The sequence below is a fragment of the Clostridium intestinale genome (assembly GCF_035905475.1).
Classification (GTDB): domain Bacteria; phylum Bacillota; class Clostridia; order Clostridiales; family Clostridiaceae; genus Clostridium_T; species Clostridium_T intestinale.
Map to the genome: position 1 here is coordinate 3,262,844 of NZ_CP121166.1, position 115,343 is coordinate 3,378,186.

The following is a 115,343-nucleotide window of genomic DNA, read 5'->3' on the forward strand; positions in this document are numbered from 1 at the left end:
TATTCCCTTATCTCTTAAAGCATTTATAGCACCCATAGCTACTTCATCTGAACCACATATTATTCCATCTATAGATTCACCAGAAGAAACTATAGCCTCTACGCCTTCACTACCAGTTTTAACTTTTAATGGACCAAAGAATGTTCTCTTAGGATCTATTTCAAATCCTGATTCTTTCATAGCTTTTTCATAACCATTAAATCTCTCTGCCCAAGCATTTAATTCTTCTTTTTCTATTCCTATATAAGCTATCTTTTTTAACCCTTTATCTAATAGATATCTAGTCGCTTCATAAGTTGCCTTTTCGTTATCTATAGTAACACTTGGTAACTTACTTTCCTTATCTTTAGTTTCAATTAACACTGTTTTTACGTCTAATTCATTTATTAATCCTAAAATTTCATCTTGTAGAGAAGAGCTCATGTATAAAACTCCATCTACCATTTTTTCTTTTAGAACTCTTAAATATTCTTTTTCTTTTTCTACATCAAAGTCAGAATTACATAACATAACATTATAATCATAAATATTAGCTACATCTTCTGCTCCTCTAACCACTTCAGGATAGAACTGATTAGATATATCTGGTATAAGTATACCTATTGTCTTTGTTCTTTGAGTTTTTAAACTTCTTGCAACTATATTAGGTCTATAGCCTAATTTCTTAATCGCATCTACAACTTTCTTTTTTGTTTCCTCATTTACAACATCGATGTCATTCAAAACTCTTGAAACTGTTGCTATTGAAACTCCCGCTTCTCTTGCAACGTCTTTAATAGAAGTCGCCATAACTAAATCACTCCCGCTTATCACAATATTTTTTATATTTATTTCCACTTGGTACTTTACTAAGTTCAGCTCTTATTATATTTTAAACACTTTTATTAAATTAATCCGTACTAAACGTTTTCCTCCCTTAATTATACGAAAGTTTAATAAAGTTTTCAATTATTTTCATAAGCTAATTACCATTTTATCAATTATAAAATTAAAATCAACCCTAAATGACAAATTTAGGGCTGATTTCTACTATTTTTTATATAATTTAACAAATTAATTAAATACACCTATACTATTTAAGAAAATAACTGTAATTAATATAGGAATTATATATCTTAAACATACTCTAAGGTATGGTAGATACTTAACATTTTTATTTAGCTGTCCGTAATTTGTAAGTTCTTGTTTAAAGCTGTCTTTTTTAATAAAGTATCCTATAAATATCGCTGTTAATAATGCAGCAAACGGCATCATAACATTATCTGTTAGGAAACCAAATAAATCAAAGAAATTTTTGTTTCCAATAAGTACAGCTCCAAATATACTCTTAGGATGTACTGTAATAGCACCTATTATAAATATTATTGTTGAAGTTATTCCTACAGATTTAATTCTGCTCATATTAAATTCTTCCATGAACATTCTTACAGGTGCTTCTACTAGAGAAATCATAGCTGTAGTTGCTGCTATAGCTGTCAATAAGAAGAAAATAGCCAAGAGTCCATTCCCAAAAGGTAATTGTGCAAATGCTAGTGGTATACTTTTAAATAATAAACTTGGACCTGAACTTGGACTTATCCCAAATTCAAAAACTACTGGAAATATAGCTACTCCTGCCATTAATGATATTACCGTATCAGATATTGCTACTTTAACTGAGTTACCCATTAAGTTTGTATCTTTTTTATAATAGTTTGAGTAAACAATTAATATTCCCATAGCTAAAGCTAGCTTAAAAAATGCTAACCCTAAAGCTGTAAGTAACGTTCCAGCTGTTACTTTAGAAAAGTCTGGAGTAAACAGAAAACTTAATCCTTCTCCAGCTTTAGATAAAGTTAATGATCTTATATCACAAAGAAGTATAAGAAGTAGAAATAATGGCATTAATACTTTTGTGACCTTCTCTATTCCATTTTTAACTCCCGCTACTAATACTATAGATACGACAACTAAAACAACTAATTGCCATATCATAGGAGTATATGTACCATTAACACTATTGTTAAATGTGTCTGAAGTAAACCTTACAGCTTCTTCTCCCGTAAGATTTTTAAGTGGTGAGAAGTCACCCTTTATTGCCTTAAATAAATATTCATAAACCCATCCAGCAACTGCTGAATAATAAAACATTATAAATGCTGCTGTTGTAACTCCCAGCCATCCTATAAGTTTAAAGATTCCACTTTTTCTTATCTTATTTAGAAAGTTAAACTTAAAATTATGATAATTACTTTCTTCTATGGCCCCAATTGATCCAAAAGGATTTCTTTTAGTACTTCTTCCAATATAAAACTCACTTAACATCAAAGGAATTCCTAATAATAATACAAATATAAAATATATAAGTATAAATGCCGCTCCCCCATTAGCCCCAGTTACATAAGGAAACTTCCATATATTCCCCAATCCAATAGCCCCACTTAGTGTAGCAAAGAAAACTCCTAAAGACGAGGAGAATCCTTCCTTTTTACCTTTGTTTTCCATAATTTCACCTCAGCGCAAAATATTATATACATTCAATAAGCAATATACCCTTAAGGCATATTGCTTATTTATATTTAACTTAATTTTTCTACTAACATACTAAGCTTTTCACCATTGATATTAGCTTCTACATAGTTTTTATCTTCGTTATAGAAAATATTATCAGTCAAAGTATCTGTCTTAATATTTGCTTGGAATTTATTAACTACTTTTTCTAATAACTCATTTCCAGAAACATATAAGTTTATTCTATCTGCAACCTCAAAACCACTTTCTTTTCTCATGTTTTGGATCTTAGATATTATTTCTCTTAAATGTCCTTCTTCTTTTAGTTCTTCAGTTATTGTAGTATCTAAAACTACTCCTATAGAACCTTCTCCAGAGAAAGCATAACCTTCTAATCCTTGCATAGTTACTAATAGGCTTTCCTTATTTAATTCTATCTCAGTTCCATTTACATTAATAACTTCTACTTCTCCGTTTTGTATCTTTTGAGCTAAATCCATTTGATTTCTAGCAGCGATTTCTTTCCTTATGCCAGGAATCATCTTTCCATAAGCCTTACCTAAAACAGGAAGGTTAGGTTTTATTTCAAAATTAACATACTTTGAAAGGTCAGCTCCAAATTCAACAACTTTAATATTAAGCTCATCTTTTATGATGTCTCCATAATAATCTGGAAGAGAATCTGTTGATACTAACATTTCTGAAAGCGGCTGTCTGTTCTTGATGTTAGCTGTATTTCTAGCACTTCTTCCCATTTTAACTATAGAATAAGCTAAATCCATTTCTTTTTCTAAATCTTCATTAACAGCTGAAGCATCATATTCTGGCCACATAGTTAAATGTACACTTTCAGGTGCATTTTTATCTAAAGAAACAACTAAACTTTGGTATATAGCTTCTGTCATAAATGGTACAAATGGTGCACCTATCTTTGATAAAGTAACTAAAACTTTATATAAAGTTGTATATGCTCCTATCTTATCTTCACTCAATTCTGTAGTCCAGTATCTAGCTCTATTTCTTCTTACATACCAGTTAGATAATTCATCTACAAATTCTTCAATAGATAATGCAGCTTGAGTTATCTTGTAACCTTCTAAATTGTCTTCAACCACTTTTATAAGTGTGTTTAACTTAGATAATATCCATTTATCCATTACATTAGATGATTTAAAATCTGAGTATTTAGTTGCATCAAATTTATCTAAATCAGCATATAGAACGTAGAATGAGTATACATTCCATAAAGTGCTTAGGAACTTTCTTTGAGTGTCTGCAACATCATCTTTTGAGAATCTTGTAGGTAACCATGGTGCACTTGCAGTATAGAAATGCCATCTAGTAGCATCTGCTCCTACTGTGTCTAAAACATCATTAGGTGCAACAACGTTACCCTTAGATTTAGACATCTTTAAACCCTTTTTATCTAATACGTGACCTAAAACTATACAATTTTCAAAAGAATTTGTATCAAATATAGCTGTAGATATCGCTAGTAGAGTATAGAACCATCCTCTAGTTTGGTCTACTGCTTCTGATATAAATTGTGCTGGGAAGTTAGCTTCAAAAGCTTCCTTATTTTCAAATGGATAATGTAATTGTGCAAATGGCATAGATCCTGAATCAAACCAGCAGTCTATAACTTCTGAATATCTCTTCATTTTCTTTCCACACTTTTCACAATTTAAGTGAACATTATCTATATAAGGTTTGTGTAATTCTATATCTTCTGGAACGTTAATTCCTTTTTGTTTTAATTCTTCAATACTTCCTATACATTCTTGGTGTCCACATTCACATTCCCAAACAGGAAGTGGAGTACCCCAGTATCTATTTCTTGATATTCCCCAGTCTATAACATTTTCTAAGAACTTACCAAATCTTCCTGTTCTAATGTTATCTGGATACCAATTTATTTTATTGTTATTTTCAAGAAGTTTATCTCTTAAAGATGTAGTCTTTACAAACCAGCTATCTGTTGGATAATATAATAATGGAGTATCACATCTCCAGCAGTGAGGATATGAATGAAGATGCTTTTCTGCCCTTAGAAGCTTGTTATGCTCATCTAAATACTTAACTATATCATCATCACATTTCTTAACAAACTTTCCAGCCCAAGGAGTAACTTCTGGCTCAAATTCTCCTTTTCCATTAACTAAATTAACAAAAGGAAGGTTATACTTTCTTCCTATTAAACTATCATCTTCACCATAAGCAGGTGCTATATGAACTATACCAGTACCATCTGATAAAGTAACATAGTCTCCATGAACTATATAGAAACCTTTACCTTCAACTTTAGCGAAAGGTAATAATTGTTCATATTCTAAGCCTAATAACTCTTCACCTTTAAACTCTTTTATGATTTCAACTTCTTCTCCTAATACTTTGCCAACTAAATCTTTAGCAAGTATATATACTTCTTCCTCTTTTTTAACCTCAACATAGGTATAAGCTTTATTTATACATAAAGCAACATTTGAAGGTAATGTCCAAGGAGTTGTTGTCCATGCTAATATATATTTATTTTCTTCTCCTCTAACCTTAAACTTAGCTATAGCAGTTAAGTCTTTAACATCTTTATATCCTTGAGAAACTTCATGAGAAGATAAGGCAGTTCCGCATCTTGGGCAATATGGCATTATTTTATGACCTTTATATAAAAGATCCTTATTCCACATTTGTTTTAAAGCCCACCATACTGACTCTATATAAGTGTTGTGATAAGTTACATATGGGTTCTCCATATCTACCCAGTAACCTATTTTATTAGTCATTTCTTCCCACATACTAACGTAAGTAAATACGCTTTCTTTACAATCTTGAACAAATTTTTCAACGCCGTACTCTTCTATTTGTTCTTTTCCTGATATACCTAGCTTCTTTTCTATTTCAAGCTCTACTGGAAGTCCGTGAGTATCCCACCCAGCTTTTCTAACTACCTTAAAACCTTTCATTACCTTGAATCTAGGGATTATATCTTTCATAACCCTTGTTAAAACGTGACCTACGTGAGGTTTTCCATTTGCAGTTGGAGGACCATCATAGAAGGTAAAAAACTCTCCATCTTCGTTCATATTGAAATTTTTCTTAATTACATCTTTATCTTTCCAAAAACTTGCTATTTGTTTCTCCATATCCAAAAAGCCATTAGATGTGTCTATCTTTTTATACATTTGTATTCTCCTTTCTTTAATAAAAAGCAATAAAAAAAACCTCATCCTAACGGACGAAGTTATATTCGCAATCCCACCTTTAGGTTCGAACTACTTCTAAATTTCAACGACTTTATGCGAAGTAGTATTAAATCAAGTACTAACATACTTTATCCTTTAACGCAAGAACACGGGAAAAGCTTACTATATTATTAATTTCAGCCTCCAACTCCCAGGTGATTTTCCTTAATTCTTGTTGTAACTTTCCACCAACCAGTTACTCTCTAAAAACAAAGAAAACTAAGTACTTGCCCTGTTCATAGTCTTTAAATGAATTATATAATAGTGATTTTAAAAAGTCAATGTGATACTTTATCATAAAGTAAAACTTTTCATGTGAAGGTTTAAACTTAACTTTAATTTATTTAACGAATAATTTCTATTAATTAGTATTGACTTTTATATAGCAATATGTTTTAATATAGGTACAAGGAAATAACCACTTTCCAAATACCTATTTATCCCCTTAACCAATAATGATTGGAGGTTATAGTCTTATGGACAACAACTTAAATCAGGAGATACTTGATAAACTGACTAAGGTTTGTTTATGTAAGGCTATTCCTAGATCAAAAATTAAATATGCTATAAAAAACGGTGCACACACCGTTCAGGAAGTACAAAAAGCAACAGGCGCTGGTTCCGGTGGTTGTTGTGGAAGAAGATGTACTCCTAAGATTCAAGAGTTAATTAATAGCCAGTTATCTCTTGAATAGTATTCCCCTTATTCGTATTAGTAAACATTTTATATCTCCCTATTATGATACCCCTGTGAAATCACAGGGGTATCTGTTTTATCTTATGTTTTAGTATACTTTAACAGCATCTCTAAAACTCCAAGCTAAAGGATGTTTAGGATATCCTTTTACACTAAGATCTCCTATTGTATATATATTTTTTTCTTCATTAGACTCTATTAAACAGTCTCTTAATATCTTCAATACCTTTTCTATTCTTTCATTATAAAGACTTTCTATTCCCTTTATAGGTTCACCCCATGCTAATATAATTTCGCTTGATTCTTCTATTGCCTGTTTTATTACTTCATCATTTTTTATACGCTTCCCATCTATTTCAAAGTTGTCTTCATTTCCACATATAAAATTTCTATAGCCTTTATTGTATTGAACTTCTTCGAAATCATAAACCACAAAAAGGTTAACCATCTCTACAGTACTTATATAATTACCATACTCTTCTTTGGCTCTCAAAAATTTTACTATTCTTTTAGTTACATTATTACAACTATCATCCTCTAGCCTTTTGGGATTTCTCCCTATAATTAGAACCTTATTTTTTTTAACTCTTGATAAGCTAATACTTAATTTAAAACATCTATCGCCTTTAATATCAAATAAACTTCTAGATAAGTCTCTTTGAGTATATTTAGGGTATCTTATAACTCCCATTATTAGTCTCCCTTTTCACTATATTCAGTGTTCATATAAAATTAATATTGAGAAGAACTTTTTTATATTCCAATTTTTTATTTTACAAACAAGTTCTTCTGCTAATATTTTATTTAATATTACTTTTTTTGTGCTTTTAAAAACAAAAAAAGATGTTGCTAATTAAATTTATAGCAACATCTTTTTTATTATAATTTTCCTAAAAGTTCCTTTATTATCTCAACTTGATTAGTAGTTAGACCCATTTCTTCTCCTAACGATCTAGAATCATATCCTTGATGAATATAATCTTTAAAAGTTTGCAATTTTTCTGGGTCGGTTATATACTCTTCAATTTTGCTTGAGTCCACACTAGGAATATTTTTCACCTCATCCTTTAGTTTATCAAACAAGTTCATTTCTCTTATTTTATCCCAAGACATAAAAACACTCCTCCTTTCTTACTATAATAGTATTAGAAATGAAGAGCATTTTTATTATGCAAACTATTGGGTTTTTATTTTATCTAATAGGCTTTTTGCAATAGCCACTACTATAATCATTTTAACTATGTACGATACAATTATGGATGCACTAGGTTGAAACATTATTCCTGTAATTGAAGATATGGCATTAATTACAACATACAAATAAATAGAACCACTATACCACCTAAATACTCCAACAATAGCTATTAAAGTTATTAATGAAACTATCGTATTTATTACAACTTCCGTACTTGACAATACCTGATATGTATCTGCAAGCAGCGAATTAGACTTTGCCATATTATAAGCCCATTTATTAGTATAATAAACAAACATTCCATAAAAGGCACCAATTCCTTGAAGCACTAAAAATATAGTTATAAGTATACCTCTTTTTCTTTCTTTCATATAATTACCCTCCAGTTTATCTGAATCAAGATTTACTTCACATTATAATAGTAATAACTTATCAGATATTTTTCAATAGAAATAATGCCCTCTAGTAAATCAAATCTTTTATGCTATAATTTATATTAGTTTAAGGCATCTGAAAATAAATACCAAGTCAAAGATGCGAAGTATATTTTGAGTTATACAAGGAAACAGATTCCGAAGATAGTAGTGCTATCTAAGGATTCTGTTGACGCAGTAGAACACAAAATAGGCGAGCATACTGACTTATTTATTTTTTGAAGATGCCTAATTTAAGGAGTGAAATTATGGATTGTAAATTCTATTTACATAAAGGTTTAACCAAAAAGTTTCTACACGGACGTCCTTGGATATATATCAATGAAATAAATGAATACGATGGAGACTATGTTAATGGTGACATAGTTGAAGTTTATGACTTTAAGGGTATATTTTTAGGCAAGGGTTATGTTAATGATAAATCAAAGATTACTATAAGAATAATGACTAAAAACATTGAGGAAGAAATAGACGAAGATTTCTTTAAAGAAAGATTTTCTATGGCTTGGCAGTATAGAGAAAAAATAATAGATACTTCTTCTTGTAGATTTATTTTTGGAGAAGCGGATTTTCTTCCTGGTCTTACTGTAGATAAGTTTGAAGATTATTATGTAATTCAAATATCTACTTTAGGTATGGATAAATACAGAGATACTGTTGTTAAAATTTTAAAAGAAGATTTTAATGCAAAAGGAATCTACGAAAGAAGTGATATTTCAACTAGAGAAATTGAAGGACTAGAACAAAAGAAAGGATTCTTAACAGAACCTTTTGATACCATGGTTCAAATAGTTGAAAATGGAGTTAAGTATTATGTAGATATTGAAAATGGTCAAAAGACAGGCTTCTTTTTAGATCAAAAAGAAAATAGAAAAGCTATCCACAGAATATGTAAGGATGCAGATGTATTAGACTGCTTTACTCACACTGGATCTTTTGCTTTAAACGCTGGAATAGCTGGTGCTAAATCTGTATTAGGAATAGATATATCTCAACATGCTGTTGATTTTGCAACTAGAAATGCAACGCTTAATAATTTATCTGATACAGTTAAGTTTGAATGTCATAATGCTTTTGATGTTTTAGCTGACTGGTCTAAAGAAGGTAAACAATATGATGTTGTTATTTTAGATCCTCCAGCCTTTACAAAAAGCAGAGATACTATAAAAGGTGCTAAAAGAGGTTACAAGGAAATAAACCTTAGAGGCCTTAAGATGGTTAAAAAAGGCGGTTATTTAATTACTTGTTCTTGTTCTCATTATATGAGTGAGGAGCTGCTTTCTGAGACAATTATGGATGCTGCAAAAGATGCTAAAAGACAACTTCGTCAAGTGGAATTTAGAACTCAATCTTCAGACCATCCTATACTTTGGGGATCAGATGAATCATATTATTTAAAATTCTACATATTCCAAGTTATTTAATTCTAAAAAGAGAGCTCCTTACCCACAGGAACTCTCTTTTCTACATATACCAATTCTCTTTTATATCATAAATTATATTATTAAGGGTTATCCCTTTCATAATACCTTTCATTGCTATATCTTTGCTTTTATCATAATGATTAAATATCCTAGTAGCTTTTTCTTTATCACCATACACCTTCCAATATCCACACATTAAGCAATTTTCTCTAGTACACTCCATAAATGCTTTTACATCTTCAAGTGGAATACCTAAAAATATACCTAATTCGTGAGGACAATGAACCTCTTTATATCTAGATATCAAGCCACTTAATAAATTATCTATATCATCCTCTCTACAATACCCTATGTCTTCAAGAAAAGTTAAATTACATTCTTGAGACAATGTATCTTCTAGAGCATTTTCATTATAAACAAGAGCAACTAATGACTTGTCATCCTCTCTTAAATTTATAGACTTTAATCCTATTTCATCTAAAAAATTTTTACCCATGGACTGCCATAGATTGTATAAACCTTTTGCTCCTCTTGTTAACGTAATAGTAGAAGATGGTTTAATACCAGCTATGACTGGAGATAACAGATAAGTAAAAAAGTTTTTTAGATACTCTTCTTCACCCATTTTACTAAGTATTTCAAAAAAAAGTTTATTCTCTTTTTCCATTCTTCTACCTCTCTCTAAAAAATACTTTATGATTATTATTTCACTATTTTCTTTCCATATTCAACGCATTTATCAGCTTCTTCCCCTTGTGGGAATTCATTTACTATTAATCCTTCTTCTATAACATTTGCACCATAATCATTCATTCTAGCAACCCAGCTAACCATCCAATCTCCTGAACCCCAGCCGTATGATCCAAATAAACCTACAGGTTTTCCTGTTATAACACCACTTATAGATTCAACAAATGGTTCCATTTCGCCTTCTTCAATTACTTCATCCCCCATAGCTGGTGAACCTAAAGCAACTACATCAGCATCTTTAACATCTTCAAGTGTTGCATCTGAAACTAAAAGAACTTTAACTTCTGCACCTTCTTCTGTAGCTCCTTTTGCTATTAAATTAGCCATTTCTTCAGTATTACCTGAACCACTCCAATAAATTACTGCTACCTTTTTCATAATTCCCTCCTGATGATAATGATTTTCATTAATATTTATGTTTTTATTTTAACAACTTTTTCTTGGTTAATCAATAGCAATATTGTTTTATTTTTCCTCATTAACCATTAAGAATATATGAAATATATCATTAATCTTGCAAATACTAATAAAGCTAATATATTTCAAGAAAGGATTGTGATTATATGACTAAGAAAAATATTAATGAAAAAGAAAAGGATATGTCTTTACCTATAGAAAAGCATGAAACTGCCGCTTGGGCAAACATAGAAGATTTAAAACCTGTATCAAAGGTATCTATACCTAATGTGTCTGAAGTACGTAATGCAAAGGATTGGGTAGATGCTAACGAGAAGTAAAAAAAGAGGCGTCTCAAAAAGTGAGATGCCTCTTTTTATGCTACTAATAATCTATTGGTGTATAAATAATTAGATAATTAGGTAATTAAGTAATCAGGTAATTAGATAATCAGATACTTAAATAATTAGATACTTAGATAATTAAGTATGCAATTACGTATCTAATTATTTACTTAGATACATATCTACTTAGCTAAAACTATTCACTAAAATTCATTTCTGATAATCTCTTGTAGTTTCCATATCTCTCTTTTGCATCTTTTTCAGCTGCGTCAAACATCTTATCTGCAATTTCTGGGAATACAGTCATTAGTGATGAGAAACGAATTTCTCCATTTAAGAAGTCCTTATAACTTTCCTTAGGCTCTTTTGAGTCAAGCATAAATGGATTCTTTCCTTCATCCTTAAGTTGTGGATTGTATCTATATAGATGCCAGTATCCTGAGTCTACTGCTTTCTTTTCTTCTTTTATGCTACTTCCCATACCGATCTTGATACCATGACTTATACAAGGAGCATAAGCTATAATTATTGATGGTCCTTTATAGCTTTCAGCTTCTTTTATAGCTTTTATTGTTTGATTCATGTTAGCACCCATAGCAATCTGTGCAACATACACATAGCCATAACTCATAGCCATCATTCCAAGGTCTTTCTTTCTTACTTTTTTACCACTCGCTGCAAATTTAGCTATAGCAGCTATTTGAGTTGATTTAGAAGATTGACCACCAGTGTTGGAATATATTTCTGTATCCATTACGAATATATTTACATCTTCCCCTGAAGCTAATACATGGTCTAAGCCCCCAAATCCAATATCGTAAGCCCAACCATCTCCTCCAATTATCCATTGAGATTGTTTTACTAAATAGTCTTTTCTCTTTAAGATTTCTTGAAGCTTTTCATCACTAGAATATTTTCCATCTTTTAATAAGCTAAGAATCTTTTTGCTTGCAAGCTTTGATTCTTCTCCACTATCCATTCCTGTTAACCATGAGTTAAAGGCTTCTTTTAATTCTTCATCAATATCAGAGTTAGCAGCTTCTTCTATAAGACTTGCTAATTTAGCTCTTATTTGCTTTGTTCCTAAATACATACCATATCCAAACTCTGCATTATCCTCAAATAGAGAATTTGCCCAAGCTGGACCTTTTCCTTCTGCATTAGTTGTATAAGCAATTGATGGAGCACTAGCTCCCCAAATAGAAGAACATCCAGTTGCATTTGCAATCATCATTCTTTCACCAAATAATTGAGTTAATAGTCTTATGTATGGAGTTTCTCCACATCCAGGACATGCTCCATTAAATTCTAATAACGGTCTTATTAATTGACTTCCTTTTAATGTATTTCTATCCATTAAATCTTCTTTAGGTTTAAGGGTCATAACAAATTCCCAGTGATCTTTGTGAAGTTCTATTTGTTCTTCTGCTGATTTCATAATTAAGGCTTTTCCTGGAGCTGGACATACATCTGCACAGTTACCACAACCAGTACAGTCTAATGGACTTATTGCAATACGATATTGATACTTCTCTAACCCTTTTCCTGTTGCTTGTTTTGTTACTAGAGTTTCAGGTTTATTATTAGCCTCTTCTTCATCTAATAAAAATTGCCTAATAGTTGCATGAGGACACACATACGCACATTGACCACATTGAATACACTTTTCCATCTGCCACTCTGGAACCATTACAGCTATTCCTCTCTTCTCATATGCAGTGGTTCCAAGTGGATATGTTCCATCCTCAAATCCCACAAATGCGCTAACAGGTAGATCATCGCCTTCATTTTTAGCCATTACTCTTTGAATTTTCTTTACAAATTCAGGTTCATCTTTTTCTTTTACAGCTTCATCTTTTGCATTTTTCCAAGTTTCAGGTATATTAACTTTTATTAAGGCTTCTGTTCCTTGGTCTATAGCTGCTTTGTTCATATCAACTATTTTTTGACCCTTTTTGCCATAAGTTTTTTCTACTGAGGTTTTAAGATAATTAACGGCATCTTCTACTGGGATAACTTTTGCAAGCTTAAAGAAGGCACTTTGCATTATCATATTGATTCTACCGCCAAGTCCTATATTTCTAGCTATTCCTACTGCATCTATTGTATAAAAATTAATATTATTTTCTGCTATGTATCTACGAAGTGATGCTGGCAGTTTTTCATCTAATTCAGCTTCACTCCAAGGACAATTAAGTACAAATGTACCGTTTTTCTTTAATCCCTTTATTACATCAAAGTTATACACATAAGACCTATTATGACAAGCTATATAATCTGCTTCATAAACTAGATAAGGGGATCTTATTCTTTCCTTTCCAAATCTTAAATGAGATATGGTACTTCCTCCAGATTTTTTACTGTCATAAGCAAAATAAGCTTGTGCATATAGTTCTGTATTATCTCCAATTATTTTAACTGCTGATTTGTTTGCTCCAACAGTTCCATCTGAACCTAAGCCCCAGAACTTGCAACTTATAGTTCCTTCTGCTGTGGTTTCTACACTTGGTCCTTCTTTTAACGAAGTATTAGTAACATCATCTATTATACCTATAGTAAAGTTATCTTTAGGATTTTGTTGTTTTAAATTATCAAACACAGCTAAAATCTGTGATGGCCTTGTGTCTTTAGACGCTAAACCATATCTTCCTCCAATAATTACTGGTTTTTCACTTTCATTATAAAAAAGTTTAGTTACGTCTAGATAAAGTGGTTCTCCTATTGACCCTGGTTCTTTAGTTCTATCTAAAACGGCTATTTTCTTAACTGTTTTAGGTAACACATCAAAGAAGTATTTAGTTGAAAATGGTCTATATAAATGAACTTTAATTACTCCGACTTTTTCTCCTTTTCCTCTTAAATAATCTATAGATTCCTCTATGGTATCACATACAGAACCCATAGCTACTATTATGTTCTCAGCATTTGGATCTCCATAATAATCAAAAGGATGATATCTTCTTCCTGTTATATTTTCTATCTTTACCATGTATTCTTCTACGATATCAGGTATTGCATTATAGAATGGATTTGAAACTTCTCTACCTTGAAAATATACATCTGGATTTTGAGCTGTACCTCTAGCTACTGGATGTTCTGGACTTAACGCTCTATCTCTAAATGCTTGAATGGCATCATGATCCACTATTTTATATAAATCTTCATAGTCAATAACCTCAATCTTTTGGTATTCATGAGAGGTTCTAAATCCATCAAAGAAATGTGCAAAAGGAACTCTTCCTTTTATTGCTGAAAGATGTGCTACACATCCAAGATCCATTGCTTCTTGAACATTTGAGGACGCTAATAAAGCAAAACCTGTTTGTCTGCATGCCATAACATCTTGATGGTCTCCAAATATAGAGAGAGCATGAGTTGCAATAGCACGAGCACTTACATGAAACACTGCTGGCAATAACTCTCCAGCCATTTTATACATATTAGGAATCATTAATAATAATCCTTGAGATGCTGTGTAAGTAGTTGTTAATGCTCCTGCTTGAAGTGATCCATGTACTGAACCTGCTGCACCTGCTTCTGACTGCATCTCAGCAACCTTTACGGTTTGACCAAACATATTCTTTTTACCATGAGCCGCCCATTCATCTACCCCCTCAGCCATAGGTGTTGATGGAGTTATAGGATATATTGCTGCTACATCTGTAAATGCATAGGATGCATAAGCTGCTGCTTCATTCCCATCCATAGTTTTCATTATTTTTTTCATTAGGTTTAACCCTCCTCTAAAAAACTTTTGCTAAACTATTTTTTTACTAATCTTAAAATATTATTCCAATTGCCTACTGTTCCCATACACAAAACTTTAGTAAATAAAAAAAACAGGGTTGATAAAAATATCTACTCTGTTTTTCCTTCTAACTATTTTTTAAATTTCCCTTGATAATAATCATTATCTTCCATTGTTTTATCTATTTCATTTAATATTTCCCACTTTTTTAAGCTCCACATTGGTCCTATTAATAGCTCTCTTGGAGAATCTCCTGTTAGCCTATGTACAACTACATTTTGTGGTAACATGCAAATTGATTGACATATTAAATCTATATAATCTTCCTTAGATAGAAACTCTATCATTCCTTTTTCATATAGTTTTACCATTGGTGTATCTTTCATCAAATGAAGAAGATGAAATTTTATTCCCTGAATATCTTTATCAGCTAAATATCTTATGGTATTAAGCATATCTTCTTTATTTTCCTTAGGCAATCCAAATATAGTATGTACAACAACATCTATATTTCTTTTTCTTAAATCCTCTAAAGCTTTTTCAAAAACATCTAATGTGTAACCTCTATTGATAAGTCTCGCTGTTTCATCACTTACCGTTTGAAAACCTAGCTCTATCCAAACATATACCTTTTTATTTATCTCTTCTAATAAGTCTAAAACCTCTTCTGATAAACAATCTGGTCTTGTTGCTATAGCTAAGCCTACAACATCCTTTTGTTTAAGAGCCTCATCATATTTTTCCTTTAAGATATCTATTGGTGCATATGTATTAGTATACGCTTGAAAATAAGCTATATATTTTCCATTTTTCCATTTGTTAGCCATCATATTTTTTATATCAACAAACTGATTTTCTATTGAAAAATTCCTATCTCCAGCAAAATCACCTGAACCTCTTTCACTGCAAAATAAACATCCGCCTTTACTTATCTTTCCGTCTCTATTGGGGCAAGAAAATCCAGCATCTAAGGATATCTTAAATATCTTTTCTCCAAACTTCTCTCTTAAAAAATAATTTAAGCTTAGATATCTTTTATTCCCCCAAAGTTTATTATCCATGTTCTCACCTTTTTCTATAATATTATCTTATATAAGTATTATATTATAGTTTGGTTATATTTAAATCCCTTAAATTTATGGAATATTCCCCTATGACATCTTCTCTTATTCCTTTTACTCCTTCTAATGGAGTTATTTTTACGTATAAATCTTTTTCATTTAATTTATTTATCAAAACATTATATTTTTCTCTAGGGAACATGTCATCAAGCCTTACATCTTGAAGCTCACCACTATTTGATTTATATATATTTATACCCTTTCCCTTATTAGCCTCAGAATACTGAACTACTAGTGAATCTTCATCTTTAGAAAAGATAAGCTGTTCTACATTTTTATCATATATTAAATCCAAAGGTATTATCTTTTTACCTATAGGTCTTTCCAAAAGTTCTAATTGCTCTGTCATCTCTGAATTTCCTGTATCAGCTGTTGATTTCTTTTTTTCTTCTGAATCTATTTCAACTATCCCTATAAAGGTCTTAGTTTTATCTTTTGATGTTATAGCTATCTTTTTGCCTTCATAAGCAAGATTTATACTCCCAAATTCTTCTGTTGGTATTGTTTCTTTATATATAGGAGCTTTATTTATCTTAGGGTAAGTTTCTTTTGGTAAATTATTTATTCTTAAGAGCAAGTAATTTCTAACCTCATCTTTATATTTTACACGTAGAGATGAAGCTGTTGAAAATACTTCTATTTCTGTTGAAGCTGTTACATCTGATACTAGATAGCCATTTTCACTTCTCTCAACTTGGATGATTATATCATCTAAATCAGTTCTTGGAGATCCTTCTTTGCATCTATTAACTCTATATCTGTAGTACATACTCTTTCCTGTTTCTTTAGTATCCATCTTTTTATAAGATATAATTTTTTCGCCTTTTTCTGTTATTAACTTATTACTATTGCTTAGGTCTGGCGTACTTAAATCTTCTAACAATTGAAACTGTCCTTTAGCTAGATTTTCTATGTATTGATCAGCTATCTTTTGTCCCTTTTCGTAATCAAAAGCATCTTGTATAGTTTCTTCAGTATCTTTCTCCTTTTGTGAGCATCCCCCAAAAAATGTACTCATTATAACTATTATAAAAAAAGCCAGAAATCTCTTCACCTTTATCCCTCCAAATTTTAATTTATATTATTAGCTTTTCCAAAATAATTTAAAGTATTTATTCTGCTAATACTGGAATAAACGGTTAAGTAAATATATATATTTATCATAGGTGAGTTAACATATTTAGACCAAGGAGGGATATATTTGAGTAAAGAAATCCAAAAAATCTTTCAAGTCGCTGCCGTATTTATAGGAACCATAGTAGGTGCTGGCTTAGCTTCTGGTAAAGAGATAACACAATTTTTTACTTCTTACGGTATTAAAAGTTTTATTGGAATAATTATATGTGGAATATTTTATATAATTATGGGCTCTATAATATCTAAAATTAGTGTAGATTATAATTTAAATTCTTATTCTCATGTTATAAATAAAGTAAGTCCTAATATTTTAGGCAAAATATTAGGTTCAATTACAACTTTATATATAATATCAAGTGCCTCAATAATCTTAGCTGGTTCTGGTGCTTTACTTAATCAATTTTTTGGAATTCCAAAATTAGTAGGAACCTTAATTATGGCAGTATTCGCAATATTAACATTACTCAGAGGAACTAAAGGACTTATTGAAATAAATTCTTTTATAGTCCCATCATTAATAACGGTCATAGTTACTATTATGCTTCTTTACGTATTTTTTTATAGAGATGCAATAAATATAAAGACATTAGTCTCATTCCCAGTTCAGAAAAGCAATTGGATTTTATCTACTATTTTATACTCAGGTTATAATATCCTTTGCTGTAGTGGTGTACTAGCTCCTCTTAGCAAAGAAATTAAAAAGAAAAGCACCTTAATCTGGGGAATTACATTAGGTGCTATAGGATTAACTGTTATATGTATATTAATTAATATTATGCTAATGCTTAATCAGCCTTATATATACAGATATGAGATTCCATTATTATATATAGCTAATCGTTTTGGTAAAGTTATTCAAGTTATGCTTCTTATAATAATATTATTAGAAATGTTCTCTACAGAGGTATCAGATGTATATTCGATAAGTAAGAGCTTAGAGGAGAGTTTTAATATTTCTTTTAAGAAAGGAATATTTATAGTTATTTTATTTGCTTTACCTATTTCTCAAATAGGTTTCACTAATTTAATTTCTGTATTGTATCCTGTATTTGGTGTACTTAGTCTACTATTTATTTTCCAATGTGTATTTTTCTACGTAAAGCAGTATTGGTTAAAATCCCATTAGGATGTATAATCTTTCTGAGGTGTTATTATGAACTATATGAATGAATTAGATAGTTGTATATTATGTTTCAGAAAGTGTAGAGTTAACAGAACAAAAGGAATGTTAGGATACTGTAAAGCAGGAGTAGATTTAAAGGTAGCAAGAGCTGAACTTCATTTCTGGGAAGAGCCTTGTATCTCTGGTGAAAATGGTTCTGGAACAGTATTCTTTTCTCACTGTAATCTTTCTTGTGTGTTTTGTCAAAATCATGAAATAAGTCAAGATTATAACGGTAAGATAGTTTCTATAGATAGACTTAGTAAAATATTTTTAGAACTTCAAGCAAAAAAAGCTAATAATATAAATCTAGTTACACCAACTCACTATGTTCCTCAAATAATTGAAGCTATAAAGATAGCTAAAAATAATGGTTTATCTATCCCTATAGTATATAATTCTAATGGGTATGATTCTATAGAAACCATTAAGCTTTTAGAAGGTTATATTGATGTTTATCTTCCTGATTTTAAATATTTTAATGATAAATATGCACTTAAATATTCCGACTCTAATAATTATCATGATAATGTTATTTCTATTTTGAAAGAAATGTTTAAACAGGTTGGAGCAGTTGAGTTTGATGGTAATGGAATTGTAAAAAAAGGGTTAATAATAAGGCATTTAATGCTTCCTGGTCTTTTATTTGATTCTAAGAAAGTATTAGATGAGATATATTCATTATTTAGTGATTCTGTTTATATAAGCTTAATGAATCAATATACTCCTCTTAACAAGGCCTTTAAGTTCCCTGAAATAAATAAATCACTAAACCCTAAACATTATGATTCTTTAATTGATTATGCAGTTTCTATAGGTATAACTAAAGGTTTTATCCAAGAGAGCGGCACAGATTCTAATACCTTTGTTCCTAAATTTAATAATGAAGGTGTTTAAAAGCAAAAGAACTAGGATACCCTAGCTCTTTTACTTTTACATATTTATAATAAATCATCTGAATATACAAATGAAGGTGTTACTGGATTATAAAAATCCGTAATTCCTTTAGGTGGTACAAATATTCTATTCCTATCATCATCAGTGCCTCTTAATTCTGCTATCTTAGTAACTCCTACGTAAATATTAGACAACTGATACCATGTAGCATAATCTACATTCCCTGTTTGTGGAAGAGAGAATATACTTTGAAATACTCTTACTGATTCAGCAGTTTTAGCTCCATACTGTCCGTCAACACTTACCTTAGGTATAAGTGGGTAATTCTGAGATATTCTATTTAAATATCCTTGAATTGTTCTTACAGGAGTACCAGATGAACCAATTGTCAAAGTATATCCTGGATATGATTTAGGAATTCCTTGTACTTGCTCAGCTGTAGTAAGCTCAACATCACTTCCATAAAAGTTAGTTATTATTTGATAAGGAGTTCTTCCTTGATCGCCTAAATATTTGCTTCCCCATTGAGTTAGCCATCCTGGACATTGAACCTTAACTCCGTCACAGTATTGAGCTAAAAGAGGTTGTCTAGCCCCTTGTCTCTTTATATAAGTTGAAAAAATTTCATCTACAATTACACTTATGTTCTCATATACATTTCTTCCATAATTAAATGCATGATCAAAAGCTGTTGAGTTTGTTATATCAAATGGCTTTCCTTTTCCTCTATACCATTCAGTATAGATTCTATTTAATGTAAAAGATATTATGCAAAATATATTCGCTCTTATAGTTGTTTCAGGCCATGTTGAATAAATCTCACATGATGCTACGTTTTTTATATAGTCGTTATACCTTACTGTATAGTCTGTACCTGCAGAATTTGGTCCTCCTTGATGAACTATTATAAATTCTGGTACTACTGGCTGAGATAATACTACTCCGCTAGATGGTGGTGGAAGTGGTTTAACTGGATCCTCAGGTATCTTAGGAGGAAAGTTTCCAAAAAGAGTATTAGCCTCTATATTTATTATCTCTGCCCTTTCAGCTCTTTGCATATTTTCATCTAGATTAACTTCCTGAATAGCTGTATTCTCAGGGAATATTTGACATCCCCTTATAAAAACAGGATTAAATCCAATTCTTTCTACTGCGATATCACATAAACTATATGGCATTAATTCCATAGGTTGTTGAGAATATTCTAAAGGAGGTGCTGTGATATCTATCTCTGGAGTCAATCCAGAGCTATCAGTTGAAAGTGTATAGGTTTGTGCCTCACCATTTTGAGGCGTAATTGTTATCTTACAATTATCAACAGGTATATATCTTCCTTTTAAAAGACATTGCATTTTTAATCTACCAATTGCCAAAACATAAAACTCCTTTATCATAATTACTATTATCCATTATATGGTTTTAAATTTCATATTGTGCTAAAAGATGTTCAATTATAACGATGACCACCCCTCAAACACTATATATAACATTTTATGTTTTTGGAAATAAATATATAATAAAAAAGATAAGAAGTCAGGAAATTTCTCCATAACTTCTTATCTTTTTATAACTTAATTTCTAATAAATCTAATTTAGCTAAAAGCTTAATTTCTTTACTATTAACTGTCTCAGTACTTATAGATCCCTTATTACTTATTAATAGAATTTTATTTCCATCTAATTTCTTTATTTGTCTTATCACTCTACTATTTTGGTGTTCAATTAAGTATATACCATTAGATTCAATTTCTTTTACAGAATGTACTAAGGCTATATCACCTTTTACTATTCTAAAGCCCATCATATCATTTTCTTCAATTGATATATAAAAAACTTTATCTACTGAATATCCATTTATTTTGTTTGAATGAATAGGCAGTTCCCTGTAACCATACTCTTTATCAAAATTATAGTTGTAAATAGGTACTTTTTTTAATACAGAACTAAATGCACTGCTCCAATCTTCATTTACTTCTGATAAATTCATCTTAGGCGTTGAAACAGAAGAATTTTTTTTCTTTGGAGCTTCAATATGTTGTTCCTTTTTCAGATCTTCATCTGTAACAACCATGCTGATATCATTTAAATCTGTGTTTAGAACTTTCCCTATTTTAGCTATTAAAGCTTCGCTTATAACTTTTCTACCTAGCTCAACTTCATTAACATACTTCTCTGCTAATCCAAGTTTTTTAGCTAATGCTTTTTGTGATAATCCACTACTTTCTCTAGCTATCTTTATCCTATCTCCGACTCTACTCAACTAAGCTCTTCCTTTCTGCTGACTTCTGTACCACTCTCTTTCTTCCATCAAATGCTCAACTAAATATGCAAATGTCCAATCTATTGATGTTGGCGTAACTACTGCAAGTATACAGCCTGGTGCTACAGCTCTAATTAGTTTTATCATTCCTTGAAGTTCTTCATCAGTGAAGTTGTTAAATATAACTACTTTTTCTTCTGGAAGTTCCTTATCATTGCTCTCAAACTTATAACCATCTATAATCTCTTTAAGTTTCATATTAGCCATTTCTTTTGAGATAACAATAGTACTATAATTAGGCGCTATCAATGCCTGCTGTCCCTCTTTATCAAGACCATAAATTAATATAGATTTATGATTGTTTAACATACTATTTTCTCCTTGATTTATAGAGTTTGTGGTTCGTCGTATTTTTCTTCAAAAATATCTACTTTAACTTCTTTCATAACTTGATCTTCATATGGTTTATCACTGAAATCAGTTTTTGCGCTTACTATTTCATCAACCACATCTAATCCTTCTATAACTTTTCCAAATCCAGCATATTGTCCATCTAAATGTGGAGAGTTTGCTACCATAATAAAAAATTGGCTTCCTGCTGAATCTGGGTGCATAGCTCTAGCCATTGAAAGAACTCCCTTAGTATGCTTTAAATCATTTTTAAAGCCATTAGCTGAAAACTCACCTTTAATTGAATATCCAGGTCCACCAGTTCCAACGCCTTCTGGGCATCCTCCTTGTATCATAAATCCTGGTATAACTCTGTGAAATACCAATCCATTGTAAAATCCTTTATTAATTAAGCTTATAAAATTCTTTACTGTATTTGGAGCTATCTCTGGATATAGCTCTGCTTTTATTTCTTTTCCATTTGCCATAGTTATTGTTACTAAAGGTTTAGTCATTTTTAATCTCCTTCCAAATATAAAAAATTAATAAATTACTTAGGTTTATTTAGTTTCATAATATATTATTATATTTTTCTCACCAAATAATTCCTGTCATTTATTAATGATTATATACTATTTTATAAAAATATAAAAGCTATCCAAATGGATAGCTTCATATGGGCAAATTCTATTAATTAAATGTTGTTCCTTTTACTACTCTTGAATAGTCAGCATAATTTGATAAGTTTTTCACATTAATGTGGTTAATAATGAAGTCTCTTCCTTGGGCATATATCAAGTCATTGAACAAGCAGCATAGGAATGTAGAAGGAATTCTATCAACTCCATCAAAGTCTAGAACTATATCACTTCCAATATTGTCTGATATAACGCTTCTTAGTAATATTGCGTCCTCTATTGCAAAGTTTTCTCCTAAATAATCCATTACTCTTATTTCCATAACAACGCACCCCTTAATATTTTTAATATATTTTAATCTTAATTCATTGCTTTTTTTAAATTTTCTGAATATTTACTTTATATTATTATAATATCAGCTTGCTAGTTTTTTGTCAATATTTTAACAAAGTTTTTTATAAAAAAATTTAAGGATTTTAGAATTCCTTAAATTTTTAAAACTTTATTTTACATTTATTAATGAAAACGATAAATCTATTTTGTCTTTTCCCAAAGTATTAAAAATTTCAATATTCCCTCTGCTTTTTCTATCACTTACTAATTTCATCTCCATTAATTGTCTTTTTAATTCTCTAGAAGTACCCTTACTACCATCAACAATAGCTACTTCATCTCCTACTATATTAGAGATTGCTTTTTTAATGAATGGATAATGGGTGCAGCCTAATACAATTGATCCTATTTTACTGCCAATATGTTCCTTTAATAAATTCCTTAAAAAATCATCAATTTCTGTACCTTCTAAAATGCCGTTTTCTATATATTCCACTAATCCAGGACATGGGAGAGGTACTATTACATTATCCTGTGCATATTTTCCCATTAATTTCTCAAATTTCTTTTCCTTTAATGTAGCATTGGTGGCCATTATAATTATTTTTCCATCTCTCTTTAATTCTACAGCTGGCTTTAAGGCAGGTTCTATTCCTATTACAGGAATGTCCTTGTACTTCATTCTTAAATCTTCTATAGCAACAGATGTAGCAGTATTGCAAGCTACTACTATCCCCTTTACTCCTTTATCTATAAGAAACTCTATACCATTTAGAGTTAACCTTTTTATCTCTATATTTTCTTTAATTCCATATGGAGCATTTATAGAATCTCCTAAATATATAAATTCTTCTTCTGGCATATCTTCTATTGCTTTCTTCATAACACTTAAGCCACCTAATCCAGAATCAAAAAAACCTATAGGCCTATCTTTCATATTTTCGCTCATATCATATCACTCCATCAACTTATGTTCTTCTACCAATTATTTTATACCTTTATATACTATAAATAAATACATTTTTCATTATGATTATTTTACATCATTATGTCTTAATTTTTTCATGTCTAATTATAACTAATTACCTTTCAAATTATGGCTTATTACGATAATTTATAGTATAATTATACATATTCTTAACTTATGAGGTGTTAAAATGAGGCTTATCCCTATTGAATGTGTAAAAGAAGGGTGTTATCTAGCTAAAACTATTTTTGATGAAAACGGTAGAATACTACTGAGAGAAGGGGTTAGATTAACTGATAACCTTGTAAAAAGAATAAGAAGCATAAATATATTTTCTTTATATATAACAGATGAATACAGTAATGGAGAAATTGAAGATATAATTCAGCCAGAACTAAGACAAAAATCTATTAGAGTTGTTCGTGAGACTTTTTCAAGTGTAGAAAGAATATTAACCTCGTTGGACACACAAAATTTATCTTCTAGAAATAAAAACCTTTTAATAAAACAGAGAGAAGAATATTTTGATGACATATTAAATGTTGCAACTGAGTTAATAGAAAATATTTTATCTAATAAACAAATGTTAGTAAATTTAGTAGATATAAAAAGTATGGATGCCTATACCTACCAACATTGTGTTAACGTAGCTGTACTTTCCTTAGTTATGGGAATGTCCTTAAATTTATCTAAAAATGATCTTAAAGATCTCTGTGTAGGTGCTCTTATTCATGATATCGGAAAAGTATTTGTTCCTAAAGAAATTATTATTAAAAACTCATCCTTAACTAACGAGGAGTTTGCTTTAATGAAAACCCATCCATCAAAAGGATATGAGTATCTATCAAATGCTATTAATCTTACTTCTAATTCAAAACTCGTTATACTTCAACATCATGAAAAAGAAGATGGCTCTGGTTACCCAATGTCTTTAAAAGGTGATCAGATAAGTTTACTTGCAAAAATAGTGGCCATTACAGATGTATACGATGCTTTGACTTCAGACAGACCATATCGTAAGGCACTTTCGCCATGTGAAGCTTTAGAATTCATAATGGCTGGCTCAGGGACTCACTTTGACCCAGATTTGGTTGAGGCCTTCACTAAAGTCATAGTTCCTTTTCCTACTGGAACTATTGTTAAACTTAGCAATGGTGAAATAGCTATGGTTGAAGAAACTCCACCTAACTATCCACTTAGGCCAACAATTAAAATACTTAAAAGTTCTATAGATAATGATAGAGTTGGTATTAACATAAATCTATTAACTGAGCTTTCTTTAGTAATTTCTTCAATACAATATGAAATATAATGAGTATCGCAAAACTACCTCGTACGTAGTTAGCGGTACTCTTTTGTGTTTAAATACTATTAATTTTAATTATATAAGTTTATATAATTTTTACTTAAAATCTCATAAGAATAAAAACTAGCAATTTTAAAAGGATTATTGTTTATTATCTCTTCAGCTTCTCTTAAATCCTCAACTTGGAATATCATAGTTCCTCCATCTTTATTATACTTTCCACCGCATAACAAATACTTACTGAAGGCATTAGATTTACTATTAGATCTGTTATCTTTTATATACCTCTTATTTTCCTTATCTAATTTGTAATTAATTTTAACAAATACCCCACTAGTTTTTTTCATTGTGATTTCCCCCTTATATAATCTCAATCTATTTACATAATAAATCATATGCTTAAACTTTATATATATTCCTAAAAATTTTCTCGAACGTATATTCGATATTTATATTTTAGCGAACACACGTTTTGTTGTCAACAAAAAAATCGAGAGTTCTGCATTTTTTTACAAAACTCTCGATGATAATTAATGTGCTATATCAAATACCTCTAAATCTCTATCACATACTTTTTTTCTTTTTATATCTACTAATGCGCTGAAAGTATCTAAAGCTGTTATTACGCCTATATTTCTTTCTACAGCTGCTCTTCTAAGGATAAATCCATCTCTCTTAGAATCATTTCCTTTAGTAGGAGTATTAATAACTAAATCCACTTCTTTATTCCTTATAACATCCATTATATTAGGTTCTTCTTCATTTAATTTTCTAACCACTTCTGCATCTATTCCAATAGTTCTTAAAATACTTGCAGTTCCTTTTGTAGCTATAAATTTATACCCTAATTTGTCTAGTTGTTTAGCAATTTCTAAGAACTCCTTTTTATCATGTTCTTTAATAGTTGCTAAAATCTTACCAGTATTCTTTTTAGCATACATTCCTGCAGCTACCATACCTTTATAAAGTGCCTCTTCTAAATTTCTACCTATACCTAATACTTCCCCTGTAGATTTCATTTCAGGTCCTAAAGATACTTCAACATTTGGTAACTTTTGAGTTGAGAATACAGGAACCTTAACTGAAACTAATTCTGGTTCTTTATATACATCTACTCCATAACCTAAATCTTTAAGCTTTTCTCCAAGCATTATTCTAGTTGCTATATCAACTATTGGAACTCCACTAACCTTTGATATATATGGAACCGTTCTTGAAGCTCTAGGGTTAACCTCAATTACATATAAAGCACCCTCAAACTCTATAAACTGTATATTTATCATTCCTTTTATACCAATTTCTTTAGCTATCTTTTTAGTATAGTTTAGAACCTCATCTTTTATATAGCTGCTTAGATTTTGACTTGGATACATTGTTATAGAATCTCCTGAATGCACTCCAGCTCTCTCTAAGTGTTCCATTATTCCTGGTATAAGTATGTCATCTCCATCTGAAATAGCGTCTACCTCTATCTCCCTTCCCATTAGATACTTATCTATAAGGATTGGATTTTTTTTATCTTTTTCAAAGGCATTTTTTAAATAGTATTTTAATTCCTCTTCATCATGAGTAATTTCCATACCCTGACCACCTAAAACATATGATGGTCTAACTAAAACTGGGTATCCAAGTTTCGAAGCTTCAGAAATACCTTCTTCAACACCCCAAACACCTTTTCCTTTAGGTCTTACTATTCCTAATTTCTCTAACATCTCATCAAACTTTTCTCTATCTTCTGCCATATCTATTTGATCTGCTGTAGTTCCTAATGTCTTTATATTTTTCTCTTTTAGAAAATTCGCTAGCTTTATAGCTGTTTGACCACCAAATTGAAGTATAACTCCATCTGGATTTTCTTTTTCTATTATATTTAATACATCTTCCTCAGTTAATGGTTCAAAATACAGCTTATCTGACATGTTGAAATCTGTACTTACTGTTTCTGGGTTATTATTTACTATTATAGTCTCTATGCCTAATTTTCTAAGAGCAATTACACAATGAACTGATGCATAATCAAATTCAATTCCTTGCCCAATTCTTATAGGTCCAGATCCAATAACCATCACTTTCTTCTTATCTGATACTTCAACTTCATCGTATTGTTCATAAGTTGAATAATAATATGGAGATAACGCTTCAAACTCTCCTCCACAAGTATCTACCATCTTGTAGCTCGGTTTTATATTCCAGATACTTCTTAATTTATTTATTTCTTCTGGAACTACAGATAACATATCAGCTATACCTTTATCTGAAAATCCCCTTTTCTTTAAATTATGAAGCCATTCTTTGTCTAAATCTTCTAGAGTGCTTGCTCTTAATTTCTCTTCTTCCTGTACAATCCACTTTAATTTATCAATGAAGAAAGGATCTATGCCTGTTATTCTAGCAACATGTTCCCCTCTGTAATCTCTTCTTAACATTTCTGCAAGTGCAAATATCCTCTCATCATCTGGAGCCATAACCCATGCTCTTAATTCTTCCATACTTGAATTCACAAATTTCTTATGAAACATAGAATATTTACCTATTTCTAAGCTCCTTATTCCTTTTAAAAATGCAGCCTCGAAATTAGCTCCTATTGCCATAATTTCACCTGTTGCCATCATCTTAGTTCCTAATGTTCTATTAGCTGCAAAGAACTTATCAAAAGGCCATTTAGGTATTTTTACAACCACATAATCTAATGTTGGTTCAAAACAAGCATAAGTTTTTTTAGTAACGGCATTTTCTATTTCATCTAGTCCATAACCTAAAGCTATTTTAGCTGCCATTTTTGCTATAGGATACCCGGTAGCTTTTGAAGCTAATGCAGATGAACGAGACACTCTAGGATTTATTTCTATTACTGCATATTCAAAAGAGTTAGGATTTAATGCAAACTGTACATTACATCCACCTTCTATTCCTACAGCATTTATTATATCTATAGATGCTGTTCTAAGCATTTGATATTCTTTATCTGATAAAGTTTGTGATGGTGCTACAACTATTGAATCTCCTGTGTGTATTCCAACTGGATCTATATTTTCCATGTTACACACTGTTATGCAGTTTCCATAAGAATCTCTCATAACTTCGTATTCAACCTCTTTCCATCCTTTTACACTTTTCTCTACTAAACATTGATGGATGGAACTTAATTGCAGTCCTGATTCTAGAGTTTCGTTAAGTTCTTCTTCATTATTTACTATTCCTCCACCAGTTCCACCAAGAGTATATGCTGGTCTTACAACAACAGGATAACCTATTTCTCTAGCAACTTTTCTTCCTTCTTCAAGAGTAGTTACTATTTCACTCTGAATTACAGGTTCATTTATTCTTTGCATCATAGATCTGAATAATTCCCTGTCTTCACCCTCTTTTATAGATTCTACTGATGTTCCTATAACCTTGACATTATACTTTTCTAATACTCCTTGATCATATAACTCAACAGCTAAGTTTAAACCTGTTTGTCCTCCCATTCCTGCTAAAAGGGAATCTGGTCTCTCTTTTGCTATTACTTTCTCTACAAATTTAACCGTTAATGGTTCAATATATACCTTATCCGCTATCTCTTTATCTGTCATAATAGTTGCTGGATTAGAGTTAACTAAAACAACTTCTATACCTTCTTCTTTTAAAGCCTGACAAGCTTGAGTTCCTGAATAGTCAAACTCTGCCGCTTGCCCTATTATAATAGGACCTGACCCTATAACTAGTACTTTTTTTATATCATTTTTTAATGGCATTTTGCTACCCCCTACTATAGTGCATATTTCATGAATTTATCAAATATATATTCAGAATCTTTAGGCCCTGGACACGCTTCTGGATGGAATTGTACTGAATATATAGGCAATGTTTTATGCTTCATTCCTTCTATTGTTCCATCATTTAAATTCACATGTGTAACCTCAAATTCTTCTGGAAGTTGTTCAACTACATACCCATGATTTTGTGAAGTTATATGCACTCTATTTTCTTCTAAATCTTTAACCGGATGATTACTTCCTCTATGACCAAATTTTAGCTTACTAGTTTTTCCACCTAAGCTTAAAGCTAGAAGTTGGTGGCCTAAGCAAATTCCTACTATTGGTTTCATACCTATCAAACTCTTAATGTTTTCTATTGACTCTGGTAAATCCTCTGGATTTCCTGGACCATTTGATAAAAATATTAAGTCAGGATTTACAGCTAACACTTCATCTGAAGATGCGTCATAAGGAAACACACTAACTTTACAGCCTCTTTTTACGAAATTTCTTACTATATTTTGTTTTATTCCAAAATCTAATATAGCTACATGTTTGCCAGCACCCTCTACTTGTTTTACCGCACCTGTTGACACTGACTTTACAGCATATTCATTAGAGAAGCTTTGAAGTTTTTCCTTAACATCTTCTAAGCCTAACTCTTCTAAGGTTATTATTCCTTTCATTGTTCCATTATTTCTTAACATCTTAGTTAAAGCTCTTGTGTCAATTCCCTCTAACCCTATTATTTTATTTTGCTTTAGGTAATCTTCTAATTGAAACTCACATCTAAAATTACTAGGTGATGAGCATTTTTCTCTAACTATAAAGCCTTTAACTTTAATTGATTTTGATTCTGTATCTTCTATATTTATCCCATAATTACCTATGAGAGGATAAGTCATAGTAACTATCTGTCCATAGTAAGATGGGTCTGTTAAAACCTCTTGATATCCTGTCATTCCAGTATTGAAAACTACCTCTCCAACACTTTCTTCTAGATAACCAAAAGCTGTACCTTCAAATATTGTTCCGTTTTCTAATATTAGCTTTGCTTTCATAATAGCCCTCCTAAATAAACTATTAAAGCCAAAAATACACCTTATATTTTATAAAGTCTTTTGTTTTTGCGAAAAGAAAAGGATAATAAAGAGATTAATTAAGTTATAATCTCTCTACTATCCTCCATATATCTAACCACAAAAATGGGTATAAAGACAAAGCTGTTAAGTTATTAATTTTTAATGATACCATAACAACATACTCCTTTCTGGCCTCACAGGACCAATTTAAAGTGTATTCAAACTTTATTTTTAAACCTATTGTATTTGATATGACATACTTTGTCAAGAAGCCAATCAAAACCAAACTATTGGTACAATACCCATTCCTAAACTTAGAGGATACCTTAAGACTTAATAAAATATACATCTTTTATACATAAATGTAGTATTAAGATGTATAGCCCCAATTATGTTTTATAGCTATATTATATATTTTCCTCTTCATTTATTCAAGCTTTTAATTATATTTATGCTATTATTATGCATAAATATTCTATTTTATAATTTTATTATTATATCTAAAACAATACTATTTTTCATAAAATGTTTTCCCATGAATCATTGATACTTAGATTTTTAAATTAATAATTAAATTTCAATAAAAAAATGGTTACTTCCTTGTTTATAGAAGTAACCATTTTTTGCCTTTAGTCTTAATAAAGGTCTTGTCTTAATTTAAAGCCATCTTTATTATTATCTATTCCACCAATTATGTCAAATAAATTTTAACTATATCACCATATCAACTTTTTCATTTCCTCTTTTTGTAACATATTAAGGTATATAACATATATTGTTTATGAGATTAATTCATAAGGAAGCATTTATGTACATTTCAAAAGACAATTGTAATTTTGATTCTGCAAGTGTAAGATATTTCTCTTTAGACGAGGAAGTTGATGAAGTAGGCGAATTTGAAATGGATGTTAATTATGTAATTCCAGCACTTTTTAGCATTGTTGATTCTGAAGAAGAATTTGGCGGAGATTTTAGAGAACAACAAGCTCCTCCTCCTTTTCTAGGGAATCCTATTTCTCAAGCTCCTTTTGACGCTCAAAATCCTCAAGGTGTTCAAGGTCCGATGAGTAAACCACCTAATTTTATTCCATCCAAAAATGATAAAAAAGCCGTTAGTTTAACAAGTTCTGCTCAAACTAAAGCCGTAGATCCAGGGTCTATGAAACCTTGTATACGAAAATTTGTTTATATTTGGCAAAAAAACGACTACTCCTATTGGTCTTACTTAACTTATGTAGGACCTAAATCTATTGCTGGGTGGAGATGGGCTGGCTGGAGATGGGTCTATTTCGGTTTAGATTTAAATAGGATAGATAGTTTTATCTGCTATTAGACATGTACATTAATAGATTTAGATGATTAACATTTCTATAACTTAAAATGTTAATCATCTTTTTCTATTTACCTAATATCTACTTTTTGGATACATAAATATTGTTTTTCACATAAAATCTCCATGGAAAGTCAACAGCCTCTTCTGCATAGTCAATTCCAATCCTAGTTGTTTCAACTATATCAGATGAATTAATTATATCTCCATCCTCTATATACAGTTCTTTGGATATTACTAAATCCATAAAATTATGCGCCTTCTTATTTATATCAAGAGCTATACACAATTTAGAGGGTCCATTTGTAAGATTTTTCATTTCTTTAGCAGTAAGAGTATCATAGGATTTACGAAATCTATTTTGAGCTATTTTCTCAAGTCCATCTATGGGTTCAACTGCCCTTATAAGTATCCCTTCTGGAGATCCTTTTTCTTTTGAAATGACATTAAAGCATTCATACATTCCATATATTGAAAAAACATAGCTGATCCCAGGCTCTCCATATAAGGGCTCCACCCTAGGAGTCTTTTTACCTCCATAGGCATGAGAAGCTTTATCTATAGATCCTATATATCCTTCTGTTTCTACTATTTTCCCAGATAATCTTACACCATCTATTTCTCTAACTATAACTTTTCCTAATAACTCTTTTGCAACAATCAAAGTATCTCTTGCAAAAAAATCTCTTTCTAGTCTCATAATTGCTCCTTAACTTTAGATTAAGATCTAAAAACAACCTCTTCCTTTGAAAACATATATTTGGCAAACAATACTGCTGCTATTATATATATAACATGCCACACCAAGACTAATCCTATGTGCATAGGATCAAATATTCCTGCCATAGCTTCTTTCATAACAACCACAGAATTAACTATAGGTATATTGAAAAACATAAAACCTATACTTTTTGCATCCATCATAAATGGAATATAAGTTAAAATCATTACTGGTAATAATAGACCACCTAGATAAGTATTGGCCTCTTTCATAGAACGAGCAAATATACTTATGGCTATTTCTAAGGAACTCAAAGCTATTAAAACAAATATAGCTACTATTCCTATAACACCAAATGCACCTATTGGAATGGTCATCTTACCACCACTTGAGAACATATATATAGTGGTTCCAATCATAGTTGCTAAGCTAGTTATCAATGTTATTAATGCTATGGAGGCTATAGCTATAAGCTTACCCCAAAATATAGAGGTTCTTCCCACAGAAGTAGATAATAAAGGTTCAAAAGTTCCTCTTTCTTTTTCTCCAGCAACTAAATCAGCAGCTATTCCTACAGTAGGGCTTATCATAAGTATGATTATTAAAGTTGGAAGCATACTCAAAATAGCATATGCCATGGCATTTTGTTCTTGCTTGCTTAAAGTTTCTTCTTTTATTTCAAACGGAGTCAAGATTTCGCTGTCTATACCCTTTTGTTGTAACCTTGTATTTACTATATTTTTACTGTACTCATTAAATACTTCTCTTATCATTGATGAAGCTATTTTAGACTTATTTGAATCATCATCATAAATTATTTTAACATCACTCTTTTTCTCATTTACGACTTGGTTATCAAAATCCTTTGGAACATCTATTATAAGAGATATGTCTCCTTTTTTTAATTTATCTTCTTCATTTCCACTTTCATCTATAGTTATGTTATCCATACTGTCAATAATCTTGTATAGCGAAGACTCTTTGTCTCCTTTATAGGCTAATGTAACATTTTTTTCTACAGAACTAACTGTATCCTTCATTGTTACATCTAATATTTTAAACATTGCTGGATATATTATTACTGGAAGTAATATAGTGAATATCAAAGTTTTCCTATCTCTGAATATGTCTTTTAATTCTTTCTTTAAAATAACCCAAAAATTATTCATTATTTTTACCTCCTATCAGCCCTACAAACACTTCTTCTAAGTCTTCATTTTTATATCTTGCTTTTAACTCATTTACAGTTCCTTGTTCTACAAGTTTTCCTTTATTAATTATTACTACTCTATCACAAAGTTTTTCAACTTCCCTCATAGAATGAGATGATAAGAGAATTGTTTTATTTTCTCCCTTACACTTAATTATAAAGTCATGTATAACTCTAGCAGCGGAAACATCTAAGCCTGTACTAGGTTCATCAAACAACATTACCTTTGGTGAATGTACTATTGTTCTTGCTATTGAAACCTTTTGTTTCATACCTCTAGAAAACTTACCAGCTCTCCTATCTATATATTCTTTCATATCTAAATCTTTAGATAGCTCCTCTATTCTTCTATTTATTTCATCATCAGCCATTCCATATAATCTGCCAAAATACTGAATATTCTCTTTAGCAGTTAATCTATCATATATACCTACATCTCCTCCAAATAAGATTCCTATTTCATTCCTAACCTTATCTGACTGTTTTATAACATCATATCCATTAACCACCACACTACCTTCTGTTGGTTTTAGCATAGTAGATATCATTCTTAAAGTTGTAGTTTTACCTGCACCATTTTCACCAAGCAGTCCTACTATTTCTCCTTCATTGACTGTAAACGAAAGTTTATCTACTACATTTACACTCTTAAATCTTTTACTTAATTCCTTTATTTCTAACATTATTTCACCTCTTATCAATTATTTATTAAGTTTAGTCTATCAATATTTACCATTTATATCAATGACCAAAAGATTTTTCTCTTATTTATATATTTAATTTTTTATTTAACACAGCCATTATTATACATATTATATGGTATATCATGGATATACTAATAGTGTTATATATTTTTAATAATAAAAGGGTGATATTATGGGTAAGTTGAAATTAATTTTAGGTGATATAACTAAAGAAAACTATACAGCCATCATAAATAACGCAAACTCTTCTTTATTAGGGGGAGGTGGGATAGACGGAGTAATTCATAGAACCTGTGGTGATAGCTTATTGAAAGAGTGTAAATCTCTTGAGGGATGTAAATCTGGATATGCTAAGATAACTAAATCCTATAATTTAGCTGATAATGGTATCTACTGGATTATTCATATGGTCAATCCTATTTGGCAGGGAGGTACACATAATGAACATACCATTTTAAGAAATGCTTATAAAAATGCTTTAGGTTTATGTATTGATTACAAAGATATATATCTAAAACAAACACTAGAGGCAATTGAAAGACAACAAAGAAGGTTACACGAAAATAGATTTTCTCATTTAGTAAAGGACTTAACTCTTTCGACTCAAGATTATATTGATAAACATCCAATAAAAAATATAGCTATTCCTTTTATGAATAGTGGAGTATACTGCTTTCCTGTGGAGGAAATGGCCTTCATAGCTTTAGAGGACGTTAAGATTTTTTTAGATTCTCATATAGGAATTGAAGAAATTGCAATCGTTTGTCCTGATCAAAAGAATTTTTCTATTTTACAAGATATATCAAAAGAAATCTTCCAATCAGTAAAAATATAACTTTATGTTTATGACGTTAAGAACTATATAGTATCTTAACGTCATATTATTATGATTTGATAACAACACTTAAAAGTTAACCTTTATTTACTTTTTTTATAATTTTTCTAGTAACCCATCTAGGCATAAATCTCACTGCTTGAACTAACAATTTATTTTTAAAACCAGGTACTAATAAAACACTTTTTTTATAAGTAAATTCTTCATAAGCTTTCTTTACTACATAAGCAGCATCCATTAGATTATTTTTCGAAACATCCGACTTTTCTACTTTAGCTATTTCCTGAAACTCTGTCTTTACTGCCCCTGGACATAAAGCCATAATTTTTACATTATAACCTAAACACTCTTCATATAACGCTTCTGTTAAGGATAAAACATATGCCTTAGTTGCATAATAAACACTCATATTAACTCCTGGTGCAAAAGCTGCTGTAGAAGCTACATTAAGAATCCCGCCTTTATTTTTTTCAATCATACTCGGAAGGAATTTTTTTATTAATTTAGTTAATGCATAAATATTCACATCGATCATCTCTAAATCTTTTGCTTCTTCAACTTTATAAAATGCTCCATAAGATCCAAAACCAGCATTATTTATTAAATTATCCACAAAGATATTTTTTTTATTCACAAAATCATATATGTAATCCACAGATTCCTTTTTAGATAAATCTACAGAAATAATTTCTATCTTTATGTTGTTTAGATTTTCTAACTCTTTTTTTATCTCTTGAAGCTTTTCCAATCTTCTTCCTATAAGTATAAGATTATTTCCGTTTTGAGCAAAAATTTTTGAAAATTCATAGCCTAAACCTGAAGTAGCACCTGTAATTAAAGTATAATCTTTCATAATTTCGTTTCCCTTCAATATGTATACAAAATATTCTATCACAATATTACGGGTAAAATAACTGATAAATGAAAACAATATTTTATGTAAGTGTTAGAAAGGAGTGATTCTGATTGGTTAGAAAAGGAATGCATGAAAAACAAATGGAACAAGCAAGAGATATGCTTGAAAAAAACATAGGTTTAGCTCAAATAGTTGAAGAAACTGGATTAAGTGAATCCGATGTTCTTAAAAAGCAGGAAAAGATAAGAAAAAAAATTAATGACTAACTGCTTTGGGTTTAGTCTATTGACTAAACCTTCTTGTTATATTTAAAGTAAAATTATATATATTGACATTTTAAATTATATATGATAACTTTATAAGGTAATTAAAACTTGATTAAAAGGGAGTAGTTCCAAACACACCATCAACAGTACGACTATTTTTAGTCTGGTGTTGTGTACCTAATAATTTAGGTTACGAGACTTTTAATATAATTCTTTGTAAATTAGGAATTATATTAAAGGTCTTTTTTATTACAAAAAAGGGGGATTCAATATGAAAAATCATTTCAACAAGACCAGCAATGAATTATTTAACGAATTTAATACGTCTAATGACGGACTTGATTCAAGCTCTTTGGACTCATTAAGAAATAAACATGGTTTTAACGAACTTATTGAAAGCGAAAGAAAAAGTCTAATAGTAATTTTCCTAGAACAATTTAAGGATTTTATAGTTGGGGTATTACTAGCTGCTTCAATAGTATCTTTTGCTGTAGGAAACAAAGAAAGTACCATAGTAATTCTAATAGTACTTATTGTTAATGCCTTACTTGGTACAATCCAGCATGTAAAAGCGGAAGCCTCACTAAAAAGTTTAAAAGCTCTCTCGGCTCCTAATTCTAAAGTAATCAGAAATGGAGTAAAAATAGAAATACCATCTAGAGAGGTTTTACCTGGAGATATTGTTCTTCTAGAATCTGGAGATTTTATAGCTGCTGATGGTAGAGTTATAGAAAACTTTTCACTACAAGTTAATGAAAGTTCACTAACTGGTGAATCTTTAAACATTGATAAACATTCTGAAATAATAACCGATGAAAACATACCTTTAGCTGATAGAAAAAACATGGTTTTCTCAGGATCTCTTGTAACTTATGGAAGAGCAACTGTATTAATAACTGGAACTGGTATGGATACAGAAATAGGTAAAATAGCTCAATTACTTAAAAATACTCAAGAAAAGAAAACACCTTTACAAATAAGCTTAGATGATTTTGGTAAAAAACTTACAATCGGTATACTTGCAATCTGTTTGGTTATTTTCTTAGTAGATATTTATAGAGGCTTACCAATAATAGACTCATTAATGTTCTCTGTTGCTCTTGCTGTTGCTGCTGTTCCAGAGGCATTAAGTTCTATAGTAACTATTGTTTTAGCTTTAGGAACTCAAAAAATGGCTCACGAAGGTGCTATTGTTAAAAAGCTGAAATCTGTTGAAAGTTTAGGTTCTGTTTCAATAATCTGTTCTGATAAAACCGGAACATTAACTCAAAACAAGATGAAAGTTAAAGAGTTGTATATAGATAATTCTACTTTAAAAAGCAATGAATTAAATTTATCAAATGACTTACATAGCTTTTTCCTTAATTCTTTAACACTTTGTAATGATTCTTCTATAAAGTCTGGTAATGAAATAGGTGACCCTACAGAGATTGCTCTTGTAAAACTTGCTTCTGAATATTCAAAGACTGAAGAAGAAATTAGAGATTCTTATAAGAGATTAAGTGAAATACCATTTGATTCTGACAGAAAACTTATGAGTACAACCCATAAATTTAATTCTTCTTATAGATTAATAACTAAGGGCGCAGTAGATATACTACTTAATAGAATAAATCACATAGAAACATCTGAAGGTATAAGGGATTTAACTCCTGAAGATAGAACTATAATCGAAACTGCTAATGAGAACTTCTCAAAAAGAGGTCTAAGAGTTTTAGCATTAGTTTATAAAAATCTTCCTGCTGAAACAGACATATCTTTAGAAGATGAATTTGACTATACTTTTGTAGGATTAGTGGCTATGATAGATCCTCCTAGAGAAGAATCATCAAAAGCAGTTGCAGACTGTAAATCAGCTGGAATTAAACCTGTTATGATTACTGGTGACCATAAGATTACAGCCTCTGCTATAGCTAAAGAGATAGGAATTCTTCAAAATGATTCTGAAGCCATAGAAGGAATAGAAATAGACAAAATATCTGATGAACAACTTAAAGAGTTAGTTCCTAAGATTTCTGTTTATGCAAGAGTTACTCCTGAACATAAAATAAGAATAGTTCGTGCATGGCAAGATTTAGGAATGATAGTAGCTATGACTGGAGATGGTGTTAATGATGCTCCTGCTCTTAAGCAAGCAGATATAGGTATTGCTATGGGTATAACAGGAACTGAGGTATCTAAAGATGCATCTTCTATGATATTAACAGATGATAACTTCGCGACTATAGTAAAGGCTATTGCTAATGGAAGAAATATATATGCTAACATCAAGAACGCAATAAAGTTCTTGTTATCTGGAAATACTGCTGGTATTTTATCAGTATTATATTCTTCAGTTATGGGTTTACCACTTCCTTTTGAACCAGTTCACTTACTATTTATAAACCTGGTAACTGATAGTTTACCAGCTATAGCTATAGGTGTAGATAAACCAAAAGGTGATTTATTAAAAGAAAAGCCAAGAAAAGCCAATGCTTCTATATTAACTAAAGATTTTATGAAAAGCATCTTAAGTGAAGGTGTGTTAATAACAATATCTACAATGATTGCTTACTATATAGGATTAAATACAGGGGATAGACACTTAGCAAGCACTCTTGCATTCTCAACTTTATGCTTAGCTAGATTATTCCACAGCTTTAACTGCAGAGGAAAAGAATCTATACTTAAGACAGGGTTATTTACTAACCAATATATTTGGTATGCTATACTTACAGGTTTAGCTCTATTATTAGCTATATTGTTTATAACTCCACTTAGTTCTTTATTCTTAGTTTCTACTATAACATTAACTAACTTAGCACAAATATTTGGACTTGCACTAGCTCCAACTATATTAATTCAATGCTATAGAATTATAAAAAACTAATTTAATTCAAAAGAACTGTTGCACTAAATAATCAGTGCAACAGTTCTTTTTTATAGATTTATTTATTTTTTTAAATTTAATATTACATTTTCCCTTTTAGCTTTTTAACTTCTTAATAAGCATAATTAATTTAATTAAATCAAAATGACTTTAATGAGGCTTGAGAAGAAGCCTCTACATTAATAAGGTTTATCTAATCTGGCCTTCGCCGTAGATTATATATTTAATAGTTGTTAATTCTTTTAATCCCATAGGTCCTCTTGCATGAAGTTTTTGAGTACTTATTCCTATCTCAGCTCCAAATCCGAACTCAAAACCATCTGTGAATCTTGTTGATGCATTAACATATACAGCTGCTGCATCAATTTCTTTTAAGAATTTTTGAGAATTAAAATAATTGTTAGTTACAATAGCCTCTGAATGTTTTGTTCCATGAGTATTAATGTGTTCTATAGCTTTCTCTAAAGAATCTATAACGTTCACCGCAAGTATATAATCATGGAATTCTGTATCCCAATCTTCTTCCGTTGCTTTTACTACATCAGGTAATATCTTTAGAGTTCTTTCGCATCCTCTAACTTCAACATCGTATTCCTTTAAGTCTTCATAAACTAATGGTAAAAATTCTTCGGCTAAGTTTTCATGTACTAGTAAAGTTTCACAGGCATTACATACTGATGGTCTACTACATTTTGCATTTATAAGTATTTTTTTAGCCATATCTAAGTCTGCATCCCCATCAACATACACATGACAATTACCTATTCCTGTTTCTATTACTGGAACTGTTGCATTTTCAACCACTGTTTTTATTAATCCTGCTCCACCTCTTGGTATTAATACGTCTATATACTTATTTAATTTCATCATTTCTTTAGCTACTTCTCTGCTAGTATCTCCAACTAACTGAACTGAGTTTCTTGGGAAACCAGCTTCTTCTAAGGCATCGCCTATAACCTTAACTATTGCCTTATTAGAGTTAATAGCTTCACTTCCACCTCTTAATATAGTAGCATTACCAGTCTTTAAGCAAAGTACTGCTGCATCCAATGTAACATTAGGTCTAGCTTCATATATTATTCCTATAACTCCTAGAGGAACTCTCTGCTGACCTATTTGTAAGTTCGCATGATTTTTCCACATACTCACTACTTCTCCTATTGGATCTGGTAGTGAAACCACTTGACCTACTCCTACTGCCATTTCTTCTACTCTAGCTTCTGTTAGCCTTAATCTATCAAGCATAGCTTTTGATGTTCCTTTTGCTTCTGCAACTTCTAAATCTTTTTCATTTTCAGCTATTATTTCATGTTTTCTTAAAAGAATGAACTCTTCAATCTTTTTTAACGCCTTATTTTTCTCTTCTGTAGATGAATTCCCCAAAAATCTTGAAGCTTTTTTAGCTTCTTTTCCCATTTCAATTAAATTACTCATTAATTAGCCCCCTTTTATTTATAAATAGCGTACCTACGTCTTGCCCTTCAAGAATATCAAACAATATCTCTGGATCTTTACCATTTGTTAATATCATATTAACTCCTGCTCCTAAAGCTACTTTAGCCGCAGCAAGTTTTGTTTTCATTCCACCAGTTCCTTGAGACGATCCTGCACCACCTGCAAATTCTTCTAGTTCTTTGTTTACCTCATATATTTCTTTAATCATTTTTGAATCTTCGTTATGTCTAGGATCAGAATCATAAAACCCATCTATATCAGATAATATAATAAGTAAGTCTGCTTTAATAAGTTTTGCTACAATTGCAGATAGATTATCATTGTCCCCAAAATTACATATGTTTTCTATCTCATCTATAGCCACCGTATCATTTTCATTAACTATAGGAATTACTCCTTTTTCTAATAGTGTTTCAAAGGTATTAATAACATTGTTTCTTATATGGTCATCTTCAACTACATCTCTTGTTAAAAGAACTTGTCCAACCAAGTTTCCATATTCACCAAAAAACTTACTATAGATATGCATAAGTTCACACTGTCCAACAGCTGCTACTGCCTGTTTTTCTCTAATAGTACTAGGTCTTTCTTCTAGATTAAGTTTACTACACCCAACCCCAATTGATCCAGAAGATACTAATACCACTTCTTTCCCTTGATTTCTTAAATCTGCTAACACCATAGCCAGCTTATCAATTCTCTTTAAATTTATTTTACCATTATCATAAGTTAAGGTAGATGTTCCTACCTTAACTACTATTCTTTTACTTTCTTTTACTATATTTCTTCCCCAATTCAATTTAAAGCCCCCTTGCTTTTCCTAAACAAAATATTTTATATATTATAACATATAACCATTAAATAAATATATAATTATTCTGCTTTATGACATCACCATATCTCCACCATTAACATGTATAGTAGTTCCTGTTATAAAGGATGCTTCTTGAGATGCTAGAAACACATAAGCACCTGCCAATTCCACAGGTTGAGCAGCCCTTCCCTGCTTATTATCTGTTCCAAAATTCCCAACCTTTTTTTCATCAAATGAGGCGGGAATAAGTGGAGTCCAAACTGGTCCTGGTGATACCGCATTAACTCTAATTCCTTTAGATACAAGGTTCATTGCTAATGATCTAGTAAAACTAGTTAACGCACCTTTTGTTGAAGAATAATCAATTAAAGTTTCATGCCCTCTATATGCTGTAATTGATGTGGTATTTATTATAGAATCTCCTTTTTGAAGATGAGCTATAGTTGCTTGAGTCATAAAAAAGGTTCCAAAAATATTAATTTCAAAAGTCTTTTTTAGTTGTTCCTCTGTTATATCTTCTATATTTTGTTGTTCATATTGAACAGCTGCATTATTTATTAGTATATTTATCTTTCCTAAAGAACTTATTACTTTCTCGATAGCTTTATTGCAGAAATCTTTAATTTTGATATCTCCAGCTATTAAAATACATTTACGTCCTATTTTTTCGATTTCTTTTTTAGTTTCTTCTGCATCTTCATTTTCATTATTATATATTATAGCTATATCTGCTCCTTCATTGGCTAAAGCTATAGCTGCAGCTTTTCCTATTCCGCTATCTCCACCTGTAATTACTGCAACCTTATCTTTTAATTTTCGATTTATAATTCCATAACCCTCTGATTTAAAAATTGGTGTAGGGTTCATTTCCTTTTCTATTCCTGGCTGTATATTTTGATGTTGCTCTGGAAACTTTTTTGGAAAGTTCGCTGTAAAATCCATACTATTTTCCTCCTTAGTACTCTAATCATAAGTGTAGTATTTTCATAAGCATCTATTTTTAATCACCAATTATTCCAAGGTATACGTCCAAGCTTTTTATCTAAAAATATATAAGAAAGGTTGGTGATTGTTTTGGAGAGAAGAATTATTAATCCTGGAGATTTGAAAGCTAGAATAGAAAACACTTTTAAAGATTTTTACTGGGTAAATAAATATGAGATCAATGCAAAAAATGATCCATTTTGGGCTAAGGTATTTATTAGTCCTGATTTAATTCCTTTCTATGAGATAGAAGGTTTTTTAAACTTTTTAGATGACAACGTAGATAAGGCTACTTGTACTATTGTTTCAAGTAATAAAGTAGCTCCTATTGGAGATGGATATGGTTCAGGTGAAGAGTTTATTTATTTTTTAGGAACAGATGAAATTAAAGCATTACTTACTAAGTCCTATGACCTATCTTTCTCAAAATATATAGATGCTATAACTAAAGTTAATGAAGATATCCACATAATAATTAAAGAAAAGCAGCCTTTAAAAGTATAAATATAAGCCTAGGATTTTATCCTAGGCTTATATTTAAAATTATTATATACATTAATGTAGTTTTACGATTTAATATATATAGTATAGACTTTAAATACCTATAAGCAGGAGTGTGGATTTTAGATCTTCGTAAGCAGAAGAGTAGATTTTAAATCTTCATATGCAGAGGTGCATATCTTTTTATCCTTAACCATTTCACCTATTATATCTAGAGCCTTACTTTTTTCCATTCCTTTTCTATATGGCCTGTCTTCTGTAAGGGCTTGATATATATCACAAACTGCTAATAGTCTTTGTTCTTCTCCTAATTGCTCTGCTAAAAGTTTTCTTGAATAACCACTTCCATCAAGTTTTTCATGGTGACTTATTGCCCATTCTATTACTTCGCTAATGCTTGTCAATGGTTTAAGAACACTATAAGTATAATCAACATGACTTTTAACTATGGTAAATTCATCTTCAGTAAGTTTCCCATTTTTATTTATAAACTCTTTAGGAACTGCTAGTTTTCCTATATCGTGTAATAAACCAGCTATTTTAAGTTTTATACATTTAGTTTCATCGTATCCTTTGTATCGACCTATACGATAAGCCATTTCAGCTATACCTCTAGAATGTCTTGCAGTAAAAGAACTTCTAGAGTCTATTATTTCAGCATACACTTCAGCTACTTCTTGAAATTCATCATCATTCAAGACATCATTAATTAAGGGCTTATTTTGTTCTAGCCATAAATCTCTAGCATTTTCATTATTTAATACATTCCAAAATTCTTCATCTGAGGTAATACTATTCACTGCTTTTATGACTTCATCAGAAATAAAATTCTCTAAGTTACTTGCTAGCAATTTAAATAACTCTTTATGTTCTCTTTTATCAATCAAATGATTGTGAGTTTCTATTAAATCACTTGCTCTAATTATTTGACTAATTAAGGGGATATCTTTACCTACTTTTCCAAAAGGGCCTGTTCCATCAACATTTTCATGATGAAATTTTATATACTCTTCTAAATGTTTTATGTGAGGAATTCCTCCAATTAATTTCGAACCGTCCTCGCAATGATTCATTAAGATTTTTTCTTCGTTAGCTTCTCTAAATGCAACTTTAGCTAATCCTAAATCATGGAGATATGAAGATATATATGCATCCTTCTTCAAACTTAATTGTAAATTCATTTCGTTTGAAATTTTTAATGCTATGAAAGCCGTTCCCTTAGCATGACTTATATAATCGCCTTTAACCCTATCTGTTTTTACTCCATTTATGTATTCTCTAATTGTAGTGTTTGTAGCTATCTCGCTTAAGCTTACAGTTATAACTAATGATTCCATTATTTCTTCTAGTTTTACTCGCATTTATTTCATCCCCTAATTCTACACAGTCACACTATCATATATTATATTTTAAAGTAATTCTTTAATTATTCAATAAATATCTGCTAAAAACTTTAATTTTTTGTAAACTGTAACTTTTTGTTTTCGCCTATCTATATTTAAGCTTTATTGAAATCATGATTTTACTATGTTAAAATCTATCTTAAACAATATAATCTTAGGAGGAGTTAGAATGAAAAAAGAAATTATATCTACTTCCAAAGCTCCTGGAGCTATAGGCCCTTACTCTCAAGGAGTAAAGATAGGAAACTTAGTATACACATCTGGACAGATTCCTTTAAATCCTATAGATGGATCAATGCCTTCATCTATAGAAGATCAAACTAAACAATCTTTAGAAAACTGTAAAGCAATATTAGAAGAAGCTGGTACAAGCTTAGATAATGTTATTAAAACAACTGTATTTTTAGCGGATATGAATGATTTCGTTAAAATGAATGAAGTTTATTCAACATACTTCTCAGCAAATCCACCTGCTAGAAGTGCAGTACAAGTAGCCAAGCTTCCAAAAGACGCACAAATTGAAATAGAAATGATAGCAACTATATAATAAATTCGGAGGAATAACAAATGAAATATACAACTTCAGGTGTATGCGCAAGGGAAATATCTTTTGATGTTGAGGATAATAAACTAAAAAATGTTTCTTACGTTGCTGGCTGTAATGGAAATTTACAAGCTTTAAGTGCTTTAGTAGAAGGTCTCGACATTGATACAGTTATATCTAAACTTCAAGGAATTGATTGTAAGCAAAAAGGAACATCCTGTGCTGATCAATTAGCAAAAGCATTAATAGAATATAAAGTGAAACTTGATTCAGATGCTGTTTAATCTGAATCTTAGTTGAACTTATCTAGGGTCGTGCCACTGTTATCGCCCATATTAATAATGTATGGGCGTGTTATAGTGGCTAGACATCAGATAAAACTTCAACTGTAAATTAACATATTAAAACAGATGATTCTAGGAAAGAATCATCTGTTTTTCTATTCTAACAACATACTTTTAAGTTTTATTTTCTTTTCCTTAGTAAGACCAAATTCAGTTTCTAGATACTCGTCTATACTTTCATACCGTTCTTTTATTGCTGATAAAAAGCCCTCAATATACTCTCTCCTTACCCCCATAAGATCATCTAAGAGATATTCTACCTCTGGATACTTTTCTATATCCCTTATACTTTTTTTATAAGCTTCATTTGACTCATAGAAATATTCTTGAGACAAAAGATAATCTTCAATTATAGTTTCTTCTGGTACATCTATTGCAAGCAATAACAAAGCTGCTCCTATACCTGTTCTATCTTTACCAGCGGCACAATGTTGAAGTATGGGATATTTATCCTCATCTAAAGCATAATTTATTAGCTTCTTATAGGCTTCATTTCCGAAGGCCATTTGTATATATCTTTTGCCAAGTATATCTAATGGATTTTTTATAGCTCTTATTTGTTCTAGGTTTTTAGCTAGATCCTTCATATCTAGATTAACTTCATTGCCATCTTCTAAAGTCATGGCAGATATATTTACATATTCTGTTCCATCAAGGATAGGATCTGGCTTCTTATCCACCTCATCTTTAGTTCTATAATCAAATATGCTCTTAATTCCTAGGTTAAGAAAGGATACCTTATCCTCTTCAGTTAGTGAATTTAAACCATCAGACCTGTATAATCTGCCCCATTTTACAGTTTTTCCGTCCTTTGTTTTGTATCCACCTAAATCTCTAAAGTTAACTAATCCGCTAAATTTAAGTCTTCTCTCATTACTCAAAGGCTTCCCTCCTTCTAAAATAATTTTTCTTTTAGTATTTTATCCTCTTATTTCTTTAAAGATACCAGTATACTAAAACCTATAATTTAATTTTATAATAAAATCCTTTACTTTTATATAATTAATATTAATAAAATTTGGTTAGACTATATATTGAGGTGATTAATATGTACAGTAGTTTTGGTGTTAACTTAGATAAACAATACTCTTCTTTATCTAGAAGAACAAAAATTCCTAAAATAAGATATAGAGAATGCGAAGATGATTGCGAATGCCATATGAGTGAAAAATATTTTAAAGAAATGAATGGTGCTGTAGATTATCTTAAAGATAAGTTAAAAGATTTCAAAAATTCTGTTTCTATGGAAATGGGAATGGATGAAGATAATATTAACATATCTTGTTGCTCCCATGATTATTGCATTAGCAAAAAACATTTGGCTTTAATAGGAGTAGGTACTCTCGCTTTTGTTTTAGGTGTTAAAGCCATGAAAAATCATAGATAAACTAAAACTGCTCAATATTTCTATTGGGCAGTTTTTTATTTTCTATTTAATTAGGTTTTCTAAATGATTAAATGTACTTTCTGTAGATCTTATTTGAGATTCATTGCCCACCACAACTATACAATTATCTTTTAAACTTTCTTCTATAAGATTGCCATAAGCTTTAATGTCTTCTAATGTAGTATTTATCACTTCTTCTCGTTCTCTTATTAAATCTTCTTCTGTGTATCCTGCATAATATTCCACTACAGCTTTATCTGCTTTACTATCTGGATTAGAAGGAACATCTAATTTACTTACAGTTCCTATGATATATTTCACCATTTCTTCTTTAGTAGCATTAAAGTTCTTTAAATACTCTACAGTGCCTTTATATGCATCAAATGTTTTTATAATATTAGGATCTCTATATGAGCTAAAATACAAGAATCCGTCTTTACTTAAATTGACCCTTACCCCATAAGCTCCACCTTCAACTCTTACTTTACTCCATAGATAATCAAAATTAAGTATTGTATTTAATACTCTCATATTTCCTGAATACTTAAATCCTTTATCTAAATAACATCCGCCTAAAGTAACATAGTTTATGTTTGCTTGAGTTAAGAATCCTTCATTCATTTTTGCAAGTTTATAATTAAAATCTTGATTTTTAACTTGTTTATCAATCAGACCTTTCTTTAATATCTGTACATTATCTTCTATTAAAGAAATATTTTCATCTTCTTCAGTAAAGGATATAGTTAAATTATTAATATTGAAAACTGTATCTGCTATTTCTCTTAACTTATTAGTAACGCTCTCTGGATCACTCTCTAGTATCTTTTCTATATTACATATAAATTTATATAATCCTATACCTCCAATAGAGTCTTCAAAATATCCTCTAGGTGACATATAACTTAACACTCTTAAACTACCAAGAACATTTCCTGAAGCCACCATAGCACCTTCATATCTAGACTTTATCTCTCTTACTATTTGAAGTATTCTTGTATTGTCTTCGAATGAAGTTTCAGTTACTACTTCGGTCATAAGTTCAAGTAAGCTAGAAACCTTAGAGCTTAACGCCTTACCATTTACTACAAATGCTGGTACGAAGTCTTGTTTATTATCTTTTTTATAAAAACTTCTTGCGGAATAACTTATTCCTCCTGTACTCATATTTATAGCATTTGTAAGCTCTTCATAGCTTCTATTTTGAGTATTTATTCTTCCTAATAAAAATGAAAGTAAAGCTAGATATTGACCTTCTTCTTTATTTATTACTCTTCCATCAAAGATTAACTTTATATATGAAATCTTATTTGTAAACATAGGAGTAAATAAAGTTTTAATTCCTTCAATATTCTTTTCAACTAAAGTTATCTTCTCTACATCCTTAGATATATCCTCTAAAGTAAGCTTAGGCAATGTATCTAACTGTTCTTTAGTATCTGGGGTCATTTGTCTTTTTCTTAATTTCTCTTCATCTCTTTTAATATTTTCTATATAATCCTCTGTAAAAGTAGCCTTTATATCCTTAAGCTTCTCTTTGAGTTCTATTTCAGTTTTTTCAGTTAATCCCTTTTCTGGAGTCATGCTTATTATGGTTTTGTGATTATTACTTAAAATGTATTTATTAATTAATCCTTCAAAGTATCCTTTTGATGATTTATCTCTTATAGATTTGATTATGTCTGTATATTCTAAGTTTAAAAAAGGTTCTCCTCCATAAAGCATGCTTTCTAGAACTGTAATTCCATATATAAGACCTTTTGGATATCCTCCAAAGTTAGCTTCTCTTAATTCAAATTCTTTTCTATTCACAGCTCCAGTTATAAAATCCTCTGGAATTCCATTTTTACTTATATCAGTTAAAATTTCATCTATTTTATTTATTATACTTGCTTTATTTTCTTCATCTGTATTTTTAATAGTTATATTAAGATATGGTTGTTTTATTCCACCTTCAAACCTTCCTGTAACTACCTTAACTATACCACTATTTATTAATTTATTTTTTAGGAGCGCATTATTAGCAGTAAGTAATATATATTCTAAAATTTCAAAGGATAAAACTAATTCTCTATCTAATGCTCTGCCTATTGAATAGTTAAGAGAAAGATAGGATTTATTATTAACTTCATCATCGTTTGAAATTCCATATGACATTTTTATTTCCTTAGGTTTTTCAAAAGCTTCTTGAACACCTAAGTTAGGTGGGATATTTTGATAAGAATATTCATTTAGATAATTATCATTTATAAATGCTAATTCTTCATCAGTGTCGCCGTCTCCATATAAAAATATAATGCTATTAGATGGATGATAATATCTTTTATGAAAGTTAACAAAATAATCATAAGTTAAATTTGGGATAACTGCTGGGCTACCACCTGAATCATTACCATAAGTAGTATCTGGATAAAGTGACCTTGAACTCGCTCTGGAAATAATGGAATCTGGGGATGAATATACTCCCTTCATTTCATTATAAACTACTCCATTTATATGAAGTTCATCAGTTTCTTTATCTATCTCATAATGCCAACCTTCTTGCATGAATATTTCTTTTTCTTTGTATATATTAGGATTTAATACTGCATCTAAATATACATCCATTAAATTAAAGAAGTCCTTTTTATTTTTACTAGCAATTGGATACATTGTTTTGTCAGCAAAGGTCATGGCATTTAAAAATGTATTTAAAGAACTTTTTAATAATTCTACAAATGGCTCTTTACTTGGAAATTTTTTAGATCCACATAAAACTGAATGTTCTAATATATGAGCAACTCCTGTACTATCTTCTGGTGGTGTCTTAAAAGTAATAGCAAATACTTTATTATCTTCATCATTACTTATTTTTATTAATTTAGCTCCTGTTTTTTCATGTGTAAACACTAACCCTTTGGAGTTTATCTCATTTAAATCTTTAATGTTTTCTAATTTAAATCCACTATATATAGTTCCTTCTTTATAATTCATCTCACTCATCCTTTCTTACTTTTAAATTCTCCATAGTTCTCATAATTTATGTTATTAAGATTATTCTAATTTTTCTTTTGCTATATGTCTATAATATGATGAAAAAAAAGAGGGTATTCACTGAATAACCTCTTATCAAATCCTTGCGACCAATGGATTTTATTTTTTCGAATTAGCGATTTCAATATTTACTTTTCTTCCTCTAACTCTCTTACCTATACAATTTTTCATTATGTCTCTTGCTACTTCTTCAGTTGCATCGATAAATGAGTATTTATCAAATATATCTATATCGCCTATATCTTCTTTCTTTAATCTTAAGCCTTCACCTAAAAATGCTATAAAGCTCTTAGGATTCATTCCATCTTTTCTACCTAAGTTAACAAATAATCTTTCATATCTTCCTTTAGAAGTAGTAGATCCTATATTATTTTCAGAATAATCGTAAGAAACTTCTTTATTGTAGATTATGTGCATAAGTGAAGCTGCAACCTGTACTAAATTGAATTCTTCATCTATTTGTTCTGCTAAAGGTATAAATTTACTATAGTCTTCACCTTCAATAGTTTCTTTGATTCTTGAGTATATGTTATTGTATTTAGCTTCAAATATATCATCTATTGTTGGTATATTTTTTCTCTTTATCTTACTATTTGTAATTCTTTCTATTTGCTTTAACGCTCTATACTCTCTTGGAGTAACTAAAGTGTATGCAACACCTTCTCTATTAGCTCTACCAGTTCTTCCTATTCTATGTACGTAGGATTCTGTATCTTGTGGTAAATCATAGTTAATTACATGAGTTACATTTTCAACGTCTATTCCTCTAGCTGCAACATCTGTAGCTACTAAGAATTCTAAGTTTCCTTCTTTAAATTTCTTTAAAGTATTCATTCTGTAGTTTTGGCTTAAATCACCGTGCATACCTTCAACACTATATCCTCTTGCTTGCATAGATGCTACTAATTCATCAACACCTTTTTTAGTCTTACAGAAAATTATTGCTGCTGTAGGTGCATCCACGTCTAGGATTCTACATAAAGATTCAACTCTATCACTATGTTTTACTTCATAATAGTATTGGCTTACAGTAGATACTGTCATAGCATTTTTTATGATAGATATATGTTGAGCGTCATCTTTCATATAGTTCTTAGCTAATTTCTTTATTTCTTGAGGCATAGTAGCTGAGAATAATAAAGTTTGTCTTTCGTCGTTAGTATTCTTTATTATTTCTTCTATATCTTCAACAAATCCCATATTAAGCATTTCATCTGCTTCATCTAAAACTAGGAACTCTATGTTTCTTAGATCAACTACTCTTCTTCTCATAAGATCTAAAACTCTTCCTGGTGTTCCAACTATGATGTCTATACCTCTTGATAATGCCTTAATTTGTCTATCTATAGGTTGACCGCCATATACAGGTAATATTCTAGTCCTTGTATGTTTAGCTATTCTAACTAATTCTTCATTTACTTGTATTGCAAGTTCTCTAGTTGGTGCTAAAACTAAACACTTAACTTTATTTCCTGCTGAAGTAATATTATTAAGTACTGGTGCCCCAAATGCCAAAGTCTTTCCAGTTCCTGTTTGTGCTTGCCCTATAACGTCAAATCCATCTAATAATACAGGTATTACCTGTGCTTGTATTTTAGAAGGTTCTTCAAATCCCATATCATCTATGGCTTTTAAAACATCCTCTTTTAATCCTAATTCTCTAAAATTTATTTCGCTCATTCAGTTTCCTTCCTTCTCGTTTATATTTCAATTTTTTTCTTTATATAAACAGTTTTTGTTTTTTATTTAATAAATATTCTCTTTTGCAGATTGCCAACAAAAAACCCCATAAGAAATACTTCTTATAGGGCTATAACTTACTATCTTCTGAAGTTTCTGTTATTATTGCTTTGAGCTTTTCTTGCTTTTCTACAGTCTGCACATCTTACTGGATCATTTTCAAATCCTTTTTCTTTGTAGAATTCTTGTTCACCTTCAGTGAATACGAAATCTTTTCCACAGTCTTTACATACTAAAGTTCTATCAGCCATTCTTACATTCCTCCTTTTAATCTCAAGATCTTAAACACACACAACTTGTTCTTAAAAGAAGAAATGTTGTTAATAGTATTTAAATCTTTAATTTACCTTGGCTATTGTAGTATATCATAAACCACTAAAAATTGCAACTACATCCCATTGCGCCTCCTTAGTAAAGCCCTGATTACACACTATTTCTATTATATACAACTAATGTAATATTTATACTAAAACAATAAATTTTATGTTAACAATTTCTATTTTATCATTATAAAAATTGACAAGCCTCCTTTTTATAGTTATTATTTCTATATAGTTTAGCTTAAAGGGGGAGATTTTCATTAGCGCGAATTTGAAAAAACTAATGAATTTTAGTAACAAAAAGCCTGTAGCTATAATAATATCTGCAATACTAATCATAGCTTTAATCGTAGTAATTAAAATGAAGCAAAAAAACATAACAATAGTTATAGGAGATGATACTCAGACTATAACTACTTACGGGAAAACAGTTGAAAAGGTTTTAAGTTCCAATAATATTACTCTTGGAGAAAAAGATAAAATTGAACCAGCCTTGGATTCTCTACTTAATAAAAATGACACTATAACAATTAAAAGAGCAAAAAACATTACTGTTTATTTAGATGGTAAAAATCTAACCCTCCTATCTGCTGAAGATAATATCGCTTCAATGATACAAGCAGAAGGTATTTCAATCCAACCAGAGGATAAGGTTGAACCTATCAGAGAATCTACTCTTACAGAAGACATGCACATCAATATAGTCAGAGTTGAAACTAAAGAAATAACTGAAAACATAGCTCTTGATTATTCTACTGAAATTCAAAGTGACAATAATATATTAGATATATTTAAGAAAACTGTACAATATGGCGAAAAAGGAAGCAAAGATATAACATATAGAGTTGTATATGAAGACGGAAAAGAAGTTTCTAGAAGTGTTGTTAAAGAAAACATAACTAAACAACCTGTTAACGAAATAGTGGTTAAAGGAACTCAAAGTGCTGTTGCTCTTAGTAGAGGTGGAGACCCTATGTCTTATTCTAGAAAAGTCAGCGTAAAGTCTACAGCTTATTGGGCAGTAAATGGAGTAGGTAGTACCTATACTTCAAGTGGAAAATTAGCTCAAAGAAATAGTGAAGGTTATAGCACAATAGCAGTTGATACTTCTGTATTTCCTTATGGAACTAAGATGTATATCCCTGGTTATGGCTTTGCTATAGCTGCTGATACGGGTTCCAGTATACTAGGCAACAAAATAGACGTGTATTTTAACACAAAACAAGAAGCTCTTAACTGGGCAGTAAAAAATGTAACTGTTTATGTTTTAGAATAAAATAGTATAAAAAAGCGGCTCAAATGTTTGAGTCGCTTTTTTGCTACAATATGAATTTTGTTATAGCTAAAGTCAAAGCATAACTTATAACTCTAGCTCCATTAATTATTATAAAATTTTTAACTGAAAGTATAAAAGTCTTGCTCTTAACATGCTCTTTTTCAAATACTTTTATATTCCTGTTAACAATAATAAATGTAGCTAGTGACAATATAGATAATAATGGTTCAATGCCTAATATGATTAATATAAATAAGTCTATATATGCAATGTAGTATGTCCACTTAAATACTTTTAAAGCATTATCATTTCCTACATATACTGGCATAGTATATCTTTTATTTTCTATATCATCTTCTCTATCACATATGTTATTAGCTAACATTATATTAGCTATTCCTGCTATAGCTGGTATCGCCAAAAGGAATATATATAGTACTTCTTTTATGTTTAAGTTCAGGGATAATGTCGCCTCATTTAAACTCACACCTATAATTCCACTACTAGAAATATGTATGTATATTGATAAGAATAGTATTATTCCTCCCATAAAAAAACCTGAAAGTATCTCTCCAAACGGAGTCCTAGATATAGGAATAGGCCCAAAAGAATAGCAAACCCCTATAACAAAGGAAACAGCTCCTAATATGAGTACTATGATATTTGTATTTAGAAACAATATAAATCCAAAAATAACCGCTGTAATTAATAGTCCTAATATAACTATTATTACATTACTTTCCTTGAGATTATCTTTAACTATAGCATTATGTACTTCATAACCATAGCCATACTTTCTAACAGCTTTTTTGTAATCCATATAATTATTTATGGCTGTAGTAGCCATATCTATACATAATAGAGATATAAACATCAATAAGAAATTCATCAAGTTAAATTCACCAAATCTATATATAGCTATTAATGTTCCTAAAGCAAATGGAGTAACACTAGCAGCTTTAGTCTGAATTTCTACTAATTTCAAAAAACTTTTTATATTCATTAACTCCCTCCTCTTTTGTATTCAATTTAATATATTATATAAAATTCTCTTCACAAATTTCAAATGTTTTTAATATCCATTTCAGCTATTATCCCCAAAATAAAAAGAGAGTCAAATAAACTCTCTTACTATTTTACAAAATTTTTAGTTTTCTCTTTTTTAGGATTATTAAAAATTTCTTCTACTGAACCTTCTTCTATTATTTCTCCATCAGCCATAAATAAAACCTTGTGAGCTACTCTTTTTGCAAAAGCCATATCATGAGTTATGATTAATATACCCATACCTTTTTTGCTTAACCCATCTATAACTGTAGCTATTCCCTCTGTAAGCTCTGGATCTAAAGCTGATGTTGGTTCATCAAAACACATTATCTTAGGGTTTAATGCACAAGCTCTAGCTATTGCAACTCTCTGCTTCTGACCACCAGAAAGTTCAAAAGGATATGCATTTTCTTTATCCTCTAATCCTATTTGATTAAGTAGTTCATTAGCATCCCTCTTTGCCTCATCTTTTGATATCTTAAATACATTTACAGGAGCTTCAATTATATTTTCTAAAACAGACATATGTGGAAACAAATTATAGTTTTGAAAAACCATCCCCAGATTTTTTCTGACTTCCTTCATGGTATCTTTTGAACAATAAACAACTCTTCCATTCTTTTCTTCAAACAAAGGAATATCGCTTATCTCTATACTTCCACCATCAGCTTTCTCTAGCCCATTTATACATCTTAAAACCGTGGTTTTTCCTGCACCAGATTGTCCTAATAGAGCAACTATTTCTCCTTCTTTTACCTGAAAGCTTACATTTTTCAAAACTTGTTTACCTTTAAAAGATTTATTTAATTCACTAACCTTTAATGTCATGGTGAGTCCTCCCTATTGATAATAAGAATACTTTTTCTCAAGTACTTGGAATACCTTTGTCAGTACAGCTGTAAGTAATAAATAAAATACTGCAACTACTACTAAAGGAACCAATGATGCATCTCTATTTGAAGCTGTTTTAGCAACTTTTAAAAGTTCATCTAACCCAACTACATATACAAGTGCAGTATCCTTAACAAGTGTAATCACTTCATTTGCTACTGGAGGTAATACTCTTTTAATCATCTGAGGAAATATTATTCTAAAAAACGTTTGAGAATTAGACATTCCCAAAACTTCCGAAGCCTCATATTGTCCCTTATCTATAGACTGTATTCCAGCTCTGAATATTTCCCCATAATATGCAGCATAGTTTAAAACAAATGCTATTATAGCTGCTGGAAATCTATCAAAACTTATTCCTATTAACGGTAGTCCAAAAAATACAAACACTATTTGCAATAATAATGGAGTTCCCCTCATAAGCCATATATAACCTTCAGTTATTACACTTATTATCTTTACTTTTGATAGTCTTCCTAATGCAATTACAATCCCTAAAGGTATTGAAAGGACTAATGTTACTATAAATATTTTAAGAGTACTTACAAGACCTTCTGTTAGCGAAGGTAATAAACTTACCACATAATCCATATTATATTTCTCCTGTAATATTATTTAATCAGCCTATTTAACTATATCTTCTCCAAACCACTTTTCTGAGATAGCTTTTGAAGTTCCATCTGCCTTCATTTCATCAAGTGCTTTTTGAACTGCATCTAATAAATCTGTATCAGCTTTTCTTAAACCTACACCATACTCTTCATCACCAAAGTTGTCTTCTAGAACCTTGTATTTACTTTCTCCTCTTTGGTTAGTATAGTATCTTATAAGTATTTCATCACCTACTACAGCATCAACTCTACCAGCTTCTAAATCCATTAGTGCATCATTATTAGTTTCAAAAGTCACAAGCTTTCCATTTTTAAAGCTCTTAACTAAATCAGCTTCCTTTTCTACTGCATCAACTGCACTAGAACCATTTTGTGCTGCAACAGCTTTTCCATTTAAGTCAGCCTTTGTTTTTATTGGTGAATTTGCTAAAGTTATTATAACTTGTCTATTTTCTAAATAAGGTTTTGTAAATGCAACCTTCTCTTTTCTTTCGGCTGTTATTGTGTAACCATTCCATATAAAATCTATATTTCCATTATTAAGTTCTGTTTCTTTCATTGACCAATCTATAGGTTGGAATTTAACTTCAACACCTATTTTCTTTCCAACTTCCTTTGCCAATTCAGCATCAAATCCAGTTATTTCGCCTTTATCGTTCTTAAACCCCATTGGAACGAATGTATCATCTAATCCCACTATCATTTCGCCTTTATCTTTTATTTTAGCTAGCCCCGTTTTTTCTTCTTTTTTACCACATCCTACTACTGTAAGTGCAGCCATAGCTACTAATAATAATGATGTTATCTTCTTTTTCATATTTATAATCCCCCTTAAAATAATCACTTTATTACTTTATCATTCTAAAGCATTAAAGAGTTGGTGTCAATATGTATTTTCTCTTTTTATTGTTTTATACTTAAAAATCCCAAAAATGATATTGATTCATACAATATATTATTAGCAATAATGTATGGCGGAGGATATGTCCAAAAAAAATAAAAAAAATAAAAAAAATAAAACCTGTTTTGATCTTCTTTATAATAATCCAGACTTACCACCATGCAGTAAATACTTAGGGAATGCTCATCCTATCTTAACAGAAAGTTTTGCAATATTTAAAAATGATAATAGAGCATATTACTTTTTAAGTACACTTCCTACGGGTAGCAACACTATAGGGACAAACTTGATTTATACAAATCTACAGATATCTTTAACAACCTACTTAGTTGGTGTTTATATATTTAATGTTCAATCTGGAAAATGTACATTTGATAGTAATTCTCCAATTCATAATAATAAACAAGCTAATGATTTTATTGTAAACACCCTAAATACTCCACCAAATATCACTTTAAATTATGTACCTTCTTTGAATTTAGTAATTGGTAATAGTAATAGCATTCTTTCACTATATACAAATACAATAATTATAACCCCTTTAAACTACTATATCTCTCTTGGTCTTCACGCACTAGAAAATGATCCATCTCTATTCTACGGAAACAACGCAGATGCATTAGCAGATCCTATAAACATAGATTTAGCAAGTTACGCCTTAAGATTTCAAAAATAATATAATATTTTCATATTTTGAAAATATTTATAAGAATTATGTATTATAATAAACTTATGATTTTATTTATCATAAGTTTTGTCGATAAGTTTTTTTCATATAAACCCAAACAAAATCCCAAAAGAGGTTGGATTATTTTAATCCAACCTCTTTACTTATTGATTTCTCTTCTTTATGTAAATATAAACAGGTATCCCTATCAAGGTAACCCCTATTCCATATATTGCATTTGTTGTATCAGTTAAAAGTGTACTAATTATTATATATAATCCTCCACCAATTCCCACCAAAGGAATTATAGGATACAATGGCACGCTATATGGTCTTTCTAAATCTTTGTGCTTCTTACGTAATATAAATATTCCAGCTACAGTCATTACAAAGAATATCCACATTACAAATACAGCTAAGTTTGTAAGTGTATTAAATGAGCCACTTAAAACATATAAAATTGCTAATATAATTTCAAATACAAACGTATTTAAAGGTGTTTCAAATCTATCATTAACTTTTCCCAAAATCTTAGAAAATGGAAGTAAATTATCTTGAGCCATTGCAAAAGGAACTCTAACTCCTGTTAGTATGTATCCATTTAATGCTCCAAATATAGATATAATTATACCTATTGATATTAAACCAGCTCCACCATTACCAAATAATATAACTGCAGCATCTGATGCAACTTTTTCTGAAGCAATGACTTGATCTACAGGCATTATATTTACAATTGCAACATTTATTAGTACGTATACAAGCATAGTAAAGGCTAGTCCAAAAACTATAGATCTAGGAAGATCTTTTTTAGGATTTTTAAGCTCACCAGCCATATTTCCTACTCCTACCCAACCATCATAAGCCCATAAAGTTCCGAGTACAGCTGCTCCAAAACCTGCCACTCCAACAGTGCTTCCCTCTGGCATTACAAAGGTTGAAAAGCTGTTAGCTTCACCTTTTAATATTCCAAAAACTATAATTACAAAAATAGGAATTAGCTTTGCAACAGTAGATATAAATTGAACCTTACTGCCCAATTTTGTAGAAATAATATTTATAGTACTTATAAATATTATCATAAATATAGCTAATAATTTTTGTTGCATTGAACTCAAATCCACAAAATATGTAGCCTGTGTTACTAATACTATAGATAAAGCTGCTATTATTCCAGGTACATATATAAGGGTTTGTACCCAACCAAATAGAAATGCATACTTTTCTCCATATAATTCTTTTAAATAAACAAATACTCCGCCTGTTTTAGGAATTGCAGCTGCTATTTCCGCTACAGTTAGTGCGGATGCTATAGTTATTACTCCACCTACAACCCATGCTAAAACGCCTAATGTAGGAGTCTTTGCACTACTAAAAACAACTGAAGCCTTGAAGAATATTCCTGAACCTATTACTACACCAATTACCATACTAATAGCTTCAAATAGTCCAATTTCTCTCTTTAAAGTCTTTACCTCAACCTTAGAACCACTTTCTTGACTTTTTAATTCCATAATTATCTCCTTTGATAATAATATAAGAGTAGAAAGGTAACGTAAAGGTTATCTACTACTCTTACTTCTTTTAGAATATAATATAAATTTTAATATTTCTATAAAATAATTTTAAAAAGAATTCTTCATAATGTCAATTAGTAAAGTTTCACACTAGCATTTTGTAAAAATATATCTAAACATCCATTTTATCTATATAGGGCTCTATTACAATTTTCACTTCTTTAAGCATCTTTATAAGTTCCTTGAAATAGCTAGAAAATACTTTGCTTTGATAAATCAAATTATTTGTTAATATAGGGTATTCCTTTGCTGACATTTTAAAATACTTTTCTTTTATATTAAATAAAAACTCCTCTAGATACCCTTTAAAAAATAAGCTGTTTGGGTTCTTCACAAATCTATCTATTACTTCCAAAGTCTCAGCAAATTTTTTAACTGTATTTTCATCTATAATTTCTTCAGTTATTTCTTCACATATATTAGCTGCTTTAGTAGCTTCAAGTATTGTATTTTCTATATGATTAAAAACTTCTATTTTTATTTTATCTACATCTATTTTACTTTTTTCTTCAATCTTTAATGTTTTCTTTAAATTATTATAATTATACTCATTTAGTATCTCACTAAACTCTTTAAATTCTGCTCCTTCTATATCGGCTCCATAGGATACATTTAAAAAGCTTTTTCCACTAAATTTAGTAAAATATTTTATATAAAATTCCATATTCTTTCTATATAAGTTCAGTAGCCTATCAGTTAATATTTCGTTTCCAAAAACATCTTTTGTTTTGATAACATTTAAATTATTTATTTCTTTATCTATATCTAATTTCGCTATTTCTGCATGATGCTTATCGTAAGTATAACCAAAATCCTGCCCCGCAAATATTATAGGATTGCAACCTATCTTAACCGCAATATCTGTACAACAATGAGCAACTGATCCTCCTGAAAAGCATATTGACATATTTTCCAGACCCTTTATACAAGTAAAAAGTCCTTGTGTTGTAAAGATTTTATCTCCCTCATACTCTGCTACAAGTTTTGAATTACTTTGCTCATAAAACACCAAAGGAATTTTCACATTTAATATTTCTTTTAACATATTGTAAGTTACTTCTTGAGGGTCAATTGAAACAATTATATCTGGTATTATTCCATTGTCAAGGAGGGGCTTCAAGGTCCTATTACCTGCCACTATAAAAAAGTTTTTTAACTTTTCCTTGAACTTTATCATATCTTTAATATTTCTATCTAATGATGGTCCTGCCGACACTATTATTGCTGGAATATTCTTATTATAATCCATAAATAAATCTAGAGATGTAGATTCGTTTATGCAATCTATATTCGAAAATATATTATCTATAAATATATTTTTAAAACTTTTATTTGTATATAAAAATGTTGCTACACTATAATAGCTTGTATCAATCAAATTTATAAACTTATTGTATTCATCCTTATATCTTTCGTCATAATTTCCATACTTATCTACAAAAAGATTAACAAAGTTTCTTGAGTTTATTGTGCTTCTAAGCAATATCTCTAGTTTCTCCTCATCATAAGCTATTAAAAACACATTTTTTTTATCTATATTATTTTTATATTTATAAACATCTTCTAAACTTGGTTCAATTATATAAATTATATTTCTTTCACAGCAACAACTTAAAAGTGCATCTAAATATTCTCCATCTCCAAATCCAAATATAAATATTAATGAATCAAATCTTAAGTCTTCAAAAGTTTTCATAAGTTTTTCAATTCTTTCATTCATTATTAACCTCTCAACTAAGGATTATCATTTGGAAGGGGGCTATAGACTTTAAGCATGTAATCCACATTCGGTCTATAATTTACAGTAAATCCAAAGTTTCCATTCTTATTTGTAAATACATATCCTAATGTAATTTTAGTAAAATTGAGTTCTATCACTTCCACACAAGCTCCCGCTGATGGGGAGTTGTCTGGATTAAAAACTGTTCCTTTTATAAGAACCTCTGTAAAAGGTCTTAATCTTCTACTTACACAATAAATTCCACCAGGTTTAAGACAGCTACCACTTATTATTATTGTTGAGATCTCATTTGCACCCATATTATTCTTTACTTTCTTCTTCCTTGCTAACTACTATATCAACTACTATACTTTGCTGGTTTTTTATATCCTCTGCTTTTATGATCTTACCTGATTCTTTACCGTTTATGGTCATTGATTTAACCTTTAACTTCACATATTTTTTCTCATCAAATTTTTCTAACTCTTTCATAATTACCCTCCTAAAATAAAACTCTACTTATAAACCTTTATAAGCACTTATTTTATAAGAAATATTTTTATCTTCAATTAAAAATATATAATCTCCATCATCATTTGATAACGTAAAGTCCAATACCTTCCTACTTTTTTCATCAATTATTTGTTCAACTATAATTAACGCCTTACTTGCTGGAAGTCCATTATTATAAAACACTCTACCACTTAAAAGAAATTCATTAGAATCCTCTATTTTTATCTCTTCCATACTTACCTCATTTAGGATAAGACCACATTAAATGTGATCTTACCTTTATTAAATTTCCTATGATACTGGTGAATAAGCATCAAATCTGTAGACTTGAGGTGCTGTCAAAATTGGTAATGATACTCCATATTCTCCTAAAGTATCAGTAAAAGTTACACCTAAAGTTGTTGAAGCTCCAGTTGCTGATGCTAATCTTACTACACGTACAGCTACATTAGTTTGTGGATTTCCGTTTGAGTCTTCTATTAATCCTAATGCTAAAGTCCTATTCCATGCATCTAATGATGCAGTAGCAGCTGCTGTTATACTTCCATTATTAGTTGTAGTTATTGTTACGGTCCCCGGTCTATATGAAGGCATTTTCTTCATCTCCTTAAATAGTAAGTTTGAGAAGTTAATCTCAATATTATGATATTATTTTTTTCTCCAAGTGTTACTATTTATCGACAAAAAATATTATTATTTAACGGTCTATAAACCTCTAGACTGTAACTTATATTATCATTTTTTTCAACTAACACAGCAAAACTGCCATTTTTATCGGTTTCTGTAAATCCCATAAGCTCTCTATGACTTATGCCACCTGTGATAAACTGCTTGTATACAATTATTGCAACATTTTCTACTGGTGTAGAATCATAGTTTGTTATAGTTCCAAGAATTAAAGATTTTTCACTTGCTGGTATACATATATTTTTATATATTACTTTCTCATCTTTTAAATCTTCAGGTGTTAAAATAAAAGTATTATCAATATCCATAAAATCCCTCGCTTTTATAAAGGTAATGGGCTATATATATTTAATATATATTCAAAGTCTTCTTTTACTTCCACAGAAACTGCATAAACTCCATCTGCTTCTGAGAAAACAGCACCAAGAACAGTTAATACTGGTATAATCGATGACCTATCTATTTGTATTACCTCTACACCGACTCCATCTAAAGGGTTACCATTAATATCATAAACTGTTCCTTTTATTAAGGTTCTATCACTATCTCTAAATTTTACATTTTGGACATATGCCTTACCTTTTACTAATGATGAACCTTTTATTATTTCTGTAGATGTAGGATAAGTAGGCATTTAAACCACTTCCTTATATTTGTACTTAATCATTATAATAATATTCTAAAGCTCTGATTTTGCTACAAAAAATATTGAATTATTTTTTGTACTATATTTTTAACTCCATCTATATTAATTATTTTTTTTGAATCAGCACTTAATTTCAATCTTATCCCTTGATTATCAATAATATTAGTTATTTCATCTAGTAATGCTTTTTCCTTTAAGTTATAGTACCAGCCTAAATTTATCATTATTTGGTTTTTCTCCATATACTCTGCAAGTCTTAACTGATTATCAGCTTGTATAACAAATAAAGTTGGAACTCCTAAACTAGCTAGTTCATATAACGTAGATCCACTTGAAGATATACATACGTCTGCATTTTCCATTAATATTCTCATATCCTTAGGATTATAAATTAACTTTATATTTTGCCCATTTTTACAACTTTCCTCAATTAACTCTCTATTTTCAAAACCTTTTCCAACAATGATATTTATATTTAATCCATGTATTTTCTTAATCGCTTTAATAATAAAAGGAGTAACATTATTTACATCTGTCCCTCCCATAGTTATCAATATATTTTCTGCTTTAACTTTTATATTCTTATGACTGCTTTCCCTAAACTCATCCCTTAATATACAATACTGCCCTCCTAGTAAATACTTAGAAGCCTTTTTATTATATTTTTTCCTTTCAGCATAAACATTAGGATTTACAACTATATCACTAGGATAATCAAATAAATAATTGTCATCTATTGATACTAAATACCTACTTAATGATTTTAAAAACAACAAATACTCTTCATTCATATTATAAGAATCTGTGATAATTACATCTGTATTGTAATTTTTTATAATATTTTTGATTTCTATTTTTTCTCCATATAGCTCCATTGCTTCCATTAAGATATATCTTACTTTTTTATCTTTAAAATAACCTTCTACCACTTTATCTTTTCTAGATACAAATATACACTCAACATTATTTTTTATTAGTTCATCATAAAGGGCCATACATCTAATTATATGACCCATTCCAATATTGAATCCCCCATCAGCTCTTATTAATGCCTTCATTCTAATGCCTCCAAACACTTTTTTAAAGCCTTAATATTTAGCCATTCTGTATTAGTTCCTGAATTATATTCAAAACCATCTTTTATTAAAGTTCCTCCTTCAGTAAAATGAGTTTTTAAATCCCACCAATCAAAGCTCGGATAAATAATATAATGATTTTTATATTCGTAAGTGTTTCTAGAATCGTCTTTACTTATCATAACTTCATGAAGTTTTTCTCCTTCTCGTATTCCTATAAACTCAAGTTTACAGTCATTAAGCATAGCCTTTGCTAAGTCTACTATTTTAAAAGAAGGAATTTTAGATATATAGATTTCTCCTCCCTTACTTTCTTTAAGTGCCTTTATTACTAAATCAATTCCCTGATCTAAAGTTATCCAGAATCTAGTCATTCTTTCATCTGTTATTGGAAATACTTTTTCTCCTTTATCTTTTAACGTTCTGAAAATTGGTATAATTGACCCTCTGCTCCCCGCTACATTTCCATACCTAACTACAGAAAAAACTGTACCTGATTTTCCTGAATATGAGTTAGCTGCGGTAAACAATTTATCTGATACTAGTTTCGTTCCTCCATATAAATTAATCGGATTTACAGCTTTATCTGTAGATAAAGCTACTACTTTTTTTACTTTTTTATCAATAGCTGCCTCAATAACATTCTCTGCACCATATATATTTGTTTTAACAGCCTCAAAAGGATTATATTCGCATATGGGTACTTGTTTCATAGCTGCTGCATGAATTACATAATCAACATTTTCAAAAGCTCTATTAAGTCTATTTTTGTCCCTAACATCTCCTATAAAAAATCTAAGTCTGTCCTTTTTACTCGGAAACATCTCTTCTAATTCTTTTCTTAATATATATTGCTTAAATTCATCTCTTGAATATATTATTATCTTCTTGGGGTCATGTTCTTTTAACAATCTTTTAGTAAAATGTTTTCCAAAAGAACCTGTTCCCCCTGTTATCAATATACTTTCATTAGTTATCATATATCTCTCCTACCTTTGTAAAAAATGGCTAGTAAAATTCCTTAGCTACTATTATTAAATGCTATTGTTTTGTTTTTAGTGCAAATAAAAACACTTTAGATTTTCTCTTATAAAAATCTAAAGTGTTTACTTATTCACTCTTTAATACCTTCAATTAGGTCCATACTTAAGGGAGTTCCTTTTTCTATATCTTTTTTAAAATTTTTACCTAATACATCTTTAAAATATCTTGGATGTAGTCCATATCCAGGTCTTACACTTCTAATATTTTTTTCACTTAATATTTCACCAGCTTTTACATCTTTTGATACAAATAAAGATCTACAAAACTCTCTATTTTTTTTCTTCTTTTCATTTATAGAATAATCAATCTTACCTATAGCTTTCTCAACATTTCTTATTTTATAAACCATATCCTTAAGTTCACCCATTTCCATTGAGAAAGCAGAATCCGGCCCACCTTCCGCTCGATTTAGTATAATATGTTTTTCAATAACTTTAGCACCCAATGCTACAGCAGCTATTGAAACCTCTGATCCTAAAGTATGGTCTGATAATCCCACTATACAATTAAACCTGTTCTCCATATCACCTATTGTAATTAAATTCATATCCTCATATGGTGCTGGATATGAAGATGTACATTTTAATAATATAACTTGATTATTATTCATTCTTTTACATGCACATATTGCCTCTTCAATATCTTTAATATCTGCAATACCTGTAGAAATAATTATAGGTTTACCTTTAGATGCTATATACTCTATAAGTGGTATATCAGTTATTTCAAAAGAAGCGATTTTATATGCAGGAACATTAAATTTCTCTAATAAATCAACTGCTGTTTTATCAAATGGTGAGGAAAAACAAATTATATCCTCTTCCTTTGCAACTGTAAACAGTTCTTCATGCCATTCCCATGGCATATATGCCTCTTTATATAAATCATACAAGGTAACACCATCCCATAAAGTCCCTTGTTTTATCTTAAAATACTCATTTTCACAATCTAGTGTTATCGTGTCAGCAGTATAAGTTTGTAGCTTTATAGCATCTACTCCTGCTTTTTTGGCCTCTCTTATTAGCTTTATTGCATTTTCAATTTTACCATTATGATTGGCCGATATTTCCCCAATTATAAAAACAGGTGATCCATTATTAATTTTTCTATTCCCAATACTTAAATCTTTTTGCACGTATTCCCCCTAATCACTTATTTCTATATTTTCATAATTATATTTATTCTTAATTAGCTTCCACTTATCCTTTGTAATCCCCATCAATACAACATTATATTTTTCATTTCCTTTAATGATATGCTCCTTCAAAATTCCTTCTACTTCACTTCCAAACTTTTTGTGAATGGATACAACCTTGTCATTAAATTCAAACACTTCACAACATAATTTGTTTAAACTTAATTTATAAAAAACATAATCATATATATTACATTCTAATAAAGTTGCTATTCCTCTTCCTCTAAAGGATGTATCAGCTATATAATATGCCCAATAACATTTTTTATTTTTATTATCTATATTTGATATACTTAATAAACCTATAGATGTTCCATCCATTTCAATAATCCAATATCTTGATGCATTATCCTTACTTATCTTGTCAAACCATTCTTTTTGTTTTTCTAAACTTAATATTGGATCTGTGTACATGTATTTAGTAACCTCAGGATTCATTCTCCATTCCATTATCCTTAATAGGTCTTCTTCTTTTATTTTTCTTAAAGTTAATGACACTTTTATTCACCTCTTTTTAGGTACAAGCACCTGTGCTTCACCATCTATAACTACTTTACCTTCTGCATTTCTGCATATGGTACTTAAGTTTATTTTAGAATTTTCATCATCTATTGAGATTATCTCAACTGCTGCTGTTATTTTGTCATTTAATCTAACTGGTTTTATAAACTTCAAAGATTGAGTTAAATATATAGCCCCTTCTCCTGGTAATTTATTTGCTATAACTGCTGATATTAATCCAGATACCAATATTCCATGGGCTATTCTCCCTTTAAAAATTGTATTTTTTGCATAGTTATCATCTAGATGTAATGGATTTATATCTCCACTAATCTCTGAAAAGGTTTCTACCATTTCCTTAGTAATCACTTTACTATATTCAGCTTTTTGGCCAATGTATAATTCCTGTAAAACCATAAAATATCCTCCCTATATTTCTTTTTGATTTATATCTTTATTAATAGCTAGTAAATCTGGCCTTCTATTTAGGAGGTTTAAAATATCATTCATATCAAAATATTTATTTTTTTTGTATAACTCATTATATATACAACTTATAAAATTAAAGTCTTCCTCGGTATCTAATGTCCACCTATGATTTGAGTAATCCTTACTAAACCTATAGCTTCCAAGTGAAAATTTATCTTTATTTGTATATATATATGACGTTACATGTTCTCTATCTCTATCTAATATAGCCTCATTAAAAGCCTTTTCCAGAATACTAAAGCTAAACACTTCCGTATCTAGCCCTCTTGGTAAAGTTCTCTCTAATGTATTACTAACATAGTCATAACTATTCTCTAGGTAGTAATCAATTGTGTTTTCTGTAATCCTACAGTCTAATAAAGGGCAATCGCTTGTAATTCTTACAATAATATCTGCATTGTTTTTCTTAGCTGCATAATAATACCTAGAAAGAACATCCTTCTCAGAACCTCTAAAACATGTTATTCCTAGTCTATTTGCCTCATTTACTATTTCTATATCTTTCTCCTCTGTAGTTGTAGCAATTACAATCTTATCTATGTTTTTAACTCTCTTTAATCTATCTATGTCATGTTCTAAAATAGTTTTTCCGCATATCTTTTTTAGTACTTTCCTTGGAAGTCTAGTTGATCCCACCCTCGCTTGAACTATACACACTACATTCATTAGGCTCACCTACTTTCTACACTTCTTAACTACTATCATTAAATGCAAATGAATTCATTTTAGTGCAAATTAAAACACCATAAATTTTTATTTCAAAATCTATGGTGTTAGCACTAATAAATTATTTATGTAATTATTTTTTCTCTCTTCATCATTATAAAATTACATTCTACTTTAGGTTGATTCCCCCATCTAGCATCCACTTGATCAAGCACATGGACTAATTCCCATCCTTCTTCTCCAAGTTTATTTAGCCTTTCTTCAATCTCAACAGCATGTCTAGTCTCTAAGGCATTATCTAGACCTATGACTTTATATTCCCATTTTTTACTCATAATATCCCCCTGTGTTATTTTATATCTTTATTTTATACCAGTTGTGCAATCGTTTCAACTCAAAAACTCCTGCCTTAGTTTTAATCACCTAAGGCAGGAGTTTATTACATGTCTTTAACTCTATTGTTTATTATCTTTATATTATCGTGAAATTCCTTTTGAATTCCATCCGTATTGTATTTTATAGAAATTTTTAATATGGAGTCTTTATCTATGTTACTCTTTATGAATTTAGTAGTATTAAGGTAATATCTTTCTTCTGTAAATTCTTTTTCAGCAGGAAATTCAATGTTATTCCCATCAATCTCAGCTACTATAAGAATATCTGAAATGTTTTTATTAATTTCTTTTTTCTCTAAATAACTTCCCTTGTCTAAATATAAATATTTATTAAAAGAAACCAAAGTCAAATCATTCAATACTAAGTCTTCAGTTACAACAGTCATATTATATACTTTAGGCTTTCTTGTTAAAGTCACATAAGTAAAAACATTTATAGCTAATAATAAAGAAATAACTATACCAATTGATATACTTAAGGTTTTTCTTTGCATACACATTACCACCTTAAAACATTTTATTGAATATAGTTATTCCCTGGATTTATTTTTTAATTCTATTGTTTACTCATCATATAATTTTTTAACCTCATTTAATCCATCTACTATCTCTTCCTTAGAAAAATTGCACTTACTAAGTTTTTCATCATCCCATTTACTTATTGTTTCATAGAAAAACACTGCAAGTTCTAAATTTCTAGAGGACTTTCGATCTTCAATTGCTTCAAAGAGCATATCTTCTGCTTTATTTATCTGTCCTTCACTTATGTACTTTTTTATCATTATTTCTAATAGCTGATCTTCCTTCAAAATTACCGAATCATTTTCAATGCTATTTTCTATAGAATTTTTATTTTTAAATATTGATACTAAACCATTTATAACGGTTTTAATCATTCGCTCAAAATAATCATTTTCAAACATATTCTGCTACCCCATTTTCTTCAATTATTGTATTTGCTCTTCAAGTACACTTCCCACTTATTTTGAAATTCATCTTGAGATAATCCTAATATTTTTTCAAAATCCTTAGGTGACTTTATTAAATTTACTAAATCGTCATATCCATACTGGTTTATTATAAATTCTACAATGCTATAAGAGTAGGCATATCCACCATTATCTCCAAATCTTTGAGCACTCATATTTTCTAAATCCATAATTTTAGGAACTTGATTACTTTTTATAAACTTTTTATAGAATCATCCATTTGGTTTGCTTCAAAAGTAGCTATACCTTCATTTAAACAATTAGGTACAACCTCTTTATTAATGTTCCTCACTAATACATGAGTAAACTCATGTATTGCTACCTTAATCATATAATCTTCTTTAGATTTATCTATATATGGAGAAACCATCTTCATAACGTTATTCCCCATCTCTGCACCAACCATCCACTCAGAAGCATTAGGTTGTCCAATAGCTTCATGAAAAGAATCTAAATCAGAATAAACATAAATATTAATTTTTTCATCAGATTGAATTTTTAAGTTATCAGTAATTTTTTTATGATTTTTTTCTAAAACCTCAGAAAGTTTCTTGCAATGATCTTTATACTTATTCTCTGAATAAAAATTAAAATGTTCACTTGCAAATTCTAATTTCATTTCTTCTTTATCTAGCTGCTTTGATTTATTAGAGCAACTAGCAAACACATTTACTACTGCTATAACCATTATAAGTAAAACTAACTTCCTCATCCTATAACCCCTTTTATTTTGTACCTTTATTTTACAATAATAACAATATTAATTCAAAATTTTTTATAGGAATTTTTGTTCTTTTGTTTTTGTTGAAACTAAAAAGAAGAGCTATCTGCAACTTGTGCAATAACTCTTCTTTTTATCTTCTATTTATCTTTATCAAACAAGGACATAAGATCTCCAAAAGGATTATTTATAACTTCTGCTTCCTTTTTCATCTTCTTCATATAATTTTGTACATCTCTCTTACTGTTTTTATTTTCTTTATTATCAAATCTCTTATTAAATACTGCTGCCTTTTCTCTAAAGTTACAAGTTGGACTTGCACATACGTAGATTTGACCTTCGCCTTGTCCTCTAAGTTCTAGTTTCTTTTTACATTCAGGACATCTTGCGTTTGTAAATCTACTTACATTTTCTCTGTGACCGCAAGCTCTATCTTGACATACATGCATAACTCCATGTTTTCCTTTAACTTCAAGCATGTATTTCCCACATTCAGGACACTTTTTACCTGTAAGATTATCATGTCTAAACTTATCGCTGCTGCCCTTTACTTCTTGAACTAATTCTTCTGCGTAACTTCTCATTCTTTCAGTAAAGTCTTTTGGATTTTTCTTACCCTTACTTATTAGCTCTAATTCCATTTCCCATTCTGCTGTTAGAAGTGGAGATTTCAATTCTTCTGGAACTAATTCTATAAGCTGTTTTCCTTTTCCTGTAGGGATTATTTCTTTTCCGCTTTTCTCTATATAAAACATGTTAAATAGTTTTTCTATAATATCTGCTCTAGTTGCAACTGTTCCTATTCCGCCAGTTTCACCTAGAGTTTTTGCGTGAGCTTTATCTATTTTTACATATTTATGAGGTTTCTCCATAGCTGAAAGAAGAGTTCCTTCATTAAATCTTGCTGGTGGTTTGGTTTTTAATTTTTTACTCTCAACATTAGATATAGAAACCTTATCACCTTTTTTAAGTACAGGTAGTTCTTGGCTTTCTTTATCCTCTTCATCTTCTGCTAAATCATCAGCCTTATCATACACTCTTTTCCAACCCTTAGATTTTGTTACATTTCCTTTAGCTATAAAAGTTTCTCCATTTATATCTGCTGTTATAGTAGTTTGAAGATATTCATAAGGTGGTAACATAACTGCTAAAAATCTTTTTACAACTAAATCATAAATACGTCTTTCCTCACTACTTAAAAGCGCTAAATTTCCTCTTTCCTCTGTTGGTATTATAGCGTGGTGATCACTAACTTTGCTGTTATCTACAAAACCTTTATGCGCATTTATTTTTCCTCTTAGGAGTTCATTCGCTATGCCGCTGTAAATTCCTACAGCTATTGCCTTTAATCTATCAGGGATTGTCGAAACTATGTCCTGGGAAATATATCTCGAATCTGTTCTTGGATAAGTTAAAACTTTATAGTTTTCATATAACCTTTGCATTATGGATAAAGTTTGTTTTGCTGAATATCCAAATATTCTATTAGCATCCCTTTGAAGTTCAGTTAAATCATATAAACTTGGAGCATAGTTCTTTTTATAGCTTTCTTTTACATCAACTATTTCGGCTTCTCTTCCTTTGGTTAAAGAAAGTATTTTATTAACCTTTTCTTCATCAAATATATTTCCATTGTTATTTTTATCTCTCCAAGCTAAGGTAAAACCTTTTGCTTTTGCATTAATTACATAGTAATCCTGTGGTTTGAAGTTTCTGATTTCTTCTTCTCTACTTACTATCATGGCTAAGGTCGCTGATTGAACACGTCCTGCTGTTAATTGTGCATTGTATTTACAAGTTAATGCTCTTGTTATGTTTAGCCCTACTACCCAGTCCGCTTCTGATCTACAGGCTGCTGCCTTATATAAATTATCATATTGGGATGCAGGTTTTAAATTCTTAAACCCATCTAATATTGCCTTATCTGTTTGAGAGGATATCCATAACCTTTTAGTTGGTTTATTTACTCTAGCCTTTTCAATAATCCATCTAGCAACGAGTTCCCCTTCTCTTCCAGCATCTGTTGCTATAACTATTTCGGTTACATCTTTTCTATTTAATTGTTCTTTAACGGCATTAAATTGTTTACCACTTTGCTTTATAACAACAAGCTTTAAGTGTTTTGGAAGCATAGGTAAATCTTCCATCTTCCAAGTTTTATATTTATCATCATACGCTTCTGGATCAGCTAAAGTAACTAAATGACCTAGTGCCCATGTCACTATGTATTTATCCCCTTCTATAAATCCATTGCCTTTTTTATTACATCTTAAAACTCTTGCAAGTTCTCTACCAACTGAAGGTTTTTCAGCTAAAACTAATATTTTACTCATATGTTGTTTCCTTTCAAACTTTGACTTTGTATCAACTAAGTTCATTATAACATTAATTATGCCAAAATAGTAAAAACTAGAGGTGTTATCCCACCCCTAGTTAATCATCTCTATTTTAATTTCAATATTATCAAAAAAACATCCTATTTCTTTTCTTAAATCTATTGTGCTATTAGCTAAAGTTTTTTCCTTTACTTTGGATATTATATCCCTAATCTGCTCCTCATTTATACAAGAATAATTAGCCTTCTCTTTTAATTTACTTAGCTTATCTGAAACTCTAATAATCAAAATCAAATATAAGAGTTCTTTTTTATATTTTTTGAGCTTTGCTCCAAGCTTATGTTTACTTATTAATTTACGAATATATTTTTTACTTTCTTCATCTATATCCAAATATTCATCTATATTTTCCATAAACCATTTAGCTCCAGCTTTATTATGCTTTTCATCAAACTTTTTAATATCATGTAGTAGGCTGGCTAAATAAAGTATATCTTCTGCTTGCTCCACTTTTTGTAGGTCAAGGATAACATATGAATTTAAATATAAAATTTCTAAAGCTATGTCAGAAACTAATTTCGAGTGATATTTCCTATATTGCATAGCATTTTTATATAAATCTCTTTCTGCATCTGAACCTAATATCTCCATATACTCATCTATACTTTTATCCCAAAGTTTATTACTAACTTCCTTCAGCTCTTCTTTTTTAGCACCTATAAATTTAAGTTTCTCTTCTATAACTAATCACCTCTATTTATCTTGATTGGTTACATATTCATCTATAGCTTCAGCAACTTTTTTAGATACTCTAACAGCTTCTACAACAGTTTTTGCTCCCGTAACTACGTCTCCAGATGCAAAAACACCTTCTCTTGTAGTTCCACCAACTTCGTTAGTGTGAATAAGCCCCTTATTAGTAACTTCTATTCCTCTAGTAGAACTAATTACATTATCCTTTGGCTCCTGACCTATAGCTAATATTATTGAGTCTGCTTTAAATATATCTTCTGAACCTTCTATATCTCTTACCTTTTCTTTTCCGCTATCATCTACTTCAATTACTTCTGTTTTTATGTACTTAACGCCTTCATCTAAAAATTCTAATGGTGCTTTATAGAATTCAAACTTAACCCCATCCATCTTAGAATATTCTATTTCTGCTTTTTCAGCATCCATACTTTGAGCGCCTCTTCTATACATTACATAAACTTCTTTTGCCCCTTGTCTTACTGCTGTTCTAGCGGCATCCATAGCTACATTCCCAGCTCCTATTACACATACCTTATTGCCTAAATTATAAACTTCAGGGCTTTTTAAATAATCTATAGCATAATGAACATGACCTAAAGCTTCCCCTTTTATGCCTAATCTCTTAGGTTTCCATACTCCTGTACCTATAAATACAGCTTTGTATCCATCCCTAAATAAATCATCTATTGTTATGGATGGACCTATTAAAGTATTAGGTCTTATCTTAACTCCCATACTTATTAGCTTATCTTTAAGTTTATCTAAATTATCCTTAGGAAGTCTAAACTCTGGTATACCATATCTTAAAACTCCACCTATCTTATCATGAGCTTCAAATATAGTTATATCATATCCTTTATATACTAAAAGTATAGCCATTGTTATTCCTGCTGGTCCAGAACCTATTATAGCTATCTTTTTATTTCCTTTTTTAGCTTTTTCTGAAGATATAAAGTTTAAATAATAATCTGATATGTAATTTTCAACCATTCCAACTCTAATTGGTGTACCTTTTCTACCCAATACACAACTACCTTGACATTGTTTTTCATGAGGACAAACTATGGAACATATTACTGAAAGAGGATTGTTACTAAAAAGTTTCTCTCCAGCTTCCATAATATTGCCTTCTAAAAGCATGCCTACAACTTCATTAAATGGTGTATTAACAGGACAACCTTCCTTACAAAAAGGTCTCTTACACTGTAGACATCTTTTAGCTTCATCTAATACAAAGTTTGACATAAATACTCCCCTTTTCTCTTTTGATTGTTTAAATATCATTTTAATGTATTTTCTTATAAATATAAACACTAAATATATTTTTAACAAAGAGCATCCCGAAGGATACTCTTTGCTTAAGTTCTAACCTTAAAATGGATTATCAGTTAGTCCATATTCTTTATCTATATTTATAAATGATCCATGCACTGTTCCAGAACCATTCACTATTGCAAGTTTTCTAGAGCGTACATCCTCTATCCATCTTGTGTTAGAATCATTTGCAACAGCATTAGCTATAAGAGCCATTCTATCTTTTTCTGATACATCACTTGATGCTCTATAGGCTATTCTTAAATCTGTTTTTGCTTTCACTCCACCATTTTGTACCCCTATATCAAAAGCTAAGGCAAATGCTCTCTCCGATTTTAGGTTATATTTATTACATATACTTAAGGCTAAATCTCCGATAGTCTTTGCATGATTAAGTTGAATAGCTCTAAATTCTGGTGAATTTGCAAGAGCTATTAGCCTAGATTTCCAAGGTTCTCTTATAACCTTTTGGCTATTATTTATTGATTTTGCCCATGTAAGCTGCTCTGTTGGAGTTTTGCTTAGCATAGTATTAAAAGTATTATAATAATCTAATAAAATACTTCTAGTTGCCATATTATGATTTAGATTCATCTCCCTCAGTAAAGGCTGCAAAGTTCCCTGCCCTATATTCCACTGGAGTATTCCTAGAGACAATCCTTGTCCATCAAAATCACCTGTTATATTCCCATAACCATTACCTTCAAACCTTCCTGTTATAGCTATAGCCTTTTCTAAGGTTGAAAGTTTATAGGAAACGCTCGGCTTAATAGGTGCTACTACTTCTGAAAACAAGGCATTCCAAGTAATTCTCCCAATTATGCCATCCTTAGTTAAACCCCTACTTCTTTGAAATTCTATAGTAGCTTGTTTTGTATTAAATCCAAATACCCCATCCTCAGTTCCTGCATTAAAGCCTAGTTCATTGAGTTTTTTCTGTATAAGTTTTATGGTTTCCCCTCTATCTCCCTGTTTAAATGCAACGCCTGGATAATCCATAATAGACTACCTCCCTTTTATTATTTACACCGATAGTTCTATATAGTAGGTATTCACTTATAATATTCTATTTTATTTTCTAATTAATGGTTACAATAATTAGAAGGTACTTCATTAAACCTAAATGAAGTACCTTCCATATAACTAAGTAAATAATTCTAATAACTCTTTTTCTGTTAAACTTTTTAAAATCTGACCACTGTCTAGTCCATTTTCTAACACCTTATTTATTAACTCTTTTTTATTCTCCTGAAGTCTTACTATCTTCTCCTCAACAGAATCTTTAGCAATAAGCTTTATTACCTCTACTATATTCTTTTGCCCAAATCTATGAGCTCTATCTGTAGCTTGATCTTCAACAGCAGGATTCCACCAAGGGTCAAAGTGTATTACTAAGTCTGCACCTGTTAGGTTCAGCCCTGTCCCCCCTGCTTTTAGAGATATAAGAAATACTGGTGTGTCATCTTCATTAAACTTATTTACTGTATCTATTCTGTCTTTAGCTTTCATGGACCCATCTAAATAATAATGATTTATCTTATTATCTTTTAGCTCTTTACTTATTATTTTAAGCATGGAAGTAAATTGAGAAAATACAAGTATTTTATGACCTTCCTCTATACTTTGTTGAACTATCTCAAGAAGAGCCTCAAGTTTACCGCTTCCTCCATCATAGTCTGCCATTATTAATGAAGGATCTAAAGAAATCTGCCTTATTCTAGTTAGATAAGATAAAAGCTTCACACTTATTCCTGATCTATCTATTTCCTCTTCCATCTTTTCTCTTACATCATCAACATAAGCTTTATACACTTTCTTTTGTTCATCTTTCATATCAACAATTATATTTTTTTCTATCTTATCTGGAAGTTCTAATATAACGTCCTTTTTCTTTCTTCTTAATATAAAAGGTTTTATATACATGCTTAACTTTTTAATACTTTCCTCATCCTTATCAAAAAGCTCCTTAAATTTTTCCTCGCTATATAAATATCCAGGCATCAAAAAGTCGAATATAGACCACAATTCCACCAAAGAGTTCTCCATAGGTGTTCCTGTTAATGCAAATCTTAAGTCTGCCTTTATCTCCTTTACACATTTAGCACTTAAGGAAGATGCGTTTTTTATATTTTGAGCCTCATCTATAATGAAATAATTAAACTTCTTTTCTTTATATAGTTGTATATCTCTTCTTAAGGTTCCATAGGAGGTTATTATAACATCTACGTCCCCAATATTATTAAGCTTACTCTCCCTCTCCTCAGGAAGACCACTTAATATCTCAAGTTTTAACTGAGGAGCAAATTTATTAAACTCATCTCTCCAGTTATATATAAGTGAGGTTGGTGCAACTATTAGAGTTTTAGTATTTTTATTAGATAAAATAAAGGTTATAGCTTGAAGGGTTTTACCTAATCCCATCTCATCTCCTAATACTCCTCCAAAACTCAAATACTCTAAAGACTTCATCCATCTATAGCCCACTTTTTGATATTCTCTTAAAGTGGCATTTAATCCCTCTGGAATTTCAACTTTATAATCCTTTAAGGCGGTTATTTTACCTTTCATATCTTCTATAAAATTTAAACCTTCTATAAATTCAACCCTATTATCTTTAACTAAGGCATCTATTATTAAGGCTTTATTTTTAGGTATTTCTATTAATTCGTCAATACTCCCGCCCATTCCTATTCCATCTAACAGTCTTAAAAGTTTATTTAATTCCTGGTTCTCTAAATCAATAAACTCGCCTTGAGCCATTTTATAAAACTTTTTGCCTTTTCTTATGGCATCAAGTATTCTTTTTATTTCCTTACGAGACAAATTTCCTACAGAATAGTTAAACTCGAAATAATTTATTTTCTCTTTTATATCTGCCTTTATATTAAACTCTTTTATTATTCCTTTGTTTTTTATATTATCTGAATAATAAACATCCCCATAAGTTAATAGTGTGTTGGTTCCAAACTTCAAGAAATTAAATTCCTTCTCTTCATCTCCTTGTAAATAAAAGCTTCTATCTTTAGCTCTTAAGTCCATACTTGATAAGACCTCAAGAACCTCTTTTTCCTTTAAACTATCTCTTTTTATAAATTTATTATATTCCTTAGGGTCTATTGGATTTATTATATATTCACCATATCTAAATAAAACCTCTACAGTTATATACTTATCTCTATCCAAATAAAAATCTACCTTAAGATCTTCCTCTATTATGTCTCTTCTAATGTCTTCTTGAATCTCTACCCTAGAAGTAACCCTAGTTAAAAATGGTGCTATATTTTCTAAAACCTTTAGTTTATGTTTTTTATCTATCTCTATAGATTTATCTATCTTTTTTCTTAAATACTTGTAATCAGTTCTCTGTTTATAAGGAGGTAAATAAAAATCATCTTCATAAACCATAACCTGAAAACTCGAACCCAGCACTTTAGGATAAGTCTTGTCTTCTATTATTAAATTTTCATCACTTTCTATAATAGAAAATTTCAAGGGTACTTCCTTAGAAAATATATTTCTCAACTTATAATAATCACTTACTCTACTAAAAACCTTAACACCTTCTAATATTTCTAGTACCTCATGGAGTTTAGATATAGGTAATATTATATGTTTGCCTCTAATTATGCTATTTCTAAAAGAGCTTTGTTCCCTCATTAATGAAGTTTCACTTCGAACCTCTGTTATTAAAAATTCTAAAAACCTTAAATACTCTTCACTAAAAATATGTTTTTTTCCATCAAAGGTGAATTCTTTTCCAAAATTCATTTCTCCTTGATTCTCAAATACATTAAAAAACTCCCTAATTTCTTTCAATACGTATAATTTTTCTCTACCAATCTTAAAGCAAATAGTAAAGTAATCTGAATCAATATCAAACTCTGGAACTAGGTTAACTACTTCTTTAATATTCCGCCCTATCCCCTCTGAAAAAGCTAATAAAAATTCTTCTTGGGTCGAGGACTTTTCCTTTAGATACCTTTCATAGTTTTCCTCTGGATCTTCTAAATTTCCTTCTTCATCACACTCAAATAAAGCAGATAAAAGAAGTGCATTTATGTGCTTACATCTATAACTTTTTTTAGATGAATTTTTCTCAAAATCTTTACAAGTACAACTAGTATCTCTAACTGACCATATTACACTATTTAATGTAATGGAGCTTTTATATGTGCTTATTAAATCCTGTGATAATATCTCTCCACGCAATAAATAACCATCATCAATACTTTCAAAAGCACTATTCACAATATATCCTTCATTATAAACCACAGTTGCTTTTTTTATAGAATATGTTGGAGTCCTATCTATTAAAATCCCTATTAATTCGCCTACACTCATACTCCACCTCATAAATTAAAAATTCAATACTTACATTATAACCTATTTATTCCTAAAATAAAAAACCTCCGAAGAAAATCCCTTTTAAAAACTTCTGTACAGATGTACAGCTGTACACTTGTACAATCTTACGATTGTAAATTTAATTTTTTGTACAATTGTACATTTGTTTTTGAAAAAAGCTGTACACCTGTACAATTGTACAAGTGTACAAATATTCTTATATATATATAGATTTAAAAGACTAAAAACATGAGATTATAATTAAAAACAAAAAACTATGAGAAAGTCCCATAGTTTTTAATTCTAAAACACAATATTACTTTATTAATTTATTTAAAATACACAAAGTACCTTTAAAGCCCACATAAGGATTGTCAACTTGTTCACCTCTTGAATAAACCAAATTAGGCAAATCAATTTGAAGTTTATTGCAGTTTTCTTTACCTATATTAATTACTACTCCATTCCCCATAAGGATATCATAATCCCCTTTAAGGATTATTTCTTCCCATATTTTTTCTTCATAAAAGGGTACATCTTCTGTGGATAAAGAAGGTAATGAACACCATATATTGTTAATATTTATCCCTATTTCATCTCTCAGGAAATCTCTAATACCTCTTACAACATCATAATGACCACTTAGACAAATAGATTTATTTTTTAAAACTAGTGAAACTTCATCTATTTCTTCTTTTAATAAACTCTCTTCATTTTCTACAAACTCTTTATTAATAGAGATTTTAGCTGCTTCCTCTATTTTTTTAATCCACTCCAAAGTTCCTTTAAGTCCATAAGGCCTACCTATTACATATGGAGTGCCAAAGTTTCTTTCCAATACTTTTGCTGCTTCTTCTCCTTCACTTCTCATGACAATATTAAGATGAGCGGCTCCCATATTTTCTATATCTTTTATGCTTGTATTTGAAGTAAGGGTACATATATTTTCTCCATTAAAGCCCTCTTTCATTATTCTATCTACTTCCATGCAGTCGACTTCATAATTGTAGTCATCAGCACAGGCTCCAATAATGTTATAGGTGAAGTTTTCACTTTTATTAACCTCTTTAGGTATGTGAGCTACTAAGGTTTCAAGTGTATTTTTTACACCTAAAGTCCAATCGCCTTTAAATCCATCATTAGAAATATAAATAAAATTAATCTGAGGATATTTTTCTCTGTAGATATAACAATAAGCTTCTAAATCAATTCCTATTACAGAAGATACAGTTGAAGACATTAAGAATATATTCGTTGCAAGACCTTCATTTACTATATCATCAACAGCCTTGTCCATTCTACTTACATCACCCATGGCAATATCATTTTCATCTAAGTGAGTGGTGTATAATTGACTATTTTGTACACCCTTCATTTTATGAAAATTGTTTAAAGCAAACCGTGTTGTTCCTGCTGTACCAAATTCCAATATACAAGCACCTCTTATAGACAACAATGTCCATAAGGCTCCCATTCTGTCTGAAGGTATAGAATAATATTTATATAATCCCATTTATATCTCCTCCTTCATAGCCTTAAGTAAAGTCAGTGGAGCCTCAAATCCTAATTTTCCTACAAGCACCATATAGGGCGTTATAATTTTTGTATTTCCTATGTTTTTATTATCTAAAATTGCTCCAATGAAATAATCTAATTCTTTATCCTTTAGGAGATTTTTTAAAGTTAAATAATCAAAACTTCTACCTACAAAGGGATTATTACCTGATTCTAGTATTTTATTTTTTAAAAACTCATTTTCTTCAAAATAGTATTCTATCTCCATGTATTCTAGCTTCATTCCTAAAGATGTAAGAAGGTGATTAAGCCTAAAACTATCTATTCCTAAGTATCCTGTCCCAAAACTTTTCCCTCTAAAATCATGTTCATAGGTTTTAGCAGCATGCTCATATAGCCCTTGAACTTCTTTAGATATATCTATATCTAAAGCTTCACCTATCTCTAAATAAGCTTTCTTTATACATTCAAACTCTAAGCTATAATTGAATATTATATATTGTATCCCATAATCCTCCTGCATCCTTTTGGCTATAGGTAGGTAAGTTAGTTCAGTGACAATATTAAGCTTCACCTTTGATGCAGTTTTTAGTTTATCTACTGATAAATCAAATGGAATACAACTATTAATATTTATTTCCTTGCTTTCTAAAAGCTTTATAAGCTCACTATTTTTTATTAAAGAATACTTGCTCCCAATAATATTTACGCTTTTCTCTTCTATAGCTTGTTTTTCCATTAAGTCACATAAAGCTAAAACAGTATTTTTTTCAGCTGGCATAGCACTATAGCACTTAAAGTGGGCTCCATTAATATATATAACTTTTAAATCCAACTCTAAAGCAGCTTCATCTATAATGCTTTCAAAGTCTTCTCCTATCATCTCAGGAACACAGGCAGAAACTAAAAAAATCACTTTTGTCTCTACTGATTCCTTAATTGTCTTTAATGCTTCATAAACACCATCTCTACAGCCAAAAACCACTTCATTTGAATTCATAGAATAAGACCATACCTTATTTTGTCTTAATGTTTTTTCTTCCTGTATTGATATATTTTTATTATAATAAGTACATTCTGCAGTACCTACTACAAGCATATATGCATCCTCAATTTCATTAACAATACTGGTAACTGGAGCTATAGGACAACGTGTTCCTGGATAAATTGCAGTTGTCCCTGACTTTATTGCTTTATCACTATCTATATCTGAAAGTCTATTTAATCGACTTAAATAATCCTCTGTAATCATATTTCACCTCAATCTTAACTTATTAACAACCCTGCAAGTTTTTTATAAGCATTTGCCATATCACTATCAGGAAAGGCTTGTACAACAGTCATTCCCATTCCCTCTGCTTTTTGCACTGCTCCATTTCTTTCTACATGAAACAAAACATCTGCACCGATTTCTTCTGCCGCTTTTTCTACTAGCTCTTTTTCACCTTCAAAATTCTTAGCATTAAAAATTAACCCTTTAAGCTTTGCATATCCTATCTTCCCAAAGTTTTTTACTGCATGTGATATGTTTGTTGCTGCATATAAAGACATCATCTCTCCAGATGTAACTATGCAAACTTCATCAGCATATCCACCTCTTATAGGCATTGCAAAACCGCCACACACAACATCACCTAAAACATCATATATTACAACATCGGGATTATAAGTTTCGTAAGCTTTTAATTCCTTAAGTTTTTCAAAGGCAGTTATTATCCCTCTTCCAGCGCAACCTATGCCTGGAGTTGGACCACCTGCTTCAACACATAAAACCCCCGAACTACTTTCAAAAACTAAATCCTCCAAAGTTAAGGGTTTATTTCCTAATGTTCTTAGGGTCTCTAAAACAGTAGGTATAGACTCGCCATTAGTTAAATTTCTTGTGGAATCCGCCTTAGGATCGCACCCTATCTGCATAACCCTATAACCCATAGCTGCCAAAGCAGCAGATATATTAGAAACAGTAGTGGATTTTCCTATTCCACCTTTACCATATATAGCTATTCTCTTCATTTTCTCCTCCATTAATGATACAATTAGATATCGATAATTATTTTCAATTAGTTTCTTAAATTATATCAATAGAGCTTCTTTTATGAAAATGGATTAATATTAAATATATGATGGACTATTATTTAAACCCATATAATAAGCTCTTATACTTTTAAAGCATACTCTATTCTCATGTATAAAAAGAAAGCCATAGCAAAAACGCTATGACTCACATATTCTATGCTATATCTAATTTTTTATCAATTATCTTAGCTACATAAAAAAATGCTCCTAATAACAATCCTAATTTGACTATTATTGAAAATATATTTATATGTATTTCTAATCCAAATACCGATTGTCCTGCATTTAATAAATTAGCACTCCAAGTTACTAATCTCTGGGCATCAAATACAAAAGTTCCTATAGGTCTAACTGTAGTTATATAATTATTGCTAAGAAGGGATATAAAAAATAATAAAAATGTTATTCCTACACCTAAAATGAATATTATATTTCTATTCCTTATCCTACTCTTTAAAAATACAATTGTAAAAACTACTATCATATAAATGATTATACTATATATAAGCAGACTAAATAGATTACTATAATCAAGAAACACTCCATGGAATCCAGTTTTTATTAGTGCCTTCAATAATATAAATACATACCCAACTAAAGTAAAGGACATTTGCACTAATATAAACTCAATTATTTTTGCACATAAAAACTTCCTTCCTGATATCCCACTTGATAATATTAGTTTTCCTTCTCTATTTATTAATACATTTCCTATAGAAACAAAGTGAATGAATGTATTTACAATTAGAATTATTTTTATTAATCCTGATGCTGTTTCATCAAAAATCATCCAATTACCTATGGATGTAACTACAAATACACCTAAGTATACTATTAGCTCTATTAAATATATAAATCTTAACTCTCTAATACTAAACTTTATTATGTTTCTCATATCCTTCTCCTAAACCACATCAAGTTTTTTGTCTATTGCTTTTGAGGCTAAAATAAAAGTACCTGCTAAGATTCCTAATTTAGGTAAAGCTGAGAATACGTTTATTTTTATTCTCCAACCAAATATGCCTTGTCCCATATTAAGCATTTTTCCTACGCTATATACAAACTTCTCCATCTTAATTGAAATAGTTCCAAAATTCAAATCTTGTAGTATATGAAAATTAAACTTAAAAAGTACATACATTGTTAGTATAGTTATTCCAATTCCCAGTAAAGATGAACTTAGAACGCCATTTAGCTTAGTTCTTATTAATATGATAGAGATTAGTAATACTATATATATTATAAGACTATAATCAAATAGGCTTATATAATTTAAGACTTCAGATAAAACCCTCCATAACTCATTTGATATTACAATTAATCTTAAGGAAATTATTAATCCTAGTATGCTAGTTAGTAATTGAACTATAGAAAACTCAATTATTTTAGATAAAATAAATTTCTTACCTGAAATGTCAGTTAAAAATAACAGTTTACTTTTTCTATCAGATAATTGAATATTGGTAATTACTATATTAAACCCCAAATGAATAATCATAATGTAGGTTGAAAATAACACTAGCATATTTCTGTACTCGTTCACACCCATCCCAACTTTGTAACTCACTCCATTTTCATTTATAGTACCTTTACTATTCCATATCATAAATGAAGCCATTAATGTTACTATAACTATCTCCCAAAAATAAAACCATCTAACCTCTTTAAAATTATATTTCAATAGCTTTAACATACCTTCTCCCCCTTATAAATCCCTTTATATACATCATCTAGTGAAGCGCTATTTTTAGCTCTTAAGGTTTCAACTTCCTCTTTTAAAAATATGCTGCCATCTTTTAAAAAGGCTACCTCATCTAGTATTCTCTCAAGTTCATATATTTGGTGGGTAGTTATTATCATAGAAACTTCACCGTCTAAATTGTCTATAATAATATCAAGTATTTCTTCTCTAGCTAAAGGATCTACCCCTGATAAAGGTTCATCTAATATAAATAGTTTTGCCTTTCTACTTAAGGTAAGTGCAAGCGCAAACTTCTCATAAGTTCCTTTAGATAAGTTATTAATTTTATCCTTCTCTTCAATTCCTAGAGTTTTTAGTAGGTTTTTAACTTTTATTTCATCAAAATCCTCAAAAAAATCTTTATAAAACTCAACTCCGTCTTTTACCCTCATCCATCTACTGAATATATTTTTATCTTGAAGCATTGCAACTAAGTTTTTTGTCTCTACACCAGCTTCTATTTCATCAATTAATATTTTTCCTTGGGTTGGTTTTAAAAAACTTTCTATAAGATTAAGTAAAGTTGTTTTTCCACATCCATTGGGTCCTAATAACCCTAATACTTTCCCTTTTTCTAAAGATAAGTTAATATCTTTAAGTATTAGCTTCTGACCATATGACTTTGATAATCCCATTATCTCTAAAATATTACTCATAAATTCTCCCCCTAAAACTTCTCATTAATTAGATTCACTACTTCTTCTTTGTTTAAGCCAAGTTCCTTCATATTAGTTATAAAGGATTCTAAAAGTTCTTTTGCGTTCTCTTTCTTTAATTTATCTATTATCTCTCTATCTTCAGTTACATACTTACCTAACCCTCTTTGAGTATATATAAGTCTTTCAAGTTCAAGCTCTCCATATACCCTTTGTATAGTATTAGGATTAACCTTTAATCTACTGGCTAGCTCTCTTACAGATTCTAGCTTTTCCCCCATCTCTAGTTCCTCTGAGATTATCTTCTTTTTTATATAATTAACTATTTGAAGGTATATTGGTTCTCTATTATTAAATTCAAAATCTATTTCTTTCACCTCCACGACTACTGTATTAATTAAATAGTACAGTAGTCGTGGATAAATTGTCAAGTATTTCAAAAATAAAAACCACAGAAAAAATTCTGCGGCCTTTAAATATATTATTACTCCCCTTTTTCAATCGCCTTTATAGATTCAGCAAATTGTGGTAGGTGCTTTTTATGTGCTAATAACATTTCATTTAATAATTCTCTAGCTACTTTTCCACTTGGGACTAATGGATTAATTGTGAAAGCGTGAAGTGCTGTTCCATAATTTCCTGTTACAGCTGCCTCTATAGTTGTAAGTTCCATTGCCTTCATTATTTGAAGCATTCCTGATGCCGCTGGTTTGAAATCTCCCCATGCTATTGGTTGAGGACCTGCTGCTGTAATTATAGAAGATACTTCAACTACACAATCATCTGGTAAATCTTTTATAGCTCCATTATTTTTTGTACTAACAACCATATCTGTTCTTTTATCATTATAAATAGAATTGATTACTTCGCAAGCAGCATCACTATAATATGCTCCTCCACGTTTCATAAGTTGTTCTGGTTTATAGTCAAGCTTTGGATCTTTATAAAGTTCAAATAATTCAGCTTCAGTACGCTTAACAACCTCAGCTCTTGTACCGTTATCTTTAAAGTCCTCTAATTCTTCTTTTAACATATCATCAGTTATATAGTAATAACGATGATACGAACATGGTAATATTCCAAGATCTCTTATTTGTTGAGACATAAAGGATATATTTTTAATATTAGCAACCCCTAATTTTTCTTGCTCTTTAACATGTTCTGGTTTATACATTTGCATAAAGTCTTTTTCTGTTCCATATAAACCTTCAATAGCTTCAGCTGTTAGCTCGTTACCTTGTCTATCCCAAACTCTATGCCAGTGGAAATGATTTAGTCCAGCAAATTTAAAGTATAAATCTTCTTCTTTCTTTTCTAAAGCATTTGAAGCAAGCTTTCTAGCTGATATAGGAACATTACATAAACCTACAACTTTGTCCCAATTACCATATCTAATAACTGCTTCTGTAATCATTCCTGATGGATTAGTAAAGTTTATAAGCCAAGCATTAGGGCATAATTCTTTCATGTCTTCTACTATATCTAGAATTACAGGTACAGTTCTGAACGCTTTAAACATTCCACCTGCTCCATTGGTTTCTTGTCCTATTATTCCATGACTTAGTGGAATTCTCTCATCCTTTATTCTTGCATCTAATAGACCTACACGGAATTGCGTTGATACAAAATCTGCATCTTTTAAAGCTTCTCTTCTATCTAATGTTAAATAAACCTTCCAATCAAGACCTGCTGCTTTAACCATTCTTTGAGCCATTGATCCTACTATTTCTAGTTTTTCTTTTCCCTCTTCAATATCAACAAGCCAAATCTCCCCTATAGGAAGTTCATCCTTTCTTTTAATATATCCTTCAATTAATTCTGGAGTATAACTTGATCCTCCACCTATTGTAACTATTTTAATTTTACCTTTTCCCATTGTTATTCCTCCTTCTTATTTATGAAAATGACAAGCTATTTAAGCTTGTCATTAAAATACATATATAATTTTACATTTCTACAGAATCAGAAACTGCTGTTTCTTCTGCTGCTTCTTGTTCTTGTTTAAGATTTATAGCATCTTGTTTCTTAAAGAACGGGAAGTATATAACTGTTGAAATTACCATAATAATTGCTTGCAATAATGCACCTCTCCATCCTAAAACCAATAAACCTGATATTATAGGTGGAGTTGTCCAAGGAACTGTTACACCTGAGAATGGAGGTACCATTCCTGTCTTTATAGCTAAATAACAAATAATAGCTGTTACTGTTGGTGCCGCAACAAAAGGTACAAACATTAATGGATTCATTACTATTGGGAAACCGAATATAACTGGTTCGTTAATATTAAATAATCCAGGTACTAAAGCTATTTTACCTAATGACTTCGATTGTGCTGATTTTCCTGCAATTAACATTGCAAACACTAATCCTAAAGTTAATCCTGAACCACCAAATTGTAAGAATAACGATCTAAATTGCTCAGTAACTACTGTTGCTCCATTTGCTATTGTTAATTCTTGTCCTGCTTCTATTATTGATTGGTTAGTTGCCATATTAGCAGTTGTTAATGCTGTAAATACGCTTCCAACTATTTGTGATCCATGAACTCCAAACCACCAGAAGAATGGTACAAGGAATCCTAATACAAGAGCTCCTACAAATGAGTCTGAGAAACCTTGAAGTGGAGTTTGAAGTACTTTATATATCCATTCGATTAAAGTAGTATTTAAAGCAACTTTAAAGAATTGGTAAACTACAGTTGCTCCAACAATTATAACTAATCCTGGTATTAAAGCTGCAAATTGGTTTGAAACCCCTGCTGGAACACCATCTGGTAGTTTTATTGTTATCTTCTTTCTTAAGAACCAAGTATATACCCAACCTACAATTAAACCAATTATGATAGCGGCAACCATACCCTTACCACCTAGCCAAGTTCTAGGTATAACCCCTGTAACTGTTGTTACAGCCTTAGTAGTAGGATCTGTTACACTTGAAAATTGATCTAAAGTTAAGAAAAATACAACTTCTGCTATTATTCCTGCTGCTACAGGTTCGTAATCTTCATTTTTAACATATATATATGCTATACCAAATACAGCAAACACTGCTAAAATATTAAAGCTTGAATTATATGCTTGTAATAATGGAGCTGTCCAATTCTTTCCGAATTGAGCTGCCATCCAATTATTGAATGCTGGTATAGGAAGTTGAGCAAGTAATAAGAAAACTGATCCTATTAAAGTAAGAGGCAACGTATACATTATACCGTCTTTTACTGCTACTACACCTTTTAAACTAACAAATTTCATTACACCTTCTATTATCTTTTCTGAGAAATTTGAAGATTTGTCCATTTTTAAATCCTCCTTGAGTAAATAAATTTTTTAAAATAATTAAGTTTCTATAATTGCTGATTTTTATTTTTCTAACATTTTTAATGCGAAATCTAAGACCTTGTCTCCTTTCATCATTCCATAATCAACAGAATTAATCACATCAATTGGAACTCCTTTTGCAGAGCAAAGTTTCTTAGCTGCTGGTAATTTATATCTAACCTGCGGACCTAACAAAGCCACATCTATACCTTCTTCTAATTTCTTAGACATAGTTGATTCTGGAAATGCTTCTATCCTTGCTTCGACACCCTTATTTTTTGCTGCTTCTTGCATTTTTGCAACTAAAACGCTTGTTGACATTCCTGCAGCGCAAAATAATGTTATTTTAATCATATCTATCACCTCACCTTCCAAAACTTATTTTAGATAAATACTTATATATAAACTAATAAAAATTAGTTTTTAACTAATGTGTTAACAATCTTTCTTAATTCAATGATCTGCCCAATAAGATTTTTTTCACTTATAGCAGTCATTAAATGATCTTGAGCATGTACAAATAATACGCCTATCTCTGTTTTCTCTCCAGCAGCTTCTTTTTGTAATAAGCTTGTCTGAGCATTATGTGCAACCTCTAGAGCCTCGTCTGCTTTTTCCATTAGTTCATTTGCTTCTTCGTATTTACCTTCATTTACTTTTTCAAGAGCTTCATATGCACTTGCTTTTGCATCTCCAGCATTTATTATTAAATTCATTACTACCATTTCTAATTCAGTCATTAATTACTTCCTCCATTTCTTTTCAAATTTACATTAATTCAATTCATCAACATCATTCTAATAAATCTTTTATCTTATGACAACCTTTTCACCACCTTTAGGTTTGAAGTTTCAGATTATTCAATTTTTTATAGTAAAACTTGAAATTTTAATCCAAACTTATACTTATAGGTTCTAATACCCTATTTTTCACATAGGCTATTACTTAATATTTTTTAACATAAAAATAGGATTGGAACTTTTTTTGTTCCAATCCTAAAAATATTAATTTTCTAATATAAACTTTTCTATTAATTGTGCTACTCCATCTTCTTCATTAGATAATGTAACATACTGAGCTATAGATTTAATTTCTTCTGTTGCATTCCCCATAGCTACCCCTAATCCAGCAAACTCAATCATATGTTTATCATTGCCTTCATCTCCAACACAGATAACCTCGCTTTTATCTATTCCTAGATAATCTGCTAAAGCTTTTACTCCAGCACCTTTATTGCAATCTTTATGCACAAATTCTAAAAAAGCAACATTACTTCTAAGTATACTATATTGTTCATATAACTCTTTAGGCAGTAACTCTATAGCCTTGTTTAAAACTTCTGGCTCATCAATCATCATAAACTTTCCTATTTCATCATCCTCGTCCACTTCATCTAACTCTTTTACTGTTAGCTTTAGGCAATTTCTATCAGCTACTTGCTGAGTATATCTTGTATTCTTAGGAGTAAATAAACCATTTTTTAATGATATTCCTAATATATTAACTCCCACATCTCTACTAACCTTACGAAGTATCTTTCCATCTTTTCCTGATAGAGCTTTAAAGTTTATTATTTCTTTTGTCTCAGTATTTTGAATTAATGCTCCGTTATAACTTAATACATAATTTCCATCAGATATTAAATCTAAATCCTTAAGGTATCCATATATTCCATCTATAGATCTACCTGAGGCTAATACTACTTTTACACCTTTTGCCTTGGCTTTTTTTATTGCATTTTTTGTTCTTTCAGATATGCTTTTATCATCTCTTAGAAGAGTTCCATCCATATCCATCGCTATTAATTTATACATAAATTACCTCCCCATATACTATAGAAACTAGTTTTATTATCACATAGCTCTTTAAAAATACCAAGTAGTTTTCATATGATGAAATTTTATTCTACCATTAATTATTTGATGAAAATTTTCAATTATTATGTTATACTATTGCGGATAGCGTAAATATAAATGAAAAGGAATGAGAAGTATTGATTACAGTAACTAATGTAAGCTTAAGATATGGCGACAAAAAACTATTTGAAGATGTAAATATCAAATTTACTCCTGGAAACTGTTATGGAGTTATAGGTGCTAATGGAGCAGGTAAAAGTACCTTTTTAAAGGTTTTATCTGGTGATGTTCAACCTAACACAGGAGATGTATCTATTCCAAAGGATATTAGAATGTCCGTTTTAAAACAGGACCATTATGAATATGATGAATACCCTGTTCTTGAAACTGTTATAAGAGGAAATGAAAGACTTTATGAAATAATGAGAGAAAAAGATGAGCTTTATGCAAAACCAGATTTCTCAGACGAAGATGGTATAAAAGCCTCTGAACTTGAAGGTGAATTTGCTGACCTAAATGGTTGGGAAGCAGAATCTGATGCTTCATCTTTATTACAAGGTTTAGGAATTACTACAGATCTTCACGATAAGAAAGTTTCAGAACTTACTGGTGGAGATAAGATTAAGGTTTTACTAGCTCAAGCTTTATTCGGAAACCCAGGTATACTTATCCTAGATGAGCCTACTAACCACTTAGACATTAAATCAATTAACTGGTTAGAAGAGTTCTTAATAAACTTTGAAGGAACAGTTATAGTTGTATCCCATGATAGACACTTCTTAAACAAAGTATGTACTCACATGGCTGACGTTGACTTTGGTAAGATTAAATTATATGTAGGTAACTATGATTTCTGGTATGAATCAAGCCAACTTGCATTACAAATGTCTAAGGATCAAAACAAGAAGAAAGAAGAAAAAATAAAAGAATTACAAGAATTTATAGCTAGATTTAGTGCTAATGCTTCTAAATCTAAACAAGCTACTTCTCGTAAGAAACTTCTTGATAAAATAACCTTAGATGACATTCAACCATCTAGCAGAAGATATCCTTTCGTTGGTTTTAAACCAGAAAGAGAAGTTGGTAATGATATTCTTAGAATTGAAGGACTAACTAAATCTATAGATGGAGTTAAAGTATTAGATAATGTAAACCTCTTTGTAAACAAAGGAGATAAAATAGCTTTCGTAGGTGATGAAATAGGTATAACAACCTTATTTAAAATCCTTATGGATGAATTAGAAGCAGATGCTGGAGAATTCAAATGGGGAGTAACTATAACAAAAGCATATTTCCCTAAAGACAACTCTCAGTTCTTTAATGATGTAAATCTAAACTTAGTTGATTGGTTAAGACAATATTCTGATGAAAAATCCGAAAGTTATTTAAGAGGATTTTTAGGAAGAATGTTATTCTCTGGAGACGAAGCTCTTAAAGAAGCTAAAGTTTTATCTGGAGGAGAAAAGGTTAGATGTATGTTATCTAAAATGATGCTATCAAGTGCTAATGTACTTATTTTAGACCAACCTACAAACCACTTGGACCTTGAATCTATAACTGCTGTAAATAATGGTTTAAGAGACTATAAGAGTAATTTATTATTCACATCTCATGACCATCAATTTATAGAAACTATAGCTAACAGAATCATTGAAGTAACTCCTGAAGGAACTATCATAGATAAGCAAATGTCTTACGATGAATACTTAGAGTGGAAAAAATAATATAATATAAAGATAAGCGAGCAGTAATCTGCTCGCTTAATTTTATGCTATAATCTAATTGGGGAAAGATTTGTTTTAATTCATTTGTATTGTTTAAGAAATTTTCCGTTTCTTTTTAACCTTTTGCCGAAGGTTATTTATATAAAGTTTAAACTCGAACATTTTCTTTTCCCTTTTAAATGATTTAATAACTAATCATTTAAAATTATCCTCTTGATTTTCCACCTGATATATTTACAGTTGTACCTGTTATATAATCAGCTCTATCTGATATTAGATAAGTAACTAAATTACCTATATCATCTAACTTTCCCGCTCTTCCTAGTGGAATCACTTTACTGTAGTCAGTATTTAACTGATCTGGTTTTACTCCTCTTGTATAAGCTAAGGCCTCATTATATGCTGGTGAAGTAAGCCCTGTAGGTTCATTAATTCCCGGTGCAACACCAACTACTCTGATGTTATATGCTCCAAGCTCTTTTGCCCATGACCTAGTAAATCCATTTACGGCTCCCTTTGTAGCTGAATAACAACTTTGCCCTGCTGATCCTTCCATACCAGCTTCTGATGTTATATTTATTATTGTTCCTTTATTCTGTTTAAGCATTTGTTTTACAACAGCTTGGGTACAGAAAAACAATCCTTTTTGATTAACTGCAACCATAAAATCAAAATCTTTTTCATTCAATTCATATTCTGGTTTCTGTCCCTTCAAATCTACCAATAGCCTTGGTAAATTAACTCCTGCATTATTTACGAGAGCATCTATTTTCCCGTATTTATCAAGGATGGTTTTAACCATTTTCTCTACACTATCTTTTTTAGTTATATCACACTTTACATTAAAGACCCCATCTTCACTGTCTCCTGTCTCTACACTTAAGTCACTTATAGCAACTTTTGCTCCTGCATCAATAAGCTGTTTAGCAATATGTTTGCCTATGCCTGATGCGCCTCCAGTCACTATTACTACATTATCTTCAATACCTAACCATGTTCTGTTAGTTTCCATCTATAATTCCCCCTTATTATGCTCTTACTATTTCTATAACTGATCCTATCTCTATAGAAGGAATATCACTACTTTCAATAAACAACGTGCCTGCAACATTTGCTTCATCTTCACCAGTGAATTTGAGAGTAATATGCCCTAACTCTTTTAAATTAGGATTAACAGCCTCTCCTACTGCAGTTATCTTAAAAGCTTTTCCATCAATCTTTAAAATATCTTTTTTATGAATATCAGTGTATAGCACATTTTCATCATGAATAAAACAATAATCTATAAGCTCCTCTGGAGCATCTCCTTTAAAAGTAATGAACATATTATGAGAGAAAAATTCCTTAGCATTTTTTCCGATATTTGTTATAACTGTTTTATATACTAACTCCATAATATTAATTCCTTTCGATTTTATAATTTATGCAGAATATAATCCAAAACTTGCTAACCACGCTACTATAACTGTAGGAGCACCAGTTAAAAATCTTGAGTATAGCACAGAGGGAACACCTACTTGAACTGTCTCTGGTTCTGCTTCTGCTAAGCCTAAACCTACTGGTATAAAGTCAGCTGCACATTGTGCATTTATTGCAAATAACGCTGGCAATGCTAAATGAGGTGGTATATTTCCTTTCCCTATTTCAACTCCGATTAAAACTCCTATTATTTGTGCTATAACAGCTCCTGGTCCTAAAAATGGAGAAAGTAACGGAAATGAGCATATAAGTGATAATATTATTAATCCCCAAATAGTTCCCGCTAGTGGAGTAAGTAATGATGCAAAAGCATTTCCTAATCCAGATGCGTTAATTATTCCTATCAACGTTGCAACAAAGGCCATGAAAGGTAATATCGTATGAATAACAGTATCTATTGTATCTCTTCCAGCTTGAAAGAATATTGATGTTATTTTTCCTATACCTATTCCTATTTTAGCTACAAGTCCATCACTCTGTTCACTTATCTTTTTGTCAGTATCAAAACCCATTTTATTTGCCTCCCTTTATAATACTTCTATATTTTTTTCCTTAACGTCAGAAACATATATATCTTCTTTTATAAACATTGCCAAAGGACCACTTTTACCTGTTGCCATAATGTTTACTGTGGGAATCTTTTTTTGTGGATATATGCCGCATCTTAAAGTTCCACCACAATTTATTACAACACAAGCAATTTCTTTATCCTTAACTCCTGTTTTAAATCCATCTACCAATTCACAGCCAGACAACTCTGCTATTTTAACGGCTTCTTTTGGTCTCGATCCCCCAGTTATATATACAACCTTATTTCTTGTCTCATTAGGTTCAACATATATAGGACCGCCCCATCCAGCAGAGCCTTTTGTTATTTTTAATTTCTTATAAGTCATTGTTCCTTCCCCTTTCGATTAATTATTATGCTAACTCAACTGTTTCAGATAACTGAACTCCTTGTTGCTTTTGAACAAACTTAGTTGTAAAGTCTGTAACCCATCCTCTAAAGAAGTTAGTAACCATTCCAACCAAGAAGTATCTAACAGCCAAGTCCGTTGAGGATAATCCTAAGGTTGTTATTCCATTTGCTATTCCTAAGAAAATGAATAATTCACCTGGATTTATATGTGGGAATAATCCGTTCATTGAATGACAAGAAAAAGATGCTGCCGCATAATAGCTTGGCTTATATTTTTCAGGTAAAAACTTTCCTAATGATAATGTCATAGGATTTGCAAAAATAAAAGTTCCAAGTACAGGTAATATCAGATATCTTGTTATTGGGTTTGCAGATGATTTGCTCGCCAACCTATCTATTCTCTCAGTACCTATTAATTTTATTAAAGCATTCATAATTAGTAATAAAGATACTAGTACTGGAACTATACCTGTAACAAAACTTACAAAGGTCTCTCCCCCTGCTCTAAATAATCCCATAAACTTATCAGCAAATTGTGCTAATGCTTGCATTTATAATACCTCCCTAAAATTTTTAATAAATAGTTTTTTCAATTAGTTCTATGTTTTCTTTTTTAACTTCTGTTTGAATTTCTTTTTCCTCCACTCCTTTCTTAAACTGATTAAAGTTATCTATAGCATTTAAAATAGCTACCCTTATTAATTTTTTGTACTGCTTCAAATCTACTTCTGCTAAATCTCCTATTCTCTTTCCTTCCAATCCAGTAAAACCTTTTACTTTGGCTAGAACAGAAATTCCTTGCATTATCTTGCAGTCAAATATCCTATCTTCTTCATCTATATTAATAAGAACTATGGTTCCAGCTTGAAGATATCCTCTTTTTCTTCCTATAGCTACTCTTCCTTTTCTTCTCATATCTATATAATTTTGATTAAAATTTTTAATTTGCATAAACCCAAAAGCAAAATTTAGTATCCAACATATTATTCCTATAAAAATTAACATAACTACATTATTCATTAAAACTTCTCCTTTCTGTTTAAATCTAAGAATTCCTTATAACTTCTTACTTTACAGAGTTCTTCTATAAACTTTTTGTTTTGGCAGATTTTTAAGATCTCTTCGTATACACTTATGACCATATCTGGATCTATGTTGTTTTCATCTGGAACTATAAGCATTATTATCAACCTTACTTCATTTTTCCCCCAAACTATAGGTTCTTCTAATATTCCCATTGAAATGCTGAACTTATCATTTCCGTAGTTTACTGCATGAGGTAATCCCACGTAGTTATCGAAAGCTGTTGGTGATTTATTTTCTCTTTCAATAAGCCTCTTCTTAAAATCTTTATCTAAAGTCAATACTTCTGATAAATTAGTAACCATATAATCTATAGCACCTACATAATCTTTTCTATTAATTATAAAAAACTGCTCCTGTGGTATACTCAGATGTATAAATGGTTTGTCGTAACCTTCATAGCTTGTATTACTATTTTTCAAATTATATTTTCTCTCTATTTCTTTCACTATCTGAGAGTCACTAAATATGGCATTTAGCTTTATAACTATAGGTTTTAGTTCATAATGAATATCAACAGTGGTAAAAATAATGTCATAATTATTTAAAAGCTCTTCTGATACTTCTAAATCAGAGTAGGTATCTATTTTCTTATTGTCTCCTAGTAATTTTCTTAACTTAATATCCAATAATTTTGCAGTACCAATGCCTGTCCCACATATTAAGGCTATATTTTTAATTGAATAATACTTATTATTTCTTCTTTCTACATAGCTTCCAAAATGGAGAGCTATATATCCAACTTCGTCTTCTATTACCTTAACACCATAAAAATCTTCTATTATTTTTGCTGCTACTTTAGCCAAAGTATATGGGAATGGGTAATATCTCTTTATATCTTCAATTAATGGGTTATGGATTGGTAAATTAAAGATAATTCTATTTATTGCAAAGTTTAAATGGTATTTTAAATTTTCACACATATCCGTATCTTCACTTATATCTAAACCCATCTGATTATATATTTCATCTCGTATTTCACCTACAAGTCTCTTGATTGCTGGTGTTATTTTTATCTCAGAATCTGTATTTTTTACTGGAGAATACCTTCCCATTAGAGGTAGTGTTAAATATATGACTTCATTTTCAGATAAACCTATACTCATCTTTTTAGAGATTAAATCTCCAATTTTTTGTGCTAGCTTAAAGTCATCTGTGTATATTAATTCCTTATGTTTTTCATCTAGTTTCTTTATATATTTTTGTTGTTTAATTCTAACTAAAAGAATCATTATAAAACTTAGTATATTTCTTAATACCTCATCTGAGATTTTATAATTATTATTCTTGAATAGGTTTATTAATTGACTTTCTAAGTCCTTATAGATATCTTCTGATATAAAAGTCCAATTATTACTATGCATAGATTCTTTTTCAAAACCTTTACATAAGAAATAAATAAAAAACAATCTCTTATTTATTTCATTCCCTTGAAGAGAAATTCCATCATTAGTTTTACCTTTTATTTGTATATTAAAATTAGTTAGTATGTGAGCTATTTTCTTCAAATCATTTATTAACGTAGTTCTACTCACATTTAACTCTTCAGCTAAATCATCTGTTTTAAAAGTATTTTCCTCGCTTATAAACTTTTTGATAATGTATGAACTTCTATCAGTGGATGTAATTAAGAACTTACAGTTGATTTTATCGTTTATATGCTTTTTTCTAATTTCCTCAAACTTCTCTTTATCATATTTTAATAACCTATACCCCCTATACTTATTATTCTCAACTTGAGCAATATCTTCTGCTAATATTTCATTTAATTGCTTTATATAATTTCTTATAGTTCTGGTGCTTACTTCAAGATATTGGGCAAGTTCTTCTAGCTTAAAATATTCTTTATCCTCCAATTTCATAAGAAGAATCATTAGTTTACTATCTATAGTTACTAGATTCATTACTCTCTTCCTTTCTCCCTCACCTGATAATCTAATCTTAGAATATTTTCTCAAATTAATTAATACATACTTTTTCATTTAACATGTGAAAATTATTTACTAATCTAATTACTTAAATTAATCAAGTTTATTTTTATATAAATTTAAAGACTACATAGGTTTTATTAGTACCCACATAGTCTTTGTATTTAAGTGTTTAACTTATATTTGGCAACTTACTCTCTATTATATTTTTAACCTTTTTAGGCAATCCATCTAATTCTTCCTTTGACAAGTCTTTTGTCTCTATCATTGGATGTACATATAACTCTACATCAGCTGGTTTAATTTTATTTCCGTTCTGCTCCATTAATTTATAAGAACCGCTTATTGTAACTGGCACGATTGCAACCTTTGCCTTAGTAGCTAATTTAAAACTTCCTGCTTTAAAGTCTCCTAACTTATCTCCTTTACTTCTAGTTCCTTCTGGAAATATTACTAAAGAGTGTCCTGATTTTAATATATTAACACCTTGAACTATTGCTTCTGCTGATTTTCTTATATTACTTCTATCCATAAATACGCAATCTATAAATTCCATCCAAGTGTGTACAAGTGGCCATGATTTCATTTCTGCCTTTGCTATGTATCCTTTCGGCTTTTTTATATAACTTAAAAATAATGCTATATCAAAGTTACTTTGATGATTACCTATAAATAATACAGGTACATCTTTAGGTATATTCTCTTCACCATATATCTTTACTCTTGCTCCACTTAATTTCATTTGAGATAAGGCCCATCTTCTAGTAGTTTTTTCAATATACTCAATTTCTTCTGGATTTTTTCCATCCTTTATCATTTTTTTAACCATAAACATCTCTGGGGTTTTTAGTAACAAGCTTACTGCAAAATGAGTATACCAAGCTATTGTTCTTAACATAAATATTCCTCCATACTTAGTGTATTATATCTATTATACATTTTTTGCGCATAAAGAAAAAGCTATTGGATTAACCAATAGCCTTTTTAATAAAATATTACATTGCTTCTTCGTCAAAATTACCATCTTTAAATTGGCTGTTATAAAGATCTGCATAAAAACCATTTTGTTCTAATAATTGTTTATGATTTCCTTGTTCTATAACAGTTCCTTGATTCATAACAAGTATCAAATCTGCATCCTTAATTGTAGATAATCTATGAGCTATTACGAAGCTTGTTCTTCCTTCCATAAGCTTATTCATAGCTTTTTGGATATAAACTTCTGTTCTTGTATCTACGCTACTTGTTGCTTCATCAAGTATTAATATTGATGGATCTGCTAATATTGCTCTAGCAATTGTTAATAATTGTTTTTGTCCTTGAGATATATTTGAAGCTTCTTCATTTAACACTGTATCATAACCCTCTGTAAGAGTTCTTATGAAGTGATCTGCATGGGCTGCTTTAGCTGCTTCTATTACTTCTTCATCAGTAGCACCCTTTCTTCCATAAGCTATATTTTCTTTTATAGTTCCTTGGAAGGACCAAGTATCTTGAAGTACCATACCAAATATATTTCTTAAATTTTCACGTCTTAAATCTCTTAGGTCTACTCCATCAACAGTTATCTTACCACCATTTATTTCATAGAATCTCATAAGAAGATTTACTAATGTAGTTTTACCTGCTCCAGTAGGTCCTACTATAGCTATGGTTTGACCCTTCTTAACATCAATATTCATATTTTCTATAAGCTTAGAATCTTCTTTGTAGCTAAAGTCAACATTTTCGAATTTAACTTCACCTTTTACATTATCTAAAGTAACTGCATCTTTTGAATCTGGTATTTCTTCAACTTCATCTAAAACTTCAAATACACGTTCTGCTGCTGCAACTGTAGATTGAATTATATTAGCTATATTTGCAGTTTGGTTTATAGGTTGAGAGAACTGTCTCATGTATTGTATGAAAGCTTGAATATCTCCTACGCTTATTGAACCTTTAGTAGCTAAATATCCACCTGTTACTGATACTGCAACATAACCAATGTTATTAACAAAACCCATCAAAGGCATTATTAACCCAGATATAAATTGAGCTTTCCAACCTGATTTATATAAATCTTCATTTACATCATTAAATTTCTTTAGAGATGCTTTTTCTCTTCCGAATGCTTTAACTATATTATGTCCTGAATACATTTCTTCTATATGACCATTTAACTCGCCTAAATGCTTTTGTTGAGCTGCAAAATATTTTTGAGATTTTCCTAATATAGGTCTTATAACAAAAATACTCACTGGAAGCACAACTATAGCTATAAGTGTCATTTTCCAACTTATTGAGAGCATCATACCAAGTATACCTACTATAGTAACTATAGATGTTATAAGTTGAGTTAATGATTGTTGAAGTGTTGCCGCTACAGTATCTAAGTCATTTGTAAAACGGCTTAATACGTCTCCCTTTGTTCTAGCATCAAAATATTTTAAAGGTAATCTTTCTAACTTATTATTTAAATCATTTCTCATATCATAAACAGTATTTTGAGCTACTCCTGACATTATCCAACCTTGGATAAATGTAAATACTGAACTTATAGCATAAAAGAGGATAAGTAATAATAATATATTTCTAACATACTCAAAGTCTATTTCTGGTTTATAACTTCCAAATACAGCTTTTATTGTATCTACATCTCCAGATTGCATAGCGGTATTAATTTTTGAGATATCCTCATCTGAAAGATATTTTTCTAATATTTCTTGAACCTTTTCTGACTGTTCTTTTGCTTCAGGAGTTTGCTGAGCTTCTAAAGCCTTCTTCATTTGTTCTGCTGCTTGTGCTTGTATTTGAGGAGCTAATTTAGGATTAGCTTTTATCTGCTCTTCAATTTGCTTCTTTTGAGCATCCATTTGCTCCTTCATAGTAGTTACTGCTTCAGTAACCCCTTTACTCACTGCGCTATATTCATATTTTGCTACTATACCTTCAAATAATCTTGTAGTAGCCTTTCCCATTATCTTAGGACTAACTATAGAAAATATTGTAGCTAATATTGCTACTAAAAATACTGATATTATATGAACGGCTCTTGGTTTTAAATATCCTATTAATCTCCTTAAGGTTCCTTTAAAGTCCTTTGCTTTTTCCCCTGACATTACCACTCCGCCCATTGGGCCTCCACCCATTGGACCACCGCCTCTTTTTGGCGCATTGTTTTTCATTTCACTCATGATATCTCCTCCTCTGAAAGTTGTGAAGATACAATCTCACGATATATTTCACAGTTATTTAGAAGCTCTTTATGAGTTCCCATTCCTGCAATCTCACCTTGTTCTAATACTATTATTCTATCTGCATCCATTACTGTACTTACTCTTTGGGCAACTATTATTACTGTAGAGTCTCCTGTTTCTTTCTTAAGAGCAGCTCTTAACTTAGCATCTGTCTTTAAATCTAATGCTGAGAAACTATCATCAAAAACATATATTTCAGGTCTTCTAATCAAAGCTCTTGCTATAGCCAAACGTTGTTTTTGTCCACCTGATACATTATTACCACCTTGAGCAATAAAAGAATCAAACCCATCTTTCATATTAGTTACAAAATCCAATGCTTGAGCAACCTCAGCTGCATGTTTAACTTCCTCATCTGAAGCATCTTCTTTACCATATCTTATATTATCTGAAACACTTCCTGAAAATAATACTGCCTTTTGAGGAACTATTCCAATTTTATTTCTTAAATCTTCTTGAAGTATATCTTTTATATCTACACCATCTACTAATATACTTCCTTTTTCCACATCATAAAAACGTGGTATTAAATTAATAAGTGCTGATTTACCTGAACCAGTACTACCAATTATAGCTGTAGTTTCACCTGGTTTTGCATCAAACGAAATATTGCTAAGTACAGGTTCTTCTGCTCCTGGGTATCTAAAATATACATTTTTAAATTCTACATGCCCACGTTCAACTTTTTTATTATTAGGGTTCTTAGGGTCTAGTATTTCTGGCTTTAAATCTAAAACTTCATTTATTCTTACTGCCGATGCTGATGCTCTTGGTATTAATATAAACATCATGGCAACCATAATAACAGACATCATTATTTGCATAGCATATTGGATAAATGCCATCAAATCACCAACTGCCATTTCTCCTAAATCTATACGATTTGCTCCAAACCAAAGGATACCTATAGTCAGTAAGTTGAATACAAACATCATAAGTGGCATTAAAGTTGCTAATAATTTATTAACTTTAATAGCTGTGTCAGTTAAATCTTTATTTGCTGCTTTAAATCTATCTTTTTCAAAATCAGTTCTATTAAAAGCACGTATAACCCTTATTCCTGTTAATCCTTCTCTAACTACTAGATTTAGTTTATCAACTTTTGTTTGCATGCTTTTAAATAGTGGCATTCCTTTTACAGCTACAAATATCATCATACCTAAAACTAAAGGAATAGCTGCTGCAATAACTCTAGCTAGATACGTATCTTTAGAAAGAGCCATTATAAGCGCCCCAACAAACATTATAGGTGCCATAACTAATATTCTAAGTCCCATTACCATTACTGTTTGAACTTGTGTTATATCATTTGTTGTTCTTGTAATAAGAGAAGATGTTGGGATTTTGTTAAACTCATTAAGAGAAAATCCTTCTACATGAGTAAATACTTCTCTTCTAACATCTCTTGAAAATGCCATAGCAACTTTGGACGCAAACAATGCTGCTACAACTGAACATAATGTTCCTCCTAAAGCCACAAGTAGCATCTTTCCACCCGTTTGTAATATATAATCAATATCACTATTTACTATTCCAGTATCAACTATATCCGACATCAAATTGGGTAAATTTAATTCTGCCATAACTTGAAAATATATTAATACTAATATAACTACGACCGAAATCCAATACTTTTTCAAAAACCTAAATAATTTGATCATTCATTTCATCTCCATTCACATAGTCTTACATTAATCATTGCAGTTATCTAAATTTTTATTTGTAATTTCTTCTAAATTACTTTTCATCTGCATTAATAATCTTCTGAAAATTACTAGCTCATCTTCAGTAAAATTTTTAAAACATTCCTTTTTGATTCCATTATAATAACTTTTAAGCTCTAAGCTTAATTCCTTGCCAATTTCTGTTGTATAAACTCTCATAACTCTTTGATCTGCTTCATCAACTTTTCTTTTAATAAATCCTGCCTTTTCTAATTTCTTTATCATCCCTGTAACTGTAGCAGGTTTTATATTAAGAACTTTTGCAAGTTGATTCTGACTAATTCCTTCTTCATGCCCTATTACCCCTAGCAAATGAGCTTGACCAGGATGAAGACCTATCTTTTCCAACAATTGATGCGCTCTATGAAAGTTGAGTTTTATAACTTGATGAAAAATTCCATATAATGATTCTCCATAATTCTGTTCTATTTCTCTCACCTCCAATTAGTTAGGCAACTAAACTATTTATTATATTACCACCATAAATATTTTTAGTCAATATCTTTATAATTCCAATTTATTAATAAAACATTAATATCATTTCAGATTATATAAATAGGGTATTTACTTGCTTTATCCATATAATATTTATAGTTTGTTGTGTTTACATTAACTAATGTAAATATTTTCACATGGTTTTGTTCACAAAAATTTTAGTTAGCTACCTAATTAATTTTCACCCTGAAATTATATTCGTACTAATTGTTTATTGCTACAATAACAATTGATATTTACTATAATAATTCATAACCTAAGGTCAAGGTCAACAGTATATATCATATTTATAAACTGAATTTAAACTACTTAATAAACTTACTAGATAAATAAATAGTAAATGTACTTCCATTACCTAACTCACTTTGAACCTCTATTGAACCTTTGTGAACTTCAATAATTCTTTTTACTATTGAAAGACCTAATCCATTACCCCCAATTGATCTAGCTCTAGCTTTATCAGCTTTATAAAAACGTTCAAAAATGTGCAGTTGTTCTTCTTCATCAATACCTATTCCAGTATCTATTATCTTAAACTCAACTTTATCTTGAAGTTTGCTTAAATATATCTTTATTTGTCCATTTTCTTCTGTGAACTTTATACTATTATGAATTAAATTAGTCCATACTTGATTAAGCATTCCTTCATCTCCTATTATCTCTACTTCATCCATAAATATTTCAAATTTAATATTTTTTCTTTCCCAATGAGGTTCAAGAGACAATATGGTGCTTCTTATCTGCTTATCTAATCTATAGCTTTTAAGTTGAAGCTCAACTTGATCTGAATCTAAAGTAGCTAGTTTAAGCAAATTATCCCCAAGTTTAGATAATCTAGTACTTTCAGTTTCAATAATATTTAAGTAATGAACCCTCTCGTCTTCACTCAAATTATTATTTCTCAATACTTGAGCAAAGCCTTTTATGGAAGTTAGAGGCGATTGAATCTCGTGGGAAACATTAGAAACAAATTCTTGTCTCATTTTTTCCATTGTGCTCAATTCTAAAGCCATACTATTAACCCCTTTTACTAACGCCACAAATGGTTTAATTTTATCATGATCATACTCTAGCTTTACATTAAAATCTCCTTTTGACATTTGTTCCATTGCTTCTACTATAGATTTAAACATGTTGATTTGATACTCCCTATAGTTTTTGCTGCCAAAATTAATTGTTGAAAATATTGTTGTAACTAGAAAAAATATTCCTAAAAGGGAATTTATCATCTGAGTAATCAGTATATTAGGAGTTTTCCCTATAGTCTTATAAATAAAACTAGTTATAAAGAAAGCTAACATAATAAATGCACTTAATACAATTAATCCTAAGAGAACTCCAAAGATATTATGGATTTTACCTTTTCTAAATCTCATAATTTCACCTCTATCCTATATCCAAGCCCTCTAATTGTCTTTATCTTAAAGGAATATTTGTTTTCTGGAAATCTTTCTCTAAGCCTATTAACATGAACATCTAGAGTTCTTTCATTTCCTTCAAAATCATAACCCCATATATCTTCAATTAATTCATCCCTTGAAAAGGTTCTTCCTGGATAACTGCCAAGCTTAAACAAAAGTTCAAATTCTTTTAAAGGTAAGTTTAAATTTTCACCTCTATCTGTTACCTCATAAGTTTTGTGATTAATTGATAACTCTCCAACCTCTATTATTTCAGAAGCAGTTATAAGATATCTTTTAAGCAAAGCTTTTACTCTAGCTACTAATTCTAATGGTTCAAAAGGTTTAACCATATAGTCATCAGTTCCCAACTCAAAGCCCTTTACTTTCTGTGTTATATCACCTTTAGCTGTAAGCATAAGTATAGGGATATCATAGTATTTTCTAATTTCCTTACATAAATCCCAACCATCCATATTAGGCATCATTATATCAATAACCGCAATATTAACCTTTTCTTTTTGAATTTCTACAAGTGCCTCTACTCCATCAGAAGCCTCTAGTATATCAAATCCCTCATTTTTCAAAAGCACCTTTACTAGTTCTCTAATATATGGATCATCATCAACTATAAGTATTTTGCTCATATTGATTTCACCTCTCTTTATTTATTATAATTCTACACAACTTTTTTAAACTGAATTTAAATAAAAATAAGGTTATTTCCATCAATTGAAAACAACCTTATTTTTATTATTAAATTTTAAAATGTTTTACTGCTTCAATCATATCTCTAGCTGTTTCATGAAGCCTATCAGATAATCCTGATAAATCTACAATTGTAGCTGACTGTTCTTCTACTGATTGAGTGACCTCTTCTACAGAAGCTGACAATTCTTCTGATTCTAAACTTATATTCTGAACATTATTCATCACTTTATCTTTTATTGTATTAGTATTTTTTATTATCGTTGATACATTATTTATTTTAGGAATTACTACATTTATTTGATTAACGATAGTATCAAATGCAACAATTGTATTAGATATTATTTCTGACTGTTCTTCAAATTTATCTATAGATTTCATAGCTGTATCTGATACCATTTTTGAATTATTTGATATATTTTTTATAAGTTTTGCTATAATTTCTGAAGATTCTAATGTTTGTTCTGCTAATTTTTTCACTTCGTTTGCAACAACTGCAAAACCATTTCCGGCTTCATTTGCTCTTGATGCTTCAATTGCTGCGTTTAAAGAAAGTAGGTTTGTTTGCTTTGCAACATTATTTATGGTTTCACTTATTGAATTAATTTCAATTATGTTATCATCTAGAACCTTTATTCCACTTGACATTTCCTCAAAAGATTCTCGCATATCCTCCATGCTTTTTACTACATAATTAATTTTTTCTGTTCCATCGTCAGCCATAGACCTAATTGATGTACTTTCTTTCTCCATTGTATTAATTTCTAAACTAATTTCCTCTAAAGAATTAGCTAATTCTTTAAGCTTATTCATAGCTTCAGATAGATTATCATTTTGTACTGAAGTACTATCAGCTACGCTATTCATTGTACTGCTTATTTCTTCACTAGCACTAGCTACCCCTTCTGAAGATAATTTAAGTTCTTTTGAATATTCCTCTATATCCTTAGAAACCACCTTTATATCAGAAATCATTTTTCTCAAACTTCCATTTGTACTACTGATATTTAAACTTAAATCTTTAAGCTCATCTTTTGACCTTATATTTATTTCTTGGGTTAAATCTCCTAATGCCATTTCCTTTAAGTAATCTCGTATCTTTACTAAAGGTTTTGTTATACTTAAAGATATGATTACAGCTATACCTATAGATACTAAAAACACTATAATCGATATTATTGATATATCAACTATCTTTTCTTTTAGCCCTTGAAGCATTGCTTCATTATCCATCTTCACGATAACTAATCCAGATATATTAACCTTTGCACTTGCTGCTGCTACTCCATCAGTCCCACTTTCCTCTGAAGTTGTAGCAGATGATACTGCATCTGTTGCCCCTGCAAAACTTGTTGAAGAACCTGTTTTGTATAGAGGAACTGCCGAATAGTAATTTGCTTCTGAGTTTTCCTCTAATGAAAAACTTAATGCTTTATTATTTGAAATTAAATCTTTAGTATATTCATTATTAAATGATTGTCCCACTAATCCCTTATTAGTATTTGCAACATATACTAATTTATCATTAACTATTCCTACAGAATCAACTAATGGATATTGCTCAAGTAATTCTTTTATTTTCTCTTGTAATTTTTCAGTTTGCTCTATTCCTATAGGTGATACTACCTTTTCAATATGTTCTGCATAAGCATAACTTTTATCTAATGCTTCTTCCTTCATTTGCTTATAGGAATTGAAAATTTCAAGCCCTAAAAAAGCTATAAGGTTTATTAATATCACCGACAAAAAGCCTAAAATCATTTTTTTCTTTATGGAATTAAGACTAAATATACTACCTTGTTTACTACTGTTCACTCTAACCTCTCCCTGTATTTTAATTCAATTGAAATTCATTATCTCTATGCTTAGTTTAAAGAATAACAATCTCAAATTCTATTGTCAACATATATTTCCTATTATACCAAATTAATTTACTTCTTTCTTTACTTTTCCTCAACTAAGTTTTTTCTTTAATTTCACTATTGCAAATGTCAATTTATTATCTTATAATATTAACTAACAAATAGTAAGTCAATAATTTTTTATAAGGATGTGTTCCTATGAATCAAAGTATTTTTGTAGCCCACGGGGCTCCAACTCTAGTATTCGAAAATAATAAATATACTGAATATTTAAAGCAATATGCTAAAACTATAAATAAACCTAAAGCCATAATAATCTTCTCAGCTCACTGGGAATCAGATATACAATTAATAGGTGCAATGAAACCTTATGATATGATATATGATTTTTATGGATTCCCAAGAGAGTTATATGAGGTAAATTATCCAGCTAGTTCCGATTCAATCTTAGCCAAAAAAATTCAAAGTATCCTAAAGCAAAATAATATTAATAGTAAGTTAGATTTTTCTAGGGGTATTGATCACGGGGCTTGGTCAGTGTTAAAACTTATGTTCCCTGACATAGATATTCCTGTAATAACAATGTCTGTTAACCCAAATCTACCAAATAAGTCCCAATATGAAATAGGTAAAGCTCTATCTCCACTAAAAGATGAAGACATATTAATTATTGCTAGTGGTGGTATAGTTCACAATCTTGGAATGGTTGATTTCTATAAAGAAAATTCTATAGATTCTTGGGCTTTAGATTTCAATAATTGGATTAAGAAAGCTATAGAAGAATGGGATACTGATAAACTTTTTAAATATGAAAGTTTAGCTCCAAGTGCATCTTTAGCGGTTCCTAGAAATGAACATTTTATCCCTCTACTCATTGCTATGGGTGCAGGTGATCACTCTAAAGATGGTGAATCTTTGATAAGCACCTTCCAATATGGTAATTTAGCCTTAGATTTATTCAGATTTAGTTAATTATGAGGCCTCCTTTATGATAAAATATATTTAGAAAAAGGAGGCTATTTTATGAATAAAACTATTGGATTTATTGGGTGTGGAAATATGGCTCAAGCCATTATAGGAGGTATAATAACATCTAACTTTATTTCTAAAGAAAATGTTATTGCATCAAACCCATCTAAAAATAAACTTGATATTTGCCGTGATAAATACGGAATAGAAATCTATCCTGGGGATAATATATCAGTTGCTAAAAAGTCAGATATATTAGTTTTAGCTGTTAAACCACACTTTTATAGTGATGTAATTAAAGAAATTAAGGACTATATAAAAGAAGATGTTTTAATAGTAACCATAGCAGCTGGAGTAAGCATAGATTTCGTTGAGAAAAATTTCTTTTCAAACATAAAAGTAATTAGAACTATGCCAAATACGGCTGCACTTGTTAATGAAAGCATAACTTTATTATGTAAAAATTCAGCTGTTACCCATGATGAATTTGCCTTAATAACAGATATGTTTAATAGTATAGGTAAAACAGAGATTATTCCTGAAGCAATGATAGATAAAACTCTTGCTATAGGCGGCTCTTCTCCTGCACTTGTTTATATGTTTATTGAAGCTATGGCAGATGGAGCAGTTCTTCAAGGTGTTCCAAGAGAAAAAGCTTACAAAATAGCAGCTCAAGCAGTTTTAGGTTCAGCTAAAATGGTTTTAGAAACAAACCTTCATCCTGGAGTCTTAAAGGATATGGTATGTTCTCCTGGTGGAACAACAATAGAAGCCGTTTATACTCTTGAGAAAAATAATTTTAGAGGTTCTGTCATAGAAGCCGTAGATAGCTGCACTAAAAAAGCTATAAAAATGAATAGTCAAAATTCAAAATAAAAAAGGCAATTGCACCAGTAGTTTTTAGCTACTATTGCAGTTGCTTTTTTTGCTCAAATGTGCAAATGATTAAATGTTCAGATATGCAGATAAGCATTTGCACATTTAAATATATAAATATTTAAATATAAATTTACGAATTTATGTACTCACATAGGTTTTTACAAAACTCACTAGTTCTGAAAAATCGTAAAATACTTTAGGATACTTAATTCTTTCTTTATCTATTACAAAGACCTCTACCTCTTCTTTAAGTGCCGCCATTATCTTTTCTCTAGTTCCGCCTTCTTTTCCTGAGTCTTTCATCAATATTCCCTTGCAATTAAATTCCTTTAGACACGCTCTATTAAATTCTTCTGAGTGAGATCCTTTAAGGGCTATTATATCATCGGGGCTAACTCCAAGTTCTATCAGCTTTTTCATTACCTCTATAGATGGCAGTACTCTATGCATAAATCTATTTTTTAAGTTCATTTTAAGTATTTTTTCAACACTTTTACTTCCTGTGGTATTTAAAATATTTCCATCAAATACTTTTAGTTTTTCTTCCAATTCTTCAAAATTAGAAACTATATTAACCTTGGAATGTTCTTTAAATTCCTCTAATATACCTTTTCTTTCATATCTTAAATAAACAATATCTAATATACTACATACCTCTATTACATTTTTAGAAACTTCTACTGCGTAAGGATGTGATGCATCTATTAACAAATTAATATCTAAATCTTTAAACTTCTCTTCAAGTTCTTCTTTTTTTAAAGGTTTTGTATTAAGAATTTTATACTTATATTCTTTTAATAATTCTCCACCATAGCTAGTAGCTGTAGATACAAATATATCCTCAGTAAACTCGTTTAATCTCTTAAGTAATTCTCTTCCCTCTGAAGTTCCAACAATTATTCCAATCATTTCTTTTGCTCCAGTTTATAACCTCTAGGTGTAATAAAGAAACCATCTTTTATATAACTTTGAGAATTTCCTATTATAACTATACTCATCATATCTACATTTTCATCAGTAAACTCACCTATCGTTGTTAGATAAGCTTCTTGTCCATCCCTTAAAGCATTTTTAACTATCCCAATAGGTGTAGAATCATCTCTAAATTCTTTTATTATTTCTATAGCTTCTCTTAAATAGTCTGGTCTTCCTTTAGATTTAGGATTATATAAAGAAATAATAAAATCACCTTCTGCAGCCAATTTTATTCTCTTTTTAATAAGCTCATAATCCGTCATAAGGTCAGAAAGTGAAATGTTACAGTTATCATGCATAAGTGGCGCTCCAAGTACTGATCCCGCTGCTGAAGATGCTGTTATTCCTGGAATAACTTCTACATCATGATTATTTTCTTTAAGTTCTAATATAAGCCCAGCCATTCCATAAATCCCTGAATCTCCAGTACTTATAACTGCTACATCCTTATCCTCTGAAAGTTTCAAAGCCTCTATACATCTAGCTTCTTCACCTTTCATTCCATTTGAATATATTTCTTTATCCTTTATTAAGGGTTTTACCATATCTATGTATTTAACATATCCTACTATTACGTCAACCTTTTCCAAAACCTCTTTTGCTTTTATAGACATTTGATCTAATCCACCAGGTCCTATACCTATTACATATAATTTACCCATCTATTATCTCCCTTCTCCTATGCAAAGAGTCATTCCTTCTTTTGATATTCTCTCAACAACAATTTCTCCACCGCTTAAATAAACACAGGGTTCTGCTACTGCTCCAACACCTATAGATTTTCTAACAAAATCGCTACACTTAAATAAATGCTCTATTTTCCTAACCTCATCCCTAGAATGAATCTCTAAAGGAACGCTAAAAACTTGAGAAATATTTAAGATAGCCTCTTCCTTAGACTTTAAATCTATGGTGGATATTTTTAATATGGAATCTTCTCTATATCCGTACTCTTTTAAACTTTCGCTTATAAAATCTAACATTTTTTCTTTAGGTACATCTTTCCTACAACCGATTCCTAAGATGAGATTTTTCCTTACTAAAACTAAAGCTTCTGAACCACTTATTTTATTAGTAGCTTTAACTTTAGGTAAGTTCTCACTACATTCAGTACATTCAATATATCCTTTAGGAATATCTATAATTTTATCTTCATCTTCAAATACAACTTTTTTCCCTTCTATTAAAAAAGCTGATATCTCCTTAACCTTTTTAATATCCGATATTAATAAATTATTTTCCTTAGCTATCATATCAGGTGCTTTTACACCTAAAGAATCTGTAGCTGTGGTTATAATTGGCATAGCCTTTAGAATTTCACTAACTTTTATAGCAAGTTCATTTCCTCCACCTAAATGACCACTTAAAAGAGATATGGCATATTCTCCTTTAGCATCAACAACAACAACTCCAGGATCTATTGTTTTTCCTTTTAAATAGGTTGCAATAGCCCTTACAGCTATTCCTGTAGATGAGATAAATATTATTCCTTTTGCTTTTTCCATAGCTTCTTTTGTTATTTCATTTAGACCAACTGCTTTAATCTTATCTTTAGAGAAATATATGCTGCTGAAACGCCTACTTAGCTTTTCTCCCAAAATATCGCCTAGGCTCGAAACACTAAGGATATAAATCATCTATTTTACTCCTTTTCTAAATTCATGAGTAAATGTCTTATCATATAGTAGAGATTTTTCATATTCACTGTCTATAAAATCTCCAACCAATATTTGAGCAAACTTCTTAATTCCAGCTTCCTTTACCTTTACTGCTATATCCTCTAGTGTACCTATAATTATTCTCTCATCCTCCCAAGTAGCTCTCTCTATAACAGCTACAGGAACATCTTCTCTTCCATAGCCCTTTTTAAGCTTCTCAACAACCTTATCAATCATTCCTACTGAAAGAAATAAAGCCATAGATGCCTTATGTGAAGCTAAACTTTCTAAAGATTCATTTTCTGGTACTGGCGTTCTACCTTCTACTCTTGTTAATATAACAGTTTGACTTACTGATGGAAGAGTAAACTCTCTTTTAATACTAGAAGCCGCTGCTGTAAATGAGCTTACTCCCGGAACAACTGTATATTCTATATTTAGATTTTCAAGCTCATCCATCTGTTCTTTTATAGCCCCATAAATAGAAGGGTCACCTGTATGAAGTCTAACTATTATAGAATCTCCTTGAGAATTTTCTTTCATCACTTCTATAACCTCTTCTAAGGTCATGCTAGCAGAATCATATATTTTGCAACCTTCTTTGCAAAAGTCCAAGTGCTTAGGACTAACTAAAGAACCTGCATAAATAATCACATCACAAGTTTTTATAAGTTCTCTTCCCTTTACGGTTATTAAATCTACATCCCCAGGTCCTGCCCCTACAAAGTAAACCATGCTATTTCCTCCTATCTATTAGCTATTATTAAAGACATATACTCACATTCTGATAATATTTCTTCTCTACTAGATGTAATTACTTGACCTTCTCTCCCTGCTTTTCTAACCATAACATAGTTAAAGCCCTTTTCTTCAAGTACATCTAATACTTCTTTTTCTCTTTTATAAACCTTCATTATTACAACATACTTTTCATCTTTTATATCATTAATTCTTCTTGCTGGAAGTACTAAAAGAGGTTCATTTCCCATAACTACTGGCGTTCCAGTTAGTGCAGCAGATGCACAGAAAGAGGTTATTCCTGGTATAGTTTCAACCTTAAATCCGCTTTCTTGTATGTATCTTAACAAATGAACATAAGTGGAATATACTAAAGGGTCTCCAATAGTTAAAAAACTTACTATTTTTCCTTCTTGAAGCCTATTTTTTATAATTTCATAAGCTTCTAGTACCTTTCCATCAGTATTTTTTTTACCCATTGGAAAATGAGCTATTATAACTTCCGTTCCTTCTTTTATAAATTCCTTTGTAGTTTCGTAGGCTATGCTGTCTCCCTCTTCTTCTGAAGATGGTGCTACTATTACTTGAGATTCGCCTATAGCTCTTACTGCTTTTAAAGTTAATAGTTCTGAATCTCCAGGGCCTACCCCTATCCCATATAGTTTACTCATGTATTTTTTCCTTTCTTCCATTCACAATATATATTCCATTATTGCTCATCATCATGTAACTATTATTTCTATTTTTACTTACGTGAACCTCTGTTATGTCAACTTCATAATTAAGTCTTTTTAAAGTTTCACAAGCTTTATAGCAGTTATCCAAAGTAATAAAATTTAAAACTATTCTTCCACCTTGCCTTAATATTCTGTGGGATTCTTCAATTATCTTCTCTAAATTGCCACCTGTTCCACCTATAAATATTCCAGCAAAACTTTCTGAAGAAAGCTTTTGTAATTCTTCTAAAGCTTCTCCTTTAATTATATCTAAGTTATTACAACTAAATTTAGCTTTATTTTGAAGAATTAACTCGTACGCTTCCGCATCTCTTTCAATAGAAGTTACTTCTCTACAGAATTTACTCATTTGAATAGATATAGAGCCTGTTCCTGCCCCAACATCTAACACCTTATCATCTTTTTCTAATTCTAATTTAGCTATGGAAAGAATTCTTACTTCTTCTTTAGTCATAGGAACCTTTCCTCTTATAAACTCTTCATCTTTTATGAATTTCACGTTCTCTCCACCACCATTATGTTTAATTCACTAAACTCTTTTGCCTCTATTTCTTTTGGACTTCCTATAGTTATCTTCTCATCCTCATAAGAAAGATTTTCTCCTACATAAATGGTACATTCTATATTTTCATCATGTAGTTGTTTTGCAAGCTTAGTAGGATTATTTATCTTATCCGTCAGCCATATAGATAAGTTAACTTCTCTAACTTCCTTTATAAAATCTCCCTCCCGTCCATGGAGAGAAGATAGTTTTGCCTCTTGCCAAGGCTTCCCTAGTTTACTCATAAGATACTGAAAAGAACTTATTCCAGGAATTACAGTGATTTCTTCATTAATATTTCTTTTAAGATAATTAAGTACACCATAAAAACATGGATCTCCAGAAGCTACTATACTTATATTTTCAGAAGGATTATTTTCTATAAACTCTATTATACCTTTTAAATTATTCACCGCTACCTTAGGTATAGATATAAAATCCAAACTTTCTATAGCTCTAGAAAACCCTATAACTATAGAACTATTATTTAAGGTTTCAATAGCTTTAAGTAACATGTATTCTTTACTTCCTGGCCCAAGTCCAACTAAAGTAATCAAGTTCCTTCCTCCTCACTATTAAATAGAAGTTTAGCTTCTTTTCCTCCCCAATATAAAACAACCTCTGTGTTTAACTCATTCATCACATACTGCTCCATTTTTGCTTTTGCTTTTAGAGCTATGGTTTTATATATAGACTTATATTCATCTGGAATTATTCTAACAGCACCTTCTGTAGTTTTTTCATCATAAACAGCTGTCACTAATTCTATGGGTGCTCCTATTAAAGCTAGTTCTAATGCTATAACTTCAAGTCTCATATCACAAACTTTTGAATGTGTATTAAAAGCACCAGCTGCTACTTTTCCAAGTTTCCCTATATGCCCTATTATAGTAACTTTCTTAACAGAATAGTATCTCGCTGCTTCTAAAGCAAATCCTACATAGTTAGATATAGTAACCATCTTATTTTTATCATAACCTAGGGTTTCTCCAAATTTTTCTCCCATATTGCCAAATATAAATATTAATTCATCATAGTAGGCAGCTTTAGCCTTCATCTCTATTTCAATTGTTTCCTTTAAAGCTTCTTCTGACATTGGGTAAACTATTCCTGAAGTTCCAAGTATACTTATTCCACCTAATATATTAAGTCTAGGATTAAAGGTCCTTTTAGCTACTTCTTCTCCTTCTGGAACAAAAATAGTTATCTCTACTCCTTTATCTTCTGGAAGAACTTTAGTTACTTCTTTTTCTATCATAAGTCTTGGAACTGGATTTATTGCAGCATCTCCCTTTTTTACATAAAGGCCTTCTCCACAAACTACTCCTACACCTTTTCCACCTTTTAGAGAATATCTATCCTTCGATTTCTTAGCTGTTGCCCATATTTCTATTCCGTGGGTTACATCTGGGTCATCTCCCCCATCTTTTACTACACAACAAGAAACAAAGTTTTCTCCTCTTTCTATAGTTTTTATAGGAAGCTTAAGTGGTATTCCTGCTGGAGTATCAATATCTATAAACTCTAAATTAATGTCTTTATAAAGCATTACTGTAGCGGCTTTCGCAGCTCCAGTTGCACAAGAACCAGTAGTATAACCACATCTTAGCTTTTTCCCTCCAGCATTAACATACATGTCTAACATTATTCTCTCTCCACCAGCATATACATAAGAGCATTTACTATAGCTGCAGCTATATTACTTCCACCTTTTCTCCCTCTTATAGTTATCATAGGAATATCAAGTTTTTCTATTTCTTCTTTAGACTCCCTAGCCCCTACAAACCCTACAGGTGCTCCAATTATAAACTTAGGATTAGCTTTTCCCTCTTCATATAAGCTCTTTAGATTAAACATTGCTGTAGGTGCATTTCCAAATACGTAAAACTCTACTCCTTCTTCTGATGCTTTAGCTACAGCTGCCATTGAACGAGTTATTTTTTCTTCCTTAGCTTTTTTAGCTACTTCTTCAAGAGATACATAAGTTATGACCTCACACCCTAACTGTTTTAGAGCTTTTTTATTTATACCAGCTGCAATCATGTTTGTATCTGTATATATTTTCACTCCACTTTTAAGAAGTTTTTTAGCTTCCTCTATAGCACCGTCTCTTATATAAACTAAATCTTTATATTCAAAATCTGCTGATGTATGGATAACTCTTTTTACTATAGAAAGTTCTTCCTCAGTAAAGTTATGAGTTCCCATCTCACTCCCTATTATTTCAAAACTTCTTTGCTCTATTTCCATTGGATTCTTAATGTACTCCACGACTCTTCTCCTTACAACTGTTAATTATTTCTTTAAGAAACTCTATATTTGAGAAAAAATGAATATGAGCATATGCTCCTAAAGTATTTTTCTTAATATATCCACATTTCCAACTTTTCAAGCTTCCATCATAAGCTCTTTTCTCTAAAGTATAAACCTTCTCTTCATCAGAATTTATAGTTGATTTATGAAACTCATGTGCTCTTACTTTTAATGCTCTTCTTATTAAGGAGTTTTCTTTAACATCTATAAAGGTGTATCCAAAGTTATTTAGTTTATCAGTCATAACTGATTCTCCTTTAAATACTCCAACCATTTTCTCCCCTTCTATTTCTTCCATAAGGTACATAAGGCCTCCACACTCTGCATAACAAGGCAGTCCGTCTTCAAGCTTATCTTTAAGACTTCGTATGAAGCTTGTATTTTTAGATAACTCTTCTCTAAAAACCTCTGGATAACCTCCACCTATATATATGAAGTCAAGTTTATCAGGCAACTTTTCATCCTCTAAAGGTGAAAAATACTTAATCTCTCCTATTTCCTCTAAAAGTTCTATATTCTCCTTATAATAAAATGAAAAAGCCTTATCCCTAGCTATTCCTATTTTTAGTCCCCTTTTTCTTAGGTGAAAATTATCATTAAATCTTTCTGTTTCTACTAAACAGTTAAGTAATCTATCAACATCAACATTATCCTCTATAAGCTCTGCTATTGTGGATATTTTTTCATCTAAATCATCTACTTCTGAACTTTGAACTAATCCTAAATGCCTTGATTTTAATGATATTCTTTCATCTTTAGGTACATATCCTAAAAGCGGTACATCTATCTTTTTATCGAATATAGTTTTTAATAATGAATAATGACTTTCAGTTATATTATTGAGTATTATTCCTGCAAAGTCTGTTCCTGAAAACTCTAATATTCCACTAACTTCAGAAACAAAGGTAACACTTGAAGCTCTAGGGGTAAGCACTAAAATCACAGGTATATCTAAAAGCTGAGATACATGTGCTGTTGATGCTTCTGAGGTGCATCCCATACCATCATATATTCCCATTACACCTTCTATTATTCCGATTTCTCCTCTGCCTCTTGAATAAACTGCTTTAAGCCCATATTCTCCTTGCAAAAAATAATCAAGATTTCTAGAAGGATTTCCTGTTACCTTTTCATGAAAAGCTGGGTCTATATAGTCTGGTCCAATTTTGTAAGGTGCAATATCATATCCTTTATCTTTAAGTAATCTCATAAGACCTAAAGTAAATGTGGTTTTTCCTCCACCTGAACAGTTAGATGCAATTATTATTGATTTCATAAGGACCTCCTTATTTTAATTCATAATTCCCTTTTTACTTTCACCCATTCCCTCATATTTACCATTTATAGCTTCTTCTAGATGCCTTAAATATATATTTCTAATTTCTT

Annotated in this window: 114 protein-coding genes, 1 pseudogene and 1 other annotated feature (2 of these 116 running past the window's edge); of the genes and pseudogenes, 19 read left to right on the top strand and 96 right to left on the bottom strand. The window is 30.3% G+C overall.

Annotated features, from left to right (window positions below; translation table 11 throughout):
• From P8F83_RS16800 to ileS, 3 genes are all read right to left on the bottom strand, one after another.
• Window positions 1–789, bottom strand: partial view of a LacI family DNA-binding transcriptional regulator gene (locus P8F83_RS16800; protein ID WP_238903293.1) — the 5' portion only. Its footprint begins 210 nt before the window's first position; 789 of the gene's 999 nt are visible here — the first part of the coding sequence; its start codon is at window positions 787–789; its stop codon lies beyond the left edge, outside the window.
• Between the two features lie 264 nt (window positions 790–1,053).
• Window positions 1,054–2,484: a sodium-dependent transporter gene (locus P8F83_RS16805; RefSeq protein WP_315110147.1), complete on the bottom strand. Its 1,431-nt coding sequence runs from the start codon at window positions 2,482–2,484 to the stop codon at window positions 1,054–1,056.
• Between the two features lie 74 nt (window positions 2,485–2,558).
• A complete protein-coding gene (gene ileS, locus P8F83_RS16810) occupies window positions 2,559–5,669 on the bottom strand; it encodes an isoleucine--tRNA ligase (protein ID WP_326511955.1) in 3,111 nt (1,036 codons plus the stop codon).
• Between the two features lie 46 nt (window positions 5,670–5,715).
• Window positions 5,716–5,978 (bottom strand) — a binding site (T-box leader).
• Between the two features lie 227 nt (window positions 5,979–6,205).
• Between ileS and P8F83_RS16815 the strand changes: the two genes are divergently transcribed.
• Window positions 6,206–6,424, top strand: coding sequence for a (2Fe-2S)-binding protein (locus P8F83_RS16815; protein WP_021804327.1), 219 nt, complete (start codon window positions 6,206–6,208; stop codon window positions 6,422–6,424).
• Between the two features lie 90 nt (window positions 6,425–6,514).
• On the opposite strand, the gene P8F83_RS16820 is transcribed toward P8F83_RS16815, so the two are convergent.
• From P8F83_RS16820 to P8F83_RS16830, 3 genes are all read right to left on the bottom strand, one after another.
• Complete coding sequence (locus P8F83_RS16820) at window positions 6,515–7,117, bottom strand: DUF1643 domain-containing protein (RefSeq protein WP_326511956.1); 603 nt, start codon at window positions 7,115–7,117, stop codon at window positions 6,515–6,517.
• Window positions 7,118–7,305: 188 nt separating this feature from the next.
• Entirely contained in the window at window positions 7,306–7,539 is a 234-nt protein-coding gene (locus P8F83_RS16825; protein ID WP_286910378.1) for a hypothetical protein, read from the bottom strand.
• A 63-nt stretch (window positions 7,540–7,602) separates the two neighbouring features.
• Window positions 7,603–7,992, bottom strand: coding sequence for a hypothetical protein (locus P8F83_RS16830; RefSeq protein WP_326511957.1), 390 nt, complete (start codon window positions 7,990–7,992; stop codon window positions 7,603–7,605).
• A 311-nt stretch (window positions 7,993–8,303) separates the two neighbouring features.
• Here P8F83_RS16830 and P8F83_RS16835 point away from each other — a divergent pair, with 311 nt between their 5' ends.
• Window positions 8,304–9,479: a class I SAM-dependent rRNA methyltransferase gene (locus P8F83_RS16835; protein WP_326511958.1), complete on the top strand. Its 1,176-nt coding sequence runs from the start codon at window positions 8,304–8,306 to the stop codon at window positions 9,477–9,479.
• A 40-nt stretch (window positions 9,480–9,519) separates the two neighbouring features.
• Here the strand turns inward: P8F83_RS16835 and P8F83_RS16840 are convergent, their stop codons facing one another.
• Both P8F83_RS16840 and P8F83_RS16845 read right to left on the bottom strand, forming a co-directional pair.
• Entirely contained in the window at window positions 9,520–10,146 is a 627-nt protein-coding gene (locus P8F83_RS16840) for a DUF3793 family protein (protein WP_326511959.1), read from the bottom strand.
• A gap of 35 nt (window positions 10,147–10,181) precedes the next feature.
• On the bottom strand, window positions 10,182–10,607 hold the full coding sequence (locus P8F83_RS16845; protein WP_073020331.1) for a flavodoxin: 426 nt from the start codon (window positions 10,605–10,607) through the stop codon (window positions 10,182–10,184).
• A 185-nt stretch (window positions 10,608–10,792) separates the two neighbouring features.
• Between P8F83_RS16845 and P8F83_RS16850 the strand changes: the two genes are divergently transcribed.
• Window positions 10,793–10,966 (top strand): DUF3787 domain-containing protein, encoded by a 174-nt coding sequence (locus tag P8F83_RS16850; protein WP_326511960.1) that lies wholly within the window; start codon window positions 10,793–10,795, stop codon window positions 10,964–10,966.
• A gap of 199 nt (window positions 10,967–11,165) precedes the next feature.
• Here the strand turns inward: P8F83_RS16850 and nifJ are convergent, their stop codons facing one another.
• From nifJ to P8F83_RS16865, 3 genes are all read right to left on the bottom strand, one after another.
• Entirely contained in the window at window positions 11,166–14,696 is a 3,531-nt protein-coding gene (gene nifJ / locus P8F83_RS16855) for a pyruvate:ferredoxin (flavodoxin) oxidoreductase (RefSeq protein WP_326511961.1), read from the bottom strand.
• A gap of 152 nt (window positions 14,697–14,848) precedes the next feature.
• On the bottom strand, window positions 14,849–15,778 hold the full coding sequence (mnmL, locus tag P8F83_RS16860; RefSeq protein ID WP_326511962.1) for a tRNA modification radical SAM protein MnmL/YtqA: 930 nt from the start codon (window positions 15,776–15,778) through the stop codon (window positions 14,849–14,851).
• 43 nt (window positions 15,779–15,821) lie between these two features.
• A complete protein-coding gene (locus P8F83_RS16865) occupies window positions 15,822–16,892 on the bottom strand; it encodes a hypothetical protein (protein ID WP_326511963.1) in 1,071 nt (356 codons plus the stop codon).
• A 147-nt stretch (window positions 16,893–17,039) separates the two neighbouring features.
• On the opposite strand from P8F83_RS16865, the gene P8F83_RS16870 reads away from it, so the two are divergent.
• Both P8F83_RS16870 and P8F83_RS16875 read left to right on the top strand, forming a co-directional pair.
• The gene (locus P8F83_RS16870; RefSeq protein ID WP_326511964.1) at window positions 17,040–18,101 is read left to right on the top strand and encodes a YkvI family membrane protein; all 1,062 of its coding nucleotides are present in this window, start codon (window positions 17,040–17,042) and stop codon (window positions 18,099–18,101) included.
• A 27-nt stretch (window positions 18,102–18,128) separates the two neighbouring features.
• The gene (locus P8F83_RS16875; protein ID WP_326511965.1) at window positions 18,129–19,034 is read left to right on the top strand and encodes a radical SAM protein; all 906 of its coding nucleotides are present in this window, start codon (window positions 18,129–18,131) and stop codon (window positions 19,032–19,034) included.
• A gap of 44 nt (window positions 19,035–19,078) precedes the next feature.
• On the opposite strand, the gene P8F83_RS16880 is transcribed toward P8F83_RS16875, so the two are convergent.
• The 6 genes from P8F83_RS16880 to murI all read right to left on the bottom strand — a co-directional run bounded on the left by P8F83_RS16880 (window position 19,079) and on the right by murI (window position 23,604).
• The gene (locus tag P8F83_RS16880) at window positions 19,079–20,428 is read right to left on the bottom strand and encodes a peptidoglycan-binding domain-containing protein (protein WP_326511966.1); all 1,350 of its coding nucleotides are present in this window, start codon (window positions 20,426–20,428) and stop codon (window positions 19,079–19,081) included.
• A gap of 170 nt (window positions 20,429–20,598) precedes the next feature.
• Window positions 20,599–21,294: a helix-turn-helix domain-containing protein gene (locus P8F83_RS16885; protein ID WP_326511967.1), complete on the bottom strand. Its 696-nt coding sequence runs from the start codon at window positions 21,292–21,294 to the stop codon at window positions 20,599–20,601.
• A complete protein-coding gene (locus tag P8F83_RS16890; protein ID WP_315110132.1) occupies window positions 21,295–21,663 on the bottom strand; it encodes a DUF3783 domain-containing protein in 369 nt (122 codons plus the stop codon).
• A 17-nt stretch (window positions 21,664–21,680) separates the two neighbouring features.
• Entirely contained in the window at window positions 21,681–22,199 is a 519-nt protein-coding gene (locus P8F83_RS16895; RefSeq protein ID WP_326511968.1) for a peptidylprolyl isomerase, read from the bottom strand.
• A gap of 175 nt (window positions 22,200–22,374) precedes the next feature.
• Window positions 22,375–22,644: an STAS-like domain-containing protein gene (locus tag P8F83_RS16900; RefSeq protein WP_021804312.1), complete on the bottom strand. Its 270-nt coding sequence runs from the start codon at window positions 22,642–22,644 to the stop codon at window positions 22,375–22,377.
• 180 nt (window positions 22,645–22,824) lie between these two features.
• Window positions 22,825–23,604 (bottom strand): glutamate racemase, encoded by a 780-nt coding sequence (gene murI / locus P8F83_RS16905; protein WP_326511969.1) that lies wholly within the window; start codon window positions 23,602–23,604, stop codon window positions 22,825–22,827.
• A gap of 208 nt (window positions 23,605–23,812) precedes the next feature.
• Here murI and P8F83_RS16910 point away from each other — a divergent pair, with 208 nt between their 5' ends.
• Complete coding sequence (locus tag P8F83_RS16910; RefSeq protein ID WP_073020307.1) at window positions 23,813–24,934, top strand: HD-GYP domain-containing protein; 1,122 nt, start codon at window positions 23,813–23,815, stop codon at window positions 24,932–24,934.
• A gap of 65 nt (window positions 24,935–24,999) precedes the next feature.
• Here P8F83_RS16910 and P8F83_RS16915 read toward each other — a convergent pair whose 3' ends face one another.
• The 3 genes from P8F83_RS16915 to P8F83_RS16925 all read right to left on the bottom strand — a co-directional run bounded on the left by P8F83_RS16915 (window position 25,000) and on the right by P8F83_RS16925 (window position 29,729).
• Entirely contained in the window at window positions 25,000–25,275 is a 276-nt protein-coding gene (locus P8F83_RS16915) for a YciI family protein (RefSeq protein WP_326511970.1), read from the bottom strand.
• Window positions 25,276–25,458: 183 nt separating this feature from the next.
• A complete protein-coding gene (gene carB / locus P8F83_RS16920) occupies window positions 25,459–28,665 on the bottom strand; it encodes a carbamoyl-phosphate synthase large subunit (RefSeq protein ID WP_326511971.1) in 3,207 nt (1,068 codons plus the stop codon).
• 14 nt (window positions 28,666–28,679) lie between these two features.
• The gene (locus tag P8F83_RS16925; protein ID WP_326511972.1) at window positions 28,680–29,729 is read right to left on the bottom strand and encodes a carbamoyl phosphate synthase small subunit; all 1,050 of its coding nucleotides are present in this window, start codon (window positions 29,727–29,729) and stop codon (window positions 28,680–28,682) included.
• Window positions 29,730–30,558: 829 nt separating this feature from the next.
• On the opposite strand from P8F83_RS16925, the gene P8F83_RS16930 reads away from it, so the two are divergent.
• Window positions 30,559–31,083 carry a hypothetical protein gene (locus P8F83_RS16930; RefSeq protein ID WP_021804306.1) on the top strand — a complete coding sequence of 175 codons (525 nt, stop codon included), beginning with the start codon at window positions 30,559–30,561 and terminating at the stop codon, window positions 31,081–31,083.
• 79 nt (window positions 31,084–31,162) lie between these two features.
• Here the strand turns inward: P8F83_RS16930 and P8F83_RS16935 are convergent, their stop codons facing one another.
• The 3 genes from P8F83_RS16935 to P8F83_RS16945 are packed head-to-tail and all read right to left on the bottom strand — an operon-like array spanning window position 31,163 to window position 33,694.
• Window positions 31,163–31,780 (bottom strand): DNA-3-methyladenine glycosylase, encoded by a 618-nt coding sequence (locus tag P8F83_RS16935; RefSeq protein WP_326511973.1) that lies wholly within the window; start codon window positions 31,778–31,780, stop codon window positions 31,163–31,165.
• A gap of 20 nt (window positions 31,781–31,800) precedes the next feature.
• Window positions 31,801–32,970: an ABC transporter permease gene (locus P8F83_RS16940; protein WP_326511974.1), complete on the bottom strand. Its 1,170-nt coding sequence runs from the start codon at window positions 32,968–32,970 to the stop codon at window positions 31,801–31,803.
• Window positions 32,963–33,694: an ABC transporter ATP-binding protein gene (locus P8F83_RS16945; RefSeq protein WP_326511975.1), complete on the bottom strand. Its 732-nt coding sequence runs from the start codon at window positions 33,692–33,694 to the stop codon at window positions 32,963–32,965. Before P8F83_RS16945 ends, P8F83_RS16940 begins: the two co-directional genes overlap by 8 nt.
• A 193-nt stretch (window positions 33,695–33,887) precedes the next feature.
• On the opposite strand from P8F83_RS16945, the gene P8F83_RS16950 reads away from it, so the two are divergent.
• The gene (locus P8F83_RS16950; protein ID WP_326511976.1) at window positions 33,888–34,550 is read left to right on the top strand and encodes a macro domain-containing protein; all 663 of its coding nucleotides are present in this window, start codon (window positions 33,888–33,890) and stop codon (window positions 34,548–34,550) included.
• Between the two features lie 76 nt (window positions 34,551–34,626).
• Here P8F83_RS16950 and P8F83_RS16955 read toward each other — a convergent pair whose 3' ends face one another.
• Window positions 34,627–35,403 carry an SDR family NAD(P)-dependent oxidoreductase gene (locus P8F83_RS16955; RefSeq protein ID WP_326511977.1) on the bottom strand — a complete coding sequence of 259 codons (777 nt, stop codon included), beginning with the start codon at window positions 35,401–35,403 and terminating at the stop codon, window positions 34,627–34,629.
• A 113-nt stretch (window positions 35,404–35,516) separates the two neighbouring features.
• Between P8F83_RS16955 and P8F83_RS16960 the strand changes: the two genes are divergently transcribed.
• Entirely contained in the window at window positions 35,517–35,672 is a 156-nt protein-coding gene (locus tag P8F83_RS16960) for a hypothetical protein (protein ID WP_326511978.1), read from the top strand.
• 271 nt (window positions 35,673–35,943) lie between these two features.
• Window positions 35,944–38,541, top strand: a complete 2,598-nt coding sequence (locus P8F83_RS16965; RefSeq protein ID WP_326511979.1) for a calcium-translocating P-type ATPase, PMCA-type — start codon at window positions 35,944–35,946, stop codon at window positions 38,539–38,541.
• Window positions 38,542–38,730: 189 nt separating this feature from the next.
• Here the strand turns inward: P8F83_RS16965 and P8F83_RS16970 are convergent, their stop codons facing one another.
• The 3 genes from P8F83_RS16970 to P8F83_RS16980 all read right to left on the bottom strand — a co-directional run bounded on the left by P8F83_RS16970 (window position 38,731) and on the right by P8F83_RS16980 (window position 41,752).
• Window positions 38,731–39,975, bottom strand: coding sequence for a glutamate-5-semialdehyde dehydrogenase (locus P8F83_RS16970; protein WP_326511980.1), 1,245 nt, complete (start codon window positions 39,973–39,975; stop codon window positions 38,731–38,733).
• Window positions 39,968–40,795, bottom strand: a complete 828-nt coding sequence (gene proB, locus P8F83_RS16975) for a glutamate 5-kinase (RefSeq protein ID WP_326511981.1) — start codon at window positions 40,793–40,795, stop codon at window positions 39,968–39,970. The genes P8F83_RS16970 and proB overlap by 8 nt, the downstream gene beginning before the upstream one ends.
• A gap of 84 nt (window positions 40,796–40,879) precedes the next feature.
• Window positions 40,880–41,752, bottom strand: coding sequence for an SDR family oxidoreductase (locus P8F83_RS16980; RefSeq protein ID WP_326511982.1), 873 nt, complete (start codon window positions 41,750–41,752; stop codon window positions 40,880–40,882).
• A 132-nt stretch (window positions 41,753–41,884) separates the two neighbouring features.
• Here P8F83_RS16980 and P8F83_RS16985 point away from each other — a divergent pair, with 132 nt between their 5' ends.
• A complete protein-coding gene (locus P8F83_RS16985; RefSeq protein ID WP_326511983.1) occupies window positions 41,885–42,298 on the top strand; it encodes a hypothetical protein in 414 nt (137 codons plus the stop codon).
• A gap of 119 nt (window positions 42,299–42,417) precedes the next feature.
• Here the strand turns inward: P8F83_RS16985 and P8F83_RS16990 are convergent, their stop codons facing one another.
• Complete coding sequence (locus P8F83_RS16990) at window positions 42,418–43,656, bottom strand: HD-GYP domain-containing protein (protein WP_326511984.1); 1,239 nt, start codon at window positions 43,654–43,656, stop codon at window positions 42,418–42,420.
• 211 nt (window positions 43,657–43,867) lie between these two features.
• On the opposite strand from P8F83_RS16990, the gene P8F83_RS16995 reads away from it, so the two are divergent.
• Entirely contained in the window at window positions 43,868–44,245 is a 378-nt protein-coding gene (locus tag P8F83_RS16995; protein ID WP_021804293.1) for a RidA family protein, read from the top strand.
• Between the two features lie 20 nt (window positions 44,246–44,265).
• Complete coding sequence (locus tag P8F83_RS17000) at window positions 44,266–44,526, top strand: TIGR03905 family TSCPD domain-containing protein (RefSeq protein WP_326511985.1); 261 nt, start codon at window positions 44,266–44,268, stop codon at window positions 44,524–44,526.
• A 155-nt stretch (window positions 44,527–44,681) separates the two neighbouring features.
• On the opposite strand, the gene P8F83_RS17005 is transcribed toward P8F83_RS17000, so the two are convergent.
• Complete coding sequence (locus P8F83_RS17005; protein WP_326511986.1) at window positions 44,682–45,467, bottom strand: tyrosine-protein phosphatase; 786 nt, start codon at window positions 45,465–45,467, stop codon at window positions 44,682–44,684.
• Between the two features lie 167 nt (window positions 45,468–45,634).
• On the opposite strand from P8F83_RS17005, the gene P8F83_RS17010 reads away from it, so the two are divergent.
• Window positions 45,635–45,973, top strand: coding sequence for a hypothetical protein (locus tag P8F83_RS17010; RefSeq protein ID WP_326511987.1), 339 nt, complete (start codon window positions 45,635–45,637; stop codon window positions 45,971–45,973).
• Between the two features lie 42 nt (window positions 45,974–46,015).
• On the opposite strand, the gene P8F83_RS17015 is transcribed toward P8F83_RS17010, so the two are convergent.
• From P8F83_RS17015 to P8F83_RS17025, 3 genes are all read right to left on the bottom strand, one after another.
• Window positions 46,016–48,943, bottom strand: a complete 2,928-nt coding sequence (locus tag P8F83_RS17015; protein ID WP_326511988.1) for an insulinase family protein — start codon at window positions 48,941–48,943, stop codon at window positions 46,016–46,018.
• A 159-nt stretch (window positions 48,944–49,102) separates the two neighbouring features.
• Window positions 49,103–50,683, bottom strand: a complete 1,581-nt coding sequence (locus P8F83_RS17020) for a DEAD/DEAH box helicase (RefSeq protein WP_326511989.1) — start codon at window positions 50,681–50,683, stop codon at window positions 49,103–49,105.
• A 140-nt stretch (window positions 50,684–50,823) separates the two neighbouring features.
• Window positions 50,824–50,994: a zinc-ribbon domain-containing protein gene (locus tag P8F83_RS17025; RefSeq protein ID WP_021804288.1), complete on the bottom strand. Its 171-nt coding sequence runs from the start codon at window positions 50,992–50,994 to the stop codon at window positions 50,824–50,826.
• A 352-nt stretch (window positions 50,995–51,346) separates the two neighbouring features.
• Between P8F83_RS17025 and P8F83_RS17030 the strand changes: the two genes are divergently transcribed.
• Complete coding sequence (locus tag P8F83_RS17030) at window positions 51,347–52,339, top strand: 3D domain-containing protein (RefSeq protein ID WP_326511990.1); 993 nt, start codon at window positions 51,347–51,349, stop codon at window positions 52,337–52,339.
• Window positions 52,340–52,382: 43 nt separating this feature from the next.
• Here the strand turns inward: P8F83_RS17030 and P8F83_RS17035 are convergent, their stop codons facing one another.
• From P8F83_RS17035 to P8F83_RS17050, 4 genes are all read right to left on the bottom strand, one after another.
• Window positions 52,383–53,342 carry a 1,4-dihydroxy-2-naphthoate polyprenyltransferase gene (locus P8F83_RS17035; protein WP_326511991.1) on the bottom strand — a complete coding sequence of 320 codons (960 nt, stop codon included), beginning with the start codon at window positions 53,340–53,342 and terminating at the stop codon, window positions 52,383–52,385.
• 128 nt (window positions 53,343–53,470) lie between these two features.
• Window positions 53,471–54,214 carry an amino acid ABC transporter ATP-binding protein gene (locus tag P8F83_RS17040; protein ID WP_326511992.1) on the bottom strand — a complete coding sequence of 248 codons (744 nt, stop codon included), beginning with the start codon at window positions 54,212–54,214 and terminating at the stop codon, window positions 53,471–53,473.
• A 12-nt stretch (window positions 54,215–54,226) separates the two neighbouring features.
• Window positions 54,227–54,868 (bottom strand): amino acid ABC transporter permease, encoded by a 642-nt coding sequence (locus tag P8F83_RS17045; RefSeq protein ID WP_073020269.1) that lies wholly within the window; start codon window positions 54,866–54,868, stop codon window positions 54,227–54,229.
• A 33-nt stretch (window positions 54,869–54,901) separates the two neighbouring features.
• The gene (locus P8F83_RS17050) at window positions 54,902–55,705 is read right to left on the bottom strand and encodes an amino acid ABC transporter substrate-binding protein (RefSeq protein ID WP_326511993.1); all 804 of its coding nucleotides are present in this window, start codon (window positions 55,703–55,705) and stop codon (window positions 54,902–54,904) included.
• 154 nt (window positions 55,706–55,859) lie between these two features.
• Here P8F83_RS17050 and P8F83_RS17055 point away from each other — a divergent pair, with 154 nt between their 5' ends.
• Window positions 55,860–56,465 carry a hypothetical protein gene (locus P8F83_RS17055; RefSeq protein ID WP_326511994.1) on the top strand — a complete coding sequence of 202 codons (606 nt, stop codon included), beginning with the start codon at window positions 55,860–55,862 and terminating at the stop codon, window positions 56,463–56,465.
• Window positions 56,466–56,620: 155 nt separating this feature from the next.
• On the opposite strand, the gene P8F83_RS17060 is transcribed toward P8F83_RS17055, so the two are convergent.
• The 36 genes from P8F83_RS17060 to yidA all read right to left on the bottom strand — a co-directional run bounded on the left by P8F83_RS17060 (window position 56,621) and on the right by yidA (window position 88,544).
• On the bottom strand, window positions 56,621–57,970 hold the full coding sequence (locus P8F83_RS17060) for an APC family permease (RefSeq protein WP_326511995.1): 1,350 nt from the start codon (window positions 57,968–57,970) through the stop codon (window positions 56,621–56,623).
• A 175-nt stretch (window positions 57,971–58,145) separates the two neighbouring features.
• On the bottom strand, window positions 58,146–59,753 hold the full coding sequence (locus P8F83_RS17065; RefSeq protein WP_326511996.1) for a motility associated factor glycosyltransferase family protein: 1,608 nt from the start codon (window positions 59,751–59,753) through the stop codon (window positions 58,146–58,148).
• 14 nt (window positions 59,754–59,767) lie between these two features.
• Window positions 59,768–60,073 carry a hypothetical protein gene (locus P8F83_RS17070; RefSeq protein ID WP_238905481.1) on the bottom strand — a complete coding sequence of 102 codons (306 nt, stop codon included), beginning with the start codon at window positions 60,071–60,073 and terminating at the stop codon, window positions 59,768–59,770.
• Window position 60,074: 1 nt separating this feature from the next.
• Entirely contained in the window at window positions 60,075–60,245 is a 171-nt protein-coding gene (locus P8F83_RS17075; protein WP_238905480.1) for a hypothetical protein, read from the bottom strand.
• Window positions 60,246–60,272: 27 nt separating this feature from the next.
• Window positions 60,273–60,500 carry a hypothetical protein gene (locus tag P8F83_RS17080; RefSeq protein WP_315113621.1) on the bottom strand — a complete coding sequence of 76 codons (228 nt, stop codon included), beginning with the start codon at window positions 60,498–60,500 and terminating at the stop codon, window positions 60,273–60,275.
• Between the two features lie 57 nt (window positions 60,501–60,557).
• A complete protein-coding gene (locus tag P8F83_RS17085) occupies window positions 60,558–60,860 on the bottom strand; it encodes a hypothetical protein (RefSeq protein WP_326511997.1) in 303 nt (100 codons plus the stop codon).
• Window positions 60,861–60,940: 80 nt separating this feature from the next.
• On the bottom strand, window positions 60,941–61,261 hold the full coding sequence (locus P8F83_RS17090; protein WP_326511998.1) for a hypothetical protein: 321 nt from the start codon (window positions 61,259–61,261) through the stop codon (window positions 60,941–60,943).
• Window positions 61,262–61,275: 14 nt separating this feature from the next.
• Window positions 61,276–61,587 (bottom strand): hypothetical protein, encoded by a 312-nt coding sequence (locus tag P8F83_RS17095; RefSeq protein ID WP_286910448.1) that lies wholly within the window; start codon window positions 61,585–61,587, stop codon window positions 61,276–61,278.
• A gap of 62 nt (window positions 61,588–61,649) precedes the next feature.
• Window positions 61,650–62,657 (bottom strand): UDP-2,4-diacetamido-2,4,6-trideoxy-beta-L-altropyranose hydrolase, encoded by a 1,008-nt coding sequence (gene pseG / locus P8F83_RS17100; RefSeq protein ID WP_326511999.1) that lies wholly within the window; start codon window positions 62,655–62,657, stop codon window positions 61,650–61,652.
• Window positions 62,654–63,655, bottom strand: coding sequence for a UDP-N-acetylglucosamine 4,6-dehydratase (inverting) (pseB, locus tag P8F83_RS17105; RefSeq protein ID WP_326512000.1), 1,002 nt, complete (start codon window positions 63,653–63,655; stop codon window positions 62,654–62,656). Before pseB ends, pseG begins: the two co-directional genes overlap by 4 nt.
• Window positions 63,656–63,789: 134 nt before the next feature.
• Window positions 63,790–64,854 carry a pseudaminic acid synthase gene (gene pseI / locus P8F83_RS17110; RefSeq protein ID WP_326512001.1) on the bottom strand — a complete coding sequence of 355 codons (1,065 nt, stop codon included), beginning with the start codon at window positions 64,852–64,854 and terminating at the stop codon, window positions 63,790–63,792.
• Window positions 64,855–64,863: 9 nt separating this feature from the next.
• Window positions 64,864–65,412 (bottom strand): UDP-4-amino-4,6-dideoxy-N-acetyl-beta-L-altrosamine N-acetyltransferase, encoded by a 549-nt coding sequence (gene pseH / locus P8F83_RS17115; RefSeq protein ID WP_326512002.1) that lies wholly within the window; start codon window positions 65,410–65,412, stop codon window positions 64,864–64,866.
• Window positions 65,413–65,418: 6 nt separating this feature from the next.
• Window positions 65,419–65,832 (bottom strand): MaoC family dehydratase, encoded by a 414-nt coding sequence (locus tag P8F83_RS17120; protein WP_326512003.1) that lies wholly within the window; start codon window positions 65,830–65,832, stop codon window positions 65,419–65,421.
• A gap of 12 nt (window positions 65,833–65,844) precedes the next feature.
• Complete coding sequence (locus P8F83_RS17125) at window positions 65,845–66,570, bottom strand: glycosyltransferase family protein (RefSeq protein ID WP_326512004.1); 726 nt, start codon at window positions 66,568–66,570, stop codon at window positions 65,845–65,847.
• A 125-nt stretch (window positions 66,571–66,695) separates the two neighbouring features.
• Window positions 66,696–66,905: a DUF4177 domain-containing protein gene (locus P8F83_RS17130; RefSeq protein ID WP_238905454.1), complete on the bottom strand. Its 210-nt coding sequence runs from the start codon at window positions 66,903–66,905 to the stop codon at window positions 66,696–66,698.
• 104 nt (window positions 66,906–67,009) lie between these two features.
• Window positions 67,010–67,459, bottom strand: a complete 450-nt coding sequence (locus P8F83_RS17135) for a hypothetical protein (RefSeq protein ID WP_326512005.1) — start codon at window positions 67,457–67,459, stop codon at window positions 67,010–67,012.
• 69 nt (window positions 67,460–67,528) lie between these two features.
• Window positions 67,529–67,888, bottom strand: coding sequence for a DUF6483 family protein (locus P8F83_RS17140; RefSeq protein WP_326512006.1), 360 nt, complete (start codon window positions 67,886–67,888; stop codon window positions 67,529–67,531).
• A gap of 20 nt (window positions 67,889–67,908) precedes the next feature.
• Window positions 67,909–68,124, bottom strand: a complete 216-nt coding sequence (locus P8F83_RS17145) for a hypothetical protein (RefSeq protein WP_326512007.1) — start codon at window positions 68,122–68,124, stop codon at window positions 67,909–67,911.
• Between the two features lie 23 nt (window positions 68,125–68,147).
• Window positions 68,148–68,666: a hypothetical protein gene (locus P8F83_RS17150; RefSeq protein WP_326512008.1), complete on the bottom strand. Its 519-nt coding sequence runs from the start codon at window positions 68,664–68,666 to the stop codon at window positions 68,148–68,150.
• 149 nt (window positions 68,667–68,815) lie between these two features.
• Entirely contained in the window at window positions 68,816–71,008 is a 2,193-nt protein-coding gene (locus P8F83_RS17155) for a DNA topoisomerase III (RefSeq protein WP_326512009.1), read from the bottom strand.
• 96 nt (window positions 71,009–71,104) lie between these two features.
• Entirely contained in the window at window positions 71,105–71,662 is a 558-nt protein-coding gene (locus P8F83_RS17160; protein WP_326512010.1) for an HD domain-containing protein, read from the bottom strand.
• 102 nt (window positions 71,663–71,764) lie between these two features.
• Complete coding sequence (locus tag P8F83_RS17165) at window positions 71,765–73,048, bottom strand: NAD(P)-dependent oxidoreductase (RefSeq protein ID WP_315113663.1); 1,284 nt, start codon at window positions 73,046–73,048, stop codon at window positions 71,765–71,767.
• An 87-nt stretch (window positions 73,049–73,135) separates the two neighbouring features.
• Window positions 73,136–74,077: a peptidoglycan-binding domain-containing protein gene (locus P8F83_RS17170; protein ID WP_326512011.1), complete on the bottom strand. Its 942-nt coding sequence runs from the start codon at window positions 74,075–74,077 to the stop codon at window positions 73,136–73,138.
• Window positions 74,078–74,221: 144 nt separating this feature from the next.
• Window positions 74,222–77,419, bottom strand: coding sequence for a DEAD/DEAH box helicase (locus P8F83_RS17175; RefSeq protein WP_326512012.1), 3,198 nt, complete (start codon window positions 77,417–77,419; stop codon window positions 74,222–74,224).
• Between the two features lie 319 nt (window positions 77,420–77,738).
• On the bottom strand, window positions 77,739–78,935 hold the full coding sequence (locus P8F83_RS17180) for a nitrogenase component 1 (protein WP_326512013.1): 1,197 nt from the start codon (window positions 78,933–78,935) through the stop codon (window positions 77,739–77,741).
• Window positions 78,936–80,189 carry a nitrogenase component 1 gene (locus P8F83_RS17185; RefSeq protein ID WP_326512014.1) on the bottom strand — a complete coding sequence of 418 codons (1,254 nt, stop codon included), beginning with the start codon at window positions 80,187–80,189 and terminating at the stop codon, window positions 78,936–78,938.
• A 14-nt stretch (window positions 80,190–80,203) separates the two neighbouring features.
• Complete coding sequence (locus tag P8F83_RS17190; RefSeq protein WP_073020220.1) at window positions 80,204–80,950, bottom strand: nucleotide-binding protein; 747 nt, start codon at window positions 80,948–80,950, stop codon at window positions 80,204–80,206.
• A 217-nt stretch (window positions 80,951–81,167) separates the two neighbouring features.
• The gene (locus tag P8F83_RS17195; protein ID WP_326512015.1) at window positions 81,168–81,908 is read right to left on the bottom strand and encodes a hypothetical protein; all 741 of its coding nucleotides are present in this window, start codon (window positions 81,906–81,908) and stop codon (window positions 81,168–81,170) included.
• 9 nt (window positions 81,909–81,917) lie between these two features.
• Window positions 81,918–82,706, bottom strand: a complete 789-nt coding sequence (locus P8F83_RS17200) for a hypothetical protein (protein ID WP_326512016.1) — start codon at window positions 82,704–82,706, stop codon at window positions 81,918–81,920.
• Window positions 82,700–83,410 (bottom strand): ABC transporter ATP-binding protein, encoded by a 711-nt coding sequence (locus P8F83_RS17205; RefSeq protein ID WP_326512017.1) that lies wholly within the window; start codon window positions 83,408–83,410, stop codon window positions 82,700–82,702. The genes P8F83_RS17200 and P8F83_RS17205 overlap by 7 nt, the downstream gene beginning before the upstream one ends.
• 11 nt (window positions 83,411–83,421) lie before the next feature.
• Window positions 83,422–83,787 carry a GntR family transcriptional regulator gene (locus P8F83_RS17210; protein ID WP_021804251.1) on the bottom strand — a complete coding sequence of 122 codons (366 nt, stop codon included), beginning with the start codon at window positions 83,785–83,787 and terminating at the stop codon, window positions 83,422–83,424.
• Between the two features lie 107 nt (window positions 83,788–83,894).
• Window positions 83,895–85,286 carry a 6-phospho-beta-glucosidase gene (locus P8F83_RS17215; RefSeq protein WP_326512018.1) on the bottom strand — a complete coding sequence of 464 codons (1,392 nt, stop codon included), beginning with the start codon at window positions 85,284–85,286 and terminating at the stop codon, window positions 83,895–83,897.
• Between the two features lie 70 nt (window positions 85,287–85,356).
• Entirely contained in the window at window positions 85,357–86,709 is a 1,353-nt protein-coding gene (locus tag P8F83_RS17220; RefSeq protein ID WP_073020212.1) for a PTS sugar transporter subunit IIC, read from the bottom strand.
• 63 nt (window positions 86,710–86,772) lie between these two features.
• A complete protein-coding gene (locus tag P8F83_RS17225; protein WP_326514855.1) occupies window positions 86,773–87,084 on the bottom strand; it encodes a PTS sugar transporter subunit IIB in 312 nt (103 codons plus the stop codon).
• A gap of 62 nt (window positions 87,085–87,146) precedes the next feature.
• Entirely contained in the window at window positions 87,147–87,470 is a 324-nt protein-coding gene (locus P8F83_RS17230; protein ID WP_021804247.1) for a PTS sugar transporter subunit IIA, read from the bottom strand.
• Between the two features lie 264 nt (window positions 87,471–87,734).
• On the bottom strand, window positions 87,735–88,544 hold the full coding sequence (gene yidA, locus P8F83_RS17235; protein ID WP_326512019.1) for a sugar-phosphatase: 810 nt from the start codon (window positions 88,542–88,544) through the stop codon (window positions 87,735–87,737).
• Between the two features lie 179 nt (window positions 88,545–88,723).
• On the opposite strand from yidA, the gene P8F83_RS17240 reads away from it, so the two are divergent.
• Window positions 88,724–90,310, top strand: coding sequence for an ABC-F family ATP-binding cassette domain-containing protein (locus tag P8F83_RS17240; RefSeq protein WP_326512020.1), 1,587 nt, complete (start codon window positions 88,724–88,726; stop codon window positions 90,308–90,310).
• 205 nt (window positions 90,311–90,515) lie between these two features.
• Here the strand turns inward: P8F83_RS17240 and P8F83_RS17245 are convergent, their stop codons facing one another.
• The 13 genes and pseudogenes from P8F83_RS17245 to P8F83_RS17305 all read right to left on the bottom strand — a co-directional run bounded on the left by P8F83_RS17245 (window position 90,516) and on the right by P8F83_RS17305 (window position 105,100).
• The gene (locus P8F83_RS17245; protein ID WP_326512021.1) at window positions 90,516–91,322 is read right to left on the bottom strand and encodes an SDR family oxidoreductase; all 807 of its coding nucleotides are present in this window, start codon (window positions 91,320–91,322) and stop codon (window positions 90,516–90,518) included.
• A gap of 16 nt (window positions 91,323–91,338) precedes the next feature.
• Window positions 91,339–91,704, bottom strand: coding sequence for a PTS glucitol/sorbitol transporter subunit IIA (locus P8F83_RS17250; RefSeq protein WP_326512022.1), 366 nt, complete (start codon window positions 91,702–91,704; stop codon window positions 91,339–91,341).
• Between the two features lie 27 nt (window positions 91,705–91,731).
• Window positions 91,732–92,685, bottom strand: a pseudogene (gene srlE / locus P8F83_RS17255) (PTS glucitol/sorbitol transporter subunit IIB).
• A gap of 25 nt (window positions 92,686–92,710) precedes the next feature.
• A complete protein-coding gene (gene srlA, locus P8F83_RS17260) occupies window positions 92,711–93,259 on the bottom strand; it encodes a PTS glucitol/sorbitol transporter subunit IIC (protein ID WP_073020196.1) in 549 nt (182 codons plus the stop codon).
• 22 nt (window positions 93,260–93,281) lie between these two features.
• Window positions 93,282–93,728 (bottom strand): transcriptional regulator GutM, encoded by a 447-nt coding sequence (locus tag P8F83_RS17265; protein WP_326512023.1) that lies wholly within the window; start codon window positions 93,726–93,728, stop codon window positions 93,282–93,284.
• Entirely contained in the window at window positions 93,728–95,773 is a 2,046-nt protein-coding gene (locus P8F83_RS17270; protein WP_326512024.1) for a BglG family transcription antiterminator, read from the bottom strand. The genes P8F83_RS17265 and P8F83_RS17270 overlap by 1 nt, the downstream gene beginning before the upstream one ends.
• A 118-nt stretch (window positions 95,774–95,891) precedes the next feature.
• Entirely contained in the window at window positions 95,892–96,617 is a 726-nt protein-coding gene (locus tag P8F83_RS17275; RefSeq protein ID WP_326512025.1) for a lysophospholipid acyltransferase family protein, read from the bottom strand.
• A gap of 97 nt (window positions 96,618–96,714) precedes the next feature.
• The gene (locus tag P8F83_RS17280; RefSeq protein ID WP_326512026.1) at window positions 96,715–98,895 is read right to left on the bottom strand and encodes an ABC transporter ATP-binding protein; all 2,181 of its coding nucleotides are present in this window, start codon (window positions 98,893–98,895) and stop codon (window positions 96,715–96,717) included.
• Window positions 98,892–100,619 (bottom strand): ABC transporter ATP-binding protein, encoded by a 1,728-nt coding sequence (locus tag P8F83_RS17285; RefSeq protein ID WP_326512027.1) that lies wholly within the window; start codon window positions 100,617–100,619, stop codon window positions 98,892–98,894. The genes P8F83_RS17280 and P8F83_RS17285 overlap by 4 nt, the downstream gene beginning before the upstream one ends.
• 30 nt (window positions 100,620–100,649) lie before the next feature.
• A complete protein-coding gene (locus P8F83_RS17290) occupies window positions 100,650–101,120 on the bottom strand; it encodes a MarR family winged helix-turn-helix transcriptional regulator (protein ID WP_083553534.1) in 471 nt (156 codons plus the stop codon).
• 362 nt (window positions 101,121–101,482) lie between these two features.
• Complete coding sequence (locus P8F83_RS17295) at window positions 101,483–102,553, bottom strand: sensor histidine kinase (RefSeq protein ID WP_326512028.1); 1,071 nt, start codon at window positions 102,551–102,553, stop codon at window positions 101,483–101,485.
• Complete coding sequence (locus tag P8F83_RS17300; RefSeq protein ID WP_326512029.1) at window positions 102,550–103,224, bottom strand: response regulator transcription factor; 675 nt, start codon at window positions 103,222–103,224, stop codon at window positions 102,550–102,552. The genes P8F83_RS17295 and P8F83_RS17300 overlap by 4 nt, the downstream gene beginning before the upstream one ends.
• A gap of 109 nt (window positions 103,225–103,333) precedes the next feature.
• Window positions 103,334–105,100 carry a methyl-accepting chemotaxis protein gene (locus P8F83_RS17305; protein WP_326512030.1) on the bottom strand — a complete coding sequence of 589 codons (1,767 nt, stop codon included), beginning with the start codon at window positions 105,098–105,100 and terminating at the stop codon, window positions 103,334–103,336.
• A gap of 245 nt (window positions 105,101–105,345) precedes the next feature.
• On the opposite strand from P8F83_RS17305, the gene P8F83_RS17310 reads away from it, so the two are divergent.
• Together P8F83_RS17310 and proC are read left to right on the top strand one after the other, a co-directional pair.
• Window positions 105,346–106,119 (top strand): DODA-type extradiol aromatic ring-opening family dioxygenase, encoded by a 774-nt coding sequence (locus P8F83_RS17310; RefSeq protein ID WP_326512031.1) that lies wholly within the window; start codon window positions 105,346–105,348, stop codon window positions 106,117–106,119.
• Between the two features lie 51 nt (window positions 106,120–106,170).
• Window positions 106,171–106,992, top strand: a complete 822-nt coding sequence (proC, locus tag P8F83_RS17315) for a pyrroline-5-carboxylate reductase (protein WP_326512032.1) — start codon at window positions 106,171–106,173, stop codon at window positions 106,990–106,992.
• Between the two features lie 141 nt (window positions 106,993–107,133).
• Here proC and P8F83_RS17320 read toward each other — a convergent pair whose 3' ends face one another.
• The 11 genes in view from P8F83_RS17320 to P8F83_RS17370 are tightly spaced (at most 15 nt apart) and all read right to left on the bottom strand, a layout consistent with a single transcriptional unit that may run on beyond the window.
• The gene (locus P8F83_RS17320; RefSeq protein ID WP_326512033.1) at window positions 107,134–107,904 is read right to left on the bottom strand and encodes a cobalt-precorrin-6A reductase; all 771 of its coding nucleotides are present in this window, start codon (window positions 107,902–107,904) and stop codon (window positions 107,134–107,136) included.
• Window positions 107,901–108,632: a precorrin-3B C(17)-methyltransferase gene (gene cobJ / locus P8F83_RS17325; RefSeq protein WP_326512034.1), complete on the bottom strand. Its 732-nt coding sequence runs from the start codon at window positions 108,630–108,632 to the stop codon at window positions 107,901–107,903. The genes P8F83_RS17320 and cobJ overlap by 4 nt, the downstream gene beginning before the upstream one ends.
• Window positions 108,633–108,635: 3 nt before the next feature.
• The gene (gene cbiG, locus P8F83_RS17330) at window positions 108,636–109,607 is read right to left on the bottom strand and encodes a cobalt-precorrin 5A hydrolase (RefSeq protein WP_326512035.1); all 972 of its coding nucleotides are present in this window, start codon (window positions 109,605–109,607) and stop codon (window positions 108,636–108,638) included.
• Window positions 109,608–110,363: a precorrin-4 C(11)-methyltransferase gene (gene cobM / locus P8F83_RS17335; protein WP_326512036.1), complete on the bottom strand. Its 756-nt coding sequence runs from the start codon at window positions 110,361–110,363 to the stop codon at window positions 109,608–109,610.
• Between the two features lie 11 nt (window positions 110,364–110,374).
• Window positions 110,375–111,037 (bottom strand): cobalt-factor II C(20)-methyltransferase, encoded by a 663-nt coding sequence (locus tag P8F83_RS17340; RefSeq protein WP_326512037.1) that lies wholly within the window; start codon window positions 111,035–111,037, stop codon window positions 110,375–110,377.
• Window positions 111,030–111,602: a precorrin-6Y C5,15-methyltransferase (decarboxylating) subunit CbiT gene (gene cbiT / locus P8F83_RS17345; protein WP_326512038.1), complete on the bottom strand. Its 573-nt coding sequence runs from the start codon at window positions 111,600–111,602 to the stop codon at window positions 111,030–111,032. Before cbiT ends, P8F83_RS17340 begins: the two co-directional genes overlap by 8 nt.
• Window positions 111,599–112,201: a precorrin-6y C5,15-methyltransferase (decarboxylating) subunit CbiE gene (gene cbiE, locus P8F83_RS17350; RefSeq protein WP_326512039.1), complete on the bottom strand. Its 603-nt coding sequence runs from the start codon at window positions 112,199–112,201 to the stop codon at window positions 111,599–111,601. Before cbiE ends, cbiT begins: the two co-directional genes overlap by 4 nt.
• Window positions 112,198–113,289, bottom strand: a complete 1,092-nt coding sequence (gene cbiD, locus P8F83_RS17355) for a cobalt-precorrin-5B (C(1))-methyltransferase CbiD (protein ID WP_326512040.1) — start codon at window positions 113,287–113,289, stop codon at window positions 112,198–112,200. Before cbiD ends, cbiE begins: the two co-directional genes overlap by 4 nt.
• Window positions 113,289–113,894, bottom strand: coding sequence for a precorrin-8X methylmutase (locus tag P8F83_RS17360; protein WP_326514856.1), 606 nt, complete (start codon window positions 113,892–113,894; stop codon window positions 113,289–113,291). Before P8F83_RS17360 ends, cbiD begins: the two co-directional genes overlap by 1 nt.
• Window positions 113,895–113,901: 7 nt before the next feature.
• Window positions 113,902–115,233 (bottom strand): cobyrinic acid a,c-diamide synthase CobB, encoded by a 1,332-nt coding sequence (locus P8F83_RS17365; protein ID WP_326512041.1) that lies wholly within the window; start codon window positions 115,231–115,233, stop codon window positions 113,902–113,904.
• A 15-nt stretch (window positions 115,234–115,248) separates the two neighbouring features.
• Window positions 115,249–115,343, bottom strand: the 3' portion of a protein-coding gene (locus P8F83_RS17370; RefSeq protein ID WP_326512042.1) for a sirohydrochlorin cobaltochelatase. It continues 736 nt past the right edge of the window; the window shows 95 of its 831 coding nt (coding positions 737–831); its start codon lies beyond the right edge, outside the window — the gene reads right to left on this strand; its stop codon occupies window positions 115,249–115,251.

Excerpts from the sequence above, each read along its gene's own strand:
- P8F83_RS16805 (WP_315110147.1), bottom strand. The coding sequence starts at position 2,484 with ATGGAAAACAAAGGTAAAAAGGAAGGATTCTCCTCGTCTTTAGGAGTT.
- ileS (WP_326511955.1), bottom strand. The coding sequence starts at position 5,669 with ATGTATAAAAAGATAGACACATCTAATGGCTTTTTGGATATGGAGAAA.
- P8F83_RS16815 (WP_021804327.1), top strand. The coding sequence starts at position 6,206 with ATGGACAACAACTTAAATCAGGAGATACTTGATAAACTGACTAAGGTT.
- P8F83_RS16820 (WP_326511956.1), bottom strand. The coding sequence starts at position 7,117 with ATGGGAGTTATAAGATACCCTAAATATACTCAAAGAGACTTATCTAGA.
- P8F83_RS16825 (WP_286910378.1), bottom strand. The coding sequence starts at position 7,539 with ATGTCTTGGGATAAAATAAGAGAAATGAACTTGTTTGATAAACTAAAG.
- P8F83_RS16830 (WP_326511957.1), bottom strand. The coding sequence starts at position 7,992 with ATGAAAGAAAGAAAAAGAGGTATACTTATAACTATATTTTTAGTGCTT.
- P8F83_RS16835 (WP_326511958.1), top strand. The coding sequence starts at position 8,304 with ATGGATTGTAAATTCTATTTACATAAAGGTTTAACCAAAAAGTTTCTA.
- P8F83_RS16840 (WP_326511959.1), bottom strand. The coding sequence starts at position 10,146 with ATGGAAAAAGAGAATAAACTTTTTTTTGAAATACTTAGTAAAATGGGT.
- P8F83_RS16845 (WP_073020331.1), bottom strand. The coding sequence starts at position 10,607 with ATGAAAAAGGTAGCAGTAATTTATTGGAGTGGTTCAGGTAATACTGAA.
- P8F83_RS16850 (WP_326511960.1), top strand. The coding sequence starts at position 10,793 with ATGACTAAGAAAAATATTAATGAAAAAGAAAAGGATATGTCTTTACCT.
- nifJ (WP_326511961.1), bottom strand. The coding sequence starts at position 14,696 with ATGAAAAAAATAATGAAAACTATGGATGGGAATGAAGCAGCAGCTTAT.
- mnmL (WP_326511962.1), bottom strand. The coding sequence starts at position 15,778 with ATGGATAATAAACTTTGGGGGAATAAAAGATATCTAAGCTTAAATTAT.
- P8F83_RS16875 (WP_326511965.1), top strand. The coding sequence starts at position 18,129 with ATGAACTATATGAATGAATTAGATAGTTGTATATTATGTTTCAGAAAG.
- P8F83_RS16880 (WP_326511966.1), bottom strand. The coding sequence starts at position 20,428 with ATGATAAAGGAGTTTTATGTTTTGGCAATTGGTAGATTAAAAATGCAA.
- P8F83_RS16890 (WP_315110132.1), bottom strand. The coding sequence starts at position 21,663 with ATGTTAAACAATCATAAATCTATATTAATTTATGGTCTTGATAAAGAG.
- P8F83_RS16895 (WP_326511968.1), bottom strand. The coding sequence starts at position 22,199 with ATGACTAAACCTTTAGTAACAATAACTATGGCAAATGGAAAAGAAATA.
- P8F83_RS16900 (WP_021804312.1), bottom strand. The coding sequence starts at position 22,644 with ATGGAAATAAGAGTAATGGATTATTTAGGAGAAAACTTTGCAATAGAG.
- murI (WP_326511969.1), bottom strand. The coding sequence starts at position 23,604 with ATGAGCGAAAATATGAAAGATAGGCCTATAGGTTTTTTTGATTCTGGA.
- P8F83_RS16910 (WP_073020307.1), top strand. The coding sequence starts at position 23,813 with ATGAGGCTTATCCCTATTGAATGTGTAAAAGAAGGGTGTTATCTAGCT.
- P8F83_RS16915 (WP_326511970.1), bottom strand. The coding sequence starts at position 25,275 with ATGAAAAAAACTAGTGGGGTATTTGTTAAAATTAATTACAAATTAGAT.
- carB (WP_326511971.1), bottom strand. The coding sequence starts at position 28,665 with ATGCCATTAAAAAATGATATAAAAAAAGTACTAGTTATAGGGTCAGGT.
- P8F83_RS16925 (WP_326511972.1), bottom strand. The coding sequence starts at position 29,729 with ATGAAAGCAAAGCTAATATTAGAAAACGGAACAATATTTGAAGGTACA.
- P8F83_RS16930 (WP_021804306.1), top strand. The coding sequence starts at position 30,559 with ATGTACATTTCAAAAGACAATTGTAATTTTGATTCTGCAAGTGTAAGA.
- P8F83_RS16935 (WP_326511973.1), bottom strand. The coding sequence starts at position 31,780 with ATGAGACTAGAAAGAGATTTTTTTGCAAGAGATACTTTGATTGTTGCA.
- P8F83_RS16940 (WP_326511974.1), bottom strand. The coding sequence starts at position 32,970 with ATGAATAATTTTTGGGTTATTTTAAAGAAAGAATTAAAAGACATATTC.
- P8F83_RS16945 (WP_326511975.1), bottom strand. The coding sequence starts at position 33,694 with ATGTTAGAAATAAAGGAATTAAGTAAAAGATTTAAGAGTGTAAATGTA.
- P8F83_RS16950 (WP_326511976.1), top strand. The coding sequence starts at position 33,888 with ATGGGTAAGTTGAAATTAATTTTAGGTGATATAACTAAAGAAAACTAT.
- P8F83_RS16955 (WP_326511977.1), bottom strand. The coding sequence starts at position 35,403 with ATGAAAGATTATACTTTAATTACAGGTGCTACTTCAGGTTTAGGCTAT.
- P8F83_RS16965 (WP_326511979.1), top strand. The coding sequence starts at position 35,944 with ATGAAAAATCATTTCAACAAGACCAGCAATGAATTATTTAACGAATTT.
- P8F83_RS16970 (WP_326511980.1), bottom strand. The coding sequence starts at position 39,975 with ATGAGTAATTTAATTGAAATGGGAAAAGAAGCTAAAAAAGCTTCAAGA.
- P8F83_RS16980 (WP_326511982.1), bottom strand. The coding sequence starts at position 41,752 with ATGGATTTTACAGCGAACTTTCCAAAAAAGTTTCCAGAGCAACATCAA.
- P8F83_RS16990 (WP_326511984.1), bottom strand. The coding sequence starts at position 43,656 with ATGCGAGTAAAACTAGAAGAAATAATGGAATCATTAGTTATAACTGTA.
- P8F83_RS16995 (WP_021804293.1), top strand. The coding sequence starts at position 43,868 with ATGAAAAAAGAAATTATATCTACTTCCAAAGCTCCTGGAGCTATAGGC.
- P8F83_RS17000 (WP_326511985.1), top strand. The coding sequence starts at position 44,266 with ATGAAATATACAACTTCAGGTGTATGCGCAAGGGAAATATCTTTTGAT.
- P8F83_RS17010 (WP_326511987.1), top strand. The coding sequence starts at position 45,635 with ATGTACAGTAGTTTTGGTGTTAACTTAGATAAACAATACTCTTCTTTA.
- P8F83_RS17015 (WP_326511988.1), bottom strand. The coding sequence starts at position 48,943 with ATGAATTATAAAGAAGGAACTATATATAGTGGATTTAAATTAGAAAAC.
- P8F83_RS17020 (WP_326511989.1), bottom strand. The coding sequence starts at position 50,683 with ATGAGCGAAATAAATTTTAGAGAATTAGGATTAAAAGAGGATGTTTTA.
- P8F83_RS17025 (WP_021804288.1), bottom strand. The coding sequence starts at position 50,994 with ATGGCTGATAGAACTTTAGTATGTAAAGACTGTGGAAAAGATTTCGTA.
- P8F83_RS17030 (WP_326511990.1), top strand. The coding sequence starts at position 51,347 with ATGAATTTTAGTAACAAAAAGCCTGTAGCTATAATAATATCTGCAATA.
- P8F83_RS17035 (WP_326511991.1), bottom strand. The coding sequence starts at position 53,342 with ATGAATATAAAAAGTTTTTTGAAATTAGTAGAAATTCAGACTAAAGCT.
- P8F83_RS17040 (WP_326511992.1), bottom strand. The coding sequence starts at position 54,214 with ATGACATTAAAGGTTAGTGAATTAAATAAATCTTTTAAAGGTAAACAA.
- P8F83_RS17045 (WP_073020269.1), bottom strand. The coding sequence starts at position 54,868 with ATGGATTATGTGGTAAGTTTATTACCTTCGCTAACAGAAGGTCTTGTA.
- P8F83_RS17050 (WP_326511993.1), bottom strand. The coding sequence starts at position 55,705 with ATGAAAAAGAAGATAACATCATTATTATTAGTAGCTATGGCTGCACTT.
- P8F83_RS17055 (WP_326511994.1), top strand. The coding sequence starts at position 55,860 with ATGGCGGAGGATATGTCCAAAAAAAATAAAAAAAATAAAAAAAATAAA.
- P8F83_RS17060 (WP_326511995.1), bottom strand. The coding sequence starts at position 57,970 with ATGGAATTAAAAAGTCAAGAAAGTGGTTCTAAGGTTGAGGTAAAGACT.
- P8F83_RS17065 (WP_326511996.1), bottom strand. The coding sequence starts at position 59,753 with ATGAATGAAAGAATTGAAAAACTTATGAAAACTTTTGAAGACTTAAGA.
- P8F83_RS17070 (WP_238905481.1), bottom strand. The coding sequence starts at position 60,073 with ATGGGTGCAAATGAGATCTCAACAATAATAATAAGTGGTAGCTGTCTT.
- P8F83_RS17075 (WP_238905480.1), bottom strand. The coding sequence starts at position 60,245 with ATGAAAGAGTTAGAAAAATTTGATGAGAAAAAATATGTGAAGTTAAAG.
- P8F83_RS17080 (WP_315113621.1), bottom strand. The coding sequence starts at position 60,500 with ATGGAAGAGATAAAAATAGAGGATTCTAATGAATTTCTTTTAAGTGGT.
- P8F83_RS17085 (WP_326511997.1), bottom strand. The coding sequence starts at position 60,860 with ATGCCTTCATATAGACCGGGGACCGTAACAATAACTACAACTAATAAT.
- P8F83_RS17090 (WP_326511998.1), bottom strand. The coding sequence starts at position 61,261 with ATGGATATTGATAATACTTTTATTTTAACACCTGAAGATTTAAAAGAT.
- P8F83_RS17095 (WP_286910448.1), bottom strand. The coding sequence starts at position 61,587 with ATGCCTACTTATCCTACATCTACAGAAATAATAAAAGGTTCATCATTA.
- pseG (WP_326511999.1), bottom strand. The coding sequence starts at position 62,657 with ATGAAGGCATTAATAAGAGCTGATGGGGGATTCAATATTGGAATGGGT.
- pseB (WP_326512000.1), bottom strand. The coding sequence starts at position 63,655 with ATGATAACTAATGAAAGTATATTGATAACAGGGGGAACAGGTTCTTTT.
- P8F83_RS17120 (WP_326512003.1), bottom strand. The coding sequence starts at position 65,832 with ATGGTTTTACAGGAATTATACATTGGCCAAAAAGCTGAATATAGTAAA.
- P8F83_RS17125 (WP_326512004.1), bottom strand. The coding sequence starts at position 66,570 with ATGAATGTAGTGTGTATAGTTCAAGCGAGGGTGGGATCAACTAGACTT.
- P8F83_RS17130 (WP_238905454.1), bottom strand. The coding sequence starts at position 66,905 with ATGAGTAAAAAATGGGAATATAAAGTCATAGGTCTAGATAATGCCTTA.
- P8F83_RS17135 (WP_326512005.1), bottom strand. The coding sequence starts at position 67,459 with ATGCAAAGAAAAACCTTAAGTATATCAATTGGTATAGTTATTTCTTTA.
- P8F83_RS17140 (WP_326512006.1), bottom strand. The coding sequence starts at position 67,888 with ATGTTTGAAAATGATTATTTTGAGCGAATGATTAAAACCGTTATAAAT.
- P8F83_RS17145 (WP_326512007.1), bottom strand. The coding sequence starts at position 68,124 with ATGGATTTAGAAAATATGAGTGCTCAAAGATTTGGAGATAATGGTGGA.
- P8F83_RS17150 (WP_326512008.1), bottom strand. The coding sequence starts at position 68,666 with ATGAGGAAGTTAGTTTTACTTATAATGGTTATAGCAGTAGTAAATGTG.
- P8F83_RS17155 (WP_326512009.1), bottom strand. The coding sequence starts at position 71,008 with ATGAGTAAAATATTAGTTTTAGCTGAAAAACCTTCAGTTGGTAGAGAA.
- P8F83_RS17160 (WP_326512010.1), bottom strand. The coding sequence starts at position 71,662 with ATGGAGATATTAGGTTCAGATGCAGAAAGAGATTTATATAAAAATGCT.
- P8F83_RS17165 (WP_315113663.1), bottom strand. The coding sequence starts at position 73,048 with ATGATATTTAAACAATCAAAAGAGAAAAGGGGAGTATTTATGTCAAAC.
- P8F83_RS17170 (WP_326512011.1), bottom strand. The coding sequence starts at position 74,077 with ATGGATTATCCAGGCGTTGCATTTAAACAGGGAGATAGAGGGGAAACC.
- P8F83_RS17175 (WP_326512012.1), bottom strand. The coding sequence starts at position 77,419 with ATGAGTGTAGGCGAATTAATAGGGATTTTAATAGATAGGACTCCAACA.
- P8F83_RS17180 (WP_326512013.1), bottom strand. The coding sequence starts at position 78,935 with ATGGGATTATATAAATATTATTCTATACCTTCAGACAGAATGGGAGCC.
- P8F83_RS17185 (WP_326512014.1), bottom strand. The coding sequence starts at position 80,189 with ATGATTACAGAGGATTATTTAAGTCGATTAAATAGACTTTCAGATATA.
- P8F83_RS17190 (WP_073020220.1), bottom strand. The coding sequence starts at position 80,950 with ATGAAGAGAATAGCTATATATGGTAAAGGTGGAATAGGAAAATCCACT.
- P8F83_RS17195 (WP_326512015.1), bottom strand. The coding sequence starts at position 81,908 with ATGAGAAACATAATAAAGTTTAGTATTAGAGAGTTAAGATTTATATAT.
- P8F83_RS17200 (WP_326512016.1), bottom strand. The coding sequence starts at position 82,706 with ATGTTAAAGCTATTGAAATATAATTTTAAAGAGGTTAGATGGTTTTAT.
- P8F83_RS17205 (WP_326512017.1), bottom strand. The coding sequence starts at position 83,410 with ATGAGTAATATTTTAGAGATAATGGGATTATCAAAGTCATATGGTCAG.
- P8F83_RS17215 (WP_326512018.1), bottom strand. The coding sequence starts at position 85,286 with ATGGGAAAAGGTAAAATTAAAATAGTTACAATAGGTGGAGGATCAAGT.
- P8F83_RS17220 (WP_073020212.1), bottom strand. The coding sequence starts at position 86,709 with ATGGACAAATCTTCAAATTTCTCAGAAAAGATAATAGAAGGTGTAATG.
- P8F83_RS17225 (WP_326514855.1), bottom strand. The coding sequence starts at position 87,084 with ATGATTAAAATAACATTATTTTGCGCTGCAGGAATGTCAACAAGCGTT.
- P8F83_RS17230 (WP_021804247.1), bottom strand. The coding sequence starts at position 87,470 with ATGACTGAATTAGAAATGGTAGTAATGAATTTAATAATAAATGCTGGA.
- yidA (WP_326512019.1), bottom strand. The coding sequence starts at position 88,544 with ATGTATAAATTAATAGCGATGGATATGGATGGAACTCTTCTAAGAGAT.
- P8F83_RS17245 (WP_326512021.1), bottom strand. The coding sequence starts at position 91,322 with ATGGAAACTAACAGAACATGGTTAGGTATTGAAGATAATGTAGTAATA.
- P8F83_RS17250 (WP_326512022.1), bottom strand. The coding sequence starts at position 91,704 with ATGGAGTTAGTATATAAAACAGTTATAACAAATATCGGAAAAAATGCT.
- srlA (WP_073020196.1), bottom strand. The coding sequence starts at position 93,259 with ATGCAAGCATTAGCACAATTTGCTGATAAGTTTATGGGATTATTTAGA.
- P8F83_RS17265 (WP_326512023.1), bottom strand. The coding sequence starts at position 93,728 with ATGAATAATGTAGTTATGTTAATTTTTATAGGAATAATATGTTGGATA.
- P8F83_RS17270 (WP_326512024.1), bottom strand. The coding sequence starts at position 95,773 with ATGAAAAAGTATGTATTAATTAATTTGAGAAAATATTCTAAGATTAGA.
- P8F83_RS17275 (WP_326512025.1), bottom strand. The coding sequence starts at position 96,617 with ATGTTAAGAACAATAGCTTGGTATACTCATTTTGCAGTAAGCTTGTTA.
- P8F83_RS17280 (WP_326512026.1), bottom strand. The coding sequence starts at position 98,895 with ATGAGTGAAATGAAAAACAATGCGCCAAAAAGAGGCGGTGGTCCAATG.
- P8F83_RS17285 (WP_326512027.1), bottom strand. The coding sequence starts at position 100,619 with ATGATCAAATTATTTAGGTTTTTGAAAAAGTATTGGATTTCGGTCGTA.
- P8F83_RS17295 (WP_326512028.1), bottom strand. The coding sequence starts at position 102,553 with ATGAGATTTAGAAAAGGTAAAATCCATAATATCTTTGGAGTTCTCTTA.
- P8F83_RS17300 (WP_326512029.1), bottom strand. The coding sequence starts at position 103,224 with ATGAGCAAAATACTTATAGTTGATGATGATCCATATATTAGAGAACTA.
- P8F83_RS17310 (WP_326512031.1), top strand. The coding sequence starts at position 105,346 with ATGAATCAAAGTATTTTTGTAGCCCACGGGGCTCCAACTCTAGTATTC.
- proC (WP_326512032.1), top strand. The coding sequence starts at position 106,171 with ATGAATAAAACTATTGGATTTATTGGGTGTGGAAATATGGCTCAAGCC.
- P8F83_RS17320 (WP_326512033.1), bottom strand. The coding sequence starts at position 107,904 with ATGATTGGAATAATTGTTGGAACTTCAGAGGGAAGAGAATTACTTAAG.
- cobJ (WP_326512034.1), bottom strand. The coding sequence starts at position 108,632 with ATGGGTAAATTATATGTAATAGGTATAGGACCTGGTGGATTAGATCAA.
- cbiG (WP_326512035.1), bottom strand. The coding sequence starts at position 109,607 with ATGATTTATATCCTTAGTGTTTCGAGCCTAGGCGATATTTTGGGAGAA.
- cobM (WP_326512036.1), bottom strand. The coding sequence starts at position 110,363 with ATGGTTTACTTTGTAGGGGCAGGACCTGGGGATGTAGATTTAATAACC.
- P8F83_RS17340 (WP_326512037.1), bottom strand. The coding sequence starts at position 111,037 with ATGAGTAAACTATATGGGATAGGGGTAGGCCCTGGAGATTCAGAACTA.
- cbiD (WP_326512040.1), bottom strand. The coding sequence starts at position 113,289 with ATGTTAGACATGTATGTTAATGCTGGAGGGAAAAAGCTAAGATGTGGT.
- P8F83_RS17360 (WP_326514856.1), bottom strand. The coding sequence starts at position 113,894 with ATGGAAATAGAGCAAAGAAGTTTTGAAATAATAGGGAGTGAGATGGGA.
- P8F83_RS17365 (WP_326512041.1), bottom strand. The coding sequence starts at position 115,233 with ATGAAATCAATAATAATTGCATCTAACTGTTCAGGTGGAGGAAAAACC.